We start from the raw sequence: 111839 nt of genomic DNA, 5'->3' as shown, positions 1-111839 counted from the left end.
TCGAGGTCGGCGGCTCCTCCTCCGGCATTCTCGGCTCGGCCGTGATCAAGGGCCAGGCCACCGAGGTGATCGACGTCGGCCACTTCCTGCCGATGGCGTTCGCTGACTGGTTCACTCGCAAGGAGATGAAGCCGTCGCTGCATTCGCAGTCGGTGCTGCTGGTCGACGACAGCGCGTTCTTCCGCAACATGCTGGCGCCGGTGCTGAAAGCCGCCGGCTATCGCGTCCGCACCGCGCCGACCGCGCAGGAGGGCTTGGCGGCGCTGCGCGCCCAAAACTTCGACGTGATCCTGACCGACATCGAGATGCCCGACATGAACGGGTTCGAGTTCGCGGAAGTCGTCCGCGCCGACAACAACCTCGCCGCGACGCCGATCATCGGCCTCTCGGCGCTGGTGTCGCCGGCGGCGATCGAGCGTGGCCGTCAGGCCGGCTTCCACGATTATGTCGCCAAGTTCGACCGTCCCGGTCTGATCGCGGCGCTGAAGGAGCAGACCGCGGGCGCCGCCGGCGCCTCCGAGCTGAGCCGGGCGGCCGCGGCTTAGGCCCTTAAGCGGGATGGATCAGGAGAGAGGTAAGATGAGCAAGACCCAATCCAGCGAAGGCGCCATGGTCGAGTACGTCACCGCGATGATCGGCGGTCAGCTGTTCGGCCTGCCGATCTCGCGCGTCCAGGACGTGTTCATGCCCGAGCGCGTCACCCGCGTGCCGCTGGCCTCGCGCGAGATCGCCGGCGTATTGAACCTGCGCGGCCGCATCGTCACCGTGGTCGACATGCGCTCGCGCCTCGGCCTGCCCAAGGACGAGGACGGCAAGACGGCGATGGCGGTCGGCGTCGACCTGCGCGGCGAATCCTACGGCCTCCTGATCGACCAGATCGGCGAGGTGCTGCGCCTGCCCGAGGACGGCAAGGAAGAAAACCCCGTCAACCTCGACCCCCGCATGGCCAAGCTCGCCGGCGGCGTCCACCGCCTCGACGGCCAGCTCATGGTCGTCCTCGACGTCGACCGCGTCCTCGAGCTCGCGCCCGAGATGATGGCGGCCTGATACGGCGGCATTGCCGCCGAGGACTTGCGATTGGAACTGCCCTCGCAAAGGGGGAAGGAAGCAGAGGTTCACATGCGAACTTGTCTCGTCGTCGATGATTCCAGCGTCATCCGAAAGGTTGCGCGCCGGATCCTGGAGGGGCTCGACTTCCAGATCCTCGAAGCCGAGGACGGTGAGAAGGCGCTGGAGGCCTGCAAGCGCGGCCTGCCCGACGCAGTACTGCTCGACTGGAACATGCCGGTCATGGACGGCTACGAGTTCCTCGGCCATCTCAGGCGCATGCCCGGCGGCGACCAGCCCAAGGTGGTGTTCTGCACCACCGAGAACGACGTGGCGCATATCGCGCGCGCGCTGCACGCCGGCGCCAACGAGTACATCATGAAGCCGTTCGACAAGGACATCGTGACGGCGAAATTTCAGGAAGTCGGCCTGATCTGAGCGATCGCCCGGAGGCTGAACGGATCCTTCGGCGCTTGTTTTCAACTGAACCGTTTCAGTCTGAGTTGGTGGGTAATGAGTGTTGCGTTCGCAGGTAATTTGACCACGGGCACGTCGCGCGAGACCGGGCCGCTGCGGGTGATGATCGTCGACGACTCCGTCGTCATCCGCGGTCTGATTTCGCGCTGGATCGGTGCCGAGCACGACATGGAGGTTGCGGCGTCGCTGCGCACCGGGCTCGAGGCGGTCAACCAGCTCGATCGCATCAATCCCGATGTTGCCGTGCTCGACATCGAAATGCCCGAGCTCGATGGCCTCTCCGCACTGCCGCAACTGCTCGCCAAGAAGCGCGATCTCGTCATCATCATGGCTTCGACGCTGACCCGCCGCAACGCGGAGATCAGCTTCAAGGCGTTGTCGCTCGGCGCGGCCGATTACATTCCCAAGCCGGAATCGACGCGTGAGGCGTCGGCCGCGGACATTTTCCATCACGACCTCATCCAGAAGATCCGTCATCTCGGCGCGCGGCTGCGTCGCAAGTCTGCGGTTGCGAGCCCGCCGCTGGCGCCCGCGAGCCCGGCTCCGCTCGCGCGCGGTCCTGTTGCGCGGCCTGCCACGCCTGCGCCCGCTCCGGCCGTGCCTGCCCCCTCGTCAGGATCGCCCTCGACGCGTCCGTTCTCGACACAGGCACCCAAGGTGCTGCTGATCGGGTCCTCGACCGGCGGCCCTCAGGCACTGATGGCGCTCGTCACCGAGCTCGGCCCCGTGATCGATCGCTTCCCGGTGCTGATCACCCAGCACATGCCGCCGACCTTCACCACCATCCTGGCCGAGCATCTGGCACGCTCGAGCCGCCGGCCGGCGAGCGAGGCGGTCGACGGCGAGCCGGTGAAGCCGGGACGGATTTACCTCGCACCTGGCGGCAAGCACATGCGCGTCGCGCGCAGCGGCGCCGATCCGGTGATCGCGCTCGACGACGGCCCCGCCGTCAATTTCTGCAAGCCTGCGGTCGATCCGCTCTTCACCTCCGCCATCGACGTCTGGCACGGCAACATCCTCTCGGTGATCCTGACCGGCATGGGCTCGGACGGCATGCGCGGCGGCAAGGACATCGTCGCGGCCGGCGGCAGCGTGATCGCGCAGGACGAAGCCTCCAGCGTAGTCTGGGGCATGCCGGGCGCGGCGGCCAATGCCGGCATCTGCGCGGCGATCCTGCCGCTCAACCAGATCGGCGCCAAGGTCAGCCGCCTGTTCGCGGGAGACCGCTCGTGACACCCGCGGATTACGACTATCTGCGCAAGTTCCTGAAAGAGCGCTCCGGTCTCGATCTCTCCGCCGACAAGCAATATCTGGTCGAGAGCCGGCTGCTGCCGCTCGCGCGCAAGGCAAGCCTTCCCGGCATCCCCGATCTCGTTCTGAAGATCAGGAACGGCGACGGCCGGCTTGCGACCGACGTGGTCGAAGCAATGACCACCAACGAGACGTTCTTCTACCGCGACAAGATTCCGTTCGATCACCTGCGCGACACCATCCTGCCGGGCCTGATCCAGGCGCGTGCGGCACGCAAGTCGCTTCGCATCTGGTCGGCGGCCTCCTCGACCGGGCAGGAGCCCTATTCGATCGCGATGTGCGTGAAGGAGATGGGCGCGGCTCTCGCCGGCTGGCCCGTCGAGATCGTCGCCACCGACCTGTCGCAGGAGGTGCTGGAGAAGTCCAAGACCGGCGTCTACAGCCAGTTCGAGGTGCAGCGCGGCCTGCCGATCCAGCACCTGGTGAAATACTTCACGCAAACCGGCGAACTCTGGCAGCTCAACGCCGACATTCGCGCCATGGTGCAGTTCCGCCAGCTCAATCTGCTGCAGGACTTCTCCCATCTCGGCACGTTCGACGTGATCTTCTGCCGCAACGTGCTGATTTATTTCGATCAGGACACCAAGGCGGTGATTTTCGAGCGCATGGCGAAGGCGATGGAGGCCGACGGCACGTTGCTGCTCGGAGCGGCCGAATCCGTCGTCGGCATCACGGACGCGTTCCGCCCTGTCGCCGATCGCCGTGGTCTCTATCAGCTCAACCCCGCGCGCTCCGGCCGTCCGATGGGCGGATTGATGCCGCAGCCGCTGAAGGTCGCTGCGGCGAGGTGATTGCTTTTTTCACCCTCTCCCCTTGTGGGAGAGGGTGGCTTCGCTTTAGCGAAGCCGGGTGAGGGGTCTCTATCCTCACGACCAGTCTTGTGAGTGGAAAGAACCCCTCATCCGGCGCTTCGCGCCACCTTCTCCCACAAGGGGAGAAGGAAGAAAAACCATCTCACAAAATCGCGTGCGGCAGAAAGCGCGAGCGATTGCCCGTGATCGGGCTCTCGTCCTCGCGGATCGACAGCCCGCAAGGCTCGTGGTTCACCAGCCAGCTTCCGATCACCGGATAGAAGCCCGAGAAGTTCGGCAGCGGAGCGAGCGCCTGCCGCACGAAACCTTCGGCGCCGTAAGGCCCCGCCTGCTCGTCGAGCGGCATGCCGCCGGAGACCAGCGTCACATTGGCGCCTTCGCGCGACAGCAGCGGCTTGCGCACATAGGACGTGCCGAGCTCGGCTGCGCGCGGGTCGTCCTCGAAGAAGGCCGGCAGCAAATTGGGATGGTTCGGAAACATGTCCCAGAGCAGCGGCAAGATGCCCTTGTTGGACAGCACCGCCTTCCACGGCGGCTCGATCCAGCGCGTCGGCGCATCCTTCAGCTTTGCGCCGAAGGCGTCCTGGAACATCCATTCCCAGGGATAGAGCTTGAAGGCGAGCGCGATGTCGTTCTCGTCCAGATCGACGAAGCTGCCGGCCTCGTCGCGCCAGCCGACCTGCTCGATGTCGAGCAGCGTCGTCGAGAGTCCGGCCTGACGCGCGGTGTCTTCGAGATAAGCGAGCGTGCCGGCGTCCTCTGCATTGCCGGTGATGCCGGTGAGATGGACGTGACGGCTCCCAGCGATCTCCTTCCACGCTGCGATCAGCCGCTCATGGATGGAGTTGAACTGGTCGGCGCGCGAGGGGATGACGCGGCGTTCGATCGCCTGCTCGAGCCAGGTCCATTGAAACACCGCGGCCTCGAAGATCGAGGTCGGCGTATCCGCATTGTATTCGAGCAGCTTTGCCGGCGACTTGCCGTCGAACCTCAGATCGAGCCGGCCGTAGAGGCTGCGGTCGTCGCGCTTCCAGCTCTCGGCGATCAGTCCCCAGAATGCTTCCGGAATCTTCAAGCGCCGCAAGGAGCGTTCGTCGTCGATGACACGGCCGGCAAGCTCCAGGCACATCGCGTCGATCTCGCCGGTCGGCGCCTCGATGCCGCGCTCGATCTCGTCCAGCGTGAAGCCGTAATAGGCCCGCTCGTCCCAATAGCGCTCGCCGTCGATGGTGTGGAAGACGAAGCCGCATTGCGCTGCGGTCTCTCGCCAGTCGTCGCGCTCAAGACAGGTGATGCGCTGCATGGATCAGCCGCCGCCCGAAAAGCCGTGGCCGAACGAGCCGAAACCGCCGCGGCTCACGCTGCTGTGGCCGAAGTCGGATGACGTGCTCGATGAGGAATGGCTGGAGGAATCGCTGCTGAAGAAGCTCGATCGTGACGACGAGCCCGAGCTGCCGCCCGAAGAACTGCTTCTGCTGCTGCTACTGCTACATGCGGTGCTCGTCTGCACCGCTGGATCCGCGCCGGGAGGAGGAGGCTCGCAGGTCTGCCGCGGCATCAAGGTGTAGGCTGTGGTGCCGACGGCAATCGTGCCCATCACCAGCAGCGCGACGTGGCCGGAGCGCTTCACCGGCGGCCGCGGCGGCGGCTCGGCCACCGGCCGGCGCTTGCCGAAGTCCTTCTTGGCGGGTTTGTCGGCCATGTCAGTAGATCATGCTGGCGGCGTTGAGCAGCCCGGCGGCGAGCGAGGACAGGCCGAGCCAGATCGCCGGGGCAAGCTCGCCGGCGGAGATTCGCTCCGAGAGATTCGGGACCGGGACCTTGACGAGGAAGAACGCGATGACCTGCACGATCAGCGCGATCGTCGCCCAGATCAGGCAGTCCAGCACGTTGGCCGAATGCGCGATGGCGCTGACCAGCGGCGCCACGAAGCCGAGCAGGCTAAGCCCGAGCGCGATCGCCGCAGCCGGCTCGTTGTCGCGGATCAGCTGGAATTCGTTATGAGCGGTGATGCGGGTGTAGACGAACAGATAGGCCACGATCGCGATCAGCCCGGTGCAAAAATAGACCAGGAAGGCGGGCAGGCCGGCGAGTGATTGCAGGATCATCGTTCCCCCATGTGCAGCGACCATTCGTCGGCAGGGGAAGGCTAGTGGTTCAACGTTAAGCTTCCAATGAAGCGTTCCCCCCGAAAACGAAAACCCCGCCATTTGCGGCGGGGTCCAGGCTGGGAGGAGCGAGCCTGACTGGGCTCGCGACGTAAACCCTTGGATCAGGCGGGGATGCGCTCGTCGGCCTCGTGCGGCTCGCGCAGCACGTAGCCGCGGCCCCACACGGTCTCGATGAAGTTGCGGCCTTCGGAGGCGTTGGCGAGCTTCTTGCGGAGCTTGCAGATGAAGACGTCGATGATCTTCAGCTCGGGCTCGTCCATGCCGCCATAGAGGTGGTTGAGGAACATTTCCTTGGTGAGGGTCGTGCCCTTGCGCAGGCTGAGCAGCTCCAGCATCTGATATTCCTTGCCGGTCAGATGCACGCGCTGGCCGCCGACTTCCACCGTCTTGGTGTCGAGGTTGACGACGAGGTCGCCGGTCTGGATGACCGACTGGGCATGGCCCTTGGAGCGGCGCACGATGGCGTGGATGCGGGCCACCAGCTCGTCCTTGTGGAAGGGCTTGGTCATGTAGTCGTCGGCGCCGACGCCGAGACCCTTGACCTTGTCCTCGATGCCGGCGAGGCCGGAGAGGATCAGAATCGGTGTCTTGATCTTGGAGACCCGGAGCTGCTTGAGCACGTCGTAGCCGGACATGTCGGGCAGGTTGAGGTCGAGGAGAATAATGTCGTAATCGTATAGTTTACCGAGATCGACGCCTTCTTCCCCCAAATCGGTCGTGTAGACGTTGAAGCTCTCCGACTTCAGCATCAGCTCGATCGACTGCGCGACGGCGCTGTCATCTTCAATCAGCAAAACGCGCATGCCAGTTCCCCATAGTCGCCGCTCCTGGGCGTCAGGTCGGCCGCATTCGCGGCACTCAACAAAACGCCTTTGAACAACTGATTCGGATCCTGACAACAGATGGTTAACAAAGTCTGATTCTGGAACGCAAGTCCCCCCGGTGCAATTTTTGTCGAATCGCCCTAAGGTCTTGCGCGAGAAGCAGCTTTCGTTACCCGATTCCGTTCAAGCTCCACTTTAAGAGACGGGCCTAACCGACTCCCGCGACTCAGCCTTCTTCTGAAGGGGAGTCACGCTCAGTCTCAAAGACAGTGACGCAATGATTAATGATGCGGGTAAACACGAAGTTAAGCGCCGTTCAGAAATATGGCGAAACTTAAGGTTTTCACCGTGATGTCCCGGGATCACCGAAGGCGACCATCTCATGAGGACTCTCATATGAAGGCGCGCTGCTGATGAAGGCCCTCCTATGAAGGCGCTTGCCGAACAGATCGGTGACATCGACGGCATCAACATCTATGGCCGCGTGGTCGGCGTTCGCGGTCTGATGGTCGAGGTGGCCGGTCCGATTCACGCGATGTCGGTCGGCGCACGGCTGGTGATCGAGACCGGCGCCAACCGCACCATTCCGTGCGAGGTGATCGGCTTCTCCGGCAACAATGCCGTGGTGATGCCGTTCGCCGGCCTCGAGGGCGTGCGCCGCGGCTGCAAGGCGGTCATCGCCAATGCCGCCAATCAAGTGCGGCCGTCCGCAGCCTGGCTCGGCCGCGTCGTCAACGCGCTGGGCGAGCCGATCGACGGCAAGGGGCCGCTGCCGCAGGGCTCTTCGCCGATGCCGTTCCGCAATACGCCGCCGCCCGCACATTCGCGCAAGCGCGTCGGCAGCCCGCTCGATCTCGGCGTGCGCGCCATGAACACCTTCCTCACCTGCTGCCGCGGTCAGCGCATGGGCATCTTCGCAGGCTCCGGCGTCGGCAAGTCGGTGCTGCTGTCGATGCTGGCGCGCAACGTCGATGCCGATGTCAGCGTTATCGGGCTGATCGGCGAGCGCGGCCGCGAGGTGCAGGAATTCCTGCAGGACGATCTCGGCGAGGAGGGCCTCGCGCGCTCGGTCGTGGTGGTCGCGACCTCCGACGAGCCGGCGCTGATGCGCCGCCAGGCGGCGTACCTCACGCTCGCGGTCGCCGAATATTTTCGCGACGAGGACAAGGACGTGCTCTGCCTGATGGACTCGGTGACGCGCTTTGCGATGGCGCAGCGCGAGATCGGCCTGTCCGCCGGTGAGCCGCCCACCGCCAAGGGCTACACGCCGACGGTCTTCACCGAGTTGCCGAAGCTGCTGGAGCGTGCCGGGCCGGGATTGGGCGAGGGCGCCATCACCGCAATCTTTACCGTGCTGGTCGACGGCGACGACCATAACGAGCCGATCGCGGACGCCGTGCGCGGCATCCTCGACGGCCACATCGTGATGCAGCGCTCGATCGCCGAGCGCGGCCGCTACCCCGCGATCAACATTCTCAAATCCGTCTCGCGAACGATGCCGAAATCGGCCGATCCGCAGTTCTGGCCGGTCATCCAGCGGGCGCGTCAGGTGATGGCGACCTATGCGGACATGGAGGAATTGATCCGTCTCGGCGCCTACCGCGCCGGCTCCAGCACCGAGGTCGACGAGGCGATCCGCCTGAACGAGCCGTTGGAAGCCTTCCTGCGCCAGCGCAAGGACGAAAAGGCGTCACTGGCGGAGGGCTATCGCCAATTGGCGCAAATACTCGGCAATTTGGAAACGGAACGCTAACTTTGTCCGGTCATCATCCGATCCCACAGAGTAGCAGAGCCGGTCTGGGCCCCCATCGGGCCCGTGGGGTGACCGGTATCGTCCCACGTGCAGCGGGGGGACTTCTGGGGAGTACGAGTCGATGAAGTCACGAGATACCCTCATCCGCCTGAAGAAATTTCAGGTCGACGAGAAGCGCCGCCGGGTCACCCAGATCGAGACCATGATCGCCGACTTCCAGCGCATGTCGGTCGATCTCGAACGCGAGATCCAGACCGAGCAGGAGCGCGCCGGGATCAACGATCCCTCGCACTTCGCCTACCCGACCTACGCCAAAGCCGCGATTCAGCGCCGCGAGAACCTGACCCGTTCGGCCGACGAGCTCAGGGGCCAGCTCGAGGAAGCCAAGGCCGCACTGGCCGAGGCCTTCGAGGAGCTGAAGAAGGTCGAGCTGCTCGACGAGCGCGACCAGGCCCGCGAGCGTGCCGAGGAGAGCGCCCGCGAGCAGGCCGACCTCGACAGCATCGGTCTGATGCGTGCCCGCATTGGCGCCGTCGCCTGAGCCGCTAGCCGTCAGACGATCCAGGAATTCCAGAACCCGGGCCCGCAAGGTCCGGGTTTTCGCATGTGCTGTCCACAGTGTGGCGCCGCGCCCCTTGGTGGTTGCCTTGGCTGCGCGCTATGGTGGTGGAGAACAATGCTGTGCCAGCGACGGCGGTGCCCACCTCTCCCTTGGGAGAGGTCGGCGCGGAGCGCCGGGTGAAGGGTGACGGTCCGCCCTTAGCCCCCGCGCCCCCTCACCCGATTTGCTGCGCAAATCGACCTCTCCCCGTCGGGGAGAGGTGAAGGCAAGCGGCGGGCCGCGTGTCGGGGGGCTGAATGCTGACGCCAGCGGAGCTGGTCGGGTTGATTGAGGCGGTGGCAAAGGGCGATCAGGCCGCGTTCGAGCGCCTCTACGCCGCCACGCGCGCGAAACTCTATGGTGTCGTGCTCCGTATCTTGCGCCGACAGGATCTCGCGGAGGAGGTAATTCAGGAGACTTACGTCAAGATCTGGAACAGCGCCGGCCAGTTCAACCCGGCCCTGTCCTCGCCGATCACATGGATGGCCTCGATCGCGCGCAACCGCGCGATCGACATCGTCCGCAAGAAGTCGGAAGCCTCCATCGAGGAAGAGCCTCAGGCGATGGAGGTCGCGGCCGAAAGTGCCGATCCGCTGGCGCGCCGCGAGATGACCGAGGAGCTGAAGCGGCTCCTGGAATGCATCGGCCGGCTCGAGCCGGACCGTCAGAGGCTCGTGCTGCTCGCCTATTACAACGGCTGGAGTCGCGAGCAATTGGCGGAGAAATTCGCCGCGCCCGTCAACACGGTGAAGACGTGGCTGCGGCGCAGCATGCTGGAGATAAGGGAGTGCCTCGGGCTGTAGAGGATGATGAGAGAGTGTCTATGCTGACGCGGCCTTCTTGCCTCACCTCTCCCGAAGGGAGAGGCATAGGCCGCCTTAGGCGGCCGTTTCTAAAAACGCCGAAGCGAAGCTTCGGCTACGTTGCATCGCAAGATGCAATCCGGGTGAGGGATTGCGCACTCTCATGGGACCTGAACCCCTCACGCCATTTCCGCGGGACGATGCTTCGCATCGCCCGGGGCAAATCGACCTCTCCCTGCGGGAGAGGTGAAGGAAATTGATGGCCTACACGGAGGACCATATCGCGCTCGCCGCGGAATACGCGCTCGGTACGCTCGATGCCGACGAGCGCGCGCAGGTCGAGACCATGATGGCGGTGGATGCGGCGTTCGCCGAGATCGTGCAGGCGTGGGCCTATCGGCTCGGCGTGCTCAACCAGATGGTCGGCTCGGTCGAGCCACGTCCGATCGTGTGGGAGAACATCAGGTCCGAAATCGCGCGCACCGCGCTTGCGCAGGAGCCGCCTGCGCCTGCCGAAGCTTCGCCGCCGCCACCTCCGCTCATCCCGGAATTGTCCACGCCGGTGACTGCGCCGCCGGATTTGTCGACTGAGGCGGTATCGTCCCCGGAGCCGCTGCCTGGCCAAGTGGAGCAGCCCGGGTCGTCGCGCCCCGAACCCGATGCCATCCCGGACATCGCGCCGCAATTCATCCCGCAGGTCCATGCACCGGATATCAGCGTACTGCGCGCACAGCTGGCGCCGGTCGCCGATGGTGACGTGATCCGGCTCGAGAGACGCGTGAAGCGCTGGCGCACCATTGCATCCGCCGTCGGCGCGCTCGCGGCCGCGCTGCTCGTGACGCTGTCGCTGCAGATCTTCCTGCCCGATGCGCTGCCCGGCGCCTTGCGTCCCCCGCCCCGCATCCAGACGGTGGAGGTGAAGACGCCGGCTGCCCCGCTTACCGCCTCCGCGCAATATGTTGCCCTGCTGCAGGGGCAGGGTGGTGGTCCCGCCTTCATCCTCACCATCGACGGTGCAACGCGGAATTTCACGGTGCGCAAGGTCGGCGCGACCCCGGAGCCCGGCAAGAGCTTCGAGCTTTGGCTGATCTCCGACAAGCTGCCGCGCCCGCGCTCGCTCGGTGTGATCGGCGCGGGCGATTTCACGGCACGTCCGCTGCTCGCGTCCTACGATTCCGACGTCGTCAACGGCGCCACCTACGCCGTCACCGTCGAGCAGGCCGGCGGCTCGCCGAGCGGCCAGCCGACCTCCGCCCCCGTGTTTTCCGGCAAGCTGATCGAGACCGTGCCGCCGGCGCAGCCGCAGGCGCCCGCGCAAAAATAGGTGCCACGGCGACTGTCGCCACAGTCCATCCCGCCGTCGCAGCCCGACAACTCCCCCCGAATCCGCCCCCGATTTGAACCTCCGCTCGGTCCGCCGCGTCAAATCCCCGGAATTTGAACGCGGTGATGCCGGAAAGGGCGAGAAAATCAGATGGATGCAGCGAGAACGCCGGGCATCTTCGTTCACCAATATGCAGGCCTGCCGCACGGTCCGGCCTTCGAGCATTGGCGCGAGCGGGCCGTCGGTCCCTGCGGCCTCGATATCGGGCCGAGCCATGGCGACAGCATCGATTGCCGGCTGCAGATCAGCGTCGTCGACAACATCACGCTCGCCATTGCCGAAGGCGCCTCGGCGCAATATTCGCGCACGCAGAGCCATCTTGCCGACGGCAGCGACGATCTCGTGCTGATATCGGCCCATGCGGGGCTCGTCCGCGTCGGGCAGAACGGCCACACCGTCGAGCTCGCGCCCGCCCAGATGGTGCTGGTCGACATGAGCGTGACCGGGATCGTCGGCCACACCGAGGCAGACCGCTTCACCACCATTCGCATGCCGCGCCGTGCGCTGCTCGACATCAGTCCCCGCGCCGAGGACAAGCTCTCGCAGGTGCTCATCGACGGGGCGGTCGCCGAGACCATCTTCCGCTACCATGCGCTCGCCGCCAACCACGCGCCGCATCTCGATGCAGTCGGCCAGCGCCTGACCGCGCAGCACATGATCGATCTCGTCGGCCTCCTGCTCGGCACCGATGCAGAGCATGCAAGCCGCGCGCGCGGCCGCGGGCAGGCGGCGGCGCGCCTCGACCTCATGCGTGCCGACGTGATGGCCGCGCTCGGCCGCAACGATCTCTGCCTCGCCGAAGTTGCGACGCGCTCAGGGCTCAGCCCGCGCCAGGCCCAGCGCCTGTTCGAGCAGGCCGGCACGACCTTCACCGAATTCGTGCTGGAACAGCGCCTGCTCCAGGCGCGCAAGCTGCTCGGCGATCCCCGCGCCAGGATGCGCAAGATCAGCGACATCGCGCATTCCTCCGGCTTCTCCGATCTGTCCTATTTCAACCGCGCCTTCCGCAAGCGCTTTGGCGCGACGCCGTCGGAACTGCGCGAGGCGTAGGCTTTCGGTTCTTGGGCTTACGATCTTGTGCAGCAGCCTTGCGCCGCCGCAGTTGGTCGATCCTGACGAATGGGCTATATCTAGCAGCGCGGGCAGGCCGCAGGATCCTTGGAAAGTGCGAGTAGGCGGACATGGCGCGTATCGTCGTGCTCGGCGCCGGATTTGCAGGCCTGTGGGCGGCCATCGGTGCTGCACGCAAGCGTGACGAGATCGGCGCAAGCGACCGCGACATCGAGATCCGTGTCATCGACCGCAATCCCTATCACAACATCCGCGTGCGCAATTACGAGACCGACCTCAGCGAGGTCGCGCTCCCGCTTGTGCAATTGCTCGATCCGATCGGCGTCACGCATGGCCTCGGCGAGATCGAGTCCATCGATCCGGCGCATCGAAAAATTTCGCTCGTCGCCAGCGGCGGCGAGGAGACGCTGAGCTATGACCGCCTCGTGCTCGCGCTCGGCAGCGAGGTGATGCGTCCCGCCATTCCGGGCCTTGCCGTCCATGGGTTCGACGTCGATACCTATACTGCGGCGCTCCGCCTCGAAGACCATCTCGTCGCGCTTGGGCGCAGCGCGCCGTCGCCGGGGCGTTCGACGGTCGTGGTGGTCGGCGCCGGCTTTACCGGCATCGAGGTCGCGGCCGAAATGCCGGACCGGCTGGCGCGTGCCGGCATCACCGGCAGCCGCCGCATCATCCTGGTCGATCCCAATCCAACTGTGGGCGCCACCATCGGCGCGCATGCGCGTCCCGTCATCGAATCGGCCTTGTCGTCGCTCGATGTCGAGACGAGGCTCGGCGTGCGCATCGCCTCCGTCGAAGCGGCCGGCGTTCATTTGAGCTCGGGCGAGTTCATCCCGACCCAGACGGTGATCTGGTGCGCCGGCATGCGTGCGAGCCGGCTGGCCGAAAACTTTCCGGGCGCGCGCGATCGCCTCGGGCGTCTGCTGGTCGATCCCTTCATGCGCGTTGCCGATCTGCCCGGCGTGTTCGCGGCCGGCGATGTCGCCTCCAGCGTGGTCGACGGGCTGCATCCGACCGTGATGTCCTGTCAGTTCGCCCGCCCCATGGGCCGCTTCGCCGGCCACAATGTGGTGGCCGATCTCGCAGGTGAGCCCATGCTGCCGCTGCGGATCGACTGGTACGTCACCGTGCTCGATCTCGGTGATTGGGGCGCGCTCTATACGGAGGGGTGGGATCGCGAGGTCAAGACGACCGGTCAAGCGGCCAAGGCGACCAAGCAGACCATCAACCGCAAGCGCATCTATCCGCCGCTCAACGGCAGCAAGGACGATCTGTTCGCGGCGGCAGCACCGACGGTACAGGCGCCGCCGCCGACCTATGGGGCACCGCGCCGTTGAGCTGGCGCGTAGGTTCACCAAACGAGCGGTGAAACGAAGGCGACGGGTTGGACCGGTCGGCTGCGGCGGAGCGACTGCCAGCCATTGTCCGCTCCGGGGCCCCCGAGCCGACTGTGCCGCTCGCTGCCGAGAGGTCGGCAAATGCCCAAAGCGGAAGTCGCAGCGCTCGCAACATGTGACGCTGCCATTCGCCATGTTGACGAGAACTGCGCGAAAGCGCCGTTAAACGCGGCCGGCCCTGTCATCCGCTCCGCGGGAGCTGCGCTGCAATTGTTTGCGACAGGCGGCAAACTGACGTGCCAACGAGCGCCTGTCCGGCTGATGCTGACCAAACGGACTCGGGACCATAAGGTCCTCTTTAGGCTTTCTCATGACCCGCAGCTCTCGGCGCGTGTCATCCAGGAGTATTTTTCTGGCAGGCAATTATCTTAGCCACAGCTTGAGGGGAACCGCCTGACGATCGGGGCATTTCATGGTGCCGGTATAGGAGTCTGACAGCCGTCCGTTGTAGGTACATTCGACGCCGGCAACCGAGAATGTCGCGTTCAATTGGGATGATGAGGCCGATACCTGAAAACGCATTTCACCGGTCTTCTCCTCCGGACCATCCTGAGTGCATATCCCGACATGCTTCATCGTTAATGGCCCGGAGTATTCCTTTATATGGCCGGAAGCCCTTTCCGTGACGGTGGCGGTCAACTCCCACTCGCCCAAATGGCCTGAATATCCGACGACTTGAAGCGGTTGAGCGCTGGCCGGGCTCGCAAGGATGCCCAGAACGATCGGCGGAAAGACTGCTCTCATGCTGTGCTCCCATGCCTGTCGCCGGCTTCTCAGCGCTTCGTCAGGAACGCACGCGCCTCGGCGAGCTCGGTCCGGGTGTTATCGGCGGCATCGGCGATCGCAACGACCCGGCCGTAGTATTCACGAGCCTTGGCGGGCTGACCGGACGTTTCCGCGGCCTTAGCCGCGCCCACATATGCGCCGAGCCGGTTCGGCTCCTTCCTCAGCGTTGCCTCAAAGGCGGCAAGTGCTTCATCGGCATTGCCGCTATCGAGCAGCATGACTCCGTAGAGTTCGCGCGCCGGTTTGAGCACGCCGGGCGTCACTGGATGCTTCTCGGTCTTGTCCTCGGCATCAGCTGCGGCACTCATCGCCTTCAGCGCATCCTCGCGGTTGCCTTCGGCGTAGAACAGCCAGGCCGTGGCGACCTGCCGCTGAATGTCGACTTGTTGGGACCAATATGCGTCCTTGGCATCGCGCAACTTGTCGCGCAGTTCGGTGAGCTTTGCGATGTCAGCCTTAGCGGCTTCACGATCGCCCGAGCGGGCTGCGCCTAGCGCTCGCGCGAAATGAGTGATCGCCTGCACGTGAGCCAGCGGACTGGGGCGGACCTGAAGCGCCGCCGCAGCCTTCCAATCGCCGCGTTCTACTGCGTAGCGTGCCGGCGAAGCGGCCAGCGCGTATGGCCCGGCGATGAAAGTCTCGGTGAAGCCGGTGACCGTGGTCATCTCGTTGAGAATGGCTGCAGCCTTCTCATCCTGTCCGAGCTGTAGATAGGCGTAGACAAGGTAATCCATGGCGTGCAGCTGATCATGGCCCTCATTGTCCGCGCTCGCGACACGCGATGATTCGGCGTTTGAAGCAATCGACTCCTTCCAGTGGCCGACGCGCGTAAAGATATGTGACGGCATGTGCTGGGCATGTGCTGACGCTGGCGCGACCTTGGCATAGCGTCGGGCAGCATCAAGGCCTCTCTCGGCGATTGGCGGATAGTCGTAAAGGTGGATCAAGTAATGCGCCACGCCAGGATGTTGCGGCTGGCGTAGTGCGATCGGCTCCAGGATTGCCGCGCCCTTGAGCTGGTTGGCGTAGGTTTTGTCGGTCGGCGAAGCCGAGGTGTTTAGGGCAAGCGCATAGTAGATCTGCGCTTCGTCATCATTGGGGTAGCGCTGTGCCAATTGCTCCATGGCCTTGGCGTAAGCCTGCATGCGCGTACGGTGATCGACCTTGTCGTAGTCGGCGTACATAACGCCGAGCGCATCAATGTAGTCGCGTTCGCGCTGGGTCTTGGCGCCGACGCTCTTTCCCTTTGCGATTATGACAGCGCCCTCGGCGAGGTTCTTCGCAGGCGTCGGCACATGAGGATTCAACAACAGGCTGAGCGCGATGCCCCAATAGGAAATGCCGCATTCGGGATCGGCCTTCAGCGCATCTTCGAAAACCTTTTGCGAGGCGCGGTACCAGAACGAGTGCTGGTACAACATCCCGCGGTCGAAAAGCTTCTGCGCTTCCGGTGTGCACGATGTTTCGAAATTCACCGTGCCGAGCTTCTCGTCCGATTGTCCCAGTGTGGGTTGCGTGAGCGAAAGTCCTGCCGCCGCTATGGCGGCTACTGCGAATAACTTGTTTTTCATGATTCAGCTCCATGGCAACATTCGAATTCCAACAGAGCACGTCGGGAGGTTATGCCGATTTCATGAGACCAGCTACGCTTTTCTAGTTGGCACTCTCCAGGTCCGCTTGCAGTCCAAGGCATGTCAGCGATACATACGCTTGTCGTGGCTCCGAAGCCGAGATGAGCCTCTATGACACCTCCGCCGCGTCATGTCCGAAGGTGGCTCGTGGCTGACCTCCGTCCTTGGGCTTGCACCGTCCACTTCCGAGTGGAGAGCTGACCAAGTCATGCTGCCTGTCGAGGGCAGCCTTTGACCCTGAACGGATATTATCGCCTACGAACAAGGCCCCGCTTCGGCGCGTCGACCGAGCCGCAAACCCGAACAAAGCCGCAGGCGGCTCGCAAGGTAGTGAGAAGACCAATCTCCGAACGACCGGCAGCAAATAGAGCGATGCAAATTGTTCTGGCTACACCTGTATGCCGCTGTGCAGCTTCTCACCACGCAGATTCCGCACAGTGGACCGTGGGTGCCAGCGGGCTCCCGGTCTTCCCCTGCTCCCTCTTTCAATTGAGGGCAAAGGCATCGACGCAAAGCTCGGGCGAATTGCGCCGCGAGGATGCGAAGGTGTGTCTGGGATCGAAGATGCGAGCAAAGGGAACGATGGTGCCAACCCCACACTCCGTCATTGCGAGCGCAGCGAAGCAATCCAGAGTCTTTCCGCGGGTAAGATTCTGGATTGCTTCGCTGCGCTCGCAATGACGAGGTTGAAGCACGTGTGCGCCAAACGCCCACCCGGGCCCCGGACGCAGCGCAGCGTCTCTTCGACGATGCGCTGCAGAGCCGGGGCCCATGCATCAAAGTGCCGTGGGCCTGCTGGGTCCCGGCTCTGCGCAGCAACGCGAGGAGCGTTGCAGCGCGTCCGGGACACGCGGGGGCGACTGGTGGGTTCGATGGATTTGGCGGGTGCTCCCGCAATGACGAGATACCCCAGACATAACGAAAGCGCCCGTGGGGGGCGGGCGCTTTCTGTAGTCGACTTGGGGTTGGGGTCGTCTACATATCCACGTGGCGACTTTGGGGGGCTGGTAAAGAGCCGCGTGAATTCACAAAACTCGTCAGATCTCCTTCAGCGAACAAGGTTCGCGTTCGAACTGGTGACAACGACCAGCTTGCCGGCCTTGATGACGCCGGCGGTCTGGGTCAGACCTTCATCCGAACCCGATCGTGCCATGATGCCGAGGCCAGCCACCGCGATCCCTGCGACGAGGGCGACGACCACAATCTTAAAATGGGTCGCGCGATCTGCGCTGTAGATCGAGTGGTTCATGGAAGCCTCCTGCCGCCATCTACCCGAAGTAGTCGCCGGCCGTTTGAGGCAGGTTCATGCTTCCGGTGCCCAACAACCTAGTATCGGGCGGATTCGTTCCCAAGAGGTCATCACAAGGGCGTGATAGGACGTGAAAGATCGCGATCCAAAGCGACCCTTGGTCGTTCTTTTATATAATTATTTCAAAGCTGTAATGCGCTTATTGTCGAGCTTTGGGGCCTTTGGTCGACAAGGCGCCAGGAACTCAAAAACCTTTTGCCTGTGGCTGAAAAACACACGGCTTCTTAAGGCAAATCAGATGCTTCCGACCGTTTTCAGCCTCGCCCTGGGGTGGATTTCCGCCTGCGACAGCACGGTGGTCTGGGCCCGGAACCGCTCCACCAGGGACCGCACGAAGGGCCGAATGGCCGCAGAGGTGACCAGCACCGGCGCCTCGCCCTCGCGGGCGGCACGCTCGAAAGCCTCGCGCACGGCGGTCATGAATTCCGAGAGTTTCGAGGGCTGCATGGCAAGGCTGCGCTCCTCGCCCTGGCCGATGATGGATTCGGCAAAAGCCTGCTCCCATTTCGCCGACAGCGCGATCAGCGGCAGATAGCCGGCGTAGGAGGTGTTCTGCGCGCAGATCTGCCGCGCCAGGCGGGCGCGGACGTGCTCGACCATGGTCGCGGGGTTGCGCGAGAAGGCGAGCGAATCCGCGATGCCTTCGAGGATGGTGGAGAGGTCGCGGATCGAGATGCGCTCGGCGAGCAGCAGCTGCAGCACGCGCTGGATGCCGGAGACCGTGACCTGGCCCGGGACGATGTCCTTGACCAGCTCGCTCTGCTCCTTCGGCAGCTCCTTGAGCAGCTTCTGCACCTCGCCGTAGGACAGCAGGTCCGACATGTTGGCCTTGAGCAGCTCGGTGAGATGGGTCGACAGCACGGTCGCGGCGTCGACGACCGTGTAGCCCTTGAGCGAGGCCTCTTCCTTGAGGCTGGCATCGACCCAGGTCGCGGGCAGGCCGAAGGTCGGCTCGGTGGTGTGGATGCCGGGCACCTGCACCTGGCTGCCGCCGGGGTCCATGACCATGAACTGGTTCGGCCAGATCTTGCCGGTGCCGGCGTCGACCTCCTTGATCTTGATGATGTAGGTGTTGGCCTCGAGCTGGACGTTGTCGAGGATGCGCACCGCCGGCATGACGAAGCCCATCTCGATCGCGAGCGAACGGCGCAGCGCCTTGATCTGCTCGGTGAGGCGGTCGGTGCCGTCGGGGCCGTTGACCAGCGGCAGCAAGGCATAGCCGAGCTCGATCTTGAGGTCGTCGATCTTGAGCGCCGCCGAGATCGGCTCTTCGGTCGCGGCAGCGCCCGGCGCACCCGGCGTTCCCGGAGCGGGCGTGGCGTGAACGGCGGCTTCGGCCTTGGCCGCCACCCGGTTGCGGTTGCGGGCGTTCCAGGCCAGCGCGCCGGCGCCGGCGCCGAGCGCGAGGAAGGGAAGGGTCGGAATGCCCGGCAGCGCCGCCAGTACCAGCATCACCGCCGATGACATCGCCAGCGCCTGCGGATAGCCGGAGAACTGCTTCATCAGCGCCTTGTCGGCGGCGCCGGAGACGCCGGCCTTGGAGACGAGCAGGCCGGCCGCGGTCGAGACGATCAGCGCCGGCACCTGGGTGACGAGGCCGTCACCGACGGTCAGCAGCGTGTAGGTGCGGCCGGCGTCGGCGAAGGACATGCCCTGCTGCGCGACGCCGATGATCATGCCGCCGACGACGTTGATGAAGACGATCAAGAGGCCGGCGATGGCGTCGCCCCGGACGAATTTGGAGGCACCGTCCATGGCGCCGAAGAAGCCGCTCTCGTCCTCCAACTCCTTGCGCCGCTCCTTGGCAACCTTCTCGTCGATCAGGCCGGCGGAGAGGTCGGCGTCGATCGCCATCTGCTTGCCGGGCATGGCGTCGAGGTGGAAGCGCGCGGCGACTTCGGCGATGCGGCCCGAACCCTTGGTGATGACGACGAAGTTGACGATGATCAGGATGGCGAACACGATGATGCCGATGACGAAATTGCCGCCCATCACGAAGTTGCCGAAGGCTTCGATGACGTGACCGGCCGCGGCCGTGCCCTCGTGCCCGTGCGAAAGGATCAGCCGGGTCGATGCCATGTTGAGCGACAGGCGCAGCATGGTCGAGATCAGGAGGATGGTCGGGAAGGCGGAGAATTCGAGCGGCGCCTGGATGAACAGCGAGGTCATCAGGATCAGGATCGACAGCGTGATCGAGATCGCCAGGAACAGGTCCAGCACGATCGCGGGCAGGGGCAGGATCAGCACCACCAGGATGGTGAGGATGCCGAGCGCCAGCGCGATGTCGCCGCGCTTGAGGACGGTGACGATGTCGTTGATGGAGGGGATGCTGGGCTTCGCGCCGCCTACGCCCTGTCCCGCGGTGACGTCGACCATGGTAGCTGCCTCCCCGCGCGACTGCCGTCCGCGCGCCCCAAACGTCTGCGCGGCGGCCGATGGGCCGCCGTTCCGAAAGTGAGGCACCGCACTGGCGTCCACGGGAGCTCCCGTTCTAAACGCGGCCGACGACACTCGACTTCACCCGGCAATTTTTGCCCGGTGTATGGTTAGCAAAGAGTTAACGGAGGGGGTGGAAAGGGGGGCGACCGGGGATGTTTTGCCCGTTAGTCCGGGGCGCGCGAAGCGCGAACTCGGAATCCATCGTGCGGCGGAGTCGGTCGATGAATGGATTCTCTGATGCGCAATTGCGCATCATAGTTCGCCCTGCGGGCGCCCCGGAATCACACCGGAGACTACTTCGCCTTCTGCATCTTGGTCACAGTGTACCCCGACGCCGCTTCCTCGGCCTCGAAGGTGACCTTGTCGCCGACCTTCACCTGCTTGAGCATCGCCGCGTCCTTGACGCGATAGACCATGGTCATGGGCTCCTCCATGCCGAGGCTTTTCGCCGGTCCGTGCTTGAGCGTGATCTTGCCGGCGCCTTCGTCGATCTTCTTGATCTCGCCGCTGATCGCGGCGCCCTCGGCGGCGAGGGTTGCAGTCGCAAGGCCGACGGTCAGCGCCAGCGCCGAAGCGATACGGATGATGCGGTTCATGTGGATCTCCCTTCGCGTTACTTCACGGTGACCCGGCCGACCATGCCGTACTCGCGGTGGTCGGGAATGAGGCACGAATATTCGAAGATGCCGGGCTTGCTGAACTTCCAGAGGATCTCGGCCGTCTTTTTTGGTGCAAGCCGCGCCGCATTGGGCTCGTCGTGCTCCATGTGCGGATGCTTCTTCATCTGATCCGCATGCGCGAGGTTCTCCTTGGTCGTGGCCAGCAGGAATTCGTGGTCCTCCTTGCCGACATTGAGCAGCACGAATCGGATCTGCTCGCCGCGCTTCACCTCGATTTTCGCGGGCGTGTAGTCCATTTCGTTCATCAGAATTTCGATGGTGCGAGCGGGCTTCTTGGGATCGCCGGGCTCGCCGGCCGAATAGTTTCCGTGCCCGTGCTTGTCGTGAGCAAAGGCCGGCGCGGTGGAAAGTGCAGCCAGCGCGAGGGCGAGCTTGATCGTGGTCTTCATCGTAGTCTCCAGTTGGTGGTTCATCGAAACGCTCACATCTTGTGCTTCATCGGCGGGCTGCCGGATTTGTGCCGCGCCGGCTCCGAGGCGGGTGCGGCCACTTCGTAGGCGACGGTGCCTTGCGGGAACTTGTACGGACCGGGGTCGCGGTAATCGCCGCGCGCGAGGTCTTCGCGGATCTTCATCACCGTGAACATGCCGCCCATCTCGATCGCCCCGAACTGGCCGGTGCCGGTCATCATCGGCAGCGTGTTATCGGGCGCGGGCATCTCCATGTTGCCCATCGCCATGCCGGTCGAGCCCATGGCCATGCCGTCGGGCGCGAGCTTGCCGACGGCCTTGGCGAGATCCTTGCGCGACACGCCGATCAGGTTGCGCACGTCGTGCCCCATCGCGTTCATGGTGTGATGCGACTTGTGGCAATGGAACGCCCAGTCGCCGGGATTGTCGGCGAGCACGTCGAACACGCGCACCGCGCCGACCGGCACGTCGGTGGTCGTTTCAGGGATCTGCGCGCTCTCCTGAATCCAGCCGCCATCGGTGCAGGTCACCGCGAAGCTGTGGCCATGCAAATGGATCGGATGGTTGGTCATGCTGAGATTGCCGATGCGCACGCGCACCTTGTCGCCGAGCCTGACCGGCAGCGGATCGATTCCGGGAAAGACCCGCGCGTTCCAGGTCCACATGTTGAAGTCCGTCATCTCGTTGACGTGCGGCAGATAGGTGCCGGGGTCGACGCGATAGGTGCTCATCACGAACACGAAGTCGCGGTCGACGGCGCGGAAACTCGGGTCGCGCGGGTGCACGACGAACATGCCCATCATGCCCATCGCCATCTGCACCATCTCGTCGGAATGCGGGTGGTACATGAAGGTTCCGCTCTTCTTCATTTCGAATTCGTAGACGAAGGTCTTGCCCGGCTCGATATGCGGCTGGGTCAATCCGCCGACGCCGTCCATGCCGCTCGGGATGATCATGCCGTGCCAGTGCACCGTGGTGTATTCGGGCAAGCGGTTGGTGACGAAGATCCGCACCTTGTCGCCCTCGACGGCCTCGATGGTCGGGCCCGGCGATTGCCCGTTGTAGCCCCACAAATGCACCTTCATGCCCTCGGCGAATTCCCGCACCACCGGCTCGGCGACGAGATGGAATTCCTTCCAGTCGCCGTTCATGCGGAACGGCAGCGACCAGCCGTTCAGCGTGACCACGGGTCGATAATCCGGGCCGCTGCTCGGATGCAGCGGCGGCTGCATCACCACCTTGTCCATGGTGGGTGCTTCCGGAATCGACGCGGCCTGGACGCGGCCCTGAATAGCCGATGCGCCGACAAGCGCGGCGGTGCCTAAAAATCCTCGGCGGGAAAACATCTTGGCCTCCGTCTCAGTGGCCGCCTTCGGCAGGAGCTGCCGCGGCGACGGTGGTTGGATTGTCGTCAACGGCGGCGGGCAGACCGCCTCCGTTGACAGCGGTCTGCAGATCGGCATGGGCGAGGAAGAATCTCTGCCTGGCGTCGATCGCGCCGCGCAGCGCCGCGAGGCGCTGCCGCGCTTCGGTGAGCAGCGCGAAGATGTCAACCTGCATGCTGGAGAAGCGCAGCTGCATCTCCTCGGTGATGATCTTTCGTAACGGGATGATCTCGCGCTGGTAGTGGCCGGCGATGTCGTAAGTGGAGCGGTAGACGCGATAGGCGTCGCGCGCCTCGGAGCGCACATTGACGGCCCGCTCGGTCAGGCGGTTGAAGGCGAGGTTGTAGGTCTCGGCCGCCTGGCGCACGCGCACCTCGCCGCCGTCGAAGATCGGAATCTGGAACTGCAGGTCGAAGCCGCGCTCGCGGAACGGCGGCCCTTCCGGATCCTGGGTGCGGCGGGAGATGCCGGCGAGATCGAGCAGTGTCACGAAGCGCGTCGCCTCGGTGAGGTTCAGCGCTTTCGCCAGCGCGGCCAGCTCAAGCCGCGCGATCTGCAGGTCGAGGCGATGCGCCACCGCATCGGCCTCGATCGTGGGGAGGGCCAGCGGCCGGCGCGGCAGCGGCGGCAGTTGATTGGGCAGGCGGAAGTCGAGACCGTCGTCCCACAGTCCCATGAGGCGCGCCAGCCTTTCGCGCGCGCTTCCTGCCGCCTGTCGCGCGCTGGCGAGGTCGGCGGTGGTCTCGGCATAAAACACCTGCTCGCGGGCTTGGTCGAGCTTGTTGAGCGAGCCGGTTTCGCCGAGCTTGAGCGCGAGCTGTGCGGTCGATTCCGCCGTCGCCTTCGCGTCGGTCAGCAACCCCACCATCTCGCTCGCGGCAACCGCGCGGACATAGGCGCGGCGCACGCCCGAGGCGTGCCGCAGCGTCGCCAGCGCGGCGCGCAGCTGCGCGCCGCGGAAGCGTTCCCGAGCGATCTCGGAACGGAACGGCAGGGTGGCGAGCGCGAGGATGTCGCCGACCACCTGGCGCTCGATCTCGCTGGCGCCATTCCCTGTGATGCGCGAGACCGCGAACACCGGATTGGGCGGCAGGCTCTGCTCGACCAGTTCGGCCTCCGCCAGCGCCAGCTCGTTGTAGGCGGCCTGCAGTCCCTTGTTGTTGAGCAGCGCGATCTGCACGGCGGCGTCGACGCTGAGCGTGCGTGAGAGCAGCTGGCGGACGCGGGCGTCGACCGCGGCGGCGCCCTCGGCCGATCGCACGAAGGCGACGTCCTTGTTGATGGTCTGGCTCGCCAGATCCGAGACGGCGCTCATGCCGCTATCGGGCGAGAACGCGGCGCACCCGGAAAGGCCGAGCGCGGCGAGCACGAGCAGGCCTCGCGCAAGATGGGGTATCATGGCGCGCTCCTACCGCTCTTGCTTCGGCTGCGGCGTCACCGCCTCGTTGCGGCCGCGCCAGGGTGCCGGCGTCGCAGGCCGCAGGCTGGTATAGGGCGCGATGGGCGAGCGATAGCCGATCGGGGCCACCTTCGCCGCCGGATCGGCGGGATCCGCGCTGGCCATGTGCGTCGTTGCCGGCATGCAGCCGGACAGTGCCGGCTCGGCAAAGGCCAGCAGCAGCCAGATGAAACGTGAGTGTCGATCACCCACCGCAGATGCGGCAGATTTCGCCCCGGAAAGCGCAACCATGTCCTAATTCCCGATCTGGAGATCACAGGTTCGCGCGCGCAAAAGCGCGCATCGAAACCGACGTCGTCGTGTCAGATCAGGCGATGGGAGGGCGGTAGCGCTGGGGCGGCGCGGCGCTGTGCAGGCTGGGGACGATCTCGGGCGCACAGGTCGACATCGGGCGGACCGGCGTGACGACGCTGGGCAGATCGGCCGGCAGCGCGCTGACGCACATCATCGCACAGCACGGGCCCACTGTTCCCTTGCCGTCGTGATGATTCGGAGGAGGCGCGTCCTTCGCGGCGACCTGTGAAGGGGTTCCCGCATGCTCGTGCGGAACGTCGCCATCCGGAACATCGTCATGGCTCGCAGCCATATGGTGATGCACCGGAACGAGGTCAGCGAGGGCCTCGTCGCCAAGGCAGGGCGCAGCACTGCCGAAGGCGAGGCTTGCGGCCGGCGCGAGCACGCAGAACAGATAGGCGAGGGCGATGACCCGCCCCACCCTGATCCGCACCGATCGCCTCAATCGCATCAACATCCCGCCGATAGGCTCCTCGCGCGGCAATGTTGCACACGCTTGTTGCAAACTAATGGCAAAAGACGCATTCGCCAAGAGCTTATTACCGCAGTGCACCGCGCATGCCCAATATCGCGGCATGCTGGTTGACCATGTGGCGGTCCGCGAACATGGTCCTGCCCGTGCACGCGCCAAATCATCCAGGACAAACACCTGCTTCCTTCACCCCTGACTCTCGTCAGGCCTGGGTGCGACTCGTCCTTGCCCTCGTGATCGGCTCGATCGGCGCCGTCGGCATGTGGGCGGTCGTGGTGGTGATTCCGATCGTGCAGACCGAATTTGCTGCCACGCGCGGCGCGGTGTCGCTGGCCTTCACCCTCATGATGTTCGGCTTCGGGCTTGGTGGCGTGATCGCCGGCAAGATCACCGATCGGTTCGGCATCGTTCCGGCGATGGCGATCAGCATCGCCTTCCTCGGCGTTGCCAATGTACTCGCGGGCCTGTCGGGCCAGCTCTGGCAGTTCGTGGCGGCTTATTTCTTCATCGGGCTCGGGACGTCCGCGACCTTCGCGCCGCTGATGGCCGAAGCCTCGCACTGGTTCGAGCGCTATCGCGGATTGGCGGTGACCATCGTCGCCAGCGGCAATTACGTCGCCGGCGCGATGTGGCCGCCGATCGTGAGCTGGGGCACGCAGGAGATCGGCTGGCGCTACACCCATATCGGCATCGGCATCGTCTGCGCCAGCCTGATGACGGTGCTGGTGCTGATCCTGCGCGCGCAGATGGGCCGCGACACCGTCCACGATCACGCCAATGCACCGCCGCCGCGGGTCGATCTCAGGCTCTCGACCAATACGCTGACGGTGCTGCTCTCGATCGCCAGCATCTCCTGCTGCGTGGCGATGGCGATGCCGCAGGTGCACATCGTCGCCTATTGCGGCGATCTCGGCTATGGCGTCGCGCGCGGCGCCGAGATGCTCTCCTTGATGATGGGCTGCGGCATCGTCAGCCGGATCGGCTCGGGCTACCTCGCCGACAAGATCGGCGGCATCCGCACCCTGCTGGTGGGATCGCTGGCGCAGGGCTTTGCGCTGGTGTTCTATCTGTTCTTCGACAGCCTGACCTCGCTCTATCTGATCTCCGCGATGTTCGGCCTGTTCCAGGGCGGCATCGTGCCGAGCTACGCCATCATCGTGCGCGAGGCGATGCCGGCGAGCGAGGCCGCGACCCGCGTCGGCATCGTGATCTTTGCGTCGGTGTTCGGCATGTCCTTCGGCGGTTGGGTGTCCGGCGTCATCTTCGATGCCACCGGCTCGTACGCCGCGGCGTTCGCCAACGGCGTCGCCTGGAATGCGCTGAACATCGGCATCGTCGTGCTGCTCCTGGTCCGCGCGCGGATGGGCCTGGTCAAGACCGGCCCGGGCTTTGCCACCTAAACGGCCTGTCCGGCCTTCACGAGCGAGCAGCCGGTGATCTTGTAGCTGCCGTCGCTCTGCTGCTCGAGCGTGTAGAGCGCCTCCCAGGCCTCGCCATTGGCATCGATGATGTGAACGCGCTGGGCAATCCAGCCGCCATCGGTCCTGCTCTCGCCGAATTCGAAACTCTTGTGACGATAGACCGGCGCGTAGCCGCTCTGCACCATGGACATGAAGATGTCGGGTGCTGGAAAGATCTCCTTGATCGCCGGCGCCGCATAGGAATAAGCCGCCGCCGCATCGTCGCGAACGAAGGCCTGCTCCTGGGCGCGGATGACGCTTTGGGCGGTGGCGACATCGCCCGCAAGCGCTGCATGATGACAGGCAACAATGAGAGCGACCAGCAAGGCTGCGATGCGCAAGACAGGCTCCGCGTTGAGATCCCGGCAGAGGCGATCCTAGCACATCTGCGGCGCCTGGGCGTGCACTCAGATATCACGCGCTGGGCCTGGATGCTCCAGATGCCCACTCATCCGGGACAGCGACACAAACAGCAGGCAGCTGCGATATGTTCTCCTAAGGCAGGAACGGCTCCGCGATGGCCGAGTTAAGCCGGCAAAACCACCTTATCAAGGAGCAAAGTCATGGCCCGTGCAACAGCCCATCCGGATCATCACTGCATCTCAAGCGAGGACATTGAGGGTACCGAGGTCTATGGAGCAGATGGGACGAATATCGGCGAGATTGATCACCTCATCATCGACAAAGTGTCAGGCCGCGTGGCTTATGCGGTCATGAGCTTTGGTGGATTTGTGGGCTTGGGTCACAGCCACTACCCCATTCCCTGGGGCGCTCTGACATATGACACGTCGCTTAACGGTTTTCGAACCAATATCACCGAGCAACAGCTGAGGGATGCGCCTGAGTTCAGCGATGACTCCTGGGAAGATCGAGACTGGGAAATGCGAACTCACCGGTATTACGGAACGCCAACCTACTGGGAAGGGCGAGGTGGCCTGTAACGCCAGCGGCGCGTCAGGACAGCTGAACTGACGGCGGCATATACATCAGAGGTCCTGCAAGTCGCCGATCGGCCAGAAGCTGATTGACTTGTCCTCACTGGATCGGAGGACTGGACTTCGCAATGCTTCGAACGACGTTCAGAAACTGCTTGAGCACTGGCGAAGGGTCGCTACGACGAAAGGCAAGGCCGAGAAATGCCTTTGGCACTGGCGCCCGCAAGCGCCGATAGACTATTCCGGCGATTCGAACGCTTTGCATTGTCGATGGGATCACGGCGATGCCGAGCCCAGCGGCAACCAGGCTTAGCGTGGATGTGATCCTGGGCGCGGGTTGCCCAAGCTTGGGCATGAACCCGGCGGCTCGGCATGCTGCAACGGTCTCGTCGTGCAGGCCCGTACCCTGTGGACCGATCAGGATAAAGGGATCGTTGGCCAAGCTCGCCAGCGATATCGATTGAGCCTTGCCGCGCTTCGCAATCGGATGATTGCCGGGCAAGGCAACGATCATGGGCTCTTCCTGAAGCGGCGTGACGACCACTCCCTGAGCAAGCACCTGAGGGGCGCGAACAAACGCGACATCCATTTGGTCGTTATCGAATTTGCTAACGACCTCGTTGCTCAATCCCTCTTCAAGCACCAGCGATACCATCGGGAAAGCCTCACGGAACGCGCGGATCGATTTGGGTACCAGCGGGATGAAAGGCGCCGTGGGCGCGATGCCCACGCAAAGACTGCCTTGTTCACCACGCGCCGCACGACGAGTGATCTCCATCGCACGGTCGAAACGAGCAAGCATGCTCTTTGCTTCAGGCAGCAATGCATGACCCGCGCTGGTCAGTTCAACTCCGCGCGGCAAGCGGCGAAACAGCTGAACTTTCAGCTCTCGCTCCATGAGACGAATCTGCCGGCTGAGTGGCGGTTGCTGCATGTCGAGCCGCTCGGCGGCACGAGTGATGTGCCCCTCTTCCGCAACCGCGACGAAATACCGAAGCCGTGCAAGATCAATTGCCATACCGATTAGGTATCAAATTTGCACTTTACCTGCCATAGCTCATCCAGCTGCCAGCCGTATGGTCATGCGGATCCAAACGGAAAGGATCCGAGCCATGCTGATGCGTCGCCGCGCCTTCGTCGAATTGCTGGCAGCTGCCGCCGCCCTGCCGGCGCTTTCGCCGCTCGCGCATGCCGATGATTATCCCTCACGTCCCGTACGGCTTGTCGTTGGATTTCCGGAAGGTGGGCCGGTCGATATCGCCGCCCGCGTGATTGCTGGCTGGCTGTCAGATCGATTGAGCCAACCTGTCGTGGTGGAAAATCAACCCGGCGAAAGCGGCAACGTCGCAACCCGATCGGTCGCGCGAGCCAAGCCGGACGGATATTCGCTGCTGGTGTGCGGTCCTGTGAACACCATCAACGCGACGCTGTTCAAGAACCTTGATTTCGACTTCGGACGCGATTTCGTGCCGGTGGCCGGTCTCTGGCAGGTGCCGCTCGTCATCGAGGTCAATCCCTCCGTTCCCGCAACGACGCTGGCGAGTTTTATCGCGCATGCCAAGGCGAACCCGGGCAAACTCAAGATCGGCTTTGCTGGCGCAGGGACGCCGCAGCACATCGGCATTGAAATGTTCAAGGTGATGGCAGATGTCGATCTAACCCTGGTGCCGTATCTCGGCTCGACCCCGGCGCTCGCCGACCTCTTGGCCGGCAAGATCGATTGCATGTTCGATCCGATGCCATCGTCCATCGCGCACATCAAGGCAGGACGGCTAATCCCGCTGGCGGTGACGACCCCTGTGAAATCCGCCGCGTTGCCGGATGTGCCCTCAGCATCCGATTTCGTTCCAGGGTACCAGGCGATATCGTGGTTCGGTATCGTTGCGCCTCGTGAGATGCCCGCCGTCCTGGTCGAGAAACTCAACCAAGCGATCAATGCCGCGTTTGCGGACACACGAATAATGGCGCGCCTGGCTGAACTCGGCGCGTCGCCACTGCCAGGATCGCCGACACAATTCCAAGCATTCATTCAAAGTGAAATGACCAAATATGCGGAGGTGATCCGAGTGGCAAGAATTGCACCTAGATGATTGATCGTCCCGTCCGCTGTGGGTCACAAGCGCTAGTGCTCTGGCCGGTCAGCAGATTTTCGCTCGGCCCTCAGGAGCCGATACTTCTCCTTTGAGTCCACGCCGCCTAGCGCTTCCGCTTCATCGCCGGCTTGGTCGTCTTCGACGAACGCGCCTTCGCCTTGCTGGGCGGCTGCACCCGCAAGCCGTCGACGAACACGTCGAGCAGGCGCAGCGCCGTCGCCTGCCAGCCGGGCTGGTCGTGCACGTAGCACATGCCGAAGAAGGCGCGCAGCAGATCCTCCGGGTTGATGTCGGCGCGCATCTCGCCGGCTGCGACCGCCCGCTCCAGCAGCGAGCCGATCGCCTTGGTCAGACGCTCGAAGGAGAAAGCATGCAGCTCCGACCCGCTCTGCACCGCGAGCGCCAGCGCGGCCATCATTCCCTTCTTGGTCGCAACAAACGCGACCCCTGAGTGCAACCAGCGCCGCAGCGCCTCGATCGGGTCCTTCTCGTTCTTCAATTGCTCGCCCAGCTCGCTGAGCTGCTCGACTTCGCGGCGGTACACCGCTTCGAACAAGGCCTCGCGCGTCGGAAAATGCCGATACAGCGTGCCGATGCCGACGCCGGCCCGCTTCGCCACGGCTTCGAGGCTCGCCTCCGAACCGCCGGCGCTGAACACCAGCTTCGCCGCTTCGAGCACGCGCTCGCGATTGCGCACGGCGTCGGCGCGGGGTCTTCGGGTCTGGTCGGTGTGGTCGTCCATGCCGCGCAATGTAGATCACGAATTGGTTAGATTGAACCCTCGCCGGACCCATGCAGGGCTGCATCGCGTTGGTGGCGCAGGGGCTTTTGACGAATTCCAAATATTTCCGGCCGACCCTTGTTAAGCGGAGGGTGCCTCCGTATCTTCGCTCGTGCGTCGGCCGCATCATGTTCGGGCGGCGCCATTCGACAGCGGCCACGGCGGTGGCGCGCTGCACGATGACTCATGTCCAAATCTGATCGGAGCCTTGTATGAACCACTCCATCAGCCTCACCGTGAACGGTGCGCGGCGCGATTTCGTTCTCGACGATCCGCGCGTCACGCTGCTCGATCTCCTGCGTGAGCGCCTCCATCTGACCGGAACCAAAAAGGGATGCGACCGCGGCCAGTGCGGCGCCTGCACCATTCTCGTCGACGGCAAGCGCATCAATTCCTGCCTCGCGCTCGCCATCAGCCACGACGGCGCCGACATCCTCACCATTGAAGGCCTCGCGCGCGGCGACCAGCTGCATCCTGTGCAGGCCGCCTTCATCGCACATGACGGCTTCCAGTGCGGCTTCTGCACGCCCGGCCAGATCATGAGCGCGATCGGCATGATCGGCGAAGGCCAGGCCGGCAACGATCCCGAACGCGTCCGCGAATGCATGAGCGGCAATCTGTGCCGCTGCGGCGCTTACGTCGGCATCGTCGATGCGGTGCTGGACGCGCAAGGACAGATGGACGAGACCAATCAGAGGCGCTCCGCATGAAACAGTTCGATTATGTCAGGCCGGCGACGGTCACTGAAGCCGTTGCGGCGGCCGCCCAGCCGGGCGCGGTCTTTCTTGCCGCCGGCACCAATCTGCTCGACCTGATGAAGGGCGGCGTCAGCCGTCCGGACCGGCTGGTCGACGTCACGCATCTCGATGGGCTCGACAGAATCGAGACTCTCGCGGACGGGTCTTTGCGGATCGGCGCGCTGGTGCGCAATGCCGATCTCGCCCATGATGCGGAATTCGCGCGGTCCTATCCGGCGGTGGCCGAAGCGCTGCTCTCGGGAGCGTCGGCTCAATTGCGCAATGCCGCCACCGTCGGCGGCAACCTGTTGCAACGGACGCGATGCGCGTATTTCTACGACACCGCCAGCCGCTGCAACAAGCGCGAGCCTGGCTCCGGCTGCGACGCGCGCGACGGCGAGAACCGCGGCCATGCCGTGCTCGGCTGGAGCGAGAGCTGCATCGCCACGCATCCCTCCGACTTCTGCGTGCCGCTGGTCGCGCTCGATGCCGTCGTCGAGATCGAGGGCAGGGGCGGCCGGCGCGAGATCGCGCTCGACGAGCTGCACCGCCTGCCGGGCGAAGCGCCCGAGCGCGAGACCGTGCTCGAGCCCGGCGATCTCATCGTCGCGGTGCGCCTGCCGACTGCCGCACGCGGCTTCGCCGCGCATGCGCGCTACCTCAAGGTGCGCGAGCGCACCTCCTATGCCTTTGCCGTCGTCTCGGCTGCAGCGGCGTTGCGGATCGAGAACGGCAAGGTCGCACAGGCGCGGCTCGCGCTCGGCGGCGTCGCCGCAAAGCCCTGGCGCGCCCGCGCCGCGGAGGACGTTCTGAGGGGCGTCGCGCCGACGGCGGACGCATTCCAGGAGGCCGCCCGGCGCGCGCTCGAGGGCGCAAAACCGTCCGGCGACAACGCCTTCAAGATCGAGCTCGCGCGCCGCATCGTCGTGCGCGCACTGACTTTGGCCGCTGCCGGCACGCCTGCGCGGATCCCCGCGCTGCCGGCCTCACCCTTTGCCTCGACCTCCGGAGCCATCCATGCCTGAGCTCACTCTCACCAGCGCGCCCGCCCATATCAGGCACGGCTCGAATATCGGCCAGCCGCTGACCCGCCGCGACGGCATCCTCAAGGTCACGGGGCAGGCGACCTATGCCGCCGACAATCATCCCCCCGGCATGCTGTTTGCGGTGATGGCGACCTCCAGCATCGCGCGCGGCCGCGTCGTCTCGCTCGACGTCGCGGCGGCGAAGCGCCATCCCCGCGTCGTGGACGTCATGACGCCCGATCACAAGCCGCAGCTCGCGATCGACCCCGAGCTCAAAACCAATCCGTTCGTGTTCCGGATGGAGGTGTTGCAGAGCAATGAGGTCCGGTACGCCAACCAGCCGATCGCCGTCGTGATCGCCGAGACGCAAGAGGCGGCGACGGAAGGTGCCGCGCTGCTGGCGCCGCGCTACGAGACGCTGCCTCCGCTGGTCGGACTCGATGCGGGCGAGAGTTATATGCCGCCCGTCGTCGGCGTCGGCAATCCCACCGAAAATCACCTCGGCGATGTCGAGGCGGGCCTTGCCGCGGCCGACAAGCAGATCGATGCAATCTATGAGACGCCACCGCAATATCACAACGCAATGGAGCCGCATGCCATTGTCGCGCACTGGGACGGCGACAGACTGCAAATCGACATGCCGACTCAGGGGCTCATGCTGTCGCTTGCCCGCGTCGCCGAATTGTTCGGCATCGCGCACAAAAAGATTCACATCCGCAGCCCATTCCTGGGCGGCGGTTTCGGCTCCAAGGGATTCCTGGCGGGGCCGCAGACTCTCGGCATCATGGCGGCAAAGCTCGTCGGCAGGCCGGTCAAGCTGGTGCTGCGCCGCGAGCAGATGTATGGCCCGGTCGGCCACCGCGCGCCGACGCGCCAGCGCCTGCGCATCGGCACCGATGGCGAGGGACGTCTGACTGCGCTCGACCACCATGCGCGGACCGTGTCGAGTACGTTCGACGATTTTTACGAGCCTGCGGCCGATGCCTCGCATACGCTCTATGCGGCACCCGCGATCCGCACCTCGCATGATGCCGTGCGGGTCAACACCGGCACGCCGCTGTTCATGCGCGCGCCGGGCGAGGCGACCGGCTCGATCGCGCTCGAGAGCGCGATCGACGAGATGGCCTGGGCCTGCGGCTTGGATCCGCTCGCCTTCCGCCTGAAGAACTACGCCGAGGTCGAGCCGATGACGGGACGGCCTTTCTCCTCCAAGGCGCTGCGCGCCTGCTACGAGCAGGGTGCGGCGCGCTTCGGCTGGGCCAAGCGTCCGCTGCAGCCGCGGCAGATGCGCGACGATGCCGGCCTCCTGGTCGGCTGGGGCATGGGCACGGCGACCTTCCCGGCGCTGATGTTCCAGGCCGAAGCGCGCGCGGCGATCCGCCGCGACGGCTCCGGCGTGATGGAGATCGGCGCGCATGACATGGGGCAGGGCGCCTGGACCGCGCTGGCGCAGATCGCGGCGGATTCCGTCGGTCTCGACATCGACCGCCTCGACTTCAAGTCCGGCACGTCCGACCTGCCTGACGCCGGTATCGCCGGCGGCTCGGCGCACACGGCAACGGCAGGCGCTGCGATCCACAGCGCCGGTGCGGCCGTGATCGGAAAGCTCGCCGATCTCGCCACCAGCGACGAACGCTCGCCGCTGTTCGGCGCCGGCAATGCCGGCGTGATCGCGCGCGAGGGCAGGCTGATCCGCCGCGACGACGAGAGCCGGAGCGAGAGCTATGCCGAGATTCTGGCGCGCGCCGGCGTCGCCGAGATCGAGGCCCGCGGCACCGGCGCAGCGAACCCTGCGGCGATGGAGCAATATGCGATGCATGCCCACGGCGCGGTGTTCGCCGAGGTGAAGGTCGATCCCGAGCTGGGCCAGATCCGCGTCACCCGCATGGTCGGGGCGTTTGCCGCCGGGCGCATCGTCAATCCGCGCATGGTGCAGAGCCAACTGTTCGGCGGCATGATCTGGGGCTTGTCCTTTGCGCTGCACGAGGCGGCCATCACCGACCAGCGGACCGGACGGATCATGAATGCCAATCTCGGCGAATACCACATCCCGGTGAATGCCGACGTGCCGCCGCTCGACGTCATCACCGTCGAGGAGCACGATCCGCACGTCAACGCGCTCGGCATCAAGGGTGTCGGCGAGATCGGCATCACCGGCAGTGCCGGCGCGGTCGCCAACGCCGTCTGGCACGCCACCGGCGTGCGCGTGCGCAAATTTCCGATCCGAATCGAGGAGTTGCTGACGCAGGGTTGAGGCAAAGGCGGGGCGAGATCTTCTCGCTCCGCCGCGTCGCGCCGATTCAGCTCAAGATTCGGCCGGTGCCGTAATCTCGGATGCGGCCGATCGCCGTCAGAACGTCGGCGGCGTGCACGCCGAGATCACCTCGCAGGGCTTGCCGCCGACGCAGCGGAAGCGATGCGGGCGGCGGCTTTCGAAATAATAGGCATCGCCGGGATTGAGGATGCGGCGCTCGTCCTCGACGGTGACCTCGAGCTTGCCCGAGATCACGATGCCGCCTTCCTCGCCCTCATGCACGAGATGCACGCGGCCGGTGTCGCTGCCGGGCTCGTAGCGCTCCTTCAGGATCTGCAGGCTGCGGCCGAACAGATTGTCGCCGACCTGCCGGTACGAGATCGGCTTCTTGCCGACTTCGGTGAGCTCCTCGGCGCGGTAGAAGATCTTGCGCCTGGACTCCGGCTCCAGTGCGAAGAACTCGGCGAGCCCCATCGGGATGCCGTCGAGAATGCGCTTGAGCGCGCCGACCGACGGGTTCATCTGGTTGGATTCGATCAGCGAGATGGTCGAATTGGTGACGCCGGCGCGCTTGGCCAGCTCGCGCTGCGACAGCTTGTGGCGCGCCCGGATGAATCGCAGCCGTCCACCGATGTCGACGCTCATGCCCAATTCCCGTGTTGCAGGTGTTGCGGATCGCGCAAATATGGACCGGCGGCCCCAGCCAAATCAATGGCTTGCAGGCCGCCAGAAAAGGACTTGTTGCGCTTTCCAAGCCATGGCTCAGCTATGGGATCAGCAAAGGAGCGCGGCCGTGACCCTTCATCAGATTCCGAACACCATCAAGACCGATTCGTACTGGATGCCGTTCACGGCCAACCGGCAGTTCAAGAAGGCGCCGCGCCTGTTCTCCTCGGCCGAGGGCATGTACTACACCAGCGTCGACGGTCGCCAGGTGATCGACGGCTCCGCCGGGCTCTGGTGCGTCAATGCCGGCCATGGCCGCAAACAGATAGCCGCCGCCGTCGAGCGCCAGCTGATGACTCTGGACTTCGCGCCGTCGTTCCAGATGGGCCATCCGCTGGCGTTCGACTTCGCCGAGCGTCTTGCCGAGATCGCTCCTAAAGGCCTCGACCGCGTCTTCTTCACCAATTCCGGCTCCGAGTCGGTCGACACCGCGCTGAAGATCGCGCTGGCCTATCACCGTGCCAACGGCCAGGCCAGCCGCACGCGCCTGATCGGCCGCGAGCGCGGCTATCACGGCGTCGGCTTCGGCGGCACCTCGGTCGGCGGCATGGTCGCCAATCGCCGCGCCTTCACCACCCTGCTGCCGGGCGTCGACCACATCCGCCACACCCATGATCTCACCCGCAACGCCTTCGCCAAGGACCTGCCCGAGCACGGCGCCGAACTCGCCGACGATCTCGAGCGTCTGGTCGCCCTGCATGGCGCGGAGACGATCGCCGCCGTCATCGTCGAGCCGGTGCCGGGCTCGACCGCGGTGCTGCCGCCGCCGAAGGGCTACCTGCAGCGCCTGCGCGAGATCTGCGACAAGCACGGCATCCTCCTGATCTTCGACGAGGTCATCACCGGCTTCGGCCGCCTCGGCACGCCATTCGCCGCCAACTTCTTCGGCGTCACGCCGGACCTGATGACGACGGCCAAGGGCATCACCAATGGCACCATTCCCTGCGGCGCGGTGTTCGCAAGCCGCAAGGTGCACGACGGTCTGATGGTCGGTCCCGAGAGCCAGATCGAGCTGTTCCATGGCTATACTTATTCGGCGCATCCGACAGCTTGCGCCGCGGGCATCGCGACGCTCGACATCTACAAGGACGAAGGCCTGCTGACGCGCGGTGCCTCGATCGCGGAATACTGGCGCGATGCACTGCATTCGCTCAAGGGTCTGCCCAACGTCGTCGATATCCGCAATTGCGGGCTGATGGGCGCGGTCGAGCTGGCGCCGCGCGACGGTGTGGTCGGCGCGCGCGGTTATGACGTGATGGTCGACTGCTTCAACACCGGCCTCTATCTGCGCATGAGCGGTGACAGCTTCGCGATGTCGCCTCCGCTCATCGTTGAGAAGAGCCACATCGACCAGATGATCTCGATCCTCGGTGACGCCATCAAGAAGGTGGCCTGATATTTGCTCTCGCCGCCAGCGAGTTGGTCCTTGCAGCGGCGAGCGCCGCGGGAGTTTGACGAAGCGTGAAAGTTCTGATCCTCGGCAGCGGTGTCATCGGTGTCACCTCTGCCTACTACCTCGCTCGTGCCGGCCATGAGGTGACGGTCGTCGACCGTCAGCCAGAGCCGGCACTGGAGACCTCCTTCGCCAATGCCGGCGAGGTGTCGCCCGGCTATTCCTCGCCCTGGGCCGGCCCCGGCGTGCCGGTGAAGGCGATCAAGTGGCTGTTGATGAAGCACGGTCCGCTGGTGATCCGGCCGAAGCTCGATCCGGTGATGTGGGTCTGGCTGCTCAAGATGCTGCGCAACTGCACCAGCGCGCGCTACGCCGTCAACAAGAGCCGGATGATTCCGATCGCCGAATACAGCCGTGACTCTTTACGCGATCTGCGCCGCGACATCGGCATCCAGTATGACGAGCGCTCGCAAGGTACGCTGCAGCTGTTTCGCTATCAGGCCCAGCTTGACGGCACCGCCGAAGACATCGCCGTGCTCAAGCAATACGGCGTTCCCTTCGAGGTGCTGAGCCGCGAGGGCTGCATCGCGGTCGAGCCGGCGCTCGGCGGTGTGAAGGAGAAGTTCGTCGGCGGGCTTCGCCTGCCGCAGGACGAGACCGGCGACTGCCACATGTTCACGCAGTCGCTCGCCAAGCATGCCCAGGCGCTCGGCGTGCGCTTTTTGTTCAACACCTCGATCGACCGCATTGTCACCGATGGCGCGCGCGTCAGCGGCGTCGCCACCAGCGCCGGGCTGTTGCAGGCGGACGCTTACGTGCTCGCGCTCGGCAGTTGGTCGTCGCGGCTCGTGGCGCCGCTCGGCATCTCGCTGCCGGTCTATCCGGTGAAGGGCTATTCGATCACGGTGCCGATCAAGGACGCCTCCGGCGCGCCGGAATCGACCGTGATGGACGAGAGCTACAAGGTCGCGATCACCCGCCTCGGCAGTCGCATCCGCGTCGGCGGCACCGCCGAAATCTCCGGCTATTCGGCCAAGCTCTACGATGCACGCCGCGCCACGCTTGATCATTCGCTGACCGACCTGTTCCCGCGCGGCGGCGATCTGTCCAAGGCGACGTTCTGGAGCGGCCTGCGCCCGATGACGCCGGACGGCCCGCCCGTGATCGGCCGGACGCACTATGCCAACCTCCACCTCAACACCGGCCACGGCACGCTCGGCTGGACCATGTCCTGCGGCTCGGGCCGCGTGCTCGCGGATATGCTGTCGGGCAGGAAACCGGAGATCGATGTGAGTGCGCTGACGGTGGAGCGGTACAAGCACCGGTTTGGGTGATTTCTTCGCCTCTCCCCGCGTGCGGGGAGAGGCCGGAATTTGCGAGAGCAAATTCCGGGTGAGGGGGAGTCTCCGCGAGTCCCGCTGTGACCATTTCTGCTGAAGCAGCCCCTCACCCCGACGCTCTCAGCGCGAGCGAAGCTCGTCGCGGCCCCGTAAGAACGGGGAGAGGGAGAGCAACTACCCCGCCCCCGTCACGCAATTCACCCACAGCACCACGGCTTTCGCATCCTGCGCCGGGTTGGAAAACCGGTGGGGCCTTCGGCTCGCAAAGCGAAAGCTGTCGCCGGTCTTCAGCGACCATGTCTGGCTGTCCACCGTCAGCATCATCTCGCCTTCGAGCACGAGCCCGGCCTCTTCGCCGTCGTGGGTGTAGAGCTCGTCGCCGGTGGATCCGCCCGGCTCCAGATGCACCAGGAACAGATTGAGCTTGTTGTCGGCGCTCGCCGGGCTCAGCAATTGTTTGGACACGCCGGTGCGCCACAGCTTCAATTCGGGCCGTTGCAATCCGCGCGTCACCACCTGATCCGATGTGCCGTCGGCGCTCGGGCTCGCGCCGAACAGCGCGGCGATGCCGACGCCGAGCACGTCGGCGAGCGTCGCCAGCACCCGCAGCGACGGCGACGACAGCCCGCGCTCGATCTGGCTGAGGAAGCCGATCGACAAATCCGAGCGCGCGGCGACCGTCTCCAGCGAGAACTGCCTGACCCGCCTGAGATCCCGGATGCGGCGGCCGACTGCGACGTCCATCGCCGGCTCGGCCGCTTTGGCTTTCACCTTAGCCGGCTTTTTCTTGGCCGGCTTTGCGGCGGCCGGTTTGCGCATTCTTTTGCCACCGCTCACGTCAAACCGCTTCCTTCATGTGCATGAAAACCGCTTGCATCGTCCGCGAAAGTGTGACCAAATTTTCATATTAGTGAAAATAGGCCGAAACGGGCCGGCCCGCAACGTCTGATCGCGACATGCGCGCGCGCCGCCGCCGGCCAGGCCCAAAAAGGGGGATGCGATGAAGCGTTTTGTTCAAGCCGTTTTCGCGGCGCTCGCCATTGCCACAGTCGTGCCGGCTTCGGCGCAACAGGTTCTGAAGGTCGGCTCGACGCCGACCGGCATTCCTTTCACCTTCCTCGACACCAAGACCAACACCATCCAGGGCATCATGGTCGATCTCATCACCGAGATCGGCAAGGATGCCGGCTTCAACGTGCAGATCGAGCCGATGCAGTTCTCGGCGCTGATCCCCTCGCTGACCTCGAGCAAGATCGACATCATTGCGGCTGCGATGTTCATCACCGCGCCGCGCAAGGAGGTCGTCGACTTCTCCGATCCGATCTACACCTACGGCGAGGGCCTCGTGGTGCCGAAGACCGACACCAAGGCTTACGCCACGCAGGACGATCTGAAAGGTGAGACGGTCGGCGCCCAGGTCGGCACCGCCTTCGTCGATGCGCTGAAGAAAACCGGCCTGTTCGCCGAGGTAAAGGCCTACGATACCATCCCGGACATCCTGCGCGACGTGAACACCGGCCGGCTCAAGGCCGGCTACGCCGATTATCCGATCCTCGCCTACAATCTGAAGCAGGGCGGCTTCCCCGAGGTGCGCCTGGTCGACGGCTACAAGCCTGTCACGGTCGGCTCGGTCGGCATCGGCGTGCGCAAGGGTGAGACCGCCCTGCTCGGCAAGATCAACGCGTCGCTCGCGAAGCTGAAAGCCAACGGCACCATCGACAAGATCCTCGATAAATGGGGCCTGAAGGCCCAGGGTTGATCGTCAGCGTCTGACCGATGAAGGCTGCCCGATGAAAGGCTTCTGGCGCGATGCCGTCGAGTTTTTCCCGATCCTGCTGAACGGCGTCGCCCTGACGATCGTCGTCACGGTGGGCTCGCTGCTGCTCTCGACGGTGCTGGGCCTCGTCTGGGCGATGATGCGGGTCTCCGGCATAAGAGCGCTGTCGATGCTCAGTGCCAGCCTGATCAACGTGATCCGCGGCATCCCGATCATCGTGCTGTTGTTCTACCTCTACTTCGTGATGCCCGATCTCGGCGTCACGCTTAGCGCGTTGCAGGCCGCGATCCTCGGGCTCGGCATCGCCTATTCGGCCTATCAGGCCGAAAACTTCCGCGCCGGCATTGAGGCGATCGACAAGGGGCAGATCGAGGCGGCGCAGTCGATCGGCATGGGCTGGTGGCTCACCATGCGCCGTGTGGTGTTGCCGCAGGCGGTGCGCATCGTGCTGCCGCCTTACGGCAACGTCATGATCATGATGCTGAAGGATTCCTCGCAGGCCTCGACCATCACGGTCGCCGAGCTCGCCCTGCAGGGCAAGCTGATCGCGTCCTCGACGTTCAAGAACACCAGCGTGTTCACGCTGGTCGCGCTGATGTATCTCACCATGAGCATTCCGCTGATCCTGCTGGTCCGTCACTTCGAGAAGCGGGCCGGCAAGCGATGATCGAGCTGAACGACGTCCACAAGAGCTTTGGCAAGGTCGAGGTGCTCAAGGGCATCACGGCGAGCGTCGAGAAGGGCGAGGTGGTCTGCATCATCGGCCCCTCCGGGTCCGGCAAGTCGACCATCCTGCGCTGTATCAACGGTCTCGAAAGCTACGATCGCGGCGAGATCAGCGTCGAAGGCCTGAAGGTCGATCGCGACGCGCCGTCGATCGTGAACATCCGCACCCAGGTCTCGATGGTGTTCCAGCGTTTCAATTTGTTCCCGCATCGGACGGTGCTGGAGAACGTGATGGAGGGTCCGCTCTTCGTGAAAAAGGAGCCGCGCGCCCAGGTGCTAGAGCGCGGCCGCGCGCTGCTCGCCCAGGTCGGGCTTGCGGAAAAGGCCGATGCGCATCCGCCGCAGCTTTCCGGCGGCCAGCAGCAGCGCGTCGCCATCGCGCGGGCGCTCGCCATGCAGCCCAAGGCGATCCTGTTCGACGAGCCGACCTCGGCGCTCGACCCCGAGCTCGTCGGTGACGTCCTCGGTGTCATGCGCAAGCTCGCCGACGACGGCATGACCATGGTCGTCGTCACCCACGAGATGGGCTTTGCCCGCGATGTCGCCGATCGCGTTCTGTTCATCGATGGCGGCGTCATTGTCGAGCAGGGGCCGGCGAAATCGCTGCTCAATCAACCGCAGCACGCGCGGACGCAGGACTTCTTGCGCCGCGTGCTGCATCCGCTCTGACCGGACTTTCCATGACGCGCCTGCCTCTGCCGCCCTCGCTCTATGCCGACACCGCGATTGCGCCGATTGCCACGCCGCCGCTCGATGTCGACAAGAGCGTCTCGGTCGCGATCGTCGGCGGCGGCTACACCGGCCTCTCCACCGCGCTGCATCTGGCGGAACAGGGCGTCGAGGCGCTGGTGCTGGAGGCGCAGGAGCCGGGCTGGGGCGCGTCCGGCAACAATGGCGGCCACACCAATCCCGGCCTGAAGCACGACCCTGACAAGATCGAGGCCGATTTCGGCACAGAGCTCGGCCGCCGCATGATCGCGTTTGCCTACGGCACGACCAACTTCACGCACGATTTGATCCGTCGCTACCAGATCCCGTGCGAGGCGCGGCAGAGCGGCACCTTGCGCGCGGCCTACAATGAGAGCAGCGCCGCCGCGATCGAGCAGACGGCGCAGCAATGCGTCCGCCGCGGCATGCCGGTGTCCTATCTGAACCGCGAGCAGCTGCGCGAGATGACCGGCACCGACCGCTACATCGGCGCCATGCTCGATACACGCGGCGGCGATCTGCATCCGCTCAGCTACGCCCGTGGTCTTGCGCGCGCCGCGATTTCGGCGGGCGCGACGGTTCATGGCGAGACGCCGGCGTTATCGCTACGCCGCGAGGGAACGCGCTGGCGCATCGAGACGCCCCGGGCCGTGGTTCATGCTGACAAGGTCCTGCTCGCCACCAACGGCTTCACCGACGATCTCTGGCCTGCGCTCCGCCGCACCATCGTGCCGGTGTTTTCCTCGATCGCCGCCACCGCGCCGCTCTCCGACGCGGTCGCCCGTTCGATCATGCCGACGCGTTCGGTGCTCTACGAGAGCGGCCACATCACGGTCTATTACCGTATCGATCAGCAGAACCGTCTGTTGATGGGCGGCCGCGGCCCGATGCGCTGGATCAAGTCGCCGCATGATGTCGCTTATCTCATGCGTTATGCAGAGCGGCTCTGGCCGCAGCTCAAGGGTGTCGCCTGGACCCACGGCTGGAATAGCCGGCTCGCCATCACCGCGGACCATTATCCCCATGTGCATGAGCCCGCCGAGAGCATTTTGATCTCGCTCGGCTGCAACGGCCGCGGTGTCGCGCTCTCGACCGCGATGGGCGAACAGCTCGCCCGCCGACTGATCGGCGGCACCAAGGCCGAGATCGACATGCCCATCACGGGCATTAAGCCGATTCCGATGCACGCGTTTTGGCCGGTCGGCGTGACCACCGCCGTGCTCACGGGACGGGTGCGGGACCGGCTCGGCCTATGAAGAAGGCGCCGCCTTGTGAGGGCGGCGCCTCCTCAAGAATTGCAGATGGCCTCAGCAGCGGCCCTGCTTCCACAGTCCGGGCGGGCAGCCGTAACCGCGCCAGCCGACCTTGCGTCCATGCGACCAGCCGGGCGGCGTGAAATGGTGATGATGGCCCATCTTATGGCCATGACCATGTCCGTGGCCATGACCACCCTTCGCCAGCGCGGGGCTCGCAAATGTGAAGCCGGCCGCAATGATCAGCGACGCGGCGAGCGCAAGTTTCTTCATCATGTCCTCCAATGGGGCGAGCGCATTGTCCGTTCAGTGAACGAACGCTGGGCAGGTAAGTTCCCTGCGAATGTGGAGGACTCGTGACGCTCGCCTGGATGCGTAATCGCGCTGGAGCTCAACGCGCGCTGGCATTTCGAGCGGAGTTAAGCCTCCGCCACCGCATCGGCCCAGGGCTGGAAAATCTCGACCGCGCCGGAGTTCACCGCGCCCTCGCGCATCACGACGCTCGGGAAGGCGAACTTCTGCGGCACCGCCTGCAGCCGGCTCTCTTCATAGTCGAAGCGCGCGGCCAGCGCCTTGCGCACCTCCGCCGGCAGGCGCGCATCGCCGATCACCACCGCGCCTTCGCTGGCGTCGATGCGCGGCTGGTGGATGGCGTCCAAGTCCATGCCGTAGTCCATCGCGAAGGACACGAGCTGCATCACCGCGGGCAGGATGCGGCGTCCGCCGGAGGCGCCGACCGCGAGGCGCTTGCCGTCCTTGGTCTCGGCGATGACAGGTGTGTAGTTGCAGAGGCAGCGCTTGCCGGGTGCGAGCGAGTTGGTGGTGCCAGGCGTCGGGTCGAACCACATGATGCCGTTGTTCATGGTGATGCCGCTGTGCGGTGTCACGTATCGCGAGCCGAAGGACGAGAGCAGCGTCTGCGTCACCGCCGCGATGTTGCCGTGGCGGTCGACCACCGAGAAATGCGTGGTGCAGGCCGGCGCCAGATATTCGGCGCCGAGCGAACGCTTGCCGTCGGCATCGCCCATATCCTTGAGACGCTCACTGAAGGCGGCCTGCAGGGCGAGCGCATATTCGACATAGGCGCCGGCATCCGGCGCGCCTGCCGGCGTCAAGCTCTGCTGCAACAGGCGCAGCGCATGCGCCATCGTCGGCCCCGCAGTGAGCTCCGGGGTCGCGAGCACCTTGCCTTCGCGATAGGGGATCGCCAGCGGCTCGCGCACATGGGCGCGGAAGGCGGCGAGATCCTCCACCGACAGCGAGCCGCCGTCGGCCTTGATGTCGGAAGCAATGCTCCTGGCGAGGTCGCCCTGATAGAAATTGCGCGGGCCCGCGTCGGCCAGATGTGACAGCGTCGCCTTCAGAGCGTCCTGCGGCAGCCGCGTCTCAGCCTTGATGCCCCATGGCGCGGTCGGCGGCAGGCCATCCTTCAGATATGCGGCCGCGCTCGCGGGGTAGCGTCTGAGATCGGCGGCCGAGCCCGCGATCGTCACCGTCGTCCACCAATCGACCAGCAGGCCTTCGCCGGCGAGCCGAGCTGCCGGCGCGACCAGATCCTTCCACGGCAATTTGGCGTAGCGGCGGTGCGCCTCTTCCATTCCGGCGACGACGCCGGGCACGGCGATCGAGCCGGGGCCGTGGATGTTGCGATCATCCTTCACCCGCGGCCAGGGAAACAGGTCGGACGCCGCGCCTTCGCCGCTGAGCGGATAATCGGCCGTGCGCAGGCTCTGCGGCGCGCACATGCCGTAGTCGATCACCTCATAGCGATTTTCCTTGGCGCGGTAGAGCACCATCGCACCGCCGCCGCCGATGCCGCTGTTCCAGGGCTCCAGGACGTTGAGGGCAAACGTGGTCGCGACGATCGCGTCGACGCAATCGCCGCCCGCGGCCAGCACCTGCGCCCCGACTTCCGCCGCCCGCCGCGATTGCGAGGCGACGATGCCGCCCTTGGAGGTGACGGCGGGCTTGCGGATTGTTTGGTTGAGGCTGAACTGGTGAGGCATGATGTCGTCTTGATGCTCGTCGATGGCTTCGCTGCGTTGAATGCGAGGCTCCGCAATTGGCGAAGCGCGCGGACAATGGCACATTGCCGCCAACGAGAACATCCAAAGAGAGGCGCGACATGGCTGGTGTGAAACAGGCGCGTCCCCCCAAATGCATCATGGCCGGGTTAAACCCGGCCATGATGGGAGGAGACGGAAATCAGCTCGCAAGCGCCGGAGGAGCGCCGCCTCAGTGCGAGCGATCCAGCCGGCTGGCCTGATACTTGGCGCGCCACGCCGGGCCGGGTCCGCGCATGTAGTGCAGTTCGGGGCGATAGGGGTTGCCGGCGACGCGGATCAGCGTCTGCCATCTGGTGGCGACGAAGCTCAGGGGCTGGCGCAGCAGGCTTAAGGAAGCGAGCGACATGACATCACCTCAATGCGGCTTGCCGAGCATGGCGGTGAAGGGGAGATCGAAGATTTCCTCGCCGTCATCGTCGCTGACATGGATCACCCAGTCGCGCCAGTCTTCGGCGCCGGGGGTCTGGATCATCGAGTTCATGATCTGAGTGGCGCGGTCGCGTGCCTCGGTCAGATTGGCGACTGCGGCGCCGTAGTGGTCGATCAGCGTGCCCTCGGTGTTGGAGCAGTGAAAATAGACCTGGACCATAGGCGCCTCCTGTAGAAAGCGATTGGGACGGCAAACCGATACCACCCCAAGCATTCGCGAAACATTCGGGTCGAGCCCGGTAAGGAAATCTACGGATATTGGTCGGGCTCAAAGTCATTACAGGTTTAATCACAGGCGGGTGATGACTGGACGGCGCCAAGGCGGCATGGAACAACGTCCGCGGGAAGCCGGGGGTCACCGTGAACCAGTTCACATTCGCGCGCGAACGGCCGAATCTGCGCTTGCCTGCAGCGGTCGTTCTTGCAGCGGTTTGGGCCGCCGCGCTGTTCGGCTTCGCCCCGGCTTCGTCCGAGCCGGTGAGAAAGAGCGGCTACGCCATCGGCACGGACGCCTGCGGCAGCGGCGATCTCGCCTTTCCCAGGATCCAGATCGACATGAAGGCGGGATTTTGCGCCGGCCTCGTTGCCAGCGAAGAGGACCGCCTCAAATTTCCGCGCGCGATCGTCCAGGTGCCCGGCCGCGACCTTTTGGTGGTCGCCGATATGGGCGGCTGGGGCCACACCGACGGGCGGCTGCTGCTGCTCGATCCGCGTGCCCCGCAGGGGCAACGCCTCAAGGAACTGCTGACGGGGATAGAATATCCGTTCGCTCTCGTCATCGGCCCGGACAGGAAGCTCTATGCCTCGACCGCGGAGACGATCTTCCGGTTCGACCCGCTTGCGGACAATCCACGCAGCACGGTCGAGACCATCATCCGTCACATGCCCGGCCGCCGGATCACGCTGCCGGATGGCAAGAGGCTGGATGAGAGCGCGCATCCATTCAAGCAGTTCGTGTTCGACCGGAACGGCCGGCTGTTCGTCAATGTTGGCTCGCACAGCGACGACTGCATCACGCCTGCGCCGATCACAAAACCCTGTGCGGCGGCCGAGGGCGCGTCCGCGTTGGCGTCGATCTGGCTGTTCACGCCGCCCGCAGGCGGCGTCTTCCCCGCACTGAAACCCGGCGATCCCGACCCGCCGCACACCGTCTATGCGCGCGGCTTGCGCAACTCGATGGCCCTGGCGCTGCACCCGAAGTTTCCGGATGCCGGCTACGCCTTCCTGCAGGCCGAGAATGCCCGCGATCTGCCCGACATCTTCAAGCCGAACGAGGAGATCAACGCGATCGAGCAAGGCAGGCACTATGGCTGGCCCTATTGCTACGACGTGTCGACGCCGAGCCCCGAATTCCGGCTCGTGCTGCAATCGGGCGCGTACAAGTCGTTCTGCTCGGCCAATGCGCTTTACAAGGCGCCGTTGTCGCTGCTGCCGCCGCACGGCGCGCCGCTCGCGATGCTCTACTACCACGGCGCCAAATTCCCGGAGCTGGAGGGCAAGCTGCTGGTCGGCCTGCACGGCTATCGGCCGACCGGCAGCCGGCTCCTCATCTACGACGTTGACGATCACGGCTTTCCAAAGCCGAGCGCGGCACCGGTGCGCTATCACGTCAGTTGCGCGGCCGAGCCGACCCGCAGTTTCCGAACCGACGCCGGCGAGGTCGCCGCCGCGCCGTTCGAAGAGCTGATCGCCGGCTGGCACCGGGTCAACGGCGCGCGGCCGCAAGGTGCGCCGGTCGGCATGACGGTGGCGGAGGATGGCGCGATCTGGCTGGTCGAGGACAAGAACAAGACCGTGATCCGCATCGATCGCGCGGCCGGCGAGCTACCTCAGCCGCTCCCCTGCGATACGCGCAGCCAGGCGATGATCGACCAGCTCGCAGCTTTCGTTGCCAGCGACGCGCAGAACAGTGTTCGCCTCACCGCCTTGCGCAAGGGCCTCGTCGAGAAGCACTGCGTCGGCTGCCATTCGGATTTCGGCCTGAGCGCGGGTCAGTCGGATGCGGAGAAGGACAGGGCGGTGCTGCACTTCATGCTGTCGCAGGATGGCTGGATCTATCCAGGCGATCCTGACGCCGGCAGGCTCCGCATACGCCTGCGCGGTCTTGGCGCCGAGAAGCTGATGCCGCCGGGCGGCGAGAGCCTGCCGAAGCTGGAACCCGGTTATACGCGCCTGCTCGATATGGCGGACCTGTTCGTCGCCAAAATGGTTCCGGGCACGCGGATGCGGATCAAGCCGGGCCCGCCGCAGCGGAAGTTTTTCAGCAAGGCCAACAAGGAATGCGGCGAAATACCGGCCGGAAAGGTCGTCGTCGTGACACAAAGGAGCGCTGTAGACAGACCCGGCTTCAGCCGATTCTTCCGGCCAGCCGATCCCTATCTGAACGGTGAGTGCACCGACGGCGATGGCTATTACATCCGGCAGGAACTTCTGGTGCCTGTGCAGTAGCATCCTGCTCGTCGCGACGCTGCCGGCCGCTGCCGAAACAAAACTGTTCGAAAGCGCACAGGTGACGCCGGCCAGCGAGTACACCTTCGGCATCGAAGGGCCGGCCGCCGATCTCGATGGCAATCTGTTCGTCGTCAACCTCGGCAAGCCCGGCACCATCGGCAAATTGCCTGCGGGTGGCGCCGCCTCGGAGCTGTTCACGATGCTCCCCGAAGGCAGCGTCGGCAATGCGATCCGTTTCGATCGCAGCGGCACGATGTTCATCGCCGACTACAAGAAGCACAACATCTTCGCGATCCCCAAGGGTGCGATCGAGCCCGCGGTATGGTTTCACTCCGACGAGCTGAGCCAGCCGAACGACATCACGATCGCGCCCGACGGCACGATCTATGCGAGCGATCCGAACTGGAAGGGCAGGGAAGGCCACATCTGGCGCATCGCCAGGGGAGCGGACGGTACGGTGCAGGGACGGGTGATGTCGGCGCCGCGCGCGATGGGCACCACCAACGGCATCGATCTCAGCCCTGACGGCAAGACGCTCTATGTCGGCGAATCCAGCAGCGGCCAGATCTGGTCCTATGCGATCAGCGGCAACGAGCTGACGACTGCAAAGCTCGTCAAGGCGTTTCAGCCCGACACCATCGACGGCCTGCGCACCGACGTTGCCGGCCGCCTCTACGTCGCGCGCATTCTCAAGGGCACGATCGCGCTGATGAAGCCGACCGGCGCGGTCGAGCGCGAGATTCCGCTGAGGGCCAAGGAGCCGACCAACCTTGCCTTCGGCGGCAGCGACGGCAAGACCGTCTTCGTCACCCAGCGCCAGGGCGGCTTCATCGAGTCCTTCCGCACCGACCGGCCCGGCCGCGAGCACTGCCTCCAGCGCGGACGTTGCTGAGCTTCGCAAGCGCTCTGCTTTCGGCGCAGGGCAGCGCGACATGGGCGGCATTCTTCTTGCTTGCATCCGGCGGCCGTGGCGATCAAGACTCTGCGGCACGTTCAGTAGCATGCGACCACGGAGTGTTTGAGTGAAAGCCGTTTATACCGAACTGCACCGCAGCCACGATCCGCAATTCTTCCTGGTGCGCGGTGTCGTCAAGCGCACCACCGAGCAGCCCGAGCGCGCCGACCGCCTGCTCAAGGGATTGAAGGACGGCAGGCATCAACTGGTCGAGCCGACCAAGTTCGGGTCCGGGCCGCGCGCACGCATTCACAGTCCGGAATATCTGTCGTTCCTCAGCGAAGCCTGGGACGCCTGGACGGCGCTCGGCGATTCCGGCCCGGAGATGATCGGCAATGTCCATCCCGTGCGCCATGCAGCGACCTATCCCAGCCACATCGTCGGCAAGCTGGGCTGGCACACCGCCGACACCGCAGCGCCGATCGGCCCGGGCACGTGGGCCGCGGCCTGCGCCGCCACCGACGTTGCGGTCACCGCAGCGCAGATGGTGATGGACGGCGAGGACGCGGTCTATGCGCTCTGCCGTCCGCCCGGCCATCACGCCTATCGCGACATGGCCGGCGGCTTCTGCTTTCTCAACAACAGCGCGATCGCGGCGGCGCATCTGCGGCAGAAGCACGAGCGCGTCGTGATCCTCGACGTCGATGTCCATCACGGCAACGGCACGCAAGGCATCTTTTATGCCCGCCCCGACGTCTCCACGATCTCGATCCATGCCGACCCCGTTGCGTATTATCCCTACGTATGGGGCTATGCACACGAGCGCGGCGAAGGACCCGGCCTCGGCACCAATCTCAACATTCCGCTTCCCATCGGCACCGGCGATGACGGCTATCTCCAGGCGCTGGACCTCGCGCGCAAGGCGATCGAATCCTTTGCCCCCGGCGCCCTCGTCATCGCACTCGGCCTCGATGCCTCCGAGCACGATCCGCTCAAGGGATTGGCCGTCACTACACCCGGCTTCCGCCGTATCGGCCAGGCCATCGCGAAGCTGGGCCTGCCGACCGTGTTGGTGCAGGAAGGCGGCTATCTCTCGGATATCCTCGGCGCCAACCTGACCTCTGTGCTGGCGGGCTTCGAAGAAGCGCGGTGAGATCGCTTCACCTCTCCGCGGTGTGCGTCATTCAGCCGCTTCGTGGAGAGGCCAGGCATGGCGGCTGATGGGAAGGCCGCCGTCCGCGCGGGAGCCGTCGGCGATCGCGAGGCGATGCGCGGGCGATGGCGAGCACAGCGAGAAGCGCCAGCCGTCCGGATCGTCGACGATGTCTGGCTTGAAGCTGATCTCGATGGCCTCGCGTGACACCTGCATGGCGAAGGCATCGAGCGGCAGATTGAGCCCGAAGCCCCTGGCCTTCAGATAGGCCTCCTTGAGCGTCCAATAGTCGAAGAAGCGCTCGATCGCCGCGGGCTCCGGCAGTCCGCGCAAGCTTTCGACCTCCTCCGGCGCAAAGAAGCGAAGCGCGGTGGACAGCGGCGCGACGCGCCGCGACACGGTTTCGACGTCGACCCCGACGGCCTCATGCCGCGACACCACGCAAGCGACGCAGCCGTCGGCATGCGACAGGCTGAAATGCAGCGCGCTCGAGGTGGCCGGTGCTGCGACGAACGGCCGGCCATAGCGGCCCGCGCCAAACGACCAGTCGGTCGGAGCGACGTTGGAAGCGACCTGCGACAGCGCGAGGCGCAACATCGCATGTGCGAAAATGTACTGCCGCCGATGCCGCTCGAACACGAAGCGATCGGCCCGGGCCCGCTCGTCGACCGAGAGCAGGCGCCGGCACGCCTCGGCCGCGCCCGGCACGTCAATGGTCTCGATCAGTCCGACAAAGAGTTCGATTCTGTCGTCTGCCATCAATTGGGCCCATGGCGTCGGGCGGGGCCAAATCCCTCGGTCCCGACTAAGAAACAACTGAGCAAGAATCAGCCGAGAGGACCGTACCTAGCGGTCCACCCGGGCGAATTCTTGTCGATTTGCAGGCCGGTTTACAGGCGCAAGCTTGTGCGAGCCCCCCAAACCTCGATGGGCGCGAGCGGCCGCTCTGCAAAGACTCGTACGGCGTCCCCGACCGACGAATTTACTTCTTCGTCTTGGACTTCTTCTTCTTGGAGCCGCGCAGAGCCTCTAGGCTGGCTTCGACATCATCCAGCTCCTTCTGGAGTTTCTCCTTCTCGTAATTGAGCAGGTCTTCCAGCGCCTTGCGGTCCTCCTCGCTGAGCGAGGTCTTCTTCGTAAATTTGATGAAACCCATAACACTCCCCCGGTTGAAATTGATCATCCCAAATCAAAGCGCGAGAATAATCTTGCGCGACGACGCCAAATAATCAAGCTGCAACTTGATCATTCACAGCTTTGGCGCGTGAACCCGTATTCTTGCGCGATGTCGCGGGGTCAAGCGGCCCTGCGCGCGAGCAACCTGCCGAGTGGTGCGTTGGGCTGGGCGATCGCCGCCGTCAGCAGCGCGACGAGATCATCCATCCATTCGCCGACCACTCGGCCCTCGAGCAAATCGCGCTTGTAATTGCAGGAGCCGGTAAGGCCGGTCGGGCGCTCCTTGAGCATCAGCGACAGCCAGGTCTGGTCGATCGGCAGCACCGGCTGGCCTTCGCGCGCGACGTTGCCGATCGATTCTGTCGCGAGATCCGGGAGATCGAGCGGCTGGCGCAGCGGATTCTGCAGCGTGAAATAGACCTGGAGCAGCGAGGCCGGATCGATCCCCTCCTGCTCCAATCGATCGGCCAGGATGTTGAACGGCAGCTCCTGCCGTGTATGCGCCTCGAGCACGCTCTGGCGCACCCGCATCAGGGCCTCCGCGAACGACAGGTCCGGCGTGATTGTCGTGCGGACGATCACCGTGTTTTCGAACGGGCCGATGATCCGGTCGGTGTCCGGCTGGGCACGATTGGCCGTCGCGGTCGCGACGGCGATGTCGGTACGGCCCGTCCGGGCCAGCAGCATGGCTTTCAGGCCGGTGAGCAGGCACATGAACAGCGTGCAATTGTGCTGGCCGGCAAACGCCGTCAGCCGGGCGATCAGCTCGCGCTCGAGGCTGACCGGATGATGCCCGGTGGAGGCGCCCGGGCTCGATTCGCCGTCGAAGAGGGGACCCGCTCCGCGCAAGTTCTCGGTCCAGTCGGCAGCCTGGCGGCGCGCCGCGTCGGTGCCGCACCACCAGCGCTGCCAGCGTGCGACATCCGAAAAGGCTGGCGGTGGCTTCGGCAATGGCGCGGACGGATATCCGGCCAGCGCGGCATAGCGGCTCGACAGTTCCTCGAACAGCACGCCGATCGACCAGCCGTCGACGACGGCGTGATGCAGCGTCAGCAGCAGCACGTGATCGTCGTCGTGGAGCCGCAACAGCCGGGCGCGCAACAGCGGCGCGCGCGTGATGTCGATCGGAGTATAGGTCTCCTGCTCGATCAGGAGATCGATCTTCCTGAGCTCGAGCGCCTTGCGCCGCTTGTTGTTGTGGAGATGGCCGTCGCCGATCGTCTCGACCGTCATGATTCGGCCGAGCGTGCGCGGCGCGGCGATGCGGCTTTGCGGCTCATCGCCGTTCCAGGCGAACGCGCTGCGCAGCGATTCGTGCCGGCGCACCACGTCGTCGATCGCCCTGGCCAGGGCGGCCGAATCGAGCGGACCCCGCAGACGGAAGGCGAAGGGCAAATTGAACTGCGGCAGCCCCGGCAGATTCCGCTCGATGTGCAGCATTTGGTCCTGCCCGATGGAAGGCGCAGGCGGTCCGCCCGCAGCCGATCGTGGCTGGCTTGCGGCAGGCTCGTGCGGCTTCGTGGCCAAGGCCTGGTCGACCCGCCGCGCCAACCATTCGATCGTCGGCGCCTCGAAGATGGTCTTGATCGGTAGCGAGATTCCTAGCGCCCGCGCGATGCGCGCCATTACCTGGCCGGCCAGCAGCGAATGGCCGCCGAGGTCGAAGAAATTGTCGGTAACACTGATGCGCTCGACGTTCAGCAGGTCGATCCAGATGTCGGAGAGCACCTTTTCGGTGAAGCGCCGCGCCGGGACGACCGCATCCGGGCCGGACGTTTCCGGCGGTACGGACGCCAGCAGCGCCGAGCGGTCGATCTTGCCATGGGCATTGAGCGGCACCTGATCCAGGAACAGGAAGGCGGAGGGGATGGCGTGGCCGGGCAGGCGGCTCTTCAGGAAATCGCGCAGCTCGCTGGCACTGCTGCGGCTGCCAGGCTTGGCGGCGACATGGGCGATCAGCCTGACGTCGCCGCTCGCCTCGCGGCGCGGTTCGACGATAGCGGCGCGCACGCTTCGATGCTCGGCCAGCGCGTTCTCGATCTCCTTGAGCTCGACACGATAGCCACGGACCTTGACCTGATGGTCGGCGCGGCCGAGGCATTCGATCGTCCCGTCGGCGCGGCGCCGGGCCAGATCGCCGGTCCGGTAGAGCCGGCTGCCGGCCTGGCGCGAGAACGGATCGGGCAGAAAACGCTGCCGGCTCTGCGCGGGATCATTGATGTAGCCGCGGCCGATTCCGGCGCCGCCGATGCAGAGTTCGCCGGTCACGCCGATCGGTTGCGGCTGGAGGTTTGCGTCGAGCACGTAGAGCTGCGTGTTCGGCAGCGGCGCCCCGACCGGAACGTTGGCCGTCGCGGTCGCCGGCGCGTTGGTCAGGCGATGCAGGGAGACGTCGTCGGAGCATTCCGAGGCGCCATAGGCATTGATCAGCGGCACCCTCGCGCAGCGGGCAAACCAGGCGCGGCAGAGGTCGACGGGCAACGGCTCGCCGGTCGAGATCAGCAGCCGCAGCTTCGCGAAGGCTTGCCGGATCGGCGCCTCGTCCATACGCTCGAGAATGAGGCGCAGCAGCGAGGGCACGATCTCGAGCACGGTGATGCCCTCGCGCTCGATCTCCCGCGCCAGCAGCATCGGGTCCTGCACGATCGCGTTGCCGCAGACATGGACGCGCGCGCCGACCATCGGCCCGGCGAGGAATTGCCAGACCGAGATGACGAAGCTCTGCGGCGCGGTCTGTGCGATCACGTCCCTGGCGGAGAGGCCGAGCTCGGAGATGAGCGAGGCCAGATGGTTCGACAGGCCGCGCTGCTCGATCATGACGCCCTTCGGCGCGCCGGAGGAGCCGGACGTATAGACGAGATAGGCAAGGCTCGAGGCGGCGCGCCGTGCGGCGCGGGCCGGCGTGCCTGCCCTTGTCGCGACCGCGTCGTCGAGCTCTGCCACCTGGACGCGCTCGACCAGCGGTTCGAGCAGGGTCTCGACCATGGCGGATTGCGCCCGTCCGGTCAGCAGCACATGGGCACAGCTCGATCCGAGGATGGTGGAGAGCCGCGCCGTCGGCTGGTCGGGATCGAGATTGAGGAAGGCGGCGCCGACGCGCTGCACCGCGATCATCGCGGCGAGCAGGTCGGGCCCGCGCTCCGCGAGCAGGGCAACCACGCTCTCGGCGCCGACGCCCTCGCGGGCCAGCCATCGCGCGGCCGCCCGGCTGCGGTGCGCCAGCTCGCGATAGGTCAGGGACGTGCGACCGTCCGAGACCGCGACGGCGTTCGGCGTCTTCCTCGCCTGGCGCTCGAAGCGTTCGCTTAAATTGCCGCGTGTGGTGAAATTGGCCGGCACGCCCCGGCCTTTCGCCAGCGCTTGCCTGCGTTCGGCCTCGGTCAGGAGCGGCAGGCGCGAGATCCGCTGCTCCGGATCGGCGATGACGGCCTTGAGCAGCGTCTTGAACTGGGCCGCCATGGCTTCGATCGTCGCGGCATCGAACAGATCGGTGGCATATTCGAAGAAGCCGGTGAAGCGGCCATCGGCCTCGACCAGTTCGAGCGTGATGTCGAAGCGCGCCACCCTGGGATCGACTTCCAGCCGCCGCGTCGACAGGCCGGGAAAGCGCGCCGCCTCGATCGAGGCGTTCTGGAGGATGAACATGATCCGGAACAGCGGATTGCCGTCGCTGCGGCGTGCGACCTGCAATGCGCGCAACACCTCCTCGATCGGAAGGTCCTGGTTGCGGTAGGCGTCCAGCGTGACCTGTCGCACCCGCCGCAACATCTCACCGAAGCTCGGATCGCCGCTGAAATCATTGCGCAGGACCAGGGTGTTGGCGAACAGCCCGATCAGGCGTTCGCTCTCGATCTGGTTGCGGTTGGCGATCAGCGATCCCGTGGCGACATCCTCATGCGAGGTATGGCGGAACAACAGGCACTGGAAGGCGGCGAGCAGCGTCATGAACGGCGTGACGCCCTGGTTCTGGCTCAGCGTGCGCAGCTCGGCCGACAGGGATTTTGAGAATTCGAGAGAGTGGCGCGCGCCGTGTCCGCTCCAGATCTGCGGTCTGGGTCTGTCGGTTCGCAGCGGCAGCATGGTGACGCCGTCGAGCTGGGCCCGCCAATAATCGAGCTGCTCCCTGGCCGCGGGCGTCTGCGCCCAGCTTTGCTGCCAGAGTGCGAAGTCGCGATATTGGAAAGCGGGCGGCGGCAGTGCGGCCGAATGCTTCTTGCGCGCCGCGGCATAATGGACGGCGAGCTCCTCCCAGAACAGCCGCTGCGACCAGCCATCGGTGGCGAGGTGATGGACGTTGACCACCAGCGCATGGCTGTTCCTGTCGAACGACAGCAGTGTCGCCTTTAGGGGCGGCGCGTGGGCCAGGTCGAACTCATGTTGCGCAAGCTTAAGCGCCTCGCGCCGGATTGCCGCAGGCCGCCTGCCGGCGGGGCATGGCTTGAGCTTGATGCGCTCTAACCGCGGTGCCGATGACAGCACGAGCTGCACCGGCTCGCCCTGGCGCTCGACGAAGACCGAGCGCAGCGCCTCATGGCGCCTGCAGATCGCAGCGAGGCTCGCAGCAAGCGCGGCGGCGTCGACCAGGCCCTTGAGGGCGGCGACTTCGACGACATTGTAATTGTACCGGGTCGGGTCCAGCCGCGAGAGCACGTACATCCGCTGCTGCTGGAACGACAGCGGTGCGTCGGTGCCCGAAAGCCGGTGCCACGCCGGCAGCGCCGTCTTGCGCCGGCTTGCGGCGGTCTCGATCCGGGCCGCGAGCGTTGCGACCGTCGGGCAATCGAAGATGTCCTCGAACGAGAAGTCGACGTTGAAGCGGTCGCGCAGGCGCGAGCGCATCTGTGTCACCGCGAGCGAATCCGCGCCGAGCGCGAAGACGTCCTGGTCCGCGCCGACCTGCGGCAGCTCCAACAGGCCGGCCCAGATCTCGGCGAGCTGGCTCTCGGTCGCATTGCGCGGCAGCCGGGTCTCGTCCCCCGCCTCGACGGTTGCGATCAGCTCGGCAAGGGCATTGCGCTTGACCTTGCCGCTGGCGCCCTTCGGCAGCGCCGCCACGCTGCGGATCAGGCTCGGCACCTTGTAGGCCGCAAGCCGCTTTCGTGCGAATTGCCGCAACTGGTCCGAGGTCGCCTCGGCATTCGGCCGCAGCACCACGACGGCCGCGACGTTCTCTCCGAGCTTCTCGTGCGGGATCGCGAACACGCCGGCTTCCAGCACCGCCGGATGGCTGAGCAGGACGTCTTCCACCTCCAGCGGCGAGATCTTCTGCCCGCCGCGGTTGATGACGTCCTTGATGCGGCCAACGATGAAGAGATAGCCGTCGTCATCGAGATAGCCGAGGTCGCCGGTCCTGAACCAGCCGTTGCGGAATGCGGCCCGCGTCGCCGCCTCGTCATTGTAATAGCCGCGGCTCATGTTCGGCCCGCGCAGCACGATCTCGCCGTGCGCGCCGCTTGCGAGCGTGCGGCCGGTCTCGTCCATGATGGCGATCTCCGGGCCGGCGGCGCGGCCGACCGACCCGACCTTGCGCAGCTCGAACGGATTGGCCGCGATCTGCGAGGCCGCCTCGGTCATGCCGTAGGTCTCGAGCACGGGAACGCCGAACGTCGTCTCCAGCCCGGCGAGAATCGCCGGCGCGAGGGAGGCCGAAGCCGACCGGATCACGCGCAGCGACGACGGTCGGGCGCGGTCCGGGTTCGCCTCCGCCGCCGTCAGCAATGCGCGATGAATGGTCGGCACCGCCGTGTACCAGGTCGGTTGCAGCTCCCGCATCCAGCCGAAGAAGGACGCTGCGTCGAAACCGTCGGTGCAGATCACGCTGGAGCCCGCGGCCAGCGCCGTGAGCAGGCCGGAGATCAAGCCATGGGCATGAAACAGCGGCAGGACGTTGAGCAGGCGATCGTGCGTCGTGAGCGACAGCACATGGCCGGCATTGTAAGCGGACAGGCAGACATTGCGATGGGTCAGCGGCACCATTTTCGGCCGCGCCGCCGTGCCTGACGTCAGCAGGATGAACGCATCGTCGTCGCCGCGCGAAGCGCCGCCGGCGTTGGCCGGAGCGATCGCCGGAGCGATGAACGCGCAGCCGCCGAGATCGTGGGCAGGCCCCGCCACGAATTCGATCACGGCGATGTCGAGCACCCGGGCAACGTCACGGCTCGCCGAGTTCATGTCGGCCCGGGTCACGAGCGCGGTCAGCTTCAGTTCGCTGAAATAGCGTTGCAGCTCGTCCGCCGTCAGATCGGGGTTGACGGGGACGCAGGCGCAGCCCGATGCGACTGCGATCAGCGCCAGCGCAGTATCGGCGCCGCGCGGCAGCGCGACCGCGATGCGGTCTGCGGGACCGATGCCGAGTTCACGCAAGCTACGGACCAGTTGCCGGATCGACTCGGCCAGCGCGCCATAGCTGAGCGCCGGCCGACCGGGAGCGAGGAGTGCGGGTGCCGCCGGCATCCTGCGGGCGTGGAATTCGAGAAGGCCGCTGATATGGGCAAATATCTTCGTTTCGGCCGTGGTGCCGGCTGATGCTTCGTCCACTCCGGATGCAATGTCCGACAACGCCATTCCCTTTTGGTCCGATTAAGTTATTCTTCCAAGAAGTTGGGGAATGCGTCCAGTCCGAGGTGAAGTTTGGGCCCCAAAATCTGTGGTTGAGGGGCCATCGAGCCCTTCAACGGAGTGAGGGTCGGGCAGAATCACGATGCTGGAGAACGAGCCGAGCACGAGTTTGGAAGGCGGGCTGAAGCACTGGCTCGAGAGTATCGGCCTCGGGCACTACACCGATCTTTTCGCGCAGCACCGCCTCGATCTCGATGTCATCCGGGATCTCACCGAAGCCGATCTGGTCGAGCTCGGATTGCCGCTCGGCGACCGGAAGCGGCTCCAGCGGGCGATGGCGGCACTGTTTCAAGCGGAAATCACGGAGGCGCCGGCCGCGGCGCCGCGTCCGCAAATCCGGCCGGAGGTCGGAGCCGAACGGCGCCAGCTCACCACCATGTTCTGCGACATGGTGGATTCCACCTCGCTGTCCGCGCAGTTCGATCCGGAGGACGTCCGCGACATGATCGCGGACTTTCGCGAGACCTGCGTCCGGGTGGTCAAGCAATACGAGGGCTTTGCCGCCCGTTTCGTCGGCGACGGTATCCTGGTCTATTTCGGCTATCCGACCGCCCATGAAGACGATGCCGAGCGCGCGGTGCGCGCCGGGCTCGAGATCGTGCGGGTGCTGTCGACGGCACGCGCGGTCGAGCCGCGCGGTGCGCTCAGCCATTCACCGGCCGTCCGCATCGGGATCGCGACCGGGCTCGTCGTGGTCGGCGATCTGGTCGGGCAGGGCACCGAAGAACGCGATTCCGCGGTCGGGGAAACCGTCAATCTCGCGGCGCGCCTGCAAGGCCTGGCGCCGCCCAACGGCGTGGTGATCTCCGCCTCGACGCAGGCGCTGCTGAAGGGGAAGTTCGACTACCGCAATCTCGGCGTCCACGATTTGAAAGGTATCCCCGAGAAGGTCCAGGCCTGGCACGTGGTGCGCGCCTCGCGGGTGGAGACCCGCTTCGCTGCGGCGATGGGTACGCGGCTGACGCCGCTCGTCAACCGCGAGGAGGAGATTGCACTGTTGATGGGGCGCTGGCAGCAGGCCAAGGACGGCGACGGCCAGGTCGTGGTCAAGTTCGGCGAGCCCGGCATCGGCAAGTCGCGCATCATCCAGGAGATCTTCGAGCGGATATCGGACGACCGGCATGGACAGGTCTCGCTGCAGTGCTCGCCCTATTACACCTCCACCGCGTTCCATCCGTTCGTCGAGCAGCTCAAATTCTCGCTCGGCCTCGATCGCGAGGATTCGTCCGCGCTGTCGCTGGCGAGCCTGGAGAACGCGATCGCCGCCGCTGATGCCGACATCGAGCAGGTCACCCCGCTGTTTGCCGCGCTGCTGTCGATACCGACCGGGGATCGCTATCCGCCGCTTGAGCTGTCGCCGCAGCAGCAGAAGGACGCGACCGTCGCGGCGCTGGTCAACCATTTCCTCGGCCTTGCGCGCGAGATGCCACTGGTGATCGCGTTCGAGGATTTGCATTGGATCGACCCGACCTCCCGCGAGGTGATCGACCTCCTGGTCGATCGGGTGCAGAATCGGTCGATCCTGGTGATCATCACCGCGCGCTCGGAATTCCAGCCGAGCTGGAACGCGCATTCGCACATCACCACCTTGGTCCTGAACCGCCTGAGCCGGCAGCTGCGCACGACGCTGGTCGAGCGCGTCGCGGGACGCGAGATGCCCAAGGAGGTCGTCGAGGAGATCATCGTCAAGACCGACGGGGTGCCGCTGTTCCTGGAAGAGCTGACCAAGACGGTTCTGGAATCCAATCTGCTCACCGAGCGGCATGGGCGCTTTGTGCTGTCGGGACCGTGGCGGCAGCTCGCAATCCCGGCCACCCTGACCGACTCGCTGATGGCGCGGCTTGACCGGATGGGACCCTTCAAGCGCATCGCGCAGATTGGCGCCACGATCGGCCGCGAGTTCTCCTACGAGACGCTGCACGCCGTCGCCAATACGCCGGCTGAGCAGATCGAGGCGGCACTCATCCATCTGGAGGAGGCGGGGCTGATCATGCGCCGCGGCCATCCGCCGGATGCGCTGTACTCCTTCAAGCACGTGATGATCCAGAACGCCGCGCATGCGAGCCTGTTGCACAGCGAGCGGCGCAAGCTGCATGCGCGGATCGCCCAGGTGCTCGCCGAGATGTATCCGGAGAAGACCGAGCGCGAACCGGAGCTGCTCGCCCATCATTTGACCGAATCCGCCCAGAGCGAGGGCGCCGCCAGCTTCTGGCTCAAGGCTGGCAAGCAGGCCGCTAAGACCGGCGCCAATCTGGAGGCGATCGGCCACCTGCGCCGCGGCCTTAACGTGGTGCAGGCCAATGCGCGCATGCAGGGCGCGGACGAGATGGAGCTCGAGCTGCGCATTGCGCTTGGCAACGCGCTGATCGCCGCCAAGGGCTACGCGGTGCAGGAGGTCGAGGAGAACTACATCCGTGCGCTGGAGCTCGGCCGTCAGCTCGATGACGACGAAAAAGTCTTCGCGGCGACGCGCGGGCTCTGGGTGTGCCATTTCATCCGGGCCGATCTCACCCGCGCGCACGATCTCAGCGTCGAGCTGTTGAAGTTCGCCAAGCGCGAGCGGCTGAACGAGCGGACGCAGCCGGCGCAGCAGACCGGCTATCTGATCGAGGCGCACCGCGCGATCGCGATGACCATGCTCTATCGCGGCCGCTTTGCAGCCTCGCAGCACCATTTGCACCGCTGCATCAACCTGTTCAGCCCCGATCTGCACTCCGACCTGATGGAACGGCACGGCATCGATCCCGGTGTCGTTTCGCTGTCCTATCTCGGTTACCTCCTGTGGTTCCTCGGCCGGCCCGACGCGGCGCGCCAGCACAGCGAGCAGGCGATCGCGAACGCCGAGAAGATCCGTCACCCCTTCACGCTCGCCTTCGCGCTGGTGTTCGGAGCCTATCTCCGCCAGCATTTGCGCGACGTCGAAGGCACGCGCGACCACGCCAACCGCGCCATGATCATTGCCACCGAGCACAATTTTCTGCACTGGAAGCAGCAGGCGGCGATCCTGCGCGGCTGGGCGCTGGCTCAGCTCGGCGAAGCCGACGAAGGGCTCGGCCAGATGCGCTTCGGCCTCGACGAGTACGAGGCGATGGATTCCTGGCTCGCCGGCTGCTGGTTCCGCTGTCTGCTCGCGGAAGCCTATGCCAAGGTCGGGATGCGCGACGCCGCCTTGCGCGCGCTGGATGGTGCGCTTGCGACTGCAAGGCGGACCGGCGATCATTTCTATCTCGCCGAGGTCTATCGCCTGCAAGGCGAGATCACGCTGTCCAACGGCGACCCGGCGTCGGTACAGGAGGCGGAGGACCTGTTCGGCCTTTCGCTGGAGACCGCACGCAAGCAGGGTGCGCTGTCCTGGGAGCTTCGCACCGCCGTCAGCCTTGCGCGCCTGTCGCATCAGGCCGGCAAGCGCGAACACGCAAGACTCCTGCTCATGCCGATCGTCGGCAAATTCAGCGAAGGCTTTTACACGCCGGACCTGCAGCAGGCGTTGCAGCTCCTCGACGAGCTCGGAACGGACGCGCCGGTGCGCGAGCAGGCCGATCTGTGACATGAGCGATCTTGCCGCCGCACGTGCGCGCTACGTGGAGCTGATCGCCAGGCGCGAGCGGATTGCCTCGAAGCGTCTGCTCGACGCGCTCAACGCCGTTCCGCGCGAGGACTTTCTGCCAAGGGGACCCTGGCGCATCAAGGGCGAGGCGGCGCGCAGCTACCGGCTGACGCCCGACGCCGATCCCGTTCATCTCTACGACAACGTGCTGGTCGCGATCGATGCCCGCCGCAAGCTCGACACCGGCCTGCCGAGCCTGTGGGCGCATTTGATCGACATTCTCGACGTCAAGCGGGCGGAGCGCGTCGTGCAGATCGGCTGCGGCCTCGGCTATTTCTCGGCGGTGCTGTCGATCATGGTCGGCGAGAAGGGCCGCGTCCATGCGATCGAATGCGACGAGCGGCTCGCCGCCCGAGCGGCGAGCTACTTGCGCGGCTATGGCAACGTCACGGTCGTTCACGGCGATGGATGCAAGGACGTCGGCGAGCCCGCCGACGTGATCATCGTCCATGCCGGCTTCCCGCACCCGCACCCGCTCTGGCTTCGGTCGCTCCGTCCGCGCGGCCGTCTTCTGGTGCCGTTGACCCAGCGCGACCGCGAAGGCGCCGCCCTCAAGATCAGGCGGAGGGCCAGGGGTTTCGAGGCAGAGGCGATCCAGCAGCTCCGGATCTTCCCCGGCCGTGGCCGCGGCGTGACCGCCCTCGACGACCGCGTCGCCGACTGGTGGCAGCGCGCCTCGGCTCTGGCACCGCTCCGCTTTCGCGGGCTGCAGCGGGGATTGCCGTCGGATGGATAACACTTCGTTTCATTTTACCTTGATTCCGTTTGTGGGTTTCCCCCGTTGCACGCCCCCGCTATCAGTGCGGGCTGATGGCCATTTGAGCGTGCTCCATGCATTCCGTTGCCCTGCTGACTGCCAGCTACGCCAAGGATATCGAGCGTTTTTCGCTGCTCAGCGAGAGCATCGACACCTGGCTGTCGGGATACACGCGGCATTATGTTCTCGTTAACGATGAAGACGTGCCGCTGTTCGAGCGCTTCGCGTCCGATAAGCGGGTCATCATTCCGGCTTCGCGCTTTTTGCCGAAATGGCTGTTCGCGTTGCCGCCGGCGCTCCAGTTCGGCAGCCGGCGCGTCTGGTTGTCGCTGCTGTCCTCGCCCGTGCACGGCTGGCACATCCAGCAGATCCTCAAGATCGCCGGCGTCCTCAACGCGCCCGAGCAGCGCGTCTGCATCCTGGATTCGGACAATCTGTTCTTCCGCGAGTTCGACGTCGGCCGATATGCCGGCGGCGAGACGACGCCGCTGTTCGTCACGCCCAAGGCGATTCCCGCCGACCACCCGTTGCACGGCCTGTGGCTGCGCACGGTCGATCAGCTTCTCGGCATCAAGGAGCGCTCATTCCCGGCCGACGATTATGTCGGGAACGCGCTGGTCTGGGACAGGGACACGGCGCGGGCGATGACCGACGCGATCAAGTCGGCGACCGGCTTGAGCTGGGCGCTGGCGCTGTGCCGGAAGAAGAAGTTTTCAGAGTATCTGCTTTACGGAAACTTCGTCGCGACCTCGCCGGAACACCTGGCGCGACATCGGCTCACCGAAGACAGCATCGCGGTCTCGCACTGGGACGACACACCGCTCGACCGCCCATCCATCGAAGCGATGATGCGCACGGCCTCGCCGGAACAGGTCGCGCTTTGCATTCAGTCCTATTCGTCGACCTCGATCGACGACATCCGCGACGTGTTCCGCCTCTCCTCGCGCGAGCGGCGCGCGCCGAGCCTGGCTCCCGATCATATCGGCGACATGGTCGCGTTCGAAACGCCGAAGACACGCTGATCTCTAAGCGGCCTTCGTGAACTTGCTGATGACGTCCATGAACGGCTTCGGCTTGAACTCGCCGTCGAGCGGCAGCGGACGGTTCGGCTGCTTGTCCTTGCGGGCGAAGGTGCCGTTGATCCAGCTGTAGCGATCCGAGAGGCCCCAGGTCAGGATCGAGTGCACCGGGCCGCTCGCGGCAACGGCCGTCAGCAGGTCGTCGACGCGCTTGGCGACGACGGCGTCGCGCTCCGCAGGGCTGCCCGCCAGCTTCTGGTCGTCGACGTCGAGCTCGGTGATCAGCACCTCGAGCCCCCAGGAACGCAGCTCGGTGACGAATTCGGCGAGCCCGTGCGTGTCGATCTCGAGCTCGGCGTGAAGATGCGCCTGCAGCCCGACGGCGTGGAGCGGAACGCCCTGGTCGAGCAGATCCATGATGAGGATGCGATAGGCCGCCCGCTTGGCGATGAACGAATCTTTCGCCGACTCGATGTCATATTCATTGATCGCGAGCTTGACGAAGGGATCGGCCGCCGCCGCCGTGCGGAACGCCAGCGGAATCCAACGCTCGCCGAGATGTTGCGTCCAGAAGGTGTCGCGCCGGTCCTTCGGGCTGCGCGGATTGTCCGGGATCGGCTCGTTGACGACATCCCAAGACGTCAGCTTGTCCTTGTAATAGGAAACGACGGTGCCGATGTGGTCGAGATAGGCGCGTTCGACGCCCTTGCTGTCCTTGATCTGCTTGGTCCAGTCCGGAATGTCGTGATACCAGGCCAGTGCATGGCCGCGCATGGTCAGATCGTTGTCGCGCGCGAAATCCAGGATCGCGTCAGCGCGCTCGAAGGCGAACGTATGGGCGTCCGGCCGCAGCATCGGCCATTTCAGCTCGAGCACCGGCACCACCTGCGTGCAATAGGTGCTGATGGCCTCGCCGAGCCGCGGATCGGATTGCAGGTCCCACAAGGTCGCCGCAGCGCCAAAGCCGGGACGACGCTGGGCGCGTTTCGAGGCCGGCACCGCGGACGCTGGTGCGCCCGCAGCAAAGGCCGCGGCGCTGCCGAGGAGAAATTCGCGTCTGTCGAGCCTGGTCACGTTGCGACCTTCCTTCTGCACCAACGCGCCTTCGTACCAAGCGGTGCCCTGCACCGCCCGGGTTTCACATCCTTCGGTTAACTCTCGGCGGAGTGGCCGCCTCACGTGCGTGTGACGTCCCGGCGGCGGAAAACACCGGGATCGTGCAAAACATGGTTTCTTTTTGGTAATCGGTCCGGCCGTTCGGCACAGGGCAAATTTAACGCTAACGCGCGAAAGCGGCGTCAACGCTTCATTCGCCGCCCGATCTGCAGACTTATGTGACAATCTTGGGAGATGCTGCGGCGCTTCGTTCGCCCGCCATGATCCAATTGATCGACCGTCGCCACACTCCCAAGACCGCTGCCGGTCAAGTGCTCGCATGCTGAACCGCCATTTCTCGATTTATCTCGTCGCCTACATCCTGCCTGCGGCGGTGGGCTTCTTCGCCGTCACGGCCTATACGCGGCTGCTGAGCCCGGCGGAGTACGGCGTCTATGTCGTCGGCATCAGCCTTGCGGGCATTCTGGGCGCGATCTTCTTCGCCTGGATCAAGCTGTCGGTGTCGCGCTATCAGGCGATGTCGGCGGACGTCGATTTTCGCGGCACGGCGATCGTCGCATTCGCCCTCACGGCCGCCGTGCTCTGCGCCACCACTCCGCTGGTGGTCCTGGTCCGCAGCGATGTCAGCGTCGAGCTGCTGCTCGCCAGCATGTTCGTGGCGATCATGGCCAACGCGGTCGATGTCGGTCAGGAGTTCGAGCGCGCCAAATTGCGCCCTTACCGGTTCGCGGCGATCTCGATCGTGCGCAGCGTCTCCAGCGTCGGCTTCGGTCTTCTCGGCATCTGGCTCGGCTGGGGTGGATTGGGGCTGCTCGCCGCCTTCGGTCTGGGGTCGCTCGCCGGCATCATCCTGAACCTCGTCGGCGACCGCACCAGGATCGCGCGCTTCCAGCGCAGCCAGTTCATGCAATTGGCGCGCTACGGCCTGCCGCTAACGCTGGCGGGATTGTCCGTGGCGGTCTATTCGGCCTGCGACCGGCTCATCGTCGCCTATCTGCTCGGCAAGGACGCCGCCGGCATCTTCGGCGTGGCCGCGGATCTGCCGCGCCAGTTCATGGTCATGATCGCATCCAGCGTCGCCGCGGCGACGGTGCCGCTGGTGTTCCGGTCATTGTCCGAGAACAACGGCGAGACGACGCGGGAGCGGTTGACCGAAAGCCTCGAGCTCCTGCTCGTCGTCGTGGCGCCCGTTGCGGTCTGGCTTGCGCTTGCGGCGGACCAGGTGGCCGGAACGCTGGTCGGCATCGACTTTCGCGCCGGCGTCTCGGCCCTGCTACCGACGCTGGTGCTTGCTCGCTTCTTCGGCATCGCCAATCAGTTCTACGTGCAGATCAGTTTCCAGCTCGCCGAGCGGCCCTTCATGCTGGCGGCGCAATCCTTTCTCACCCTGGTGATCAGCGTGATCCTGATGTTCGCGCTGATCGGCGGCTACGGCCTTTACGGCGCGGCGCTGGCGACGCTGGCAACCGAGGCGATCGGCTTCCTGGTCGCCCTCGTCCTGATGCACCGGGCCCATCCGGTCCCGTTCGAGCTCAATCGCCTCGCCGGCGTCGCCGCTTCCGCAGCATTGATGGCGGCGGCGATTGTGGTGGCGCGCTCGCAAGCGGGCGGCACCGGCCTCGCCTCGCTCGTCATCGTCAGCCTCGCCGGCGGCCTTGCCTATGCGGCTGCGGCCTGGCTGCTCAATGTTGCGAACCTGCGCACCTTGTCGCTGCGTGTGCTGCGAACGCTGAACCGCAAGGCGCTGGGCGTCTAGCCGCGCTTCCCTCGGCGCAGCCCCGGACATTCTGCCGCAGTGGTCGAGACCAGCTTCGGGCCAGCCTCGGCTGACGGCCGCCTTCCGCCTGGGCGAGGCGTCGTATATGAGATTTGTCGCCGGAAGTGCCGAATCTCGCCACAGAGGGAACGTAAGGCGGCTGCGATTTCTTAATGCAATGATTCCAATGTGACACGTGAGCGACATCAGCCGACTGGCAGTTCGACCGAGGATGGCATGAAAAACCGATCGACGACGGCGCAATCCATCGGGGCAGTGGGGCGCCGGGGACCCGCCGGAATCATTGCGCTCGTGGCGGCGGCCACCCTTGCCGCGGCCACCCCGGCGATTGCGGCCAAGCAGCCGCGACAGGTGGCCGAGGCAGTCGCGCCGCGCGTGGCCGGCGATCCGATCATGGCGATCGTGTCGATCAAGAGCCAACAGGTCACGTTCTACGATGCCGACGGCTGGATCCTGCGCGCGCCGGTATCGACCGGCACCACGGGCCGCGAGACGCCGGCCGGCGTGTTCGCCGTCATCGAGAAGGACAGGGAACACCGCTCGACGATGTATGACGATGCCTGGATGCCGCATATGCAGCGCATCACCTGGAACGGCATCGCCCTGCATGGCGGACCGCTGCCCGGCTATGCCGCCTCGCATGGCTGCGTGCGCATGCCGTTCGGCTTCGCCGAGAACCTGTTCGACAAGACCTATATCGGGATGCGCGTGATCATCTCCCCCCATGACACGGTCCCGACCGAATTCTCTCACCCCTCGCTGTTCGTGCCGAAGCCGGAGGCCATCGCGGCCGTGCCTGGCCGTGCTGACAAGCTCTCCATCGAGGCCGAAGAGGCGACAAGGGTTGCAGATGAGGCCAAGAAGGCTGCGTCCGCCTCCGCGAAGGAAGCCGCCTCGCTTCCCGCCGCGCTGCGCAAGCTGGAACAGCAGAAGGCCCGCGCCGATGCCGAGCTCGCCTTCGCCGACAAGACGCTCGCGAACGCCAGGAACGATCAGGCCCGCGCCAAGGCCGAGGAGCTGAAGCAGAAGGCAGCAGCTAAGGTTGCCGATGCGGCGACGCAGCTCGAGGCCGCCAGGGCCGCCGCGCAGCCGAAGCGTGATGCGGTGGCCGCGACGAAGGAAGCCGCGAAGGCCGCTGCGGCCAGAAAGACTGAGGCCGTCAAGGCGGCGACCGACGCAAAGCTCGCGGGCGAACCGGTCTCGGTCTACATCAGCCGCGCGACGCAGAAGCTCTACGTGCGGCGGAACACGCACAAGCCGGCGCCCGATGGCGGCGGCGAGGTGTTCGACACCAGCATCGAGGTCCCCGTCACGATCCGCAATCCCGAGCAGCCGATCGGCACGCATATCTTCACGGCGATGGCGAAGACCAATACGGGCCTGCGCTGGAGCGTGGTCACGATCGAGAACGGCGACGAGGCCCGCAACGCACTCGACCGCATCGCCATCCCGCAGGACGTGTGGGACCGCATCGGGCCGACCGCGTTGCCGCGCTCCTCGATCATCATCTCGGACGAGCCGCTGAGCAGCGAGACCAATTACCGGACCGAGTTCGTCGCGGTGCTGAGCAACGAGCCGCAAGGCGGCTTCATCACGCGCAAGCCGACCGCGCCTGCCATGATCGCCAGCGATGACGGCTGGGACAGCGGCTTCGGCTTCTTCTACCAGCGCGATCCCTACGTCCAGCAGGTCAATCCGCGCCGCCGCAGCCAGTATCAGTATTATCAGCCGGCGCAGCCGATCCAGCGGGGCTTCTGGTAAGTGCGTGCCGCGCCGGTGAGCGGGCCGTAGCTACGGGCGGGCCTCGATCACGATCGCCTGGATCTTGCCCTCGACCGGACCGGACCCATGGCGGGTCCGGATTGCCTCGGCGACCATGTCGGTCGCAGCCTGAAGCTTACCGGCATCCCTTGCTTCGATCTCGCTGCGCAGCGGCGTGCCCTGGCAGAGCGCAACGGCGACGTGTTCGGCTGAAGGCGCGCGGCTGGTTTCGGATCGGGTTTCGATCGATATGTCGCGGAAGCCCGCCTGTTCGAGATCGCCCCTGATGAAGGTCTTGTCGTGATAGCCGTGCGGCGTCCGGATCATGAAACGCGGCGGATCATCGGGAAACAGCTTTTCGAGCGCGGCCGTTGCTTCATGCGTCAGCACATTGTCCTCGATGCGATCCCAGACGTTGAACACGAACGTGCCGTCCGGCTTCAAGACTCGCTTGACCCCTCCATAAGCCTTCACACGGTCCGGAAAGAACATCGCGCCGAACTGGCAGCAGACCACGTCGAACTCGGCATCGCCGAAGGGCAGGGCCATTGCGTCCGCCTGTCGCCAGGTGATGCGATCGTCGTTCGCCTGGCGCTGCGCTGCGACCGCGAGCATCGGCTCGTTGAGGTCCGTTGCAACGTATCGAACGCCGCGCGGCAGCGCCGCCGCCACGGCCCGCGTCACGGCACCAGTGCCCGCAGCGATCTCGAGGAGTGTGGAAGGAGAGCGTGCGGCGACGCGTCTTGCGATGTCCTCCGCATAGACGGCGAAGATCATCGGGACGAGATACTCGTCGTAGATTTTCGGAATCGAGCCGGCGAAAACCTTGTCAGTGTCGGGCATGCTCGCCTCGCTGAAGGTTCGGACACGAGGTGCACGTTACCATGGTTTCCCGCCAGAGCCAGCAACGACGCAAATTGCGGGGGATCGGTTCTACGATCTCCCGCCGCCGACCTCGCGGATCGGCCGGGTGCCGTCCCAGCTCATCGCGGCCTGCCGCACTTTTTCGAAGAACGGTCCCTTGGTGCCGCTGATGTCGGAGATCTCGATCACCGTGCCCGGATGCGCCTGCGTGTCGAAATAGGCAAAGCGTCCCTTCTCGCCGCCGATCTGGCCCTCATGGCCGATCCTGTAGCCGAGCCCTAGCGCCTTGTCGTAGAGCGCCTGATAGTCGTGGCTCCAGTATGACATGTGCTGGAGCCCTTCGTGCCCGGCATCGAGAAATTCCTTGTAGAGCGAGGGCGCGTCGTTGCGCTGCTGGATCAGCTCGATCTGGAGATCGCCGGAATTCGCCAGTGCAATGCTCATTTCGAAGGCGGAATCCTGGCCGCGATGGCGGAACCAGTCGGTCTTGACCCGGTCCATGTAGTACCAGGGGCCGACGCCCATCACTTCGATCCAATGCTTCATCGCGGCGTGGATGTCCCGCACCACATATCCGTTCTGGCGCACCGCGCCGAAGATGCGGCTCATGTCCGCGCTCCCCTTGTCGCGTTGATCACTTGACCTCGATGCCTGCGTCCTTGGCAACCTGCTTCCATGCCGTAATGTCGCGCGCGTTAATGTCGCGCTGCTCCTCGCCGACCACGAATTGCGGGGTGATGCCGAGCGCCAGGAGCTTCTGCTTCACCACCTCATCGCCAAGGGCGTCCTTCAGAGCCGCCGACAGCTTCTGTGCGATCGGCGCCGCCACGCCGGCCGGCGCATACATCGCCCAAGACAGGCTGCGGTCGAACGCCACGCCCTGCTCCTTGTAGCTGGCAACGTCAGGCAGGCTCGGCGACCGCTCGCCGCAAGCGGCCAGCGCCATGATCGAGCCCTCCTTCACTAGCGGCGTCGCGGTCGCGACGTCGAGCGTCGCCAGCGAAATGTGGCCGCCGAGCAAATCGCCGGCCAGCTTTGCGATGCCGTTGAACGGCACGTGGTCCATCCTGATGCCGGTCTGCTGCATCAGGATCTCCGCACAGAATTGCCCGGTCGAGCCGACGCCCCAGCTGCCGTAGTGGATCGGCTCGCCCTTCTTGGCCAGTGCGATCAGGCCCTTGATGTCGTTGGCGGCAAAGTCCTTGGTCGCCACCAGCATGATGGAGGAGACACCGACGCGCCCGATCGTCGTGAAGTCCTTGATCGGATCGTAGGGCAGTCTTGGATAGATCGCGGGCGCCAGCACATGCGTCGTCATGCCACCGACGGTGATGGTGTAGCCGTCATTCGCTGAAGTCGCGACCATCTGCGTGCCGATCGTGCCGGCGGCGCCGGTGTGGTTCTCGGTATAGATGCTCTGTCCGAGCGTCTTGCCCATCCTGTCCGCAAGCAGCCGGCCGACCACGTCGCCACCGCCGCCGGCCGCATAAGGCAGCAGCATCCTGATCTTGCGGGTGGGGTAGGCGGCGGGATCCTCGGCGCGGGCGGACGGCGCCGCAGACAAGATCAGCAGCAATGATGCGGCGATGCGAAGCGCTGCGCTGGTTCGCGCGGGCAAAAGGCGAGCGAGGCCTGCCATGGCTTGTTCCCCCAATTGCTCTCCGCTTATCGAGCGGAGTTGAATCTCCCGATCGTGCAGAGCGCTTGCTGCGTCGTGCCGGTGATCGCCGAATGAAGGCGAACGATCGTTCGTACGGTTGACTAGCGAACGAGCGTTCGTTAGTCAAGCATCATGGCTGTCCACACCTCCAGCGCGGCGGAAGCGGCGCCCACGACGCGCGAGCGCATCCTCACCGAAGCGCTCAACCTGTTCGCGCAGAGCGGCTATGGCGGCGCCTCGATGCGCGAGCTCGCCCGCCGGGTCGGCATCCGCGAGAGCAGCCTCTACAATCATTTCCCCGGCAAGGCGGCGATCCTCGAGGCGATCGTCAGCGAGCATGGCCCGGCCAGCTCGGCGAGCCGGCTGGAGGAGCCGCGCTATAAGCAGCTCGCGCGGCAGCCAGCGGAATTCTGCCGGCAGTTCGCGCTCGACCTCGTCGAGCAATGGTCCGATCCGCGCGAGCACCAGTTCCAGAAGGTCATCACCGCCGAACGCAATCGCGTGCCCGGCATCCGCGCCAAATTCGCCGATCATTTCTACGCGCGCGAGCAGAGCCTGATGACGGACTATTTTCGCAGCTTCGCGCTCGCCGGCCTGATCTCGACGCCGGACCCGCGCGAGACCGCGCGGCTGTTCGCCGCCGGCCTGATCTACATCCGCCTCGAGCATTATGTGATGGGCGCGGTGCCGTCGCCGCGGCCGAAGGTGATCGAGGCGATCGACCGTTACCTCGCCTTCTTCCTGTCGCTGATCGCGGCAGGCCGTGACGCCGACAACAAGAAACGAAAGCCCAAGGGAGAAGCGCGTGGCAAGGTTGCCCCTGATTGATCCGGAGACGACGAGCGGCGACATCCGCGCCTCGTTCGACCGCATGCCGGTCAAGCTCAACATCTTCCGCATGATGGCCCATGCCGAGGCCAACATGATCCCGGCGATGCGGCTCGGCAATTCCATCCTGCACAAGCAGAAGCTCAGCGCGGTCAACCGCGAGCTTCTGATCCTTCAGGCCGCCCAGCTCGAAGGCGGCGCCTATGAATGGCGCCAGCACGTGCCGATCGCGCTCGGCGTCGGCTGCACGCAGGCCCAGATCGATGCGGTCGAGCGCGAGGACTACGATGCCGCCGGCCTGAGCGAGGCCGAGCGCGCGCTGCTGAAGTTCGGCCGCGAAGTGGTCGAGAACGTCCGCGTGGCGGAAGCGACCTTCGCGGCCGCGCGAAAACATTTCGGCGACCAGGAGATCGTCGAAGCCATCGTCGCGCTCGGCTTCTACATGATGATGGCGCGCCTGACCGAAGCAACGGAAACCGATCTCGATCCCGCGGCCGGCATGCAGGTCTATGACGGCGGCAAGAAGCCAGGCGGCTGAGATGGCGGACACCGAGAGCAAGCCGGAGCATTACATCCGTCCGCCGAGCGTGGAATCATCCGGCGAAGCGCCGGGCAGGGGGCGCCTGAAGGGCCGCCGCATCCTGATCGTCGGCGGCGGCCAGCGCGTGTTCGACTCAGCGAGCGACCCGATCGGCAACGGCCGCGCCATGAGTGTCCTGTGCGCCCGCGAGGGCGCCAAGGTCGCGGTCGCCGATCTCAACCGCAGCTCCGCCGAGCAGACGGTGAAGCGCATTACGGATGAAGGCGGCGAGGGTTTTGCGATCGCGGCCGACGTCACCTCGGAAGCCGACGTCGTCCGCATGATCGACGAGGCGCACGGCGCCATGGGCGGGCTCGATGGCATGGTGCTGAACATCGGCATCTTCGGCAAGGTCGGGCTCGATGCTGTCAGCCTCGAGGAATGGAACAAGATCTACGACGTCAATGTCCGCGGCCCCATGCTGTGCTGCCGCGCCGCGATGCCCAGGTTCGACAATGGCGGCGCCATCGTCTTCATCTCCTCCATCGCCGCACTGAAGGCGGGCTCGCAGATGGCGGTGTACGATTCCTCCAAGGCCGCGCTCGGCGGCCTGATGCGCAACATCGCCCATCTCGGATCGCGCCGCGGCATCCGCGCCAACCTCGTCTATCCCGGCCTGGTCGACACCCCCAACGGCCGCGAAGCCGGCGCCGGCCGTCCCTCCCGCGGCAAGAGCCATATCCCGTTCGGCCGCCAGGCGACAGCCTGGGAGATCGCCTATGCCGTGCTGTTCTTCCTCTCGGACGAAAGCGTCTACGTCACCGCACAAACCCTCGCGGTCGACAGCGGCCTGAGCGGGATGTAGCTACGCTAATCACACCCACCGACGTCATCCTGAGGTGCGAGCCTTGCGATGCGCCCGCATCGCAAGGTGAAGCCTCGAAGGATGGGCCACAGGCGCTTGCAGCTCATCCTTCGGGGCGCGCAAGGGCGCGCACCTCAGGATGACGGTCGTGCTTGTGGATAGATAAGATCGCGTGCCTATCGCGCGTGCGACCTTGCCCGGCAAACGAGATGGTCGAGCGAGATGTGCCCGGGCCCGTAAGCCATGAGAGCAAGTGCCATTGCTGCCCAGGTGAGATGGATCGGCCAGCCGTCCGGCACCGTGAGCTCGACGATCACGGTCATCACCAGCAGTCCGAGCGCTGCGAACCGCGTGCCCAGTCCCAGCACCAGCAGGATCGGGAACATGATCTCGCCGGAGCCCGAGAGAAAGGCCATCACCGTCGGGGCCGGAAAGTGATAGGGCCCGCCGGGCAGATGCAGCATGAATTCGTCGCTGAACAGCGTCACCGCGGTGTCGTTGAGCTTGAGGAAGCCGTCCCATTTGAGCAGGCCCGAGCGCCAGAACGGCACGGCCAGCGCGAGACGCAGCACGAGCTGGACCAGCGATGGCATCGCGAGCACCTGCACCAGATGATTGGCTCTGTCGATGAGTGCTCCGGGCGAGGGCAGGCCGCCGGCAGTCGTCATGTGCTGGTCCGTGATCATGATGGGTCTCCGCAACAGAGCGAGGTGAAGGCGCCGGCTTCGATCAGCCCGGCAATGTTCGCGGCGATGTCGAATTCGCTTGCCGCCTCCAGCGCCGCCGCCGCGGCTTCGCCAAGTGGCCGGCCCGACAGGAGATGGCGCGCGAAGGCCGCGCCGCCGGGTGGAAGGCGGCGCACGGCGACGTCGAATTCGCCTCGCGTGATCAGGGCATCTTCCGGCGTCGAGGCATCGATCCGCGTGACCGGTGCGTCGCCGCGGTTGGCCGCAAAGATCGTCACGGCGGCGTAGTCCGAACGCAGGCATCGCGCGGCCGGGTGTGGAATGAACACCAGATCGGCCAGGCGGTCGGGCATTACCGCCGCGAGCCGGGCCGGCGATAGCGGGGCGGCGTCGGCGGCGTGATAGGCATCGAGCCAGGCCCGCTCGAGACGCGCGACGTCTGCGAGCCAGGGCATATCTTGCGCATGCTCATAAGTTTCGATGAACTCCGGAAAATCGCGGCCATATTCGAACAGCAGCGGCGATGTCGGCGGATTGCTGCGCACGTGGAAGCGCGCCATGGCGCGGAAGAAGTCGGTGCCGGTGATGCGCTGCACCGCCGGATAGATCGCGGCGAGCGCGTCAATCAGGCTGACCGTGACATTGTTGCGGTAAACGTCGTACCGCCGGTCAGCAGCTTTGCCGTTCGGGCCGGTCACGAGTTCAGGCGTGCTGCGTGCCGGATCCAGCAGCGCCGGCGCGAACGATGCGGCAAAGCACAGACCGGGTTCAGGCGGCATGACGCTCTCCTGCCGGCACGGCCGAGTGATGGCGGTCGAGGATGGCCTGGGCGGCGGCGGCCTCCGCTTGCAGCACCGGCCAGTCCGGAATCTTGCTGTCCCATTCGATCAGCGTCGGCACCGGCCCGCGGCGCCGGATCACGATGTCGTAGAGCTTCCAGACGGCATCAGTGACCGGGCCGTCATGGCTGTCGATCAACAGCAGGTCGCCTTCGTCGTCGGCCTGCTCGGCATGCCCGGCGAGATGAATTTCCTCGACGCGCGACAGCGGAAAATCAGCGAGGTAGTCGAGCGCGGAGTATCCATGGTTGGTGGCAGAGACGAACACGTTGTTGACGTCGAGCAGCAGGCCGCAGCCGGTGCGCTCGGCAACGGCGCGGATGAACTCGGTCTCGCGCATCGAGGATTCGCGGAAGGCGAGATAGGTCGACGGGTTCTCCAAGAGCAGCGGCCGGCGGATCGCCTCCTGCACCTGGTCGATGTGATCGCAGACGCAGGCCAGCGTCGCCGCGGTATAGGGCAGCGGCAACAGGTCGTTGAAGAAGCTGGTCTCATGCGTCGACCAGGCGAGATGCTCGGAGACCAGCGCCGGCTGATAGCGCGCGACGAGGCTGCGGAAGCGTGCCAGGTGCGCCTTGTCGAGCGGCCGGGGCCCGCCGATCGACATGCAGACGCCGTGCAGCGAGAGCGGATGATCGCGGCGGATCGCCTCCAAGGCGCGATGCGGCGGCCCTCCGGCGCCCATGTAGTTCTCGGCGTGGACCTCGAAGAAGCCGCGCCGATTCTTTGCCTCGAGGATTGCCGGGAGGTGCTCGGGCTTGAAGCTCGTCCCGGCAACGCCGCCGATCGGCGTTGCGAAGCGGAGCGGCAGCGCTGCTGGCGGGGTCGGCGTGATTGTGCTCATCGTGCTGCTCCGTTCGCGCTTGCCATTGCGCCGGCGGTTACACCGGCTTGAGCGAACCCTTCTTGCCGTTCGGCAGCTCGATGCTGGTGCAGGTGCCGCCCTGGACGAATTTCCAGGCATTGCCCTGGAAGTCGACGGTCGAGGTGCCCTGGCAGGTCGTGCCCGGTCCCGCCGCGCAATCGTTCTGGCCCTTCAGCGCGACGCCGAAGCACTTCTCTTTCTTGGCGGCGATGGCGGCATCGGCTTCGGCCTTGGTCAGGGGGCCGGCGGAGGCAAGGGTCGCGAGCGCGGTCGATACCGCACCGGCGAGGACGAGGGAGGTGACGGCATGTTTGGCAGACATCAAGGTTCTCCTGTTCGAGGTGGCATCGCCTGGGCGGGGATGCGCGCATGGACTCCTTCGCTCCGCGCGCCGCCCGCGTTACGGCGGGCTGCTCACGAATTCGTGAGACCGATTGGATCGAGCGCACGGGCGGTGCGCTTGGGTGGGGATTAGCGGGCAAGTGGGCGGCCAAATCCAATGCCTTGGCGCTATCGACACGTTAGAGCGAGAGCATTGGATGCGTCCTACCAAGCTTGGCAGAGGTAACGGACGGCAGCACATCTGCGTAGAGCGATGACAGGAGTCGCGCCCACCCAAAGGCGGATACAACCATGAACGTCGATCCCGCACGCCAGCTTCGCGCGGTCGCAAGGATGACGGTGAGCATCCGCCTTGCGGTGTCCGCGCTGGTCCTCGCCGCGATCCTGCTGACCGCGGCGCTGTCCAGCCTGCTGTGGTGGCGCACGGCGGAGGCGGCCAGCCGGCAGCTCGCCTCGACCATCAACGAGCAGATTGTGGCGGCGGTGCGCAAGGAGGTCTCGGCCATCGTCGACGAGGCGCGGGCCGCGCACACCGCGATCCGCACGCTGTTCCTCCAGAACGTGCTCGACACCCGCGAGGCCGACAAGCGCGAGTTCGTCTTTCTCTCGCAATTGCAATCGCAGGCAACGATTTCTTGGGTCGCGTTCGGCTGGCCCGACGGCTCCTTCTTCGCCGCGCACAAGCTCGGCGATCGGCGCCTGGAGATGATGGAGATCTCGCTCACGGATCATCCGGGCGAGCGCCGGGTCGACGAATATGACGTGGTGCCCGGCGACATCGAATTCGCCAACCGCCGCTTCGAGCCGACCGATTTCCGTGTCGCCGATCAGGCCTGGTTCAAGGCGGGGCTCAGCGCAGACGACCCGCAATGGTTCAGGGTGATGGACCATGCGACCGGCGAGCGGCCGTCGATCGCCTTCGCCGGACCGATCGACGTCTACCAGGAGCGGCAAGGCGTGCTTGCCGTCATCATCGAATATACGAGGCTTGCGCGCTTCCTGTCGCAGCTGGAGGTCGGTCGCACCGGGACTGCGTTCATCGTCGACGGCAGCGGCGAGCTCGTCGCAGCGCCGGACAAGGACGCCGACGAGCTCCATCCGGCCCGCGGCGACACGACGCTGCTGCCGCTGGCGCGTGCAGCGCTCGACCATGCGGGGGAAGCCGGCCGCAAGGAGGCCTGGCGCAGCCGGCTCACCTCGGGCGGCGCGGCCTATGAGGTGGCGCTGACGCCGCTGCCATTTCCCGGCTGGTCGCTCGCGACCGTGATCCCCGAGGCCGAATTTCTCGGGCCCGTCGAGACGACATTGCATCGCCTGATCCTCGGCCTCGCCATCGGCGCCGTGCTCGCGGCGTTGGCCTCGGCGATGCTCGCGCGGTCCGTCATCGCCGCGCCGCTGTCGCGCGTCGTCGGCGAGCTGCGCCATGTCGAAGCCTTCGCGCTGGAGCAGGTCCGTCGCCATCCGTCGCGGCTCAAGGAGATCGCGAGCCTCTCGGGTGCAATCGCGGAGATGGCGGCCGGCCTGTCCGCATTCCGCAAGTTCATCCCGGCGGATCTCGTCCGCGGCCTGCTGCGCCAGGGCGTCGAGGCGAAACCCGGCGGCAGCGTCCAGGAGCTCAGCGTGATGTTCATCGATATCGCCGGCTTCACCGGGCTGTCGGAGCGGCTCGGCGATCGCGTGGTGCCGCTGCTGTCGCGCTATCTCGACCTCACCTCGGAGATCATCGTCGCCAATGGCGGCACCATCGACAAGTTCATCGGCGATGCCGTGATGGCATTCTGGGGCGCACCGCAGCCGCAAGACGATCACGCCGCGCGATGCTGCCGCGCCGCGCTCGCCTCTCGCAGAGCGATCGACGAGTCGGGCCTCGTCGACGATCTCGGCCAGCCGCTCCAGATCCGCATCGGCATCAATTCCGGCCGCATGCTGGTCGGCAACATCGGCTCGGAGCTGCGGCTGAACTACACCGTGATCGGCGATGCCGTGAATGTCGCGAGCCGGCTCGAAGGCGCCAACAAATCCTACGGCACGCAGATCCTGATCGGCGCGACGACCGAACGTCTGGCGCGCGGCGCTGTCGTCACGCGCGAGGTCGACAGCATCGCGGTCTACGGACGCGAGGAGGGACTTTCCGTTCACGAGCTGATCGGGATGGTGAACGAGAGAGCGGTTGGCAGCATCGGCTGGATCGCGGATTACGAGCGCGGCCTCGCCGCCTATCGCGCCCGCCGCTTTGTCGATGCGCTCGCCGATTTCGAGGCGGTGCTGAAGCAACGCGGCGACGATCGCCCCGCCGAGCTGATGCGTGACCGCTGCCGTCAGCTCGCTGCAGCCGCGCCCGACGTCAGCTGGCGGCCTGTGGCGGCATTGGCGTCGAAATAGCGACATCATCCGGGCTACAAATGGGGTACAAACCTCAACGTCCCGGGCGGCCGCCGAACATGAAAGTCACCTTGCTCGATCCTGAAGACTACACCCGCTCGCCCTGGAAGAACGGCGGCGGCATCTTCACCGACATCGCTGATGCTCATCGGGCCGATGCGCCGCGGAAGGGCTGGGACAGCCTGCTGTGGCGCTTTGCGTCGACGCCGATCGTGGCGCCCGGTCCCTTCTCCCATATGCCCGGCATCGACCGCTTGCAGATGGTCGTCGAAGGGCGCGGGCTGGTGCTGAAGTCCCCGACGCAGGAATTCGACGAACGTGAACCTTTTACGACGGTGCGTTTCACCGGCGAGCTCGAGATCGTGACCGAGCTCGAGGCCGGTCCCGTCGAGGTCGTGAACCTCATGGCGCGGCGCGGTGCGGCGGAGATCGACCTGGTCGCATTGAAGGAACCCGGCGACCTCCAGCTCGCCGCCGGCACGCATCTGGTCTACGCCGCGCGCGGCGAATGCCGCATCCGCCTCGACCATGAGGAATTTGCGATTCCCCGCACCGGCACGCTGAAGCTCGAGCTGGCCGGGCCGTCGCAGCTTGCGCTCGTCTCGGGCCTGCCGGTGCTGGGGTCGATCCGGCTTCTGGTCTAGAACCTCAGATCGATGCGCACAATCCGTGCAACTGGCCAGGTTGACGCCGCCCGGCCGGCGCACGATATCTGCTCCGTTAAACCGCAGCTCGAGGGGCAGGATATGAATGCGCCAGACACATACGCCCCCACACAGGCCGACGGCGTCATCGATTGGCTGACCAACGGCACGCGCGACGAGCGCTACATCGACGACATCTTCGCGCAGATGTGCATCCGCCTGCAGCAGGCGGGCATTCCGGTGCAGCGCGCGACGCTCCATGTGCTGATCAACCACCCGCAATGGCTGGGCGCACGGATGATGTGGTCCGACGGGATGCGTGAGGCGGAGATTGCGCTGGTCGACTATGACGTGCGCGAGCGGTCAGAATATATCGGCAGCGCCGCCAACGAGATCCATGACGGCGCCGCCGAGGTGCGCGAGCGGCTCGCGCAGGATTCCGCGCATCGCCGCAAGCACGCCCTCTATGACGAGATGCGGGCCAAGGGCCTCACCGACTATGTCGCCTGGCCGCTCTACCACACGCTCGGCAAGCGGCACATCGTCACTTTCGCGACCGCTCGGCCCGGCGGGTTTGACGACGCGCATGTCGCCGGCCTGAAGAAGCTGTTGCCGGTGTTGGCGCTGGTCAGCGAGATCCGCATCAAGAATCGCCTGGCACGCACGCTGCTGGAGACCTATGTCGGCACGCACGCCGGCGAGATGATCCTGGCCGGCGCCACCAGGCGCGGCAGCGGCACGACGGTACGCGCCGCGATCATGATCTGCGACCTCAGGGACTTCACCAAGATCTCCGACAACTGGCCGCGCGACGACGTCATCGGCCTGCTCAACGACTATTTCGACGCGATGTCGGAGCCGATCGCGCGGCACGGCGGCGAGATACTGAAATTCATCGGCGACGGGCTGCTCGCCATCTTCCCGCTGCATCAGCCGAACGCCTGCGCCAATCTTCTGCACGCTGTGGCCGAGGCCCGGGACGCCATGGCCGCGCTCAACGAGCGGAACAGCGGAATCGGCCGCGCGCCGCTGAACTACGGCATCGGCGTCCACGTCGGCAACGTCATGTACGGCAATATCGGATCGGCCCGGCGGCTCGACTTCACGGTGATCGGCCCGGCCGTCAATATGGCCTCCCGCTTGGAGGCGCTGACCAAGACGCTCGGCAGGAACGTGCTGCTGTCGCGCGATTTCGCCGAGCTTGTCGAGAAGGAGTTCGCGCTGGAGCATGTCGGCCGGCACGAGGTGCGCGGCTTCAACGCTCCGATCGAGCTGTATGCCTTTCCGGCTCGCGCTATTTCCGGTTAGGTCCGGCGTTGGGCAGGGCTTGCTGGCCGGTTTGCCGGGCCGGATCGTTGTCGCCCGGCCTCATCGTTGACGACTTCGCCGGTGCATTCGCGCCGCCGCTATTGGCGTCCGACGACGTATTGAGGCTGGAGGCGCCCGCGCCGGTGGTGCCGCCGGTGCCGGTCGAATTGATGCTGGAGCCCGTCCTCGACGCACCCGCGTCGCTTTGCGCGAAGGCGGAGGGGGACGAGGCGAGAGCCGCGATGAGCCCTGCGATGACGAGTGCTTTCATGTCCGCTCCTGTGCTCGGCCTCAGGCGGCCCCGGCCCGGCGGTCCGGGGGCGGGGCTTGAGCCGAGGCCGCCATTTGCCGGAATGATGAGACGCCGGCGAAAGGCCAATGCGCGGGAACGCGGGGTCGTTCCAATTCCTGCGGGACCGCCAACCCGCTGAACTACGCCGACCAGCGGTCCTGCTCTTCCTGGTGAGCGTGCTCGTTCAGCCGGTCGGCGATCTCGTCCGCAATTTGCTCGGTCTCGGCCGAGGCCACCGGCTCGCCCTTGTGTGTCTTCAGCTTGTCCTTGTCGGCTTCGATCGGAAAATCGTCGGGTGTCAGTCCGGTCGTCTTGTTCATGCCGCGCCTCACTGTCTCCAGTTGCGGAAAACACGCGTAAGGGCCGATCGTTGCTACGAAGATGAAGCCGCTGGAGGAGGGGACGTCAGGCGCCGCCGACCGCCCGCGTGATGGTGCCGCTCCCGCCGCAGGTAGCACAAGGCGCGCCGTCGATGCGTCCCTTGCCGTGACAATCGGGACAGACGTCTTCGCCGGTGCCCTTGGTTCCAGGCGGGGCTTCGTCACCAGGATTGAGCGCTGCTTGCGTCGGGATCTTTGCGTCTTGCGCGTGGGCAGCCTTGGTCTTGGTCATCTGCGCCTCCTCGAAAACACCGCAACGCGCCTTGCCGCAGAAAGTGCCATCGGTGGGCCAGAGAACCGCGCGATAGCGCCTATTGCCGATGCGGAACTGTCCGAATAGGCTTCTTTCAAATCGTCCAACGGTCCTTCCAACGGCCGCGCCTTCATGCCCAAATTCCTCCGCATCGGTGTCCATCAGTCGAACGTCTCCGGATACACGTCGAAGGCGTGGTGTGTCAGGCGGGTCGGCTCGGCGGTCTTCCTGAAATGGGGCGCGGTCGAAGTGCATGGCACGGGCGCCGCGCGCAAGGTCTATTGGTCGCGCCTCCCGCAGGAGAAGACCATTCGTTGCGGCACCGCGCAGCGCGCGCAGGACTACACCAAAGCTGCGATCGCGCGGCGCCGCAGCCATCGCTATGAGCCGCTGACCGGCCCGATCGCGAACCGGCGGCCGTCGGCCGCACGCAAGCCAGAGCTCAAGCAGGCGCTCGCCACCATCCTGATCGTCGACATCGTCGGCTCCACCGCGAAGGCGGCGAAGCTCGGCGATGCGCGCTGGACCAAGGTCATGGGCCATTATTACGCGGCGGTCCGCAAGGAGCTGAAGACCTGCGGCGGCAAGGAAGTCGTGACCACCGGCGACGGCGTGCTGGCGACCTTCAGGAAGCCCGCCGCCGGCATCGCTTGCGCCAATGCGATCCAGAAAGCCGTGCGCACGCTCGGCCTCGAGATCCGCGTGGGCCTGCATGCCGGCGAATACACCATCAGCGGCGGCGAGATGGTCGGCCTTGCCTTCCACATCGGCACCCGCATCGCCGCGAAAGCGTGCGCCGGCGAGGTGCTGGTGTCGAGCGCGGTGAAGGAGCTGATGACGACGCAGGCCGCGGTGAGCCTGCGGGATCACGGCGTGCACCGGCTGAAGGGCGTGCCGGAGCGGTGGAGGCTGTGGCGGGTGGAGGGGTGAGGGCGCTATGCCCAGCCCGCGGACAGTTTCATCCTTGGAACCGAGGCGATGGGCCTCGTGAGTCCAACATTCCGTTAAACGTAAAAACACCAAGCGCCTTTACGGGTCCTTCGCCACTCCGGCCCTAACCTTCACGGCGGCTGGGACAAATCCGATGGGCTTCTTCGCGCGGCTTCGCGACTCCTTCTCCGTGGGCGACACGAGCGATCCGCTCGGCCGCTCGCTGCTGGTCGAGCAGTTCCGGGTCTTGCGCAAGCAGGTGCCCGTTCTCTACGCCATGCTTCTGGTCAACAGTGTCAGCATCGGGCTGGTCCTCCCCGACACGGTATCGACTTGGCTGCGATTTGCCTTGCCGGCCGCGCTCATGGCGGCGTGTCTGCTTCGGCTGGCGCAGTGGTTCCGGTTGAAGAAGGCCGATTTCACCGCCGATGAAGCGTACCGAGAGCTCGCGAGGGTTCGTCTCGCCACGGTGCTGCTCAGCTGCGGCTTCGTGATCTGGATCCTGGGGCTGTTCATGGCGGTCGATCCCGGCCTGCGCGCGTCGGTCGCCCTGCTCCTCTTCATGGGCTGCGTCGGGACGGCCTATTGTCTCGGCAGCTTTCCGCCGTCGTCCCGGCTGGCGATGCTGATCGCAGGCGTGCCGATCGGCACGCTCCTCTTGCTCTCGGGCGAGGGGATGCTGGTCTCGGTCGGGATCAATCTCCTGGTGTTGCTTGCTCTGCTCGCCCGCATGATCAACACCAATTTCCGTTCCTTCGTGAAGCTGGTCGAGACCCACGCACGGCTGTCCGAGGAGGGGGACCGCGCGCGGGCCGCGGAGCAGACCGCGACGGCCATTGCGGAGCGCTTCGACCGGGCGCTCAACAACATGTCTCAAGGCCTTTGCTTCTTCGACGACGATCAGCGCCTGATCGTCTGCAACAGGCGATATCTCGAGATCTACGATCTGGATCCGAAGCTGGTCCGGCCCGGCATGAAGCTGAGCGAGATCGTCGATCTCCGCTATTCGGCCGGCAGCGCGCCGACGATGTCGAAGCAGGACTATCTGGTCTGGCGCAACAGCGCTCCGGTGAGCGCCGAGAATTCGGATACCACCGTGGAATTGACCAACGGCCGCATCGTGCGGATCCGGCATCGCCCGATGGAGGGCAAGGGCTGGGTCGCCACCCACGAGGACATCACCGAGCGTCATCGAACCGAGCTGGCGCTTGCGAAAGCCAAGATCGCGGCCGAGCAGGCCGAAGCCGCCGCCCGCGCTGCGCACACCCATCTGACCGAAGCCCTCGACGTCGTCCCAGAAGGACTTGCCGTTTTCGACAAGGACGATCGCCTGGTCCTGTGGAATCATCAATACGCCGAGTTCTACAGTGCCAGCCAAGAAGGTCTTGCGGCCGGCACGCCGTTCGAAACCATGCTTCGAACGGGCCTTGCCGCGGGACAATACCCGGACGCTGCGGGGCGCGAGGAGGAATGGCTCGCCGAGCGCCTCGCGCACCATGCGCTGCCGCATCATTCGCACGAGCAGCATCTGGCGGGCGACCGCTGGGTCCGCGTCGAGGAACGACGCACCAGCGACGGCGGCAGCATCGGGGTCCGCATCGACATTACCGACCTCAAGCGCCGCGAGGCCTCGTTCCGTCTCCTGTTCGAGGAGAACCCGCTGCCGATGTGGGTGGTCGACGCGAAGCGGCGGCGCCTCATCGCCGTCAATGGCGCGATGTGCCGGCACTACGGCTATTCCCGCCAGGACCTGCTCGCGATGTCCGAACGCCAGCTCGAATATTGCGAGCGGCAGGACGCCGAGCAGGACTATGAACTGCACAGGACCGCCGACGGCGAGGCGATCCAAGTCGTGATCGAATCCCGGCCGCTGGTCTATGAGGACCGTCCGGCCCATGTCTGCGTCGCCTTCGACGTGACGGAGCGCAATCGGGCGCAACAGCGGGTGAGCTATCTGGCGGGCCACGACGCGCTCACGGAGCTGCCCAACAGGGCCGCGCTGGGTCACCATCTTGGCGACGCCATCGAACGCGCGGAGATCACGGACGGCGCCTTCGCGGTGCTCTGTATCGATCTCGACCACTTCAAGGCGATCAACGACCGCTTCGGTCATGCCGTCGGCGATGCCGTGCTGCGCGAAGCTTCGCGCCGCCTGCAGGAAGCCGCGCAAGGAGCTTACGTGGCGCGCGTCGGCGGTGACGAGTTCATCGGCATCATCGATGAGCTGCCGCTGCCGGCCACCGCCGAGCTGCTCGCGACGCGCATGCGGGCGCAATTCGAGCGCCCGATCGAGGTCGACGGCCACGCGCTGAAGATCGATCTCTGTGTCGGCGTTGCGCTCTATCCGCGCGATGCGGACAATGCCGCCTCGCTGCTGGCGAACGCCGATGCCGCGCTCTATCGTGCCAAGCACGAGGGCAGGGGCGCCATCCGCCTGTTCACCAGCGCGATGGATCAGCAGCTGCGGGACCGCCGTGCGCTGGAGCACGATCTGCGCGTCGCCGTGGAGCGGGGCGAGCTCTATCTCGAGTACCAGCCGCAGCAGCATCGCGACGGCACGCTGATGGGCTACGAGGCGCTGGTGCGTTGGCGGCATCCGGTGCGTGGCCTCATTTCTCCGGGAGAGTTCATCCCGATCGCGGAGCAGAGCGGCGCGATCGCGCAGATCGACGATTGGGTGCTGATGGAGGCGTGCCGGGAGGCGGCGTCATGGGGTCAGCCGCTTCGCGTTGCGGTCAACGTCTCCGCGGCCCAGTTCCGCCGGGAAAACCTCGATGCGCAGGTCCGACGGGCGCTGCGGGACAGCGGGCTGCCGGCCGGCCGGCTCGAGCTCGAAATCACCGAAGGCGTCCTGATCGAGGACGTGCCGCGCGCCAAGCGGACCATGCAGTCGCTCAAGTCCCTCGGCATCCTGATGGCGCTCGACGATTTCGGAACGGGCTATTCGTCGCTGTCCTATCTCGAAGCGTTTCCTCTGGACCGGATCAAGGTCGACCGTTCCTTCGTCGCCGCTCTCGGCCAGAGCGAGCGCTCGCTCGCCATCGTCCGCGCCGTGATCGGCCTCGCCCATGGGCTCGGCGTCCCAGTCTTGGCCGAAGGCATCGAGACCGAGGCCCAGATGTCGCTCCTCGTCCAGGAAGGCTGCGACGAGATGCAGGGCTACCTGCTGGGCCGGCCGCGGCGGCTGGAGGCGGAGAAGGCGGCGAAGGCGGTGAGGCGGGCGGTGTCTTGATGCGCGCAACGTGGCGCTACTTGGTCGAGAGCACCTCGCCGAAGCGCTCCCACTGCTTGCCGGAGAAGCGCATGAACTGCAGCTGCTCGACGGGCAGATGGTCATTCTCGCCGGTATTGACTTTGATGCCGGGCAGCAGCATCGGCAACTCCAGATCTTTGATCGACAGCGCCTGCCGCAGGATATTCTCGCGACTGAGGTCGTTGCCGGCCGCCTTGAGCACGTGCTCCAGCACCATTCCGTTGTTGTAGCCGTTGACGTAGTTGGAGTCGCGGATGTCGCCGTCAGGCACGTATTTGGCCATGTAGTCGCGCCATCCCTTCACGCCGGGATCGTCCGCCCATGCCGGATCGAGCGGATCCTTCACATAGGCGCTCGAGATGATGCCGGTGCCGGCGTCGAGCCCGGCGGGCTCCATCACCGAGGACATCCATACCGACACATTGGTCAGGAACGTCATCGGACGCCAGTTGATCTCGAAAGTCTTGCGGATCGCCTGCGCAGCGAATTTCGGCGTCGCGGCGATCACGAGCGCATCCGCGCCGGTCGATTTCAGCTTCACGATTTGGGAGTCGATCGTCGGCTCGGTCGGCTCGTAGGTCGCCGCCGTGACGGCCGTCTCGTAACGATCGCCGAGCACGTCCTTGAGCCCGGCGAGATAGTCGCGGCCGAAATCGTCATTCTGCGCCAGCACCGCGAAGGTCGCGTCGGACTTCTTCTGCAGCGCATAGCGCGCATACATGCGCGCCTCGTTGCGGAACGGCGCCATCACGCCCATCAGCGCCAGGGGAAACTGCGCGGGATCACCGAACTTGGAGGCGCCCGAGGCGACGAACAGCTGGGGCACCTTCTTGCCCTGCAGATATTTGGCGATCGCCGTATTATGCGCGGTTCCCATCGTCGAGAAGATGAACGAGACGTCGTCGCTCTCGATCAGCCGGCGCGTCTGTTCCACGGTCTTGGGTGGCACGTAGCTGTCGTCGAGCGATAGCAGGTTGACCTTGCGGCCGTTGATGCCGCCGCGGTCGTTGACCATCTTGAAATATGCGACCTCGCCCTTGCCGAGGATGCCGAAGGCGGACACCGGCCCGCTATAGGGCATGGTCTGTCCGATGCGGATCTCGGTGGAGGTGATGCCGGGCTGGTCCTCCGCGATAGCCGGTGCCGCGAGAGCGGACCAGACGACGTACAGCCCTGCAGCTGCAATGGCGCTTCGCATTCGGCTCCTCCCTGATCGGCCGCGCTGAGGACGGCCGTTTGTCTGGAACATAGGGAGGTCTCGGCCGGCGAGCAATTAAAATATATTTTTGGTCGAAAATGTATTTTGGTTTCGCTTCTGTGATAGATATGAGCAATGTCCGGAAGCGCCACCCAGACTGTTTATGAACAGCTCCGCGTCAGTCTGCTCGTCGGCCGGTACCGGCCCGAGGCGAAGCTCAAGATCAGTGAGCTCGGATCGGCCTTCTCGGTCAGCACCGGGGCGGTCCGCGAGGCGCTTGCGCGGTTGACCGCAGAGGGGCTGGTGACGGCGATGCCGCAGCGCGGCTTCCGCGTCGCGCCGGTGTCGGCCGCCGATTTGCGCGATCTCACCGAAATGCGCATCGAGATCGAGACCAAGTGCCTGCGCCGTGCCATCGCCAACGGCGATCTCGCCTGGGAGGCGGCCGTGGTCGCCGCGCATCACCGGCTGGCGGTGACGCCGATCGCAGCCGCGGACGGCAGCTTTTCGCCGACCTGGATCGTGGCGCATGGCGAATTCCACGCCGCGCTCGTAAAAGCCTGCGACAGCGCCTGGATGCTGCGCGTGCGCGAGTTGTTGTTCGCCCATAATGAGCGCTATCTCGACCTGGCGCGCAAGACCGACCGCGGCAATCGCGCCGCCGCGCGCGAGCATCGCGAACTGATGGAGGCGGCGCTGGCACGCGACACCGACCGGGCGGTCGCTGCGATGACGGCGCATATCGGCAAGACCCGGGACACGATCGAGCCGGTCCTGAGGCGGGTGGAGACCGACGAGGTCGGGTGAATGTCTGCGTCGCCCGTCGAGCTTACCTGCTCGGGCGGCCGCGGCGGCTGGAGGTTGCTGCGGAGAAGGCGATGAGGCGGGCGGCATTTTGATTGTCGCTCCGGTGTCGGAACCCAGGGCCGCCATTCGTCTTGAATCCAAGCCGCCTCGAACCGGAGTTCTGCGTACATGGCCCCGCGCGCCAATTGGAAAGGCTTCCTGAGACTGTCCCTCGTCACCTGCCCCGTGGCGCTCTATCCGGCCACCTCCGAGGGCGAGAAGATCTCGTTCAACCAGCTCAACCGGCAGACCGGCCACCGCATCAAGTACCTGAAAGTCGATGCGGAAACCGGCGACGAGGTGCCCAATGAGGACATCGTCAAGGGCTACGAGCTCGAGAAGGGCCAGTACATCGAGGTCTCCAAGGAAGAGCTCGAGGAGATCGCGCTGGAGTCGACGCGCACCATCGAGATCGACGAGTTCGTTGGCAGGTCGGACATCGACCCCCGCTACCTGATCCGCCCCTATTACATCCGCCCCGACGGCAAGGTCGGTCACGACGCCTTCGCGGTGATCCGCGAAACCATCCGCGAGATGGACAAGGTCGCGATCGGGCGCGTGGTGCTGACCAACCGCGAGCACATCATCGCGCTGGAGCCGATGGACAAGGGCCTCGTCGGCACCCTGTTGCGCTACCCCTATGAGGTGCGCAGCGAGCAGGAATACTTCGACGAGATCCAGGACGTGAAGGTCACCAAGGACATGCTCGATCTCGCCCGGCACATCGTCAACCAGAAGGCCGGACGCTTCCAGCCCGAGAAGTTCGAGGACCATTACGAAACCGCGCTGATCGCGCTGATCAACGAAAAGCGCGCCGGCAAGGTGATCCGGCCGAAGGAGCGGCCGAAGGGCGAGAACGTCGTCGACCTCATGGAGGCGCTGCGCCGGAGCGTCGGCAAGGAGGCCGGGAAAGAGCCCGCGCCCGCCAAGGCGGACAAGCCCGCGAAGAAGCCGAGAAAGGCGGCGGCCGGCCAGAAGGAGATGCTGATGCCGATCGCGGGCAAGAAGGCGGCCGCCAAGGAGACGTCCGCGAAGAAGCAGGCCTCAGGAGCGCGGCGGAAATCGGCATGAAGCATCCGGTGACGCCGGACGGATCGCCACATGGCCAGGAACACGCCTAATGCCGCCTGGTATGCGAAGGTCCTTGCCGCAGGCCTCAAAGGCCCTCGTCAGGGCACTCCGGACAGGTATCGCCGATCGAATCGAGGACATCGTTGATCTCCGCGACGGCCTGATCGACGGAGACGCCGTCCGGCGGATCCTGGCGCGCAAGCTCGACCGCGCGATGGCGCGCGTGCGGGTCGGCACGATCCTTGGCCCAGCCGTGCTCCTCGCATTCGCAGATCACGCCGGCCTCCTGCAGCAAATTGATGGCCCATCCGCGCAGCGTGCGGATCGCCGGCCGTCTTTCCCTGGTCATCAACATGCGAGATCGCTCCTGCGGGACGAATCCGTGCCCGCGCCAAATCGTTCCGCGCGTTAGCACGGAGCAGGGATTCCCAAACGGCAGGGCTCGGCTTGTCCACGTGTTCCGGAGGGCTGTGGAGAATGCGAGGTATCGGCGCGGGGGTTTTCCTGCGCTCCAAGCACTCCGCGGAGCTGAGCAGGTTTCCCCTGAGGAACTCGGTCACCGCGAGGCGACTTATGTCGCCATCGGTTCGGAGGTCTCGCCATGGCCATTGATGCATTCGCTGGCACCACGCCGGTGTTTCTCCCGGAGCAGTTCTTCGTTGGTCGCTTTGAAGGATGGGCGGTGGTTGAGAGCCTGGTCGGTGGGCTATTGAAGCGAGCGACCATTGCTGCTCACGGCGAGTTGGACGCGGACACCGACACTGTTGCCCTGACCGAAACCTACACCTTCGATGATGGCCATAGCGACACGCTGCGCTGGACGATTCACAGGACGGGCGAAGGTCAGTACACCGGCCATGAAAACCGGCTGGAAGGTGAAGCCACCGGCGAGCAGGCGGGTTGTGCTTTCCATTGGAAGTACACGCGCGACACCCCCCAAGGCGATGGCAAGTCGTTCACGCTGAACTTCGATGACTGGCTCTATGCGATCGATGATCGCGCCTGCATCGTTCGCGGCAGCGCCGGGCGTGCGGGCATCCCGTTCGCGACGGCGCATGTGACGTATCGGAAGCTCTAGGTTCGCCCGACGCGGGCTGCAGCACCGCTCCCCTGCGCGCGCTTCTCTGAAGATCCTGGTGAGCTATCCGGATGGCTTTGCCGTCATGGAAGCCGCCCGCGAACGCGCAAGGGCGAACGCCTCCTGAACCAGCGGCTAAGGAGCGGAACCGAACTCGCCGTGCATCGCTATGGACACCTGCATCTGGCAACCTCTTGCGCCGTAGGGTCCGGATCGCGGGCCGTCTTTCCCGGGGTCTAGATCAGACACTGGTCCGCTGACGATGAAGTGACTGCGGTTGTTGATCTTGGTCCAGAAGTTCTGCCGTCCGCCTCGATATGGCCGATCGTGCTGTTTTGAGCTCAACGCTCGAGCGACAAGTCGCGCGGAATAGGTGGGGCCAAACTCGCCGCGCTCGCAGGGCGCCAAGTCGGCGGCAAGGGGCTGTTAACCGCCCCATCCCTCGTACGGATTATGACCTGGTTCCGGTTGATCATCATAGTGCGGCGTCGGTTGATGGCGGGCCGGCCGTGCCGGTGAATAGGCCCAGGCCGCAGCGGTCCCAGTCGTCAAAACACGAGACTGCGCTTGCGCATGATGCCGATGGACCTGGCCTGCCACCGCGGCGCTGACGGGTGCACACAGGATAATCAAAAGGCTCAAAACGAGACCCGATCGCATGGTAGTTTCTCCGATAGACCTACGATGAGGCGTTAGATGAGCCTCGGTCCACGCCCTCGCAATCGGCCAAGCCTGCAAGACTGGTAACGTCCTCGGCATCACGCGCCGGTTGGCGGTCGAATTCGTGCGAATCTGTAAACCCCGCACTCGGCTTCATGATCTCGCATGGGCTTCTGCACTCAGCGGCCGATGCTGGAGCGACTTTGGCGAATGTGTTCGATGTGACGCGACTTCAGACATGCGGGGATGCGGGTATGCGTCACGCAATGATGATCATACCGATTGCCATTCGCGCAGCCGTGATTATTCACCGCGTGGTTTTTTCCGAAGCGCATACCCATCTCATGTTCATCCAAGAAACCCGAAGGAAACGCGTTCAACAGAGCAGCCGATTCGAACCAGCGCGAATGCTCCGCACGAAAACAACAGCCGTTCGGAGCACGACCATGACTGGATTCAGGACCTTTGTTATTGCAGCAATGATGTCGATTGGCGCGATAAGCTCTGCAAGCGCCCAGTGCCCATTGTGGGCGACTCAACATCCAGATTTGTTTCAGGCGCAATATCCCGATCGGGATGTGTTGAATGACTGCGAACTGACGCCGGCAGGCAGAATGGGCCTGGAACGCCCTGGCGGCGCGGCTCCCTTGTTTGCGCCCGACAGCGCTTATGAGACAACGCCTGGCGTTGCCCAGCACCACGGCCTTCACCACCGATCGCGGTGAGTATCTGAAAATGGATGCTGAGGTCGGATCCCGGCGCTTTCAACGAGGAATATCGGCAACCTGCCGGCGTGGGCTTTGATGTGTGGCGTTGGCCTGCTTAGCCGAAGCTCCGCCGCGCCAGTCCGTCTTCGCTTCCGCTCCGCTCCAGCTGCGCCGGACGCCACGTTTCGCCCTTCGCTCTCCGTGTGGCTGTGCCACGCGTAGCCCGAAGGGCGAAGCGTGGTGGGCCCGGCAGGACTCGAACCTGCAACCAGACCGTTATGAGCGGCCGGCTCTAACCATTGAGCTACAGGCCCCGCCGCGAGGCGGCCGCAGGTAGCGCGGCCGGCAACGGTGCGCGGTTCGTTTACAGGGCTGGAGGCGGAGGTGCAATGCTGGCTCAGGTCGATGGGAACGCTGGCACGGCGTCATGACTCAGTTTCGAATTACCGAAATTGCCGATGATGCCTGTATAGCCCTGTTTTGCCCGACGGAGCAAACCGCCTTTTCGCAGGTTTTTTTTCGGTATGGGCGGTAACCCATTGAAATCGCTAGCCTCGTCTACTGTGCATGGGGTTGTTTTCGCAGTTTTGCTTTGAGAGGGCCTGTTGGCCCCCTCGAACGTGGTGCGGCCGCGGCGAGCGCCGCCCTAGTCCACCGAGACCCCGGCGAACTCGACCACCTTGCGCCATTTCTCGGTTTCGTCTGCGACCAGCTTGCCGAACTCGGCCGGTGTCATCGGCTTGGGCAGGCCGCCGACCTCGGTGAGGCGCGCGACCAGCTTCGGATCCTTCAATGCTTCGCCGACGGCCCTGTTGAGGATCTCGATCACCTCGCTCGGCGTGCCCTTCGGCGCGGAGATGCCGTAGAAGCCGACCGATTGGAAGCCCGGGACGGTCTCGGCGATCGCGGGCACGTCGGGCACGCTCGGCCAGCGCTGCGGCGAGGTCACCCCCAGCGCGCGGACGTTGCCGCCCTTCACCTGCTCCATCGCCGAGGGCAGGTTGTCGAAGATCAGCTGCACCTTGTTGGAGATGATGTCGGGGAAGGCGACCGCCGAGCCGCGATAGGGCACGTGCACCATGTCGCACTTCGTCATCGCCTTGAACAGTTCGGCCGACATGTGCACCGAAGTGCCGTTGCCGGAGGAGGCGTAGGTGATCTTGCCGGGATTGGCCTTGCAATAATCGATGAACTCCTGGACCGTCTTCGGCGGAAACGCGTTGGAGACGACCAGCATGTTGGTAAGCTGCATGATGCTGGCCACCGGCACGGTGTCGCGCAGGAAGTCGAACGGCAGCTTCTTGTAGAGCGAGGTCGAGATCGCGTTGTTGGGCGCGACGAACAGCAGCGTGTAGCCGTCCGGCGGCGAGCTGATCGCGGCCGCGGCGGCGATGTTGCCGCCCGAGCCGGTGCGGTTCTCGACGATGAATTGCTGGCCGAACCGATCCGACAGCCACTGCGCCATGATCCGCGCCACGATGTCGACCGGCCCGCCCGCGGAAAAGCCGATCAGCCAGTGCACGGGACGGTCGGGATAGGCGGCGGAGGCGGGAGGGGTGGCGCTGAAAAGACCCAAGAGCACTGCGAGCCCGAAAACACCGCGACGCAAAATTCGCAACATGACACCTCCCGTTGTTCTATTGTCGTTGCGCGGCATGCTTTCACAAAAACGCCTCGCTGCCTACATCGCCGCAAGTCGGCGTTGACGCGATCGGCGTGGTGAAGCGACCGTCATTCCGGGGCGGTGCACAGCACCGAACCCGGAATCTCGAGATTCCCCGGTGCGCAATTGCGCACCTGAGGTCTGGTCCTTCGGACCATCCCGGAATGACGATCGCTTCAAGCGATCGTCACTTCTTCACCAGCGGGCACGCCGGGTCCGGCGGGCCGAACGCCTTGTCGCCGGAAATCGTCGTGAGGATCTTGTAATAGTCCCACGGATATTTGCTCTCCTCCGGCGTCTTCACCTGCACCAGCCAGAGGTCGTGCACCATCAGATTGTCCTCGCGAAGCTTGCCGTTGCGGGCGAAGAAATCCTCGATCGGCCTCTCGCGCATCTTGGCCGCCACTTTCAGCGGATCGTCGGTGCCGGTCTCTTTGATGGCGTTGAGATAGTGCATCACGCTGGAATAGACGCCGGCCTGCCACATCGACGGCATCTTGTTCATCTTGGCGAAATAGCGCTTCGACCATTCGCGCGTCTTGTCGTCCATGTCCCAGTAGAACGAGGTGGTCAGCAGCAGGCCTTGCGCCGCCTGCAGGCCGATGCCGTGGATGTCGGTGATCAGCGCGAGCAGCGCCGCCATCTGCTGGCCACCCTTAAACACGCCGAACTCGGCGCCGGTCTTGATCTCATTCATGTTGTTGGGGGGGCCTGCGGCAATGCCGATGATCTTGGCCTTGGAGGCCTGCGCCTGCAGCACGAAGGAGGAGAGATCCGGCGTTGCCAACGGCGGCCGCACCGAGCCCAGCACCTTGCCGCCATTGGCGGTGACGACGGCGGAGGCGTCGCGCTCCAGCGAATGGCCGAAGGCGTAATCGTCGGTGATGAAGAACCAGCTGTCGCCGCCCCGCTTGACCACCGCATCGGCGGTGCCGACCGCGAGCGCGCGGGTGTCGAACACCCATTGGATCGCGTAAGGCGAGCAGAACTTGCCGTGGAAATCCGCGGTGCCGGTGGAGTGGGTGATGAACAGCCGCTTCTTCTCGTTGGCGATGTTCTGCACCGCGAGCCCGACCGCCGAGACCGGCACGTCCACGATCAGGTCGACCTGCTCGACGTCGAACCAGCGCCGCGCCAGCGAAGCGCCGATGTCGGCCTTGAGCTGGTGGTCGCCGATCACGACGCTGATCGGCTTGCCGAGCACCGTGCCACCGAAATCGTCGATCGCCATTTGCGCCGCGGTCACCGAGCCCTGGCCGGTCGGCGCCGAGGCCGGTCCGTTCATATCGGTGAGCACGCCGATCTTGACGATGTCGTCGGAAACCTGCGCCGACGCCGCGCTCGGCAGCAGCGCTGCCACGAGTGCGGCCGCGACCGGCAGTCCAAATCTCGTTGGATTCACGCTCGTCCTCCCTGAGCCGGCTCGTTGGCCGTGTTGCTTGTCCGGGTATGGCCCGGCCGAATTGGTTTCTTTTGCAACTATTGGGGGGCTGGCGTCAATGTCAGGCTGCGAAGCGGATCTGTCCTGCGGGGGAGGGATCGTAGCCGGTCAGCTCCTCCGCGCGCTGGCGCAGCCGCCGCTCGTTCAGGAAGCGGAGCAAGGCCTGCATGGCGGGGCGGAAATAGCTGCGCTGCCGCATCGCAAGATCGAAATTCTCCCAGACCAGCGGCACGAAATCGAGACCGGCCGAGCGCGCCACCGCGCGCGTCGCGATGCCGCAATCGGCCTGGCCGGCGCGAACCAGCTCGGCAAGATCCGGGCCGGTCAGCGCCGGCGTCTCGATCCGGCGCAAGTCCCGCATCGAGGCGCCCGCGCGCTTCAGCAGCACGTCGAGCAGCATCTGCGCGCCCGTGCCCTGTTGCCGCATCGCCATCCGGGCCCCGGTTGCGAGCACGTCGGTCAGGCCGCGCAGGTGCTTGGGGTTGCCGTGTTGCAGCAGGAGACCTTCTTCGCGGCGCACGAACGCGACCAGCACCGCATCATGCAGGTCCGGCGTGGTCCGCAGCGCTTCGATACTGGCATCGCTGGCGAAATTGTCGCCGGTGTCGAGGGCGTGGAAGTGCACCGCCGCAGCCATCACCTCATTGCGCTGCAAGCGCTCGATCCCGCGCGCGCTGCCCTCGCTCATCGATCCGAGCCCCGAGCCGGACTCGCGCAAACTCCAATCGAGCAGATCGTCGTGGCTGCCGCCGACCACCGGCGGCGGCTCGCTGATCAACATGCCGGCCGGTCGCGCGAGGCCCGACAGGACCCAGAGGTCGAGCTCGTGCCGTGGGAAGAGCCATTTCCCCGTCACCTTGCTGCAGGGGATCGCACCGGTGGTGACGAGCTCGTAAAGCTTGCGTTCGCCGAGCCGAAGGTAATCGGCGGCTTCGCTGGTGGTCAGGAATTCCATCCTGCATTCCTATGCAAATTCTTGCTTCTTTTTGACGTCCGACGCAGGTGGAATTCTGCATTTCAGATTTTTGTCGCGGGGAACCATGCCCGATCATCTCGCTGCTTTGCAACACATCCGCACGCGCGATTTTTGCTTTGGTGAACGATCCTAAAGAGATCGCGCGCGCGGTGCGCCTCGATGAAGTTGCCGAAATTTCCCGGCCGGCAGTGCAAAAACGCGTCACGAGTGCGGCGCAATCGATCATCATCATGATCGCGTCAAACCTGAGGGAACCCGAGCATGGGCCGCCTGTCCGTTGCACTTGCGCTTCTCTGCGGCCTGGCCGCAGGCGTTGCGGCTTCGGCCGCAGAGGACCGCAGCATCGTCCTCGCTTCGACGACGGCGACGCAGGAATCCGGCCTGCTCGACTATCTGCTATCGATCTTCCGCGACAGGACCGGCATCGACGTCACCGTGATTGCGCGGCGCGCCGACGAAGTGCTCGATGGCGCGCGGCGGGGCGAGGTGGACGTCGTGCTGATGCACGCGCGGCCTCAGGAGGAGAAGTTCGTCGCCGACGGCTTTGGTGTGAAGCGCTACGACGTGATGTACAGCGATTATGTGCTGATCGGGCCGAAGAGCGATCCCGCGGGCGTAAAAGGCAAGGACATCGCGACGGCGCTGAAGGCGATCGAAGCCAAGGGCGCGCCGTTCGTGACGCGTGGCGATCGATCGGGCACTCATGCCGCGGAACTCGCGCTTTGGATCGTCGCCGGCATCGACATTGCCGGCGCCAAGGGCGCCTGGTATCGCGAGGCCGGCCCCGGCATGGCCGCCTCGCTCGAGGCCGCGCGCGCCGCCAATGCCTATGTGCTGGCGGATCGCCGCAGCTGGATCGCCTTCGTCGATCGCGGCGATCTTGACATCGTCGTCGAAGGCGACCGGCGGCTGCTCAACCAATATGGCGTGATGCTGGTGAATCCTGCGAAGTTCCCGAACGTGAAGAAGGACCTCGCGCAGACTTTCGTCGATTGGCTGACCTCGCCGGAGGGGCAGGCGGCGATCGCCGGCTACAAGGTCGACGGGCAGCAGCTGTTCTTCCCCAATTCGGACAGGTCGGGCGGCTGAGGGCTGAGGCTGGCACCGCCGGCGGTTGCCAAACCGGACGATGCATGGTCCTCATGGCGCATGACCCAGCGCCTGCCGCCCTCGCTCACGCCGCTCGACACCGCGCTCGCCGCGCTGCTGCGGGGCGTTGATCCCGTCGCGCCGGTGGAGGTGAAGCTTGCGGACGCAATCGGCTGCATCGCGGCGGGTGCGCCGATGCTTGCCGCCTATCCTTCCCGCGACGTTGCGGCCGTGGACGGTTGGGCCCTATCTGCCAACGATCTCGTCGGGGCATCCGCTTACTCGCCCGTGCCGCTGGCAATGTCCCCTGCATGGGTCGAGGCGGGTGAGGCGATGCCGGCGGGATGCGACTGCGTGCTCGATGCCGACGCCGTGGAAACGTCGGGGCCGCTTGCCCAGGTGCTCGCAGAGGGCGCGCCGGGGCAGGGTGTCAGGCGCGCCGGCAGCGACATTGCCGCGGGCATGGCCGCGGGCGCCGAGGGCCATCCCATCGGTGCGACGGACCTGCTGCTGGCGCGCGTGGCGGGCGTGGAGAAAATCGCCGTGAGGCGGCCGCGGCTGCGCATCGTCAATGTGCCGAGTGGAACAGTCGCGGCGCAGATGATTGCCGGGATCGCGCACGCAGCGGGACTGGATGTGGAAACGCGTGAGGCGCGTGCGCGCGATGAAGCGTCGATCGCCGATGCGCTCGATGCGTCCTCCTGCGATGTTCTGCTGACCATCGGCGGTAGCGGCGTCGGCCGCCAGGACGCCGCGATCGCGGCCCTCGCCCGGCGCGGCGAGGTGATGGCGCACGGCCTTGCGCTCCAGCCGGGACGCACCGCCGCGGTCGGCCGGCTGGGGCGGGTTCCCGCTATCGCCTTGCCCGGCTCGCCCGATCATGCGCTTGCAGCTTGGCTTGCACTCGTGCTGCCGTTCGTCAGCCGTTTGTCGGCGCGTCGGCCGCGTCGAAAAGTGTCGCTGCCGCTTGCGCGAAAGATCGCCTCCAGCGTCGGCATCACGGAGATCGCTTTGCTGGCTGAGGAACATCGTGCCTGGATGCCGCTTGCCGTGGGCGAATGGCCGCTTCAGGCCATCGCCCGTGCGGACGCTTGGCTGCTCATTTCCGCCAGCGACGAGGGATTTGCGGCAGGTACGCCGATCGATGCGGATCTGATGCGGGCGTGATAAGGGTTCTGGCATGACGATGATCCCGAAATCACCGGACCGCAGCGCGCTCGAGCAGGAGCAGTTCCTCAAGATCCTGTCGCGCGAGGAGGCCTTGGCGCGCTTCGAGGCGGCTTTGTTCCCGCGCGCGCGCCGCACCGAAACGCGCAAGCTCGCAGCTGCGCTGGGCGCTGCCCTCGCCGAAGATATCACGGCGCCGATCGACGTGCCGCCCTTCGACCGCTCCAATGTCGACGGCTTTGCCGTGCGTTCCGCCGACCTTGCGGCGGCCGGCGAGGGCGCGCCCGTGCGCCTTGCGCTGAATAGCGAGACCATTCATTGCGGGACCGCGCCGACGCTGCAGGTAGCGGCCGGAACCGCGACGGCGATCGCCACCGGAGGTCCGTTGCCGCGCGGCGCCGATGCCGTGGTGATGGTCGAGCACACCCAGCCGGCCGGCCAGGATGCCATCGATGTCCGTCGCGCCGTCTCGCCGGGGCAATTCGTCTCGTATGCCGGGTCCGACATCGCGCGCGGCGAGGCGCTGCTGCGCGCCGGCACCATCATCGGCTCGCGTGAGATCGGTATGCTGGCGGCTTGCGGCATCGCCGAGGTGAGCGTCGCGGGCAGGCCGCGGGTTGCCGTGATCTCCACCGGCGACGAGCTGGTTCAGCCCGGCGAGGTGCTCGCGCCTGCCGAGATCTACGATACCAATGGCGCCATCGTCGCCGCCGCGATCGACGAAAACGGTGGCGAGGCCGTCTTCCTCGGCGCCGTTCCGGACGACGAAGCCAGGCTCGAAACTGCCATGCGCAACGCGCTTGCGGACGCCGACATGCTGGTGCTGTCGGGCGGCACGTCGAAAGGCGCGGGCGACCTCTCTCATCGCATCATCGCCAGGCTCGGCGCACCCGGCATCATCGCCCATGGCGTCGCGCTCAAGCCCGGCAAGCCGTTGTGCCTTGCGGTGTGCGACGGCAAGCCTGTCGTGATCCTGCCGGGCTTTCCGACCTCGGCGATGTTTACCTTCCACGACATGATCGTGCCGGTGCTGCGCAGGATGGCCGGACTGCCGCCGCGCTCCGATGCCAAGGTGAACGCGACCGTGCCGGTGCGCATCGCCTCCGAGCTCGGCCGCACCGAATTCGTCATGGTTTCGCTGGTCCAGGCCAGGGAGGGGCTCATCGCCTACCCCTCTGGCAAGGGCTCTGGGGCGATCACGTCCTTTGCCCAGGCGGACGGCTTTCTGCGCATCGACGCACTGGCCGACCAGATGTCGGCCGGGACCGAGACGGAGGTGACGCTGTTCACGCCGCATGTACGCGTGCCCGATCTCGTCATCGTCGGCAGCCATTGCACCGGCCTCGATCTCGTCACTGCACAGCTCGCGCATGCCGGTCTCACCGTGCGCTCGATCGCGGTCGGCAGCCTGGGAGGATTGGCGGCGGCCAAGCGTGGCGAATGCGACCTCGCGCCGATCCATCTGTTCGACGACAAGAGCGAGACCTACAACACGCCTTACCTTGCCGAAGGACTCGAACTCGTCGCCGGCTGGCGGCGGATGCAAGGCGTTGTCTTCCGCAAGGGCGACAAACGCTTCGAGGGCCTGAGCGCAAAGGATGCTGTAGCCGCTGCGCTCGCCGACCCCACCTGCATCATGGTCAACCGCAACCAGGGCGCCGGCACGCGCATCCTGATCGACCGGCTGCTCGGCGGCGCGCGTCCGGAAGGCTACTGGAACCAGCCGCGCTCGCACAATGCGGTGGCGGCGGCCGTGGCGCAGCACCGCGCCGACTGGGGCATGACCATTGCGCCGGTCGCCCACGCCGTTGGCCTCGGTTTCATTCCGCTGGCCGAAGAGCATTACGATTTCGCGCTGGTGACCGCGCGCAAAGACCGGCCGGCCGTGCGGGCATTTCTCGACGCGCTGGGCTCGCACGCAGCGCGCGCCGCACTCGAGCGCGCGGGTTTCCGGCCTGCGTAGAAGACAACTAGGTCTACGGTTCCGACGCCTGGTCGGTGGCGCCGGCGGCTTGGTCCGGCTGCTCGCGCTTGCGGTCTCGCTCCTCGGCCTCGGACGGCGCACGCTGCGCGGCGGCTGGCAACGGCTTCGGGTCCGGCGGGACCTCGACGAGGTCAGGCTTGCTCAGCTGCTTCGTGCGATCGATCACATCCGAAACATCGAGCGCGAGATCGACGACACCGAAAACGACATCCAAGAGAGAGTCGGCCATGATTCATCCGGGGCAACATACCAATCGTTGGTCGCTCCCTTGCTCGGTCGGGTTCATGGCCAACAGCTCGACGCACCGGTTTAGGATGCGTCATCCAGCGCCGCCAGCCGCTCAGCCTCGGCAATGTCCTCGACCGTGTTGGCATTGAAGAACGGATCGAGCGGCTCGCTCGGCCACGTCACCGTCGCGAGCGGATAGCGCGCGGTCCAGCGGTCGATTTTGCGGAGGTCTTCGACCACGAGCGCGTGGCGCAGCTCCTCGCGCAATGCGACGCTCCACAGGCCGATCACCGGATGCGACTGCGCACCTGATGCGGCGACCGCAAGCTGCGCGTTCTCACGCGCGCGCGCCTCATGCAAGCGCACGACGAGATCGCGCGGCAGGAACGGGCAATCGCCGGCGGCGCTGAGCACCCATGCGATCTCCGGCCGGTTCGCCGCGGTCCAGTCGAGCGCCGCGAGGATGCCGGCGAGGGGACCGGGAAAGCCGGGCACGTCGTCGGCGACGACCTGCAAGCCGAACGCGGCAAAGCGAGCGGGATCGCCGTTGGCGTTCAGGATCAGTCCGCTGCACTGAGGCGCAAGGCGCGCGATCACGCGTTCCAGAATGGTGTGGCCGCCGATGGTGCGCATCGGCTTGTCGCCGCCGCCCATGCGCCGTGCGCGTCCGCCGGCGAGCAGCACGCCAAGAGTCGGCGGAACGCGCGCTGCGGACATGTCAGTCGTCACCGCCTTCACCCTTGCGCTTGTGCTTGGCCGATTCCTCTTCGACATAAGCGAGGTTCTGGTCGTAGACGATGCGCTCTTCGCCTGCGAGCGCGATGAAGCGCTTTCCGCGAGTGCGCCCGACCAGCGTCAGGCCGACCTGCCTTGCGAGATCGACACCCCAGGCTGTGAAGCCGGAGCGCGACACCAGGATCGGAATGCCCATGCGGACGGTCTTGATCACCATTTCCGAGGTGAGGCGTCCCGTGGTGTAGAGGATCTTGTCGGAAGCGTCGACACCGTGGCGGTACATCCAGCCCGCGATCTTGTCGACGGCGTTGTGGCGGCCGACGTCTTCGGTGTAGCAGAGGGGGGTGCCCTCCTTGCACAGCACGCAGCCGTGGATCGCACCCGCTTCCAGATAAAGCGAGGGCATGGTGTTGATGGTCTGCGTCATCTGGTAGAGCCAGGAGGTGCGCAGCTCCGCCTTGGGCAGCGCGACGCTCTCGACCGCCTCCAAGAGGTCGCCGAAGGCGGTGCCCTGCGCGCAACCGGAGGTCTGCGTGCGCTTCTTCAGCTTGGCCTCGAAATTGGTGTGGTGTGAGGTGCGCACGACGACTACTTGGAGGTCGTCGTCGTACTCGACCTCGGTGACCACGTCGTTATATTTCAGCATGTTCTGGTTCAGCAGATAGCCGAGCGCCAGATATTCCGGATAGTCGCCGATCGTCATCATGGTGACGATCTCCTGCGCGTTCAAATAGAGCGTCAGCGGCCGCTCCATCGGCACCTTGATCTCGACCCTGGCGCCGGTCTGGTCGGTGCCGGTCACGCTCTGGGTCAGGCGTGGGTCGTCCGGATTGGGGACGATCAGGGGTACCGGGGCTTTGTCGATCTTCATCATGGCGGCGAGGTTAGCATGACATTCGGATCAAGCCGATATATGCATGGTCGGTAATGGGCAAGATGCCTTCGTTCGTCATTGCGAGCGCAGCGAAGCAATCCAGGAATGCCCCCGCGGAGACAGCCTGGATTGCTTCGCTGCGCTCGCAATGACGGTGGAAAGGCTGGTAGTTCCATCGGCTAGCGAGCCGTTGGCGGAGATCGAACGGTCATGAAAGTCATCGGCCTTGCAGGCTGGAGCGGTGCAGGCAAGACCACGCTGTTGACGCGGCTGATCCCGCATTTCAACGCGCAAGGCCTGCGCGTCTCCGTGATCAAGCATGCGCATCACCAGTTCGACGTGGACGTGCCCGGTAAGGATTCCTGGCGCCATCGCGAGGCCGGCGCGGCGGAGGTTCTGGTCGCTTCGTCGAAACGCTGGGCGCTGATGCATGAGCTGCGCGGGGCGGCGGAGCCGCGGCTGCCGGAGCTGCTCGACAAGCTCTCCGCGGTCGATCTTGTCGTGGTCGAGGGCTTCAAGCGGGAGCCGCATCGCAAGATCGAGGTGCATCGTGCCGCCAACGGCAAGCCGCTGCTGTTTCCGGACGATCCCGGAATTGCCGGGATTGCGACTGACGTCGCGATTGACACGAGGCTCCCGACTGTCCATCTCGACGATATCGCGGCTGTCGCGGCATTGATGCTACGGGCGGCGATGCCGCTCGAGGAAGCTTTGGCAAGAAGCGCCGCAATACGCTGACGAGGCACCATGGCGCAACTGTCGGACGATTGCTTTGCCTTCGGCGGCCCGATGATGTCGGTCGACGAAGCCGTCGGCCTCATCACGACGCGCGTCAACGCGATCGTCGATCTCGAGACGGTGGCGCTGGTCGATGCCGACGGGCGCGTGCTCGCGGGCGATGTGGCCGCGCCTTTGCCGCTGCCTCCGTTCACCAACTCCGCCGTCGACGGTTATGCGCTGCGCAACGCCGACCTTCCGGCACGCGCGGAGCAGGCGTTCCCGCTCGACGGGCGTATCCAGGCCGGCGGACTTGCGCAAGCACCGATCAAGCCCGGCCACACCGCGCGCATCTTTACCGGCGCGCCGATGCCGCCGGACGCGGAGACCGTCTTCATGCAGGAGGACGTGCGCATCGATGAGTCCGGCAGGATCGTGCTGCCGCCGGGGCTGAAGCCGGGCGCCAATGTCCGGCCCGCAGGCGAGGACATTCCGCAAGGTCAGGTCGCGCTCCGCGCTGGCCAGCGCCTGCGGCCGCAACATGTCGCCCTTGCCGCCGCGTTCGGCCTGACAAGGCTCGACGTCGTCAGGCGCATCCGTGTCGCCGTGTTCTCGACCGGCGACGAACTGGCCTCGCCCGGCGAGCCGCGCGCCGCCTCGCAATTGTTCGATTCCAATCGCTTCATGCTGATGGCGATGCTGCGGCGGCTCGGCTGCGAGGTCAGCGATCTCGGCATTCTGCGCGACGAGCGAACGTCGCTGGCGAGCGGTCTGAAGCAGGTTGCGGGCGACCATGACCTCATCCTCACCACCGGCGGCGTCTCGACCGGCGAGGAGGATCACGTCAAGGCGGCCGTGGAGAGCATCGGCTCGCTGGTGCTGTGGCGGATGGCGATCAAGCCGGGCCGTCCCGTGGCGATGGGCATCATCGACGGCACGCCGCTGATCGGACTGCCCGGCAATCCCGTCGCGAGCTTCGTGACATTCGTCCACGTGGTGCGACCGACGGTGTTGGCGCTGTCGGGCGCCTTGCCGGAGCCGCTCTTGCCGATCCCGCTGCGCGCGGCGTTCACCTACAAGAAGAAGACCGGCCGGCGTGAATATGTGCGCGCCTCGCTGCGGCGCGCGCAGGACGGCGGGCTCGAGGCGATCAAGTTCCCGCGCGAAGGCGCCGGGCTCTTGTCCTCCCTGGTCGAGACCGACGGCCTCGTCGAGCTCGGCGAGGACATCACGAATGTCGAGCCGGGACAGGAGGTCGGTTTCCTGCCCTACGCCAGCCTGATCTGATGCCTCTCACGTTGACGCAGCTGCTCCGCCCCGCCATGGTGCGGCCATGACCAGGACGACACTTGATCTCACCGGGCTGAAATGCCCGCTGCCGGCCCTCAAGACGCGCAAGGCGCTCAAGCCGCTCAAGGCGGGGGACCAGCTCGAAGTTCACTGTACAGATCCGCTCTCTGTGATCGATATTCCCAATCTGATCCGCGAGACCGGCGACAAGGTCGAGATCACCGAGCGCAACGAGGCGCGCATCGTGTTCCTGGTCGAAAAGAGCGACGCCCCGTAGAAAGGCGAATGTTCACGGCGGCGGCCTGCGCTCCCGCCGCGCCTCAGGCGAATTCGATACGACTTCGCTATCGCAGCATGAGACGCCTTTATTGATCTCCCGCTCAATTCGGGCTTCGCTCGGCCCCGTTGAAGAACGCAGGGCCGTGCCCGGGGCAGATCCGGGATTGCCCCCGGGCTCTCTTGAGCTGTGCAGCGTAACCGCTTCCGCACGCATGATAATTTGCTTGGCATCTGGCATGCCAGAGGCTAAAAGTGAGCCGTTCTAGAAGACGAGATCGAGACGAATCGATGAGCCACGAGGACGTGCACAAGGTCCGCTCCTTCGAGCATCCCGGTGAGGGACGCCGACGCGCCAAGGCGACCCCCAAGGGGCGGCAGGTCGATCCCGAGGCCGCGCATGAGATCGAGTTGTTGCTTGGCGACAGGCCGCGACGACGCGATCTGTTGATCGAATATCTGCACCTGATCCAGGACAAGTATCACCAGATCTCGGCTGCGCATCTGGCCGCGCTCGCCGACGAGATGAAGCTCGCCTTCGCCGAGGTGTTCGAGACCGCGACCTTCTATGCGCATTTCGACGTGGTGAAGGAAGGTGAGCCCGACATTCCCCCGCTGACGATCCGCGTCTGCGATTCGCTCACCTGCGCGATGCTGGGCGGCGAGAAGCTGCTCGAGGATCTCAAGAGCGCGTCAGGTCCCGGCATCCGCGTCGTGCGCGCGCCCTGCGTCGGCCGCTGCGACACAGCGCCGGCAGCTGAGGTTGGGCACAATTTCGTCGACCACGCGACCGTCGCCGACGTTATGGCGACGGCGAAGGCCGGCGACACGCACGCGCATCTGCCCAAATATATCGAGTACGATGCCTACGTCGCCGATGGCGGCTACAAGCTGCTCAACCGCCTGCGCTCCGGCGAATTGTCGAAGGACGATCTCCTGAAAGCGCTCGACGACGCTTCGCTGCGCGGCCTTGGCGGCGCCGGCTTCCCCACGGGGCGCAAATGGCGCGCCGTGCTGGGCGAGCCCGGGCCTCGGCTGATGGCGATCAACGGCGACGAGGGCGAGCCCGGCACGTTCAAGGACCGCTACTACCTTGAAACCGATCCGCATCGGTTCATCGAGGGCATGCTGATCGGCGCGCACGTGGTGCAGGCGAGCGACGTCTACATCTATCTGCGCGACGAATATCCGGCCTCCCGCGAGATCCTCCAGCGCGAGATCGCAAAGCTTCCGCCAGGCGGCCCGACGCTGCACCTGCGCCGGGGCGCCGGCGCCTACATCTGCGGCGAGGAATCCTCTCTGCTGGAGAGCATCGAGGGCAAGCGCGGCCTGCCCCGGCACAAGCCGCCTTACCCGTTCCAGGTCGGCCTGTTCGGCCTGCCGACGCTGATCAACAATATCGAGACGTTGTGGTGGGTGCGCGATATCGTCGAGAAGGGCGCCGATTGGTGGAAGGGCCATGGCCGTCACGAGCGTCATGGTTTGCGCAGCTTCTCGGTCTCGGGACGCGTCAAGAATCCCGGCATGAAGCTCGCGCCCGCGGGCATCACCGTGCGCGAGCTGATCGAAGAATATTGCGGCGGCATGGCCGACGGTCATCAGTTCTACGCGTATCTGCCGGGCGGTGCGTCCGGCGGCATTCTGCCGGCCTCGATGGACGACATCCCGCTCGATTTCGGCACGCTGGAGAAATACGGCTGCTTCATCGGCTCGGCTGCGATCGTGATCCTATCGCACAAGGACAGCGTGCGGACAGCCGCACTGAACCTGATGAAGTTCTTCGAGGACGAGAGCTGCGGCCAGTGCACGCCGTGTCGCGTCGGTACCCAAAAGGCGGCGCTGCTGATGCAAAGGCCTGTCTGGAACCGTGCCTTGCTGGAAGAATTGAGCCAGGCGATGCGCGATGCCTCGATCTGCGGGCTCGGACAGGCGGCATCGAATCCGCTGTCCTCCGTGATCAAATATTTCCCTGACGAGTTCAAGGAAGCGGCCGAATGACCAAGATTACGTTCGAACTCGATGGCAAGCAGGTCGAGGCCAAGCCGGGCGAGACGATCTGGCAGGTCGCAAAACGCCAGGGCCGCGACATTCCGCATCTCTGCTACTCGCCGGCGCCGGACTATCGCCCCGACGGCAATTGCCGCGCCTGCATGGTCGAGATCGAGGGCGAGCGCGTGCTCGCCGCGTCCTGCAAGCGCACGCCGTCAGTCGGCATGAAGGTGAAGACCGAGAGCGCCCGTGCGACTGCTGCGCAGAAGATGGTGATGGAGCTGCTGGTCGCCGACCAGCCGGCGCGCGAGACCAGCCACGATCCGGATTCGAAGTTCTGGCACTGGGCCGAGACCACGGGTGTCACCGAGAGCCGCTTCCCCGCCGCCGAGCGCTGGGCAACCGATGCCAGCCATCCGGCGATGCGCGTCAACCTCGATGCCTGCATCCAGTGCGGCCTGTGCGTGCGCGCCTGCCGCGAGGTCCAGGTCAACGACGTCATCGGCATGGCTTATCGCAATGCCGGCGCCAAGATCGTATTCGACTTCGACGATCCCATGGGCGAGTCCACCTGCGTTGCCTGCGGCGAATGCGTGCAGGCCTGCCCGACCGGCGCCTTGATGCCGGCCGTGATGCTGGACGAGGCGCAGACCCGCGTCACGTATGCCGACCGGAAGGTCGATTCGCTCTGCCCGTTCTGCGGCGTCGGCTGCCAGGTCACCTACGAGGTCAAGGACGAAAAGGTGATCTATGCGGAAGGCCGCGACGGCCCCGCCAACCACAATCGTCTCTGCGTCAAGGGCCGCTTCGGCTTCGACTACATCCACCATCCGCATCGCCTGACGAAGCCGCTGGTGCGGCTGCCGAACGCGAAGAAAGATGCCAACGATCAGGTCGATCCGGCCAATCCGTTCACGCATTTCCGCGAAGCGAGCTGGGAAGAGGCGCTCGACATCGCCGCCAAGGGCCTCGTCAAGATTCGCGACGAGAAGGGCGTGAAGGCGCTGGCCGGCTTCGGCTCGGCCAAGGGCTCGAACGAAGAGGCCTATTTGTTCCAGAAGCTGGTGCGCACCGGTTTTGGCTCCAACAACGTCGACCATTGCACCCGCCTGTGCCACGCCTCGTCGGTCGCGGCACTGTTCGAAGGTCTCAGCTCGGGTGCAGTGTCGGCGCCGTTCGCCGCTGCCATGGATGCCGAGGTCATCTGGGTCATTGGTGCCAACCCCACCGTGAATCACCCGGTGGCGGCAACCTACATCAAGAATGCGGCGAAGAACGGCGCAAAACTGTTCGTGATGGATCCGCGCCGGCAGTCGCTGTCGCGCCATGCGACCAAACATCTGCAGTTCAAGCCGGGCTCCGATGTCGCCATGCTGAACGCGATGATCAACACGATCATCACCGAGGGCCTGACCGACGACCAGTACATCGCCGGCTACACCGAGGGCTTCGAGGACCTCAAGGAGAAGATCAAGGAGTTTACGCCGGAGAAGATGGAGCCGATCTGCGGCATCCCCGCCCAGACCTTGCGCGAAGTGGCGCGCACCTATGCGCGGGCGAAATCGTCGATCATCTTCTGGGGCATGGGCATCAGCCAGCACGTCCATGGCACCGACAATGCGCGCTGCCTGATCGCGCTCGCGCTGATCACCGGCCAGGTCGGCCGTCCCGGCACCGGCCTGCATCCGCTGCGCGGCCAGAATAACGTGCAAGGCGCCTCCGATGCCGGCCTGATCCCGATGTTCCTGCCGGACTACCAGCCGGTCGGCCGCGATGATTTGCGCGGCAGCTTCGAAAAGCTCTGGCAGCAGGATCTCGATCCCGTCCGCGGCCTGACCGTGGTCGAGATCATGAACGCGATCCATGCCGGCGAGATCAAGGGTATGTATATCGAGGGCGAGAATCCCGCGATGTCCGATCCCGACCTCCAGCATGCGCGCCACGCGCTCGCGATGCTCGATCATCTCGTGGTGCAGGACCTCTTCGTCACCGAGACCGCGTTTCATGCCGACGTGATCCTGCCGGCCTCGGCCTTCGCCGAGAAGGACGGCTCCTTCACCAATACCGATCGCCGCGTGCAGCTGGCGCGTCAGGTGATCAAGCCGCCCGGCGATGCGCGCCAGGATCTCTGGATCATCCAGGAGATCGGCAAGCGCATGGGCTTGCCGTGGAATTATGCCGGGCCTGGCGACGTCTTCACCGAGATGGCGGAGCTGATGCCATCGCTGAAGAACATCACCTGGGAGCGGTTGGTGCGGGAAGGCGCGGTCACTTATCCGGTCGACGCTCCGGACAAGCCCGGCAACGAGATCATCTTCACCACGGGCTTCCCGACTGCGAGCGGCCGCGGCAAGATCGTGCCGGCCAAGGTCGTCCCGCCGGACGAGATTCCCGACGATGAATATCCGATGGTGCTCTCGACCGGCCGCGTGCTGGAGCACTGGCACACCGGCTCGATGACCCGCCGCGCCCAGGTGCTCGACCAGATCGAGCCAGAGGCGGTCGCGTTCATGTCGCCGAAGGACATGCGCAAGAAGAAGCTGGTGCCCGGCGATTTCATTCGCCTGGAGACCCGCCGCGGCGCCGTCGAGGTCAAGGTCCGCTCCGACCGCGACGTGCCGGAGAACATGGTGTTCATGCCGTTCTGCTACGCCGAGGCGGCGGCGAACCTGCTCACCAACCCGGCGCTGGACCCGTTCGGCAAGATCCCGGAGTTCAAGTTCTGCGCAGCGCGTGCCGAGCGCGCCGAGATGCGGGACGCGGCGGAGTAGGGGACGTCATGGGTGGGGCGCATAGTGCCCACACCGTCATTGCGAGCGAAGCGAAGCAATCCAGACTGCCCCCTCGGCAGGATTCTGGATTGCTTCGTCGCTTCGCTCCTCGCAATGACGGTGGTAGATTTGGCTCATGTCCAAAGTCACCTCCGCCACACGCGCACTCACGGCCGCCGGTGTTTTCTTCACCGTTCACACCTACGACTATGATCCCGACGCCGAGAGTATCGGGCTCCAGGCGGCGGCCGCGCTCGGCGAGGACCCGGCGCGCGTCCTGAAGACGCTGATGGCGCTGGTCGACGGCAAGCCGGTCTGCGTGGTCGTGCCCTCCGACCAAGAGGTCTCCATGAAGAAGCTGGCCGCTGCGGCGAGCGGCAAGTCGGCGCAGATGATGAAGCCTCCCGAGGCCGAGCGCGTCACCGGCTACAAGGTCGGCGGCATCAGCCCGTTTGGGCAGCGCAAGCAGGTCGGCACCGTGATTGAGCAGAGCGCGCTCGCCCATGACCTGGTCTATCTCAATGGCGGCCAGCGCGGATTGCAGGTCCAGCTGAAGCCCACCGATCTGCGGGATGTTTTAAAGGCGGTCGTGGCGGATGTACTGGCTTGACGGCGATGGGGCGGGATCATGAGTGGCCGCTGCTGCTGTGGCTTCAGGTCCTGCTCTGCCTGCCGGCTGAGGCACATGAGGTCAACCTGGTCACGGCACGGCTGGCGCTGAGCCCCGATCGCACGGTGAGTGCCGAGCTCGGATTGAAGGGCAGTGATGTCGATCGGCTGATCGGCACGAAGATTTATGATGCGAGACGGGACGCGGTCGATCCTGCCGCCGTCGAAGCGGCCAAGCCCGCGATCCTCGCCTATATGGTCGCGCATTTGGCTGTTACAGGAGGTGCCAGGGCCTGCTCCGCCGGAAATGCAGCGATCCTGGCGGACGGTGACGGCATCATCTATCGCAACAGCTTTGCCTGCGCGAACGTGACCGGCGACATCGTCTATCGCTCCAACGTGCTGACGGAGAAAGACAGGACCGCGCGGCAGGTGGTGCTGATCGCGCAGGGCAGGTCCGAGACGCAGGCCTTGCTCGACGCCGACAACACGACGGTGACCCTCTCGACGGCGCCGCCGTCGCTGTCCTCTACGATGCAGCGTTATCTCGTCACCGGCATCGAGCACATCTTCCTCGGCTACGATCACATCGCATTCCTGGTCGCGATTGTCTTGTGGGCACGCCGGCTCTTGCCGGTCGTCAAGATCGTGACCGCCTTCACCATCGCTCATTCCCTGACGTTGTCGCTGGCGGCCCTGAACGTCCTGGTCATCCCGACCGGCATCGTTGAGCCCGCGATCGCGGCTTCGATCGTGTTCGTCGCCGTCGAGAACTTCTTGTCGCGCGAGGTCGACCGGCGCTGGCGTGTGGCTTTTCTGTTCGGTTTGATCCACGGTTTCGGCTTCGCCGGCGTGCTTCGCGAGATCGGGCTGCCGTCTGATGCGATCGCTCCGGCGCTGGCCGCCTTCAATGTCGGTGTCGAGATCGGGCAGATCGCGATCGTCGCGCTGATGTTGCCCGCGCTTGGCTTGTTGGACAGGCTGACCGCGGTCGGCCGGGAGGAGCCGGAGCGGGCGGCGGGGCTGGTGTACACAATGTCCGGCGCGATCGGTCTTCTGGGCGGATATTGGCTGCTGACGCGTGTGTTCGAGGCGTGATCGCGTCGGCGATAGCCTATTGCTTCTGCAACAGTTTCAGCCGGCAGCGCAGCGCCTCGCGGATATGCGCGCGCGCGAGCTGCTCGGCCTTGTCGCCGTCGCGCGCGGCGATGGCTGCAATGATCGCCTGGTGCTCGCCGTGACTCGTCTTAGGACGGCCTGTGACCGCGAAAGTGGTCGGGCCGAGCAGGGCGATCCAATCCTGCAATTCCCGCGAGGCGTTGTCGAGATAGCGGTTGCGCGCCGCGCGGCAGATGGCCTCGTGGAAGGCGCGGTTGAGCCGCGCCATCTCGGCTGCGTCGGTCGCGGACGCCTCGACAAAGGCCTGCTCGATATCGCGGAGCGCGTCGATCTCCGGCGCTGAGGCGTGCTCGGCGGCGAGGCGCGCGGCGGCGCCTTCCATGATCTCACGCATGGCGTAGAGCTCGAGCACCTCGGAGATGTCGAGATTGCGGACGATCAGCCCGCGGCCACCGGCAGGGGCGACGAAGCCGCGTGCGGCGAGCCGGCCAAGCGCTTCCCGCACCGGCGTGCGGCTGACCTTGAGCCGCTGGGCGACCTCTTCCTCGCGCAGGCGGTCGCCTGCGCGATAACTACCGGCCTGGAGCGCCTCGCACAGCGAGCGGAACACCGCCTCGCCGAGCGCAACGCCGCCGCCGCGCACGATCGTTCCTCCTGAATTTGCCGGGCGTCTCGCCATTGTCCCTCGATGCGTCTTCCTGCCCAGAGATGCCGCTTGCAACTAATGTCTCTGTATACAAAGGTGCGCAATGGCGGATCGGCCGGATCGAGGCCGCTTGCGGGAAGAATGTCTCCAATTTGGCCGCATCGGGCAGACGGGATGAGCAGCAAATACGACGTGCTGGTGATCGGCGGCGGCAATGCGGCCCTGTGCGCGGCGATCAGCGCGCGGCGCGGCGGCGCCTCAGTGCTGGTGCTCGAGGCCGCGCCAAAATTCTACCGCGGCGGCAACACCCGCCACACCCGCAACATGCGCTGCGCCCATGACGCGGCGACCGAAATCCTGACCGGCCCCTACAGCGAGGAGGAGTTCTGGGAGGATCTGCTGCGCGTCACCGGCGGGCAAACCGACGAGGTGCTCGCCCGACATATGATCCGCGAATCCAAGGACATCCTGAACTGGATCGTGGAGCACGGCGTGCGCTGGCAGCCCTCGCTCGGCGGCACGCTGAGCCTCGGCCGCACCAATTCCTTTTTCCTCGGCGGCGGCCGGGCGATGCTGAACGCGCTTTATCTCACCGCCGAACGGCTTGGCGTCGCCGTCGAATACGACGCCGAGGTGACCGATCTCGTGATCGAGGACGGCATGTTCCTCGCGGCGCGCCTCAAGCGGCCAGTCAAGGGCGAGACCGAGATCCGCGCGACGTCATTGGTTGCCGCGGCCGGCGGGTTCGAGGCCAACATCGAATGGCTGAAACAATATTGGGGCGAGGCCGCCGACAACTTCCTGATCCGCGGCACCCCCTATAACCGCGGCTCGGTCCTGAAGATCCTGCTCGACAAGGGCGTGCAGGAAGTCGGTGATCCCACCCAATGTCATGCAGTCGCGATCGATGCCCGCGCGCCGAAATTCGACGGCGGCATCATCACCCGCCACGACTCCGTCGTGTTCGGTATCGTCGTCAATAAGCATGCCCAGCGCTTCTACGACGAGGGCGAAGACATCTGGCCGAAGCGCTACGCGATCTGGGGCCGGCTGGTGGCGGCGCAGCCCGACCAGATCGCCTACATCATCTTCGATTCCACGGTCGTCACCAGCTTCATGCCGACGCTGTTTCCGCCAATTGCCGGGCAGACGATCGCGGAGCTCGCCGGCAAGCTCGCGCTCGATCCCGTCGCGTTGGAAAAGACCATCACCGAGTTCAACGCCGCGGTGCGGCCCGGGACCTTCGACCACACCATTCTGGATGATTGCGTGACCGAGGGCATCACGCCACCCAAAACGCACTGGGCGCGCAAGATCGAGACGCCGCCTTATCTCGCCTATCCGGTGCGGCCCGGCATCACCTTCACCTATCTCGGCACGCGTGTGAACAAGGAGGCGCGAATGCTGATGAAGGACGGCAAGCCGTCCGCCAACATGTTCGCGGCCGGGGAGATCATGGCCGGCAATGTGCTTGGCAAGGGCTATGCGGCCGGCATGGGCATGACCATCGGCAGCGTGTTCGGGCGGATCGCAGGACGGGAAGCGGCGAAACATGCACGGAACTAGAATTTTGGACGAAGCCGACCGTCTGATGACGGTCTGCAATTCCTGCCGCTATTGCGAGGGCCTGTGCGCGGTATTTCCCGCCATGGAGATGCGCCGCGCCTTCTCCGACGGCGATCTCAACTATCTCGCCAATCTCTGCCATTCCTGCGGCGCCTGCTACGTCGACTGCCAGTTCTCGCCGCCGCACGAGTTCAACGTCAACGTTCCCAAGACGCTGGCGGTTGCGCGAGCGGAATCCTATGCGGCCTATGCCTGGCCGCGTGCGGTATCCAGCGCCTTCGCGCGCAACGGCCTCGTCATCAGCATCACCGCCGCGCTCAGCATGGCCGCCTTCATTCTCGGCTTCGCCGCCTTGAATGACAGGAGCGTGTTGTTCGGTGTGCACACCGGCCCCGGCGCCTTTTACAAGCTGATGCCGCACAATGCGATGGCCGCGCTGTTCGGCGCCGCATTCCTTTACGCTATCCTCGCCCTCGTGATGAGCGTGCGTGCCTTCTGGCGCGACATCGGCACGCCGATCGGCGGCCGCGCCGATGGCGGCTCGATCTTTCAGGCAATCCGCGACGCCGGCGAGCTGCGCTATCTCGATGGCGGCGGCGTCGGCTGCTACAACGAGGACGACAAGCCGACCGACCGGCGCAAGCTCTATCATCACCTGACCTTCTACGGCTTCTTGCTGTGCTTCGCAGCGACGTCTGTTGCGACGCTCTATCACTATCTCCTCGGCCGCGAGGCGCCGTACCCGTGGTGGGACCTGCCCGTGGTGCTCGGCACGCTCGGCGGCATCGGCCTGATCGTCGGGCCGATCGGCCTGCTCGCCGCCAAGATGTGGCGCGATCCGGCCCTGCTCGATGAGTTCAGCTACGGCATGGACGTCGGCTTCATCGCCATGCTGTTCCTGACCGGCGTCACTGGCATGCTGCTGTTGGTGCTGCGCGAGACCGCCGCGATGGGGCCGCTGCTCGCGCTGCATCTCGGCGCCGTGTTCGCGTTGTTCATCACCATGCCCTACGGCAAGTTCGTGCACGGCCTTTATCGTTTTGCCGCGCTGGTGCGCTACGCGCAGGAGCGGCGGACGGCGGCGTGACCCGCGCGCCGCCCGTCTCGGAACCTCTTACGCCACCTCGCGCTCCGGCGCCGACGCCTGCTCGCGAGCCATCGTCGTCGCGGTGACATAGTCGGTCTTGCCGGTGCCGAGCAGCGGCACCTTGTCGACCACCATGATCGCCGCGGGCACGGTCAGCTCGGAGGCGCCGATCGCCTTGGCCTGGGCCTGCATCGCGCTGCGCTCGGCGTTCTTCTCCGTCGTCAGCAGCACAATGCGCTCGCCCTTGCGCTGGTCGGGGATCGAGACCGCGACCGAGCCGGCCTGCGGCCACAACGCCGCCGCGATGGCTTCGACCGCCGACAGCGAGACCATTTCGCCTGCGATCTTGGCAAAGCGCTTGGCGCGGCCCTTGATGGTGATGAAGCCCGCGGAATCGATCGAAACGATGTCGCCGGTGTCGTGCCAGCCATCGGGGAGCACTTCGAGCACGCCGGGATTTTCGGCCCTGAGGTAGCCGAGCATCACGTTGGGGCCGCGCACCGAGAGGCGTCCGCCTTCCTCGATGCCCGGGACCGGATCGAGGCGGCTTTCCATCAGCGGCGACAGGCGCCCGACAGTGCCGGGGCGATTG

102 protein-coding genes and 1 tRNA gene (1 of these 103 running past the window's edge) are annotated in these 111839 nt (G+C 65.4%); 54 read left to right on the top strand and 49 right to left on the bottom strand.

The features are described 5' to 3' along the window. The 5 genes from HZZ16_RS13655 to HZZ16_RS13635 form a co-directional block, all read left to right on the top strand. Positions 1-545, top strand: a 545-nt coding sequence (locus HZZ16_RS13655; protein WP_197948965.1) for a response regulator, incomplete at its 5' end; no start/stop codon positions are given. A gap of 34 nt (positions 546-579) precedes the next feature. Next, complete coding sequence (locus tag HZZ16_RS13650) at positions 580-1047, top strand: chemotaxis protein CheW (RefSeq protein ID WP_197948964.1); 468 nt, start codon at positions 580-582, stop codon at positions 1045-1047. A gap of 72 nt (positions 1048-1119) precedes the next feature. After that, positions 1120-1485, top strand: coding sequence for a response regulator (locus HZZ16_RS13645; protein ID WP_007600538.1), 366 nt, complete (start codon positions 1120-1122; stop codon positions 1483-1485). 75 nt (positions 1486-1560) lie between these two features. Beyond that, positions 1561-2757, top strand: a complete 1197-nt coding sequence (locus tag HZZ16_RS13640) for a protein-glutamate methylesterase/protein-glutamine glutaminase (RefSeq protein WP_197948963.1) — start codon at positions 1561-1563, stop codon at positions 2755-2757. Next, positions 2754-3626, top strand: a complete 873-nt coding sequence (locus HZZ16_RS13635) for a CheR family methyltransferase (RefSeq protein WP_197948962.1) — start codon at positions 2754-2756, stop codon at positions 3624-3626. Before HZZ16_RS13640 ends, HZZ16_RS13635 begins: the two co-directional genes overlap by 4 nt. 163 nt (positions 3627-3789) lie before the next feature. On the opposite strand, the gene HZZ16_RS13630 is transcribed toward HZZ16_RS13635, so the two are convergent. The 4 genes from HZZ16_RS13630 to ctrA all read right to left on the bottom strand — a co-directional run bounded on the left by HZZ16_RS13630 (position 3790) and on the right by ctrA (position 6621). Continuing rightward, positions 3790-4950 carry a glutathionylspermidine synthase family protein gene (locus tag HZZ16_RS13630; protein WP_197948961.1) on the bottom strand — a complete coding sequence of 387 codons (1161 nt, stop codon included), beginning with the start codon at positions 4948-4950 and terminating at the stop codon, positions 3790-3792. A gap of 3 nt (positions 4951-4953) precedes the next feature. After that, positions 4954-5349: a hypothetical protein gene (locus HZZ16_RS37170; RefSeq protein ID WP_246510100.1), complete on the bottom strand. Its 396-nt coding sequence runs from the start codon at positions 5347-5349 to the stop codon at positions 4954-4956. A gap of 1 nt (position 5350) precedes the next feature. After that, a complete protein-coding gene (locus tag HZZ16_RS13620; RefSeq protein ID WP_197948959.1) occupies positions 5351-5755 on the bottom strand; it encodes a DUF350 domain-containing protein in 405 nt (134 codons plus the stop codon). A gap of 164 nt (positions 5756-5919) precedes the next feature. Further along, positions 5920-6621, bottom strand: a complete 702-nt coding sequence (gene ctrA / locus HZZ16_RS13615; RefSeq protein ID WP_016848562.1) for a response regulator transcription factor CtrA — start codon at positions 6619-6621, stop codon at positions 5920-5922. A 448-nt stretch (positions 6622-7069) separates the two neighbouring features. Between ctrA and fliI the strand changes: the two genes are divergently transcribed. The 6 genes from fliI to HZZ16_RS13585 all read left to right on the top strand — a co-directional run bounded on the left by fliI (position 7070) and on the right by HZZ16_RS13585 (position 13591). Beyond that, positions 7070-8395, top strand: coding sequence for a flagellar protein export ATPase FliI (gene fliI, locus HZZ16_RS13610; protein WP_197948958.1), 1326 nt, complete (start codon positions 7070-7072; stop codon positions 8393-8395). A 121-nt stretch (positions 8396-8516) separates the two neighbouring features. Continuing rightward, positions 8517-8936, top strand: a complete 420-nt coding sequence (gene fliJ / locus HZZ16_RS13605; RefSeq protein WP_197948957.1) for a flagellar export protein FliJ — start codon at positions 8517-8519, stop codon at positions 8934-8936. A 317-nt stretch (positions 8937-9253) separates the two neighbouring features. Further along, positions 9254-9799 (top strand): sigma-70 family RNA polymerase sigma factor, encoded by a 546-nt coding sequence (locus HZZ16_RS13600; RefSeq protein ID WP_197948956.1) that lies wholly within the window; start codon positions 9254-9256, stop codon positions 9797-9799. A gap of 259 nt (positions 9800-10058) precedes the next feature. Continuing rightward, complete coding sequence (locus HZZ16_RS13595; protein WP_197948955.1) at positions 10059-11123, top strand: anti-sigma factor; 1065 nt, start codon at positions 10059-10061, stop codon at positions 11121-11123. Positions 11124-11273: 150 nt separating this feature from the next. Then, positions 11274-12233, top strand: a complete 960-nt coding sequence (locus HZZ16_RS13590) for a helix-turn-helix transcriptional regulator (RefSeq protein ID WP_197948954.1) — start codon at positions 11274-11276, stop codon at positions 12231-12233. A gap of 131 nt (positions 12234-12364) precedes the next feature. Next, on the top strand, positions 12365-13591 hold the full coding sequence (locus HZZ16_RS13585; RefSeq protein ID WP_197948953.1) for an NAD(P)/FAD-dependent oxidoreductase: 1227 nt from the start codon (positions 12365-12367) through the stop codon (positions 13589-13591). A gap of 423 nt (positions 13592-14014) precedes the next feature. Here HZZ16_RS13585 and HZZ16_RS13580 read toward each other — a convergent pair whose 3' ends face one another. The 10 genes from HZZ16_RS13580 to HZZ16_RS13535 all read right to left on the bottom strand — a co-directional run bounded on the left by HZZ16_RS13580 (position 14015) and on the right by HZZ16_RS13535 (position 24501). Continuing rightward, positions 14015-14395, bottom strand: a complete 381-nt coding sequence (locus tag HZZ16_RS13580; RefSeq protein WP_197948952.1) for a hypothetical protein — start codon at positions 14393-14395, stop codon at positions 14015-14017. A 29-nt stretch (positions 14396-14424) separates the two neighbouring features. Beyond that, entirely contained in the window at positions 14425-15912 is a 1488-nt protein-coding gene (locus tag HZZ16_RS13575; protein ID WP_311974134.1) for a tetratricopeptide repeat protein, read from the bottom strand. Between the two features lie 1204 nt (positions 15913-17116). Further along, the gene (locus tag HZZ16_RS13570; protein ID WP_197948950.1) at positions 17117-17317 is read right to left on the bottom strand and encodes a hypothetical protein; all 201 of its coding nucleotides are present in this window, start codon (positions 17315-17317) and stop codon (positions 17117-17119) included. Between the two features lie 294 nt (positions 17318-17611). Continuing rightward, positions 17612-19753 (bottom strand): flagellar biosynthesis protein FlhA, encoded by a 2142-nt coding sequence (flhA, locus tag HZZ16_RS13565; protein WP_197948949.1) that lies wholly within the window; start codon positions 19751-19753, stop codon positions 17612-17614. Positions 19754-20109: 356 nt separating this feature from the next. Continuing rightward, complete coding sequence (locus tag HZZ16_RS13560) at positions 20110-20412, bottom strand: copper-binding protein (protein ID WP_197948948.1); 303 nt, start codon at positions 20410-20412, stop codon at positions 20110-20112. Between the two features lie 17 nt (positions 20413-20429). Next, positions 20430-20885 carry a cupredoxin domain-containing protein gene (locus HZZ16_RS13555; protein WP_197948976.1) on the bottom strand — a complete coding sequence of 152 codons (456 nt, stop codon included), beginning with the start codon at positions 20883-20885 and terminating at the stop codon, positions 20430-20432. 32 nt (positions 20886-20917) lie between these two features. Next, positions 20918-22252 (bottom strand): multicopper oxidase family protein, encoded by a 1335-nt coding sequence (locus HZZ16_RS13550; protein ID WP_197948947.1) that lies wholly within the window; start codon positions 22250-22252, stop codon positions 20918-20920. A gap of 13 nt (positions 22253-22265) precedes the next feature. Further along, a complete protein-coding gene (locus HZZ16_RS13545) occupies positions 22266-23690 on the bottom strand; it encodes a TolC family protein (RefSeq protein WP_197948946.1) in 1425 nt (474 codons plus the stop codon). Between the two features lie 9 nt (positions 23691-23699). Continuing rightward, on the bottom strand, positions 23700-23981 hold the full coding sequence (locus HZZ16_RS13540) for a hypothetical protein (RefSeq protein ID WP_197948945.1): 282 nt from the start codon (positions 23979-23981) through the stop codon (positions 23700-23702). Between the two features lie 76 nt (positions 23982-24057). Then, positions 24058-24501, bottom strand: coding sequence for a hypothetical protein (locus HZZ16_RS13535; RefSeq protein ID WP_197948944.1), 444 nt, complete (start codon positions 24499-24501; stop codon positions 24058-24060). A gap of 149 nt (positions 24502-24650) precedes the next feature. Here HZZ16_RS13535 and HZZ16_RS13530 point away from each other — a divergent pair, with 149 nt between their 5' ends. Then, the gene (locus tag HZZ16_RS13530) at positions 24651-25916 is read left to right on the top strand and encodes an MFS transporter (protein WP_197948943.1); all 1266 of its coding nucleotides are present in this window, start codon (positions 24651-24653) and stop codon (positions 25914-25916) included. Here HZZ16_RS13530 and HZZ16_RS13525 read toward each other — a convergent pair. Next, positions 25913-26317, bottom strand: a complete 405-nt coding sequence (locus HZZ16_RS13525) for a DUF4864 domain-containing protein (RefSeq protein ID WP_197948942.1) — start codon at positions 26315-26317, stop codon at positions 25913-25915. The genes HZZ16_RS13530 and HZZ16_RS13525 overlap by 4 nt on opposite strands. A gap of 222 nt (positions 26318-26539) precedes the next feature. Here HZZ16_RS13525 and HZZ16_RS13520 point away from each other — a divergent pair, with 222 nt between their 5' ends. After that, positions 26540-26917, top strand: coding sequence for a PRC-barrel domain-containing protein (locus HZZ16_RS13520; protein ID WP_197948941.1), 378 nt, complete (start codon positions 26540-26542; stop codon positions 26915-26917). Between the two features lie 94 nt (positions 26918-27011). Here HZZ16_RS13520 and HZZ16_RS13515 read toward each other — a convergent pair whose 3' ends face one another. Beyond that, complete coding sequence (locus HZZ16_RS13515; protein ID WP_197948940.1) at positions 27012-27929, bottom strand: LysR family transcriptional regulator; 918 nt, start codon at positions 27927-27929, stop codon at positions 27012-27014. A 94-nt stretch (positions 27930-28023) separates the two neighbouring features. On the opposite strand from HZZ16_RS13515, the gene HZZ16_RS13510 reads away from it, so the two are divergent. Continuing rightward, positions 28024-29001: a Bug family tripartite tricarboxylate transporter substrate binding protein gene (locus HZZ16_RS13510; protein WP_197948939.1), complete on the top strand. Its 978-nt coding sequence runs from the start codon at positions 28024-28026 to the stop codon at positions 28999-29001. 106 nt (positions 29002-29107) lie between these two features. On the opposite strand, the gene HZZ16_RS13505 is transcribed toward HZZ16_RS13510, so the two are convergent. Further along, complete coding sequence (locus HZZ16_RS13505) at positions 29108-29746, bottom strand: TetR/AcrR family transcriptional regulator (RefSeq protein WP_197948938.1); 639 nt, start codon at positions 29744-29746, stop codon at positions 29108-29110. A 251-nt stretch (positions 29747-29997) separates the two neighbouring features. On the opposite strand from HZZ16_RS13505, the gene HZZ16_RS13500 reads away from it, so the two are divergent. Genes HZZ16_RS13500 through HZZ16_RS13490 form a run of 3 tightly spaced genes read left to right on the top strand, consistent with a single transcriptional unit; the run spans position 29998 to position 33801 of the window. Beyond that, the gene (locus HZZ16_RS13500) at positions 29998-30495 is read left to right on the top strand and encodes a (2Fe-2S)-binding protein (protein ID WP_197948937.1); all 498 of its coding nucleotides are present in this window, start codon (positions 29998-30000) and stop codon (positions 30493-30495) included. Then, positions 30492-31547, top strand: coding sequence for an FAD binding domain-containing protein (locus HZZ16_RS13495; protein WP_197948936.1), 1056 nt, complete (start codon positions 30492-30494; stop codon positions 31545-31547). Before HZZ16_RS13500 ends, HZZ16_RS13495 begins: the two co-directional genes overlap by 4 nt. Further along, complete coding sequence (locus tag HZZ16_RS13490) at positions 31540-33801, top strand: xanthine dehydrogenase family protein molybdopterin-binding subunit (RefSeq protein ID WP_197948935.1); 2262 nt, start codon at positions 31540-31542, stop codon at positions 33799-33801. The genes HZZ16_RS13495 and HZZ16_RS13490 overlap by 8 nt, the downstream gene beginning before the upstream one ends. Before the next feature lie 96 nt (positions 33802-33897). On the opposite strand, the gene HZZ16_RS13485 is transcribed toward HZZ16_RS13490, so the two are convergent. Further along, positions 33898-34446, bottom strand: a complete 549-nt coding sequence (locus HZZ16_RS13485) for a cupin domain-containing protein (protein WP_028180135.1) — start codon at positions 34444-34446, stop codon at positions 33898-33900. 148 nt (positions 34447-34594) lie between these two features. Here HZZ16_RS13485 and aptA point away from each other — a divergent pair, with 148 nt between their 5' ends. Then, the gene (aptA, locus tag HZZ16_RS13480) at positions 34595-35923 is read left to right on the top strand and encodes an omega-aminotransferase AptA (protein ID WP_197948934.1); all 1329 of its coding nucleotides are present in this window, start codon (positions 34595-34597) and stop codon (positions 35921-35923) included. Positions 35924-35988: 65 nt separating this feature from the next. Continuing rightward, on the top strand, positions 35989-37254 hold the full coding sequence (locus HZZ16_RS13475; protein ID WP_197948933.1) for a D-amino acid dehydrogenase: 1266 nt from the start codon (positions 35989-35991) through the stop codon (positions 37252-37254). Positions 37255-37434: 180 nt separating this feature from the next. On the opposite strand, the gene HZZ16_RS13470 is transcribed toward HZZ16_RS13475, so the two are convergent. After that, entirely contained in the window at positions 37435-38079 is a 645-nt protein-coding gene (locus HZZ16_RS13470) for a helix-turn-helix domain-containing protein (RefSeq protein WP_197948932.1), read from the bottom strand. Between the two features lie 181 nt (positions 38080-38260). Here HZZ16_RS13470 and HZZ16_RS13465 point away from each other — a divergent pair, with 181 nt between their 5' ends. The 4 genes from HZZ16_RS13465 to HZZ16_RS13450 are packed head-to-tail and all read left to right on the top strand — an operon-like array spanning position 38261 to position 41727. Beyond that, entirely contained in the window at positions 38261-39019 is a 759-nt protein-coding gene (locus tag HZZ16_RS13465; RefSeq protein ID WP_197948931.1) for an ABC transporter substrate-binding protein, read from the top strand. Between the two features lie 31 nt (positions 39020-39050). Then, entirely contained in the window at positions 39051-39704 is a 654-nt protein-coding gene (locus tag HZZ16_RS13460) for an amino acid ABC transporter permease (protein WP_197948930.1), read from the top strand. Beyond that, the gene (locus HZZ16_RS13455; protein WP_197948929.1) at positions 39701-40432 is read left to right on the top strand and encodes an amino acid ABC transporter ATP-binding protein; all 732 of its coding nucleotides are present in this window, start codon (positions 39701-39703) and stop codon (positions 40430-40432) included. Before HZZ16_RS13460 ends, HZZ16_RS13455 begins: the two co-directional genes overlap by 4 nt. An 11-nt stretch (positions 40433-40443) precedes the next feature. Then, positions 40444-41727 (top strand): NAD(P)/FAD-dependent oxidoreductase, encoded by a 1284-nt coding sequence (locus HZZ16_RS13450; protein WP_197948928.1) that lies wholly within the window; start codon positions 40444-40446, stop codon positions 41725-41727. 51 nt (positions 41728-41778) lie between these two features. Here HZZ16_RS13450 and HZZ16_RS13445 read toward each other — a convergent pair whose 3' ends face one another. The 4 genes from HZZ16_RS13445 to HZZ16_RS13430 form a co-directional block, all read right to left on the bottom strand. Then, entirely contained in the window at positions 41779-41997 is a 219-nt protein-coding gene (locus tag HZZ16_RS13445) for a hypothetical protein (protein ID WP_197948927.1), read from the bottom strand. 146 nt (positions 41998-42143) lie between these two features. Continuing rightward, positions 42144-43730 carry a gamma-glutamyltransferase family protein gene (locus HZZ16_RS13440; protein ID WP_197948926.1) on the bottom strand — a complete coding sequence of 529 codons (1587 nt, stop codon included), beginning with the start codon at positions 43728-43730 and terminating at the stop codon, positions 42144-42146. A 229-nt stretch (positions 43731-43959) separates the two neighbouring features. Then, a complete protein-coding gene (locus tag HZZ16_RS13435; RefSeq protein WP_197948925.1) occupies positions 43960-44136 on the bottom strand; it encodes a hypothetical protein in 177 nt (58 codons plus the stop codon). Between the two features lie 9 nt (positions 44137-44145). Then, on the bottom strand, positions 44146-44379 hold the full coding sequence (locus HZZ16_RS13430) for a DUF6894 family protein (protein ID WP_122401210.1): 234 nt from the start codon (positions 44377-44379) through the stop codon (positions 44146-44148). A gap of 200 nt (positions 44380-44579) precedes the next feature. Between HZZ16_RS13430 and HZZ16_RS13425 the strand changes: the two genes are divergently transcribed. From HZZ16_RS13425 to HZZ16_RS13415, 3 genes are all read left to right on the top strand, one after another. Further along, the gene (locus HZZ16_RS13425) at positions 44580-46667 is read left to right on the top strand and encodes a PQQ-dependent sugar dehydrogenase (RefSeq protein ID WP_197948924.1); all 2088 of its coding nucleotides are present in this window, start codon (positions 44580-44582) and stop codon (positions 46665-46667) included. Continuing rightward, on the top strand, positions 46624-47562 hold the full coding sequence (locus tag HZZ16_RS13420) for an SMP-30/gluconolactonase/LRE family protein (protein WP_197948923.1): 939 nt from the start codon (positions 46624-46626) through the stop codon (positions 47560-47562). The genes HZZ16_RS13425 and HZZ16_RS13420 overlap by 44 nt, the downstream gene beginning before the upstream one ends. A 130-nt stretch (positions 47563-47692) precedes the next feature. Beyond that, entirely contained in the window at positions 47693-48718 is a 1026-nt protein-coding gene (locus HZZ16_RS13415; protein WP_197948922.1) for a histone deacetylase family protein, read from the top strand. Between the two features lie 27 nt (positions 48719-48745). On the opposite strand, the gene HZZ16_RS13410 is transcribed toward HZZ16_RS13415, so the two are convergent. From HZZ16_RS13410 to HZZ16_RS13400, 3 genes are all read right to left on the bottom strand, one after another. Next, positions 48746-49477, bottom strand: coding sequence for a 4'-phosphopantetheinyl transferase family protein (locus tag HZZ16_RS13410; protein ID WP_197948921.1), 732 nt, complete (start codon positions 49475-49477; stop codon positions 48746-48748). Between the two features lie 223 nt (positions 49478-49700). Beyond that, entirely contained in the window at positions 49701-49874 is a 174-nt protein-coding gene (locus tag HZZ16_RS13405) for a hypothetical protein (protein ID WP_197948920.1), read from the bottom strand. Positions 49875-50014: 140 nt separating this feature from the next. Then, positions 50015-56458: a non-ribosomal peptide synthetase gene (locus HZZ16_RS13400; RefSeq protein ID WP_197948919.1), complete on the bottom strand. Its 6444-nt coding sequence runs from the start codon at positions 56456-56458 to the stop codon at positions 50015-50017. Positions 56459-56594: 136 nt separating this feature from the next. Here HZZ16_RS13400 and HZZ16_RS13395 point away from each other — a divergent pair, with 136 nt between their 5' ends. The 3 genes from HZZ16_RS13395 (at position 56595) to HZZ16_RS13385 (ending at position 61898) form a co-directional block, all read left to right on the top strand. Continuing rightward, positions 56595-60059, top strand: a complete 3465-nt coding sequence (locus tag HZZ16_RS13395; RefSeq protein WP_197948918.1) for an ATP-binding protein — start codon at positions 56595-56597, stop codon at positions 60057-60059. 1 nt (position 60060) lies between these two features. Continuing rightward, positions 60061-60855, top strand: a complete 795-nt coding sequence (locus tag HZZ16_RS13390; protein ID WP_197948917.1) for a protein-L-isoaspartate O-methyltransferase family protein — start codon at positions 60061-60063, stop codon at positions 60853-60855. A 95-nt stretch (positions 60856-60950) separates the two neighbouring features. Beyond that, a complete protein-coding gene (locus tag HZZ16_RS13385) occupies positions 60951-61898 on the top strand; it encodes a DUF6492 family protein (protein WP_197948916.1) in 948 nt (315 codons plus the stop codon). Positions 61899-61901: 3 nt separating this feature from the next. Here the strand turns inward: HZZ16_RS13385 and HZZ16_RS13380 are convergent, their stop codons facing one another. Next, complete coding sequence (locus HZZ16_RS13380; RefSeq protein ID WP_197948975.1) at positions 61902-62969, bottom strand: endo-1,4-beta-xylanase; 1068 nt, start codon at positions 62967-62969, stop codon at positions 61902-61904. A 361-nt stretch (positions 62970-63330) separates the two neighbouring features. On the opposite strand from HZZ16_RS13380, the gene HZZ16_RS13375 reads away from it, so the two are divergent. Both HZZ16_RS13375 and HZZ16_RS13370 read left to right on the top strand, forming a co-directional pair. Next, positions 63331-64767 (top strand): lipopolysaccharide biosynthesis protein, encoded by a 1437-nt coding sequence (locus HZZ16_RS13375; protein ID WP_197948915.1) that lies wholly within the window; start codon positions 63331-63333, stop codon positions 64765-64767. Positions 64768-65004: 237 nt separating this feature from the next. Further along, a complete protein-coding gene (locus HZZ16_RS13370; RefSeq protein ID WP_197948914.1) occupies positions 65005-66549 on the top strand; it encodes a L,D-transpeptidase in 1545 nt (514 codons plus the stop codon). Positions 66550-66579: 30 nt separating this feature from the next. On the opposite strand, the gene HZZ16_RS13365 is transcribed toward HZZ16_RS13370, so the two are convergent. From HZZ16_RS13365 to HZZ16_RS13355, 3 genes are all read right to left on the bottom strand, one after another. Further along, positions 66580-67392 (bottom strand): class I SAM-dependent methyltransferase, encoded by an 813-nt coding sequence (locus HZZ16_RS13365; RefSeq protein WP_197948913.1) that lies wholly within the window; start codon positions 67390-67392, stop codon positions 66580-66582. A gap of 90 nt (positions 67393-67482) precedes the next feature. Next, positions 67483-68022, bottom strand: coding sequence for a VOC family protein (locus tag HZZ16_RS13360; protein WP_197948912.1), 540 nt, complete (start codon positions 68020-68022; stop codon positions 67483-67485). Positions 68023-68047: 25 nt separating this feature from the next. Then, positions 68048-69052 (bottom strand): Bug family tripartite tricarboxylate transporter substrate binding protein, encoded by a 1005-nt coding sequence (locus HZZ16_RS13355; protein ID WP_246510099.1) that lies wholly within the window; start codon positions 69050-69052, stop codon positions 68048-68050. A 153-nt stretch (positions 69053-69205) separates the two neighbouring features. Here HZZ16_RS13355 and HZZ16_RS13350 point away from each other — a divergent pair, with 153 nt between their 5' ends. Genes HZZ16_RS13350 through HZZ16_RS13340 form a run of 3 tightly spaced genes read left to right on the top strand, consistent with a single transcriptional unit; the run spans position 69206 to position 71286 of the window. Beyond that, positions 69206-69901, top strand: a complete 696-nt coding sequence (locus HZZ16_RS13350; protein ID WP_197948911.1) for a TetR/AcrR family transcriptional regulator — start codon at positions 69206-69208, stop codon at positions 69899-69901. Beyond that, on the top strand, positions 69879-70439 hold the full coding sequence (locus tag HZZ16_RS13345; RefSeq protein WP_197948910.1) for a carboxymuconolactone decarboxylase family protein: 561 nt from the start codon (positions 69879-69881) through the stop codon (positions 70437-70439). The genes HZZ16_RS13350 and HZZ16_RS13345 overlap by 23 nt, the downstream gene beginning before the upstream one ends. Position 70440: 1 nt before the next feature. Further along, positions 70441-71286 carry an SDR family NAD(P)-dependent oxidoreductase gene (locus HZZ16_RS13340; RefSeq protein WP_197948909.1) on the top strand — a complete coding sequence of 282 codons (846 nt, stop codon included), beginning with the start codon at positions 70441-70443 and terminating at the stop codon, positions 71284-71286. Between the two features lie 176 nt (positions 71287-71462). Here the strand turns inward: HZZ16_RS13340 and HZZ16_RS13335 are convergent, their stop codons facing one another. From HZZ16_RS13335 to HZZ16_RS13320, 4 genes are read right to left on the bottom strand one after another with little or no spacing between them, the layout of a single operon-like run. Continuing rightward, positions 71463-71972, bottom strand: a complete 510-nt coding sequence (locus tag HZZ16_RS13335; RefSeq protein ID WP_197948908.1) for a DoxX family protein — start codon at positions 71970-71972, stop codon at positions 71463-71465. Further along, complete coding sequence (locus tag HZZ16_RS13330) at positions 71969-72751, bottom strand: HvfC/BufC N-terminal domain-containing protein (protein ID WP_197948907.1); 783 nt, start codon at positions 72749-72751, stop codon at positions 71969-71971. The genes HZZ16_RS13335 and HZZ16_RS13330 overlap by 4 nt, the downstream gene beginning before the upstream one ends. After that, on the bottom strand, positions 72741-73655 hold the full coding sequence (gene bufB, locus HZZ16_RS13325; RefSeq protein WP_197948906.1) for an MNIO family bufferin maturase: 915 nt from the start codon (positions 73653-73655) through the stop codon (positions 72741-72743). Before bufB ends, HZZ16_RS13330 begins: the two co-directional genes overlap by 11 nt. 37 nt (positions 73656-73692) lie before the next feature. Then, entirely contained in the window at positions 73693-73998 is a 306-nt protein-coding gene (locus tag HZZ16_RS13320; RefSeq protein WP_197948905.1) for a BufA1 family periplasmic bufferin-type metallophore, read from the bottom strand. A 311-nt stretch (positions 73999-74309) separates the two neighbouring features. Between HZZ16_RS13320 and HZZ16_RS13315 the strand changes: the two genes are divergently transcribed. The 3 genes from HZZ16_RS13315 to HZZ16_RS13305 all read left to right on the top strand — a co-directional run bounded on the left by HZZ16_RS13315 (position 74310) and on the right by HZZ16_RS13305 (position 78352). Next, entirely contained in the window at positions 74310-76400 is a 2091-nt protein-coding gene (locus tag HZZ16_RS13315; RefSeq protein WP_197948904.1) for an adenylate/guanylate cyclase domain-containing protein, read from the top strand. Positions 76401-76459: 59 nt separating this feature from the next. Then, positions 76460-77044: a HutD/Ves family protein gene (locus HZZ16_RS13310; RefSeq protein ID WP_197948903.1), complete on the top strand. Its 585-nt coding sequence runs from the start codon at positions 76460-76462 to the stop codon at positions 77042-77044. 102 nt (positions 77045-77146) lie between these two features. Beyond that, positions 77147-78352, top strand: a complete 1206-nt coding sequence (locus tag HZZ16_RS13305; protein ID WP_197948902.1) for an adenylate/guanylate cyclase domain-containing protein — start codon at positions 77147-77149, stop codon at positions 78350-78352. On the opposite strand, the gene HZZ16_RS13300 is transcribed toward HZZ16_RS13305, so the two are convergent. The 3 genes from HZZ16_RS13300 to HZZ16_RS38140 all read right to left on the bottom strand — a co-directional run bounded on the left by HZZ16_RS13300 (position 78339) and on the right by HZZ16_RS38140 (position 79439). Beyond that, a complete protein-coding gene (locus tag HZZ16_RS13300; RefSeq protein WP_197948901.1) occupies positions 78339-78623 on the bottom strand; it encodes a hypothetical protein in 285 nt (94 codons plus the stop codon). The genes HZZ16_RS13305 and HZZ16_RS13300 overlap by 14 nt on opposite strands. 161 nt (positions 78624-78784) lie before the next feature. Further along, positions 78785-78964, bottom strand: a complete 180-nt coding sequence (locus HZZ16_RS13295) for a hypothetical protein (protein ID WP_036035855.1) — start codon at positions 78962-78964, stop codon at positions 78785-78787. Positions 78965-79049: 85 nt separating this feature from the next. After that, positions 79050-79439 carry a molecular chaperone DnaJ gene (locus HZZ16_RS38140; protein WP_197948978.1) on the bottom strand — a complete coding sequence of 130 codons (390 nt, stop codon included), beginning with the start codon at positions 79437-79439 and terminating at the stop codon, positions 79050-79052. Between HZZ16_RS38140 and HZZ16_RS13285 the strand changes: the two genes are divergently transcribed. Together HZZ16_RS13285 and HZZ16_RS13280 are read left to right on the top strand one after the other, a co-directional pair. Further along, the gene (locus HZZ16_RS13285) at positions 79410-80207 is read left to right on the top strand and encodes an adenylate/guanylate cyclase domain-containing protein (RefSeq protein WP_197948900.1); all 798 of its coding nucleotides are present in this window, start codon (positions 79410-79412) and stop codon (positions 80205-80207) included. The two genes, HZZ16_RS38140 and HZZ16_RS13285, sit on opposite strands and share 30 nt — an antisense overlap. A 154-nt stretch (positions 80208-80361) precedes the next feature. After that, positions 80362-83439 carry an EAL domain-containing protein gene (locus HZZ16_RS13280; RefSeq protein ID WP_197948899.1) on the top strand — a complete coding sequence of 1026 codons (3078 nt, stop codon included), beginning with the start codon at positions 80362-80364 and terminating at the stop codon, positions 83437-83439. Positions 83440-83455: 16 nt separating this feature from the next. Here HZZ16_RS13280 and HZZ16_RS13275 read toward each other — a convergent pair whose 3' ends face one another. Further along, positions 83456-84658, bottom strand: coding sequence for an ABC transporter substrate-binding protein (locus HZZ16_RS13275; protein WP_197948898.1), 1203 nt, complete (start codon positions 84656-84658; stop codon positions 83456-83458). A gap of 135 nt (positions 84659-84793) precedes the next feature. Here HZZ16_RS13275 and HZZ16_RS13270 point away from each other — a divergent pair, with 135 nt between their 5' ends. Both HZZ16_RS13270 and ku read left to right on the top strand, forming a co-directional pair. Further along, entirely contained in the window at positions 84794-85465 is a 672-nt protein-coding gene (locus HZZ16_RS13270; protein ID WP_197948897.1) for a GntR family transcriptional regulator, read from the top strand. A gap of 168 nt (positions 85466-85633) precedes the next feature. After that, positions 85634-86575: a non-homologous end joining protein Ku gene (ku, locus tag HZZ16_RS13265; RefSeq protein ID WP_197948896.1), complete on the top strand. Its 942-nt coding sequence runs from the start codon at positions 85634-85636 to the stop codon at positions 86573-86575. An 85-nt stretch (positions 86576-86660) separates the two neighbouring features. On the opposite strand, the gene HZZ16_RS13260 is transcribed toward ku, so the two are convergent. Next, entirely contained in the window at positions 86661-86930 is a 270-nt protein-coding gene (locus HZZ16_RS13260) for a hypothetical protein (RefSeq protein WP_197948895.1), read from the bottom strand. 246 nt (positions 86931-87176) lie between these two features. Between HZZ16_RS13260 and HZZ16_RS13255 the strand changes: the two genes are divergently transcribed. Then, entirely contained in the window at positions 87177-87653 is a 477-nt protein-coding gene (locus HZZ16_RS13255; protein WP_197948894.1) for a DUF3833 family protein, read from the top strand. An 839-nt stretch (positions 87654-88492) separates the two neighbouring features. On the opposite strand, the gene HZZ16_RS13250 is transcribed toward HZZ16_RS13255, so the two are convergent. From HZZ16_RS13250 to HZZ16_RS13230, 5 genes are all read right to left on the bottom strand, one after another. Next, entirely contained in the window at positions 88493-89023 is a 531-nt protein-coding gene (locus HZZ16_RS13250) for a hypothetical protein (RefSeq protein ID WP_197948893.1), read from the bottom strand. 235 nt (positions 89024-89258) lie between these two features. Then, positions 89259-89334, bottom strand: a tRNA-Ile gene (locus HZZ16_RS13245). A 332-nt stretch (positions 89335-89666) separates the two neighbouring features. Continuing rightward, positions 89667-90641: a Bug family tripartite tricarboxylate transporter substrate binding protein gene (locus tag HZZ16_RS13240; protein WP_197948892.1), complete on the bottom strand. Its 975-nt coding sequence runs from the start codon at positions 90639-90641 to the stop codon at positions 89667-89669. Positions 90642-90870: 229 nt separating this feature from the next. Further along, on the bottom strand, positions 90871-92085 hold the full coding sequence (locus HZZ16_RS13235; protein WP_197948891.1) for an ABC transporter substrate-binding protein: 1215 nt from the start codon (positions 92083-92085) through the stop codon (positions 90871-90873). 100 nt (positions 92086-92185) lie between these two features. After that, the gene (locus HZZ16_RS13230) at positions 92186-93079 is read right to left on the bottom strand and encodes a substrate-binding domain-containing protein (RefSeq protein ID WP_197948890.1); all 894 of its coding nucleotides are present in this window, start codon (positions 93077-93079) and stop codon (positions 92186-92188) included. A gap of 282 nt (positions 93080-93361) precedes the next feature. Between HZZ16_RS13230 and HZZ16_RS13225 the strand changes: the two genes are divergently transcribed. From HZZ16_RS13225 to HZZ16_RS13215, 3 genes are read left to right on the top strand one after another with little or no spacing between them, the layout of a single operon-like run. Beyond that, complete coding sequence (locus HZZ16_RS13225; RefSeq protein ID WP_197948889.1) at positions 93362-94189, top strand: ABC transporter substrate-binding protein; 828 nt, start codon at positions 93362-93364, stop codon at positions 94187-94189. Positions 94190-94249: 60 nt separating this feature from the next. Then, entirely contained in the window at positions 94250-95356 is a 1107-nt protein-coding gene (locus HZZ16_RS13220; protein WP_197948888.1) for a molybdopterin-binding protein, read from the top strand. Between the two features lie 13 nt (positions 95357-95369). Beyond that, positions 95370-97319 (top strand): molybdopterin biosynthesis protein, encoded by a 1950-nt coding sequence (locus HZZ16_RS13215; protein ID WP_197948887.1) that lies wholly within the window; start codon positions 95370-95372, stop codon positions 97317-97319. Positions 97320-97332: 13 nt separating this feature from the next. On the opposite strand, the gene HZZ16_RS13210 is transcribed toward HZZ16_RS13215, so the two are convergent. The 3 genes from HZZ16_RS13210 to fdhD all read right to left on the bottom strand — a co-directional run bounded on the left by HZZ16_RS13210 (position 97333) and on the right by fdhD (position 99177). Next, positions 97333-97569 carry a hypothetical protein gene (locus HZZ16_RS13210; RefSeq protein WP_197948886.1) on the bottom strand — a complete coding sequence of 79 codons (237 nt, stop codon included), beginning with the start codon at positions 97567-97569 and terminating at the stop codon, positions 97333-97335. An 80-nt stretch (positions 97570-97649) separates the two neighbouring features. Continuing rightward, a complete protein-coding gene (gene mobA, locus HZZ16_RS13205) occupies positions 97650-98285 on the bottom strand; it encodes a molybdenum cofactor guanylyltransferase MobA (protein ID WP_197948885.1) in 636 nt (211 codons plus the stop codon). Position 98286: 1 nt separating this feature from the next. Then, the gene (fdhD, locus tag HZZ16_RS13200) at positions 98287-99177 is read right to left on the bottom strand and encodes a formate dehydrogenase accessory sulfurtransferase FdhD (RefSeq protein ID WP_036011418.1); all 891 of its coding nucleotides are present in this window, start codon (positions 99175-99177) and stop codon (positions 98287-98289) included. Positions 99178-99387: 210 nt separating this feature from the next. Between fdhD and mobB the strand changes: the two genes are divergently transcribed. The 7 genes from mobB to HZZ16_RS13165 all read left to right on the top strand — a co-directional run bounded on the left by mobB (position 99388) and on the right by HZZ16_RS13165 (position 107927). Further along, the gene (mobB, locus tag HZZ16_RS13195; RefSeq protein WP_197948884.1) at positions 99388-99915 is read left to right on the top strand and encodes a molybdopterin-guanine dinucleotide biosynthesis protein B; all 528 of its coding nucleotides are present in this window, start codon (positions 99388-99390) and stop codon (positions 99913-99915) included. Between the two features lie 9 nt (positions 99916-99924). Further along, positions 99925-101181, top strand: coding sequence for a molybdopterin molybdotransferase MoeA (locus tag HZZ16_RS13190; RefSeq protein ID WP_197948883.1), 1257 nt, complete (start codon positions 99925-99927; stop codon positions 101179-101181). Positions 101182-101227: 46 nt separating this feature from the next. Next, positions 101228-101461: a sulfurtransferase TusA family protein gene (locus HZZ16_RS13185; RefSeq protein ID WP_036011410.1), complete on the top strand. Its 234-nt coding sequence runs from the start codon at positions 101228-101230 to the stop codon at positions 101459-101461. Positions 101462-101751: 290 nt separating this feature from the next. Beyond that, positions 101752-103458, top strand: coding sequence for an NADH-ubiquinone oxidoreductase-F iron-sulfur binding region domain-containing protein (locus HZZ16_RS13180; RefSeq protein WP_197948882.1), 1707 nt, complete (start codon positions 101752-101754; stop codon positions 103456-103458). Continuing rightward, positions 103455-106220, top strand: coding sequence for a formate dehydrogenase subunit alpha (gene fdhF / locus HZZ16_RS13175; protein WP_197948881.1), 2766 nt, complete (start codon positions 103455-103457; stop codon positions 106218-106220). The genes HZZ16_RS13180 and fdhF overlap by 4 nt, the downstream gene beginning before the upstream one ends. Positions 106221-106356: 136 nt before the next feature. Continuing rightward, entirely contained in the window at positions 106357-106830 is a 474-nt protein-coding gene (gene ybaK, locus HZZ16_RS13170) for a Cys-tRNA(Pro) deacylase (RefSeq protein ID WP_197948880.1), read from the top strand. 5 nt (positions 106831-106835) lie between these two features. Further along, positions 106836-107927, top strand: coding sequence for a HupE/UreJ family protein (locus HZZ16_RS13165; RefSeq protein WP_197948973.1), 1092 nt, complete (start codon positions 106836-106838; stop codon positions 107925-107927). A 16-nt stretch (positions 107928-107943) separates the two neighbouring features. On the opposite strand, the gene HZZ16_RS13160 is transcribed toward HZZ16_RS13165, so the two are convergent. Then, entirely contained in the window at positions 107944-108627 is a 684-nt protein-coding gene (locus HZZ16_RS13160) for a GntR family transcriptional regulator (RefSeq protein ID WP_197948879.1), read from the bottom strand. A gap of 141 nt (positions 108628-108768) precedes the next feature. Between HZZ16_RS13160 and tcuA the strand changes: the two genes are divergently transcribed. After that, the gene (tcuA, locus tag HZZ16_RS13155; protein WP_197948878.1) at positions 108769-110160 is read left to right on the top strand and encodes an FAD-dependent tricarballylate dehydrogenase TcuA; all 1392 of its coding nucleotides are present in this window, start codon (positions 108769-108771) and stop codon (positions 110158-110160) included. Further along, on the top strand, positions 110147-111247 hold the full coding sequence (tcuB, locus tag HZZ16_RS13150; RefSeq protein WP_197948877.1) for a tricarballylate utilization 4Fe-4S protein TcuB: 1101 nt from the start codon (positions 110147-110149) through the stop codon (positions 111245-111247). The genes tcuA and tcuB overlap by 14 nt, the downstream gene beginning before the upstream one ends. 27 nt (positions 111248-111274) lie before the next feature. On the opposite strand, the gene HZZ16_RS13145 is transcribed toward tcuB, so the two are convergent. Then, a protein-coding gene (locus HZZ16_RS13145) for an acyl-[ACP]--phospholipid O-acyltransferase (protein ID WP_197948876.1) crosses the window boundary here: on the bottom strand, positions 111275-111839 show its final stretch. The gene runs 2840 nt beyond the window's last position; 565 of the gene's 3405 nt are visible here — the last part of the coding sequence; the start codon falls outside the window, past its right edge; it ends in the stop codon at positions 111275-111277.

The organism is Bradyrhizobium glycinis (genome assembly GCF_016031655.1).
GTDB classification, from domain to species: domain Bacteria; phylum Pseudomonadota; class Alphaproteobacteria; order Rhizobiales; family Xanthobacteraceae; genus Bradyrhizobium; species Bradyrhizobium glycinis.
Note: the sequence above shows the minus strand (reverse complement) of the source record. Positions and strands in the feature narration are given on the sequence as shown.

Bases quoted from the DNA above. Each gene is read 5' to 3' on its own strand.
- tcuA (WP_197948878.1), top strand. From the start codon at position 108,769: ATGAGCAGCAAATACGACGTGCTGGTGATCGGCGGCGGCAATGCGGCC.
- HZZ16_RS13305 (WP_197948902.1), top strand. From the start codon at position 77,147: ATGAATGCGCCAGACACATACGCCCCCACACAGGCCGACGGCGTCATC.
- HZZ16_RS13165 (WP_197948973.1), top strand. From the start codon at position 106,836: ATGGGGCGGGATCATGAGTGGCCGCTGCTGCTGTGGCTTCAGGTCCTG.
- HZZ16_RS13190 (WP_197948883.1), top strand. From the start codon at position 99,925: ATGGCGCAACTGTCGGACGATTGCTTTGCCTTCGGCGGCCCGATGATG.
- HZZ16_RS13540 (WP_197948945.1), bottom strand. From the start codon at position 23,981: ATGGTTGCGCTTTCCGGGGCGAAATCTGCCGCATCTGCGGTGGGTGAT.
- HZZ16_RS13355 (WP_246510099.1), bottom strand. From the start codon at position 69,052: ATGGCAGGCCTCGCTCGCCTTTTGCCCGCGCGAACCAGCGCAGCGCTT.
- HZZ16_RS13560 (WP_197948948.1), bottom strand. From the start codon at position 20,412: ATGAACCGCATCATCCGTATCGCTTCGGCGCTGGCGCTGACCGTCGGC.
- HZZ16_RS13315 (WP_197948904.1), top strand. From the start codon at position 74,310: ATGAACGTCGATCCCGCACGCCAGCTTCGCGCGGTCGCAAGGATGACG.
- HZZ16_RS13515 (WP_197948940.1), bottom strand. From the start codon at position 27,929: ATGGCAATTGATCTTGCACGGCTTCGGTATTTCGTCGCGGTTGCGGAA.
- HZZ16_RS13220 (WP_197948888.1), top strand. From the start codon at position 94,250: ATGACCCAGCGCCTGCCGCCCTCGCTCACGCCGCTCGACACCGCGCTC.
- HZZ16_RS13485 (WP_028180135.1), bottom strand. From the start codon at position 34,446: ATGAGCGTCGACATCGGTGGACGGCTGCGATTCATCCGGGCGCGCCAC.
- HZZ16_RS13630 (WP_197948961.1), bottom strand. From the start codon at position 4,950: ATGCAGCGCATCACCTGTCTTGAGCGCGACGACTGGCGAGAGACCGCA.
- HZZ16_RS13285 (WP_197948900.1), top strand. From the start codon at position 79,410: ATGCCCAAATTCCTCCGCATCGGTGTCCATCAGTCGAACGTCTCCGGA.
- HZZ16_RS13455 (WP_197948929.1), top strand. From the start codon at position 39,701: ATGATCGAGCTGAACGACGTCCACAAGAGCTTTGGCAAGGTCGAGGTG.
- HZZ16_RS13645 (WP_007600538.1), top strand. From the start codon at position 1,120: ATGCGAACTTGTCTCGTCGTCGATGATTCCAGCGTCATCCGAAAGGTT.
- HZZ16_RS13375 (WP_197948915.1), top strand. From the start codon at position 63,331: ATGCTGAACCGCCATTTCTCGATTTATCTCGTCGCCTACATCCTGCCT.
- HZZ16_RS13430 (WP_122401210.1), bottom strand. From the start codon at position 44,379: ATGGTCCAGGTCTATTTTCACTGCTCCAACACCGAGGGCACGCTGATC.
- HZZ16_RS38140 (WP_197948978.1), bottom strand. From the start codon at position 79,439: ATGGACACCGATGCGGAGGAATTTGGGCATGAAGGCGCGGCCGTTGGA.
- HZZ16_RS13450 (WP_197948928.1), top strand. From the start codon at position 40,444: ATGACGCGCCTGCCTCTGCCGCCCTCGCTCTATGCCGACACCGCGATT.
- HZZ16_RS13370 (WP_197948914.1), top strand. From the start codon at position 65,005: ATGAAAAACCGATCGACGACGGCGCAATCCATCGGGGCAGTGGGGCGC.
- tcuB (WP_197948877.1), top strand. From the start codon at position 110,147: ATGCACGGAACTAGAATTTTGGACGAAGCCGACCGTCTGATGACGGTC.
- HZZ16_RS13535 (WP_197948944.1), bottom strand. From the start codon at position 24,501: ATGTTGATGCGATTGAGGCGATCGGTGCGGATCAGGGTGGGGCGGGTC.
- HZZ16_RS13520 (WP_197948941.1), top strand. From the start codon at position 26,540: ATGGCCCGTGCAACAGCCCATCCGGATCATCACTGCATCTCAAGCGAG.
- HZZ16_RS13240 (WP_197948892.1), bottom strand. From the start codon at position 90,641: ATGTTGCGAATTTTGCGTCGCGGTGTTTTCGGGCTCGCAGTGCTCTTG.
- HZZ16_RS13215 (WP_197948887.1), top strand. From the start codon at position 95,370: ATGACGATGATCCCGAAATCACCGGACCGCAGCGCGCTCGAGCAGGAG.
- mobB (WP_197948884.1), top strand. From the start codon at position 99,388: ATGAAAGTCATCGGCCTTGCAGGCTGGAGCGGTGCAGGCAAGACCACG.
- HZZ16_RS13295 (WP_036035855.1), bottom strand. From the start codon at position 78,964: ATGAACAAGACGACCGGACTGACACCCGACGATTTTCCGATCGAAGCC.
- HZZ16_RS13440 (WP_197948926.1), bottom strand. From the start codon at position 43,730: ATGCCTCACCAGTTCAGCCTCAACCAAACAATCCGCAAGCCCGCCGTC.
- bufB (WP_197948906.1), bottom strand. From the start codon at position 73,655: ATGAGCACAATCACGCCGACCCCGCCAGCAGCGCTGCCGCTCCGCTTC.
- HZZ16_RS13590 (WP_197948954.1), top strand. From the start codon at position 11,274: ATGGATGCAGCGAGAACGCCGGGCATCTTCGTTCACCAATATGCAGGC.
- HZZ16_RS13490 (WP_197948935.1), top strand. From the start codon at position 31,540: ATGCCTGAGCTCACTCTCACCAGCGCGCCCGCCCATATCAGGCACGGC.
- HZZ16_RS13530 (WP_197948943.1), top strand. From the start codon at position 24,651: ATGGTCCTGCCCGTGCACGCGCCAAATCATCCAGGACAAACACCTGCT.
- HZZ16_RS13555 (WP_197948976.1), bottom strand. From the start codon at position 20,885: ATGAAGACCACGATCAAGCTCGCCCTCGCGCTGGCTGCACTTTCCACC.
- HZZ16_RS13275 (WP_197948898.1), bottom strand. From the start codon at position 84,658: ATGCGAAGCGCCATTGCAGCTGCAGGGCTGTACGTCGTCTGGTCCGCT.
- HZZ16_RS13395 (WP_197948918.1), top strand. From the start codon at position 56,595: ATGCTGGAGAACGAGCCGAGCACGAGTTTGGAAGGCGGGCTGAAGCAC.
- HZZ16_RS13620 (WP_197948959.1), bottom strand. From the start codon at position 5,755: ATGATCCTGCAATCACTCGCCGGCCTGCCCGCCTTCCTGGTCTATTTT.
- HZZ16_RS13405 (WP_197948920.1), bottom strand. From the start codon at position 49,874: ATGGGTTTCATCAAATTTACGAAGAAGACCTCGCTCAGCGAGGAGGAC.
- HZZ16_RS13595 (WP_197948955.1), top strand. From the start codon at position 10,059: ATGGCCTACACGGAGGACCATATCGCGCTCGCCGCGGAATACGCGCTC.
- HZZ16_RS13320 (WP_197948905.1), bottom strand. From the start codon at position 73,998: ATGTCTGCCAAACATGCCGTCACCTCCCTCGTCCTCGCCGGTGCGGTA.
- HZZ16_RS13585 (WP_197948953.1), top strand. From the start codon at position 12,365: ATGGCGCGTATCGTCGTGCTCGGCGCCGGATTTGCAGGCCTGTGGGCG.
- HZZ16_RS13255 (WP_197948894.1), top strand. From the start codon at position 87,177: ATGGCCATTGATGCATTCGCTGGCACCACGCCGGTGTTTCTCCCGGAG.
- HZZ16_RS13445 (WP_197948927.1), bottom strand. From the start codon at position 41,997: ATGAAGAAACTTGCGCTCGCCGCGTCGCTGATCATTGCGGCCGGCTTC.
- HZZ16_RS13185 (WP_036011410.1), top strand. From the start codon at position 101,228: ATGACCAGGACGACACTTGATCTCACCGGGCTGAAATGCCCGCTGCCG.
- HZZ16_RS13505 (WP_197948938.1), bottom strand. From the start codon at position 29,746: ATGGACGACCACACCGACCAGACCCGAAGACCCCGCGCCGACGCCGTG.
- HZZ16_RS13160 (WP_197948879.1), bottom strand. From the start codon at position 108,627: ATGGCGAGACGCCCGGCAAATTCAGGAGGAACGATCGTGCGCGGCGGC.
- HZZ16_RS13465 (WP_197948931.1), top strand. From the start codon at position 38,261: ATGAAGCGTTTTGTTCAAGCCGTTTTCGCGGCGCTCGCCATTGCCACA.
- HZZ16_RS13225 (WP_197948889.1), top strand. From the start codon at position 93,362: ATGGGCCGCCTGTCCGTTGCACTTGCGCTTCTCTGCGGCCTGGCCGCA.
- HZZ16_RS13435 (WP_197948925.1), bottom strand. From the start codon at position 44,136: ATGTCGCTCGCTTCCTTAAGCCTGCTGCGCCAGCCCCTGAGCTTCGTC.
- HZZ16_RS13495 (WP_197948936.1), top strand. From the start codon at position 30,492: ATGAAACAGTTCGATTATGTCAGGCCGGCGACGGTCACTGAAGCCGTT.
- HZZ16_RS13470 (WP_197948932.1), bottom strand. From the start codon at position 38,079: ATGCGCAAACCGGCCGCCGCAAAGCCGGCCAAGAAAAAGCCGGCTAAG.
- HZZ16_RS13365 (WP_197948913.1), bottom strand. From the start codon at position 67,392: ATGCCCGACACTGACAAGGTTTTCGCCGGCTCGATTCCGAAAATCTAC.
- fliJ (WP_197948957.1), top strand. From the start codon at position 8,517: ATGAAGTCACGAGATACCCTCATCCGCCTGAAGAAATTTCAGGTCGAC.
- HZZ16_RS13230 (WP_197948890.1), bottom strand. From the start codon at position 93,079: ATGGAATTCCTGACCACCAGCGAAGCCGCCGATTACCTTCGGCTCGGC.
- mobA (WP_197948885.1), bottom strand. From the start codon at position 98,285: ATGTCCGCAGCGCGCGTTCCGCCGACTCTTGGCGTGCTGCTCGCCGGC.
- HZZ16_RS13650 (WP_197948964.1), top strand. From the start codon at position 580: ATGAGCAAGACCCAATCCAGCGAAGGCGCCATGGTCGAGTACGTCACC.
- HZZ16_RS13210 (WP_197948886.1), bottom strand. From the start codon at position 97,569: ATGGCCGACTCTCTCTTGGATGTCGTTTTCGGTGTCGTCGATCTCGCG.
- HZZ16_RS13180 (WP_197948882.1), top strand. From the start codon at position 101,752: ATGAGCCACGAGGACGTGCACAAGGTCCGCTCCTTCGAGCATCCCGGT.
- fliI (WP_197948958.1), top strand. From the start codon at position 7,070: ATGAAGGCGCTTGCCGAACAGATCGGTGACATCGACGGCATCAACATC.
- HZZ16_RS13300 (WP_197948901.1), bottom strand. From the start codon at position 78,623: ATGAAAGCACTCGTCATCGCAGGGCTCATCGCGGCTCTCGCCTCGTCC.
- HZZ16_RS13350 (WP_197948911.1), top strand. From the start codon at position 69,206: ATGGCTGTCCACACCTCCAGCGCGGCGGAAGCGGCGCCCACGACGCGC.
- HZZ16_RS13340 (WP_197948909.1), top strand. From the start codon at position 70,441: ATGGCGGACACCGAGAGCAAGCCGGAGCATTACATCCGTCCGCCGAGC.
- HZZ16_RS13280 (WP_197948899.1), top strand. From the start codon at position 80,362: ATGGGCTTCTTCGCGCGGCTTCGCGACTCCTTCTCCGTGGGCGACACG.
- HZZ16_RS13640 (WP_197948963.1), top strand. From the start codon at position 1,561: ATGAGTGTTGCGTTCGCAGGTAATTTGACCACGGGCACGTCGCGCGAG.
- HZZ16_RS13385 (WP_197948916.1), top strand. From the start codon at position 60,951: ATGCATTCCGTTGCCCTGCTGACTGCCAGCTACGCCAAGGATATCGAG.
- HZZ16_RS13500 (WP_197948937.1), top strand. From the start codon at position 29,998: ATGAACCACTCCATCAGCCTCACCGTGAACGGTGCGCGGCGCGATTTC.
- HZZ16_RS13510 (WP_197948939.1), top strand. From the start codon at position 28,024: ATGCTGATGCGTCGCCGCGCCTTCGTCGAATTGCTGGCAGCTGCCGCC.
- HZZ16_RS13420 (WP_197948923.1), top strand. From the start codon at position 46,624: ATGGCTATTACATCCGGCAGGAACTTCTGGTGCCTGTGCAGTAGCATC.
- HZZ16_RS13310 (WP_197948903.1), top strand. From the start codon at position 76,460: ATGAAAGTCACCTTGCTCGATCCTGAAGACTACACCCGCTCGCCCTGG.
- HZZ16_RS13580 (WP_197948952.1), bottom strand. From the start codon at position 14,395: ATGAGAGCAGTCTTTCCGCCGATCGTTCTGGGCATCCTTGCGAGCCCG.
- ybaK (WP_197948880.1), top strand. From the start codon at position 106,357: ATGTCCAAAGTCACCTCCGCCACACGCGCACTCACGGCCGCCGGTGTT.
- HZZ16_RS13330 (WP_197948907.1), bottom strand. From the start codon at position 72,751: ATGCCGCCTGAACCCGGTCTGTGCTTTGCCGCATCGTTCGCGCCGGCG.
- HZZ16_RS13335 (WP_197948908.1), bottom strand. From the start codon at position 71,972: ATGATCACGGACCAGCACATGACGACTGCCGGCGGCCTGCCCTCGCCC.
- HZZ16_RS13410 (WP_197948921.1), bottom strand. From the start codon at position 49,477: ATGGCAGACGACAGAATCGAACTCTTTGTCGGACTGATCGAGACCATT.
- HZZ16_RS13600 (WP_197948956.1), top strand. From the start codon at position 9,254: ATGCTGACGCCAGCGGAGCTGGTCGGGTTGATTGAGGCGGTGGCAAAG.
- HZZ16_RS13390 (WP_197948917.1), top strand. From the start codon at position 60,061: ATGAGCGATCTTGCCGCCGCACGTGCGCGCTACGTGGAGCTGATCGCC.
- HZZ16_RS13545 (WP_197948946.1), bottom strand. From the start codon at position 23,690: ATGATACCCCATCTTGCGCGAGGCCTGCTCGTGCTCGCCGCGCTCGGC.
- HZZ16_RS13550 (WP_197948947.1), bottom strand. From the start codon at position 22,252: ATGTTTTCCCGCCGAGGATTTTTAGGCACCGCCGCGCTTGTCGGCGCA.
- HZZ16_RS13570 (WP_197948950.1), bottom strand. From the start codon at position 17,317: ATGAACCACTCGATCTACAGCGCAGATCGCGCGACCCATTTTAAGATT.
- HZZ16_RS13260 (WP_197948895.1), bottom strand. From the start codon at position 86,930: ATGTTGATGACCAGGGAAAGACGGCCGGCGATCCGCACGCTGCGCGGA.
- fdhD (WP_036011418.1), bottom strand. From the start codon at position 99,177: ATGATGAAGATCGACAAAGCCCCGGTACCCCTGATCGTCCCCAATCCG.
- HZZ16_RS13270 (WP_197948897.1), top strand. From the start codon at position 84,794: ATGTCCGGAAGCGCCACCCAGACTGTTTATGAACAGCTCCGCGTCAGT.
- HZZ16_RS37170 (WP_246510100.1), bottom strand. From the start codon at position 5,349: ATGGCCGACAAACCCGCCAAGAAGGACTTCGGCAAGCGCCGGCCGGTG.
- fdhF (WP_197948881.1), top strand. From the start codon at position 103,455: ATGACCAAGATTACGTTCGAACTCGATGGCAAGCAGGTCGAGGCCAAG.
- ctrA (WP_016848562.1), bottom strand. From the start codon at position 6,621: ATGCGCGTTTTGCTGATTGAAGATGACAGCGCCGTCGCGCAGTCGATC.
- flhA (WP_197948949.1), bottom strand. From the start codon at position 19,753: ATGGTCGACGTCACCGCGGGACAGGGCGTAGGCGGCGCGAAGCCCAGC.
- ku (WP_197948896.1), top strand. From the start codon at position 85,634: ATGGCCCCGCGCGCCAATTGGAAAGGCTTCCTGAGACTGTCCCTCGTC.
- HZZ16_RS13360 (WP_197948912.1), bottom strand. From the start codon at position 68,022: ATGAGCCGCATCTTCGGCGCGGTGCGCCAGAACGGATATGTGGTGCGG.
- HZZ16_RS13400 (WP_197948919.1), bottom strand. From the start codon at position 56,458: ATGGCGTTGTCGGACATTGCATCCGGAGTGGACGAAGCATCAGCCGGC.
- HZZ16_RS13460 (WP_197948930.1), top strand. From the start codon at position 39,051: ATGAAAGGCTTCTGGCGCGATGCCGTCGAGTTTTTCCCGATCCTGCTG.